The sequence below is a fragment of the Antricoccus suffuscus genome, assembly GCF_003003235.1.
GTDB lineage: Bacteria > Actinomycetota > Actinomycetes > Mycobacteriales > Antricoccaceae > Antricoccus > Antricoccus suffuscus.
In genome coordinates this window covers 1-114,599 of sequence record NZ_PVUE01000005.1, presented here as the reverse complement: position 1 = coordinate 114,599, position 114,599 = coordinate 1, and the positions used below count along the sequence as shown (strand labels likewise).

Sequence of the window (114,599 nt, the reverse complement as noted above, 5' to 3'; positions counted from 1 at the left end):
GCGCGCCGAGCAGCGCATCAGCGAGTGCTCTGGTTACGGTTGGGCGACGTCGGATCGACTCAATGAGCCGTCCGTGTGCGTCGATCAGCCGCGGAACTGCGATTCCGGTCCCTGGTTCGCGAAGGGCGCGCAGCAGTACGGGGATACTGCCTTCGCCGAGCCGGACGTCGGGATTCAGGGCGAGCACCGCGGTGTGCGCGGGCGCAGCCGCCACGGCTGCGTTGATCCCTGCTGCATAGCCGGCATTTCGACCGACCTCGACAACCGTTGCCTCGGGCGCGAGGCGCCTGACGGTTGCGACGCTGCCATCGGTCGAGGCATTATCCGCGACGACAAGATGGTGTAGGACGTCGGCGAATCCTGCGCTCAGCGATGAGATCAGGCCTTCAAGTACTGACTCGCTGTTAAATGTGACCACGGCAACGATCACAATCTCTTCAGTCTGTTTCATGCAACTTCCTGGCTTGGCGAATAGCCGGATGCAGGAGCCGCGGCCTCCGCCGCGGCAGGATCCGATTGCTGTGACTCGTAGCGAGCAATCTGCCACGCGGCGCCGGCCATCCCAATCAGGAGAAAAGTGAGTCCAGCGGCCATTGGAAAGGCCCACGCATCGAACGTCACGTAACTGATCACAACACCGGCGATTGCGCCGGACAGCGCGAGCGCGAGGTGTCGAGACCGAGGATTGGTTGTGCGTCGTCGCGCGCCGCGGGCGCAGAAGTAGCCAATTAGGAAGAGGGCTACGGCTGCGGACAGGCCAACCGCTCCGATTTCAACCAGCATGCCAAAGTATTGGTTGTCGAGGATCCGGTAATAATTCGCGGCGAAAGTGAACAGACCGCGACCGAGTATCGGATGGTTTGTGTAGAGATCGAAGACGGGGCCGTAGTCGTCGGTGCGACCGCTGATACTCGGGTCATTGGATAGATTCGTGAACAGTGACGTGATGGTGCCGACGAGCCCCGGGATCATGAGTCTGAGCGCGATGGCTGCGAAGGGCGCGATGAAGAGAGCGCGCCATCGCCACCGTGGAGGCCAACTGATCAGCATGATGATCAACGCGATCGCGGCCGTGAGGATCGCAGATCGTGACACGGACATCGGGATCGCGATCCCGATGCAAACAACGGGTATCCAGGGTGGAATTGCGCTCGGGTTGTGAATTGCCCGGTGCAACGCAAAAACGAAGATGCAGGCCATGACGACGCCGAACTCGATGGGATGTATCGCCGTGCTTGAGACGCGGTTGAGCACCGAACGGGTTGCGACCTCGCCGAAATCGGAGTTCGCGACCAGCCCGGGAATCTTGAAGAACGAGGCGATGTCTATCGCGGTGAAGAACTGAAGTATTCCCAGAGCCGCTACGAAAGTCCCCAGCCAGGTGAGCCACTTTGCGACCGTTTCGAGGTCCCGCCAGGAACGCAGACCGCTTGAAGTGACCAGCACGATTCCGAGCCACCCACCGAACGAGAGCAGTCCGCGGTCCGCAGCGTTCACCATTTTCTCGTTGATTTGCCCAATGGTGGCCGGGACCAGGTTAATAACGTCGCTAGTTGCTTCGTGAATAGTCGGTGGAATGAACCAGCCGTTCGACATTCCGGACACGTAACTTGCGAACACCGCAAGGGTCAGAACGGCTATTGCAATCCGTACTGGCGAGTGGCGACCTGTGTTGAATCCGCCGACCGCGGCGCAGACCCACCAGAGCAGCGCCGCCAATCCCCAAAGATTTGCGGGCGTCCCCGATGCGCCTAGTGGTCCGACGATTAGCCGCGAAGGAATGCAGAGCAGTAGCGCGACGTAGACGAGAACGAAGACTAGTGCCGGGATGCGCTGCGTTCGTTCGCGTCGGACCGGTGTTTCAGCGGCGAGGCTCACCGACGACCTCATGCTCAACGGTCGACGTTGCGCTGGATGCCAGTTCGCTGTCATTGTCGACCGATGGGGATTGTGGATCGGCTTGCGTTTCGTCGTCCGGCCCGGTCTCGCGACTGCGGCGTGCGCGAGAGCGCCTCGGCCGTTTGCGAGCCGGCCGATACCGGTCAATCATCAACGCGACGATCAGAGTGAGGATCACGCCTACCGCACCGATCACTGCGAGTGCGCGGATCTTGCTACCTGGTAGCGCCTCGGCAAACTGTGTAACGCTGAATGTGCGCGAGTGGATCAACTGGGTAACTGGAACATTCTCATCTTGTTGGATGCGGGCAAGTTCTCCGTCGAGCCGCTTGATTACTTCGTCCCGGGTGGCAACTGCGCGTTGTGGGTTCGTGTCGTCGGCGGTGATAAGCAGCAGCGGGCCGCCTCCGGGGTCGAGCGCGACAGCGTATTCGGACGTGAACCCCTTGGCTTTCATTTCGCGCTGGCTATCTTTGGTGCTTAGCGTTCCCGCGACCACGGACGCAGTGGTGATGAGTCCGGCCTGCAGGTTAATGTACGGGTTAGTCGGTGTTGTGATACCGGTCGCGTCCGCTGGGAGCAAGAGCAGCATCTGCCCTGACGCCTCGTACTGCGTCGGTACCCACTTTATTGCCAAACCTGCCGCGACGGCGATTACCACGAGACCCGCTACAAGGACGTACCACCTGCGTCCGAGTGCCTTCAGGACATCCCCGAAATACATACTGTCCCTTCATAACGCCACGAAGCAGCTTGCAACTACAGTCCCGAGAGTACTCGGCCTACCCTAAAAATGCCGTGTGAACTGGTCTGGCACTATTAAATGTGGTTGCCGACTCGGTCACGAACCCAACCAACTCTTCGGAGGGGAATCCACTATGTCTATCGGACGACGAGTTCTGATAATCGTTCAGAATCTTCCGGTCCCGTTGGATCGTCGTGTCTGGCTTGAGTGTCAGGCGCTCATCGCACGGGGTTACGCGGTGAGCGTGATATGTCCCAAGGGTCCGGGCGATCCCTCACGGCAGACACTCGATGGTGTCGCGATCTACAAATATCGACCGGCACCTGAGGCTAAGGGTGTCGGAGGTTTTATCGTCGAGTTCGTCTACTCATGGCTGCGCACCGCTTTGCTCTCGCTCCGGGTATGGCGTGACCGCGGATTTGACATCATTCAAGCGTGCAATCCGCCCGACACCTACTGGCTCCTAGCCAGACTGTGGCGGATACGTGGGGTCAAGTTCATATTCGACCACCATGATCTCAATCCCGAACTCTATTTGTCACGTTTTGGGAAGCCCTCCAGCTTCGGTGGTCGCGTTCAGTTGAATGGCTTGCTGTGGCTGGAGCGTATGACGTTTCGTGCTGCGCATCGCGTGATATCTACCAATGAGTCCTACAAGAAGATCGCAATCTCCCGGGGACATCGTCGTGCGGATGAGGTCACCGTTGTACGAAGCGGTCCGGATACGCAGTTGATGCGCCCTATATATCCACCGCCATCAATACGCCGAAACGGGCGGTACCTTCTGGTATACCTCGGCATCATGGGACCGCAAGACGGCGTCGACGTGGTGCTCGAGGTGATGGACGAATTGGTAAATTGGCGTGGACGCACTGACGTTCACGCGGCATTACTCGGTTTTGGTGACTGCTTCGAGGATCTTCGTCGTCAGTCCACCCAACTCGGGCTTGATGACTATGTAACCTTCACCGGTCGGGCAGACAAGGGCATGATCGCTGACTATCTCAGCGCGGCCGATATCGGCATGTGTCCTGACCGGAAGACGCCACTCAACGATATTTCCACGATGAACAAGACGATGGAGTACATGGCATATGCCCTGCCATCGGTGTCATTTGACCTGGCCGAGACTCGGGTCTCTGGTGCGGAAGCGGTGCTGTACGTGACGCCGGGTGACGTGAAGGCGTTTGCCGATTCGGTAGCCCGGCTGCTAGATGATGCGGAGTTGCGGGCCACGATGTCGCTTCGCGCGCGCGGCCGAGTCGTAAAGGAGCTTGATTGGCGACCACAAGCGGAGAAGTACGTCGGCGTATACGACGAGCTAGTCGGTCGCGAATCGGGGCTGGCCGCGGAATCGGGAACTACGTTGGAGGCTCTGCGTGCTCGAACGTCGATTGACGAGGAGCGCGGCCAGGAATTCGTGGATCTCGATGACGCTGACGAACTGCGCCGCTTCGTTCTAGAGCGGTCGGCGCCACAGTAGACACGCGTCGCTACGCTTTGATAGCGATAAGCGACTTAGGTATGCCAAGGAAGCGCTCGATGGCAATTTCTGAGTCCGGGAAGTAGGATCGAATTTCGGTTAGCCCTATTAGTTCAGTCCACATCGCGCCGTCACGCGCTTCCGCTAACGTCTTGGCACGCGTGTGCGTGAGTGGCCAAGACAAAGCGATGCGACTGCGCGCAGCCATTGGAAGGAACTGCATCCCGGGAAACAGCCAATGCGGCTCGACCGGGAAATATCGATACGGTGTCTGGATCCAGTGATTCGGCGCGAGGTCTTGTATTTGATGCGCGAGTTCGGCTCGCCGAGCGTGCCCACCCACGTGCTCGATCAGAGAATTCGAGAACACGAGATCAAATTCTCTCGACAGGCCAGCGGCATCTAGTACTTCTCTGGCCGTGCAAGCGTCGCCTGTCACATGCCGGAGCGAGCGGTCTGACCCGCTATCCTGATCTTCCAAATTGACGGTGATCACTTGCGCTGGACGCAATGGCGCGCGTCGCCACCATTCCAAGGTGCCTCCCAGGTCGAGTACGCGCATGCCGCCGAGACCTGGGAAATTCCTCTGCAATAACATCCAGCGTCGGGCACGTGCACGGGCGCCCACTGACGTCGGCGAGTCAACAAGAAGACGGCGAACCCGTGCGCCTCGACGTTCGGTCTCTGCAGCGGCCGTTTGTGGATGCTCATGTGCGCCTTCTAAACTCGCGCATGGACTTATCGACGAGCCTGAGTCGGCGTGCATTAGAATTTCTCCCCGCGCCCTAGAACTGAAGTGATGTATTCCCGGGACTATACAGACGCTTGGGGCCCTCGTGCGCAGAGCATATTTTCCGATCCTCATGGTGCGGATGCAGATTCGTGTGCCGAGTTACAAGTCTTCAACGTGATTGGGTCCGGACCTAGGCTGCGCCGACCTGCGACTGGCGCCCTTGCGTGCCGGGACTTGGTTCACGCCGGAATCTGCTTGCAATTTTGCCTATTACATGTGCTAATGAAACTTCGTCGCGGGACGGTTGCTTGGGTTAGTCGCTTGTGATGAAGTTGCGGCTGTGGGGGAGACGCTAATTCAGGGGCGTCCCAAGACTGTGGTGGGCGAGTTGTGGGTAAATCGGATGATAAATCGGGCGCGGGCTCTAACGGTGGAATTCTTGGGCGCGGTGTCAGCCGTCGGAACTTCCTAAAGTATTCAAGTGCGGCCGGCGTGGCCGGTACGGCGGCCGCGATGATGTCCGGCACGGCCTTCGCTGCCACGCCTAACTCGGTGTCGGCCGAGAACGCGTTGAGTGGTTCGCCGGAGTCGGACTGGGAATCATGGAACGACGAGTCAATTCAGGGCTACACGACTCAGTACAGCTACCTGCCCGGCGAGACCGTGACTTTCAAGATCGACACGCCATCGACTAATTATCGAGTCCGCATCTTTCGGCTCGGTTGGTACGCCGGTAAGGGCGCGCGACATCTTCAAGATGTCACCCCCTCTGCCACGCTTCCGCAGAACCAGCCAGATCCAAAGACCGAGGCTGCGACCGGGCTGGTCGATTGCGGCAACTGGGCGCCGTCCGCGTCGTGGACTATTCCATCCGACGCCGTATCGGGAATCTATTATGCGCTGTTCGAGCGCCAGGACATCTCCAACTCGTCCAACTACACGCACTTTGTAGTGCGTCGGACCGGGCCGTCAGACGTGTTGGTCCAAACGTCCGAGATGACCCAGCACGCCTACAACCGGTACGGCGGCAACAGTTTGTACTACGGCGACCCGGTAGGTCGCGCATACAAGGTCAGTTACAACCGGCCCTTCCTCCGAGATCCCGATCCGGCCAACATGTTCCTGAGCTCAGAGGTCGCGCTTGTCCGATGGCTCGAGCGCAACGGGTACGACGTCTCATATTGCGGTGGGATCGATGTCCACCAGAACGCAGCTGTCCTCAATGGACGCAAGGTGTTCATCTCTTCCGGTCACGATGAGTACGTCTCCGGCGAGCAACGAGCGAACGTAACGGCCGGGCGCGATGCCGGCGTCAACATGATCTTCATGTCAGGCAACGAATACTTCTGGAAAGTACGCTTCGCCCCGTCGATTGATGGCTCCAACACCGCAGACCGCACAATGGTCTGTTACAAAGAGACCCTCGACAGTGCCAAGACCGACCCGACGCCGGAATGGACCGGCACGTGGCGCGATCCCAGGTTCAGCCCGCCGTCCAACGGAGGACGTCCCGAAAATGAGCTGACTGGACAGTTCTTCCGTTCGATACTGCCCAGTAATGAGCCCGACCTCGAGATCACCGTGCCGGCCGAGTACGCAAAGATGCGGCTCTGGCGCAACACGGCCGTCGCTACGCTAACGAGCGGACAAGTCCGCACGTTGGCGCCCAACACTTTGGGCTACGAGTTTGACTGCGACGTCGACAACGGATTTCGGCCCGCCGGTCTTATCCACCTGTCAAGCACGACGGCGCAGACGCCACAACTGCTTATCGACTACGGCGCGACGTACATCGCGGGCACGTGTGTTCACAACTTAGTCATGTACCGGGCGGCCAGTGGCGCGCTCGTATTCGGTACCGGCACCGTTCAATGGTCCTACGGCCTCGACGACTATCACATCACCGACCCCGGAACGCCGACCGATCCGGTAATGCAGCAAGCGACGATCAACGTACTCGCCGATATGGGGGCGCAGCCGTCAACCTTGCAGTCCGGGCTGACGGTCGCGACGAAGTCTGCCGACACTCTGCCCCCAACGACCGCGATCGTGACACCGGCAGAAGGCGCCGTTTTCCCGATCGGGACCGCCATTACGGTCGCTGGCACGTCGGTCGATGCAGGCGGGGGCACAGTCGCAGGGATTGAGGCATCCACCGATGGGGGGACGACGTGGCACCCGGCGACGGGCAAAGACTCATGGAGCTACGTATTTACGCCTCTCGCGACCGGTCAAGTGCCGATTACAGTGCGCGCGATTGACGACAGTTGCAACATCGAGTCGCCAGGCGCGCAGCGAAGCTTCGTCGGAGGCCCTAGATCGCTGCCGTGCTCGATCTGGCCCACGGACTTCACCCCGACGGTTGCCTCATCTGACGACGGTGGTGCAATCGAAGCCGGTGTCAAATTCCAAAGTGCGGTCGAAGGATTCATCACCGGTGTCCGCTTCTATAAGGGAGCGGGCAATACCGGTACGCATGTGGGCACTCTGTGGACCGCCGCCGGCGAACAGCTTGCGACGGGAACCTTCGCTAACGAGTCCGCGACTGGCTGGCAGGTAGTCTCGATCTCTCCGGTACCCGTCACCGCCGGGACTACCTATGTCGCCTCCGTCTTCATGCCCAATGGTCACTATGCGGCCGACGCCGGTTACTTTGCACAAGCGTTTGAACTCCCACCCTTAAGAGCCCTCGCAAACGGTGAGTCTGGCTCCAACGGCGTATACCGATATGGCTCAACGGGATTTCCGACTGACACATTCGGGTCGACCAACTACTGGGTTGATGTTGTTCTTAGCGACGACAACAACGAAGCTCCTAAGGTCGTCGACCACTCTCCGGCGACGAAAATTCAGTCAGTAGTTCGGACGACGGCGGTCACCGCGACTTTCAGCGAGCCGATGACCGAAGCCTCGATTGTCGTTGAGTTGAGGGACGCGACTAACGCGCTCGTCGCCGGATCCACGACGTACGACGTAGCCACACGGACAGTGACGTTCACGCCCACCGCCCAGCTCGGGGCGCTGGCGCTGCACACGGTTACGGTCACCTCCGGCAATGATGCGGCAGGTAACCCGATGGCGGCTCCGTACTCCTGGGAGTTCAGCACGACCGGCGACCCCGGCACATCACCGACGAGCATTTGGGACACCTCCGCGGCGCCCGCGACGATCTCCTCGAATGAGACAAGTGCCGTCGAGCTCGGGGTGCGATTCACGTCTGATGTCGACGGGACGGTCACCGGGCTGCGTTACTACAAGGCGCCGGGTACGACGGGCTCGCACGTGGGTCATCTGTGGTCGGCGTCGGGGACGTTACTAGCGACCGCGCCCTTCTCAGATGAAACATCCTCCGGTTGGCAGCAGGCAAATCTCGCGACTCCTATCGCCATCACGAAGAGCACTACCTACTTCGTGTCATACTTCTCGCCCAACGGCGTATATGGCCTGAGCAGCGGATACTTCACATCTAGCGCGGCCGACCGAGGCGCTATTCACGCACCACAAAGCGTGACAGGGGCGCTCAACGGTGTCTATCGTTACGGGCCGAGCGGCTTCCCCTCCGATTCCTACGGGAATGCGAACTACTGGGCTGACGTGGTATTCGTCATGGCTGCCGACAACACGGCACCACAGGTGGTCAACGTCGAGCCGGCCGCGGACATTCTCGCGGTTGCGACTACTCAGGCAATACGCGTGACGTTCAGCGAGCCGATCGACAGTGGATCGCTGACGTTCAGTCTGAAGACAGCGAGCGGGGCGACGGTGGCATCAAGCGTCGCGTACGACGGAGGCACGAGCACCGCCACGTTGACGCCGAACTCGGCGCTCGCCCAAAATGTCACCTACACGGCGTCGGTGTCGGCTAAAGACCTCAGCGGCAATGCGATGGCCGCACCGATGACGTGGAAGTTCACGACGGCGACTGTCGCCGGGGCTACTCCGGCGACTCTGTGGGACACCTCCTCGATCCCTGCATCGGCCGCAAGCTCCGATGGTCTGGCGATCGAGGTCGGCGTTCGAATTGTCCCGCAGAGTGATGGCCAAATCACCGGCATTCGGTTCTATAAGGGCTCCGGGAATACAGGCTCACACGTCGGGCACCTGTGGGCTGCCGACGGCGCCCTGCTCGGAACCGCCACGTTCTCCAACGAATCTGCGGTGGGGTGGCAGCAGGCGCTCTTTGGTGCGCCAATCCAGGTCACCGCCGGCGTGCCGCTAGTCGCGTCGTACTTCGCGCCGAACGGCCACTACGCAGCCGACGCGGGCGGTTTGTCAGCCGCCGTTACTAGGGCACCACTGCAGGCACCCGCCTCGACGGGATCTGCACCCAACGGGTTGTACAAGTACGGCGCTGGCGGATTCCCGAACAGTAGCTATAACGCGACCAACTACTGGGTTGACGCCATCTTCGTCGACACCGCGGCTCCAACGGTCACCTCGGTCACTCCAGTTTCTGGGGAGACGGGAGTCGCCTTGACGGCGACCATGTCCGCGACCTTCAGCGAGCCGGTCATCCCGTCGTCGATCTCGATCAAGCTGCGCGACAGCGGCGGCGGTGTCGTCGCCGGCGCGTCGGCGTACGACAGCGGTAGCAACACCGTCACGTTCACGCCCACTAGCCCTTTGTCGGGTTCGGCGTCGTTCACCGCGTCCGTGGAGGCCGCGACCGACCTGCAAGGCAACCCGATTGCCTCGCCGACGACGTGGAGCTTCCAGACGATCGGTGCCACTGTCGTCTCGATCTGGCCCAATAACGTCGTCCCCGCAACGCTTCTGGTTAACGACACCGGCCCGCTCGAAGTTGGAACGAAGTTCCGAGCCAGTTCCGCGGGTGCGGTTCAGGGGGTGCGGTTCTATAAGGGTGGCCCTGCCAACAGCGGATCGCATGTCGGGAATCTGTGGGCGGCGGACGGAACTCTGCTCGCGAGCGTGACGTTCGGAGCCGAGACCGCGCGGGGTTGGCAGTCAGCCATGTTCACCACCCCGGTCTCGCTCACACCCGGCAACACGTATGTGGTGTCATATTTCGCGCCGAAAGGTATGTACTCGGCAGACGGCGGTTACTTCGCCAGCCGGAATGTCGTGAGTGGCCCGCTCGAGGCACTCCAGACGGGGACCGACGGGGGCAACGGGGTCTACAAGTACGGCTCCGCCAGCGCGTTCCCGACGGACACCTACAACGGCGGTAACTACTGGGTCGATGTGCTGTTCGTCGCTGGGTAACTGTTAGATCCGTACGATCTGGGCGCGAACGTGGACCAGGTCTAGCGGTCTTCGGCGTCGAGGGCGGCGAAGACTTCTTGTGCGACGGCGAAGGCGGAGTTGGCCGCCGGTACGCCGGCGTACACGGCCGCGTGCAGGAACACCTCGCCGATCTCCTCGCGGGTGAGCCCGTTGTTGAGTGCGCCGCGGATGTGTAGTCGCAGTTCGCCTTCGTGGCCGAGGGACAGCAGCGCGGTCAGCGTAATGATTGAGCGCGTACGCCGGTCCAGCCCCGGCCGCGTCCACACATCACCCCACGCCGTGCGGGTGATGTAGTCCTGAAACGCCTCGGTAAACGGTGAGGTGTTCGCGACGGACCGATCCACGTGCGCATCACCGAGTACGGCGCGGCGTACGGCCATCCCTTGGTCGTGTCGTTCGCTGTCGGTGAGATCGCTCATGTGCGCGCTCCAAGTGTCTGCTCGACGAGGCGGGCGGCCGCATCGATGTGGTCGGTGGGGTCAAACGCCGCGTCGAGGTCCTCGGCCGAGAGATGACCTGAAGCGGGGGAGTCCTCTAGTACGTCGCGCAGCGACCTCCCGCTTGAGGTCGCCACAACAGACGCATCGGCCACGATCGACTGAGCCTCGGCGCGGTCGACGTGCCGCATCAGCGCGCGGGCGACGGACTCGGCAAACATCACCGATCCGCGGCCGGTCACGTTCTCGCGCATGGTGTCGGCGTGTACGACGAGCCCGGACAGTACGCCGGACATCTCCGCGCCAGCGCCACCGGCGAGATGCAGCAGTTCGCGAAGCGGGGTCCATTCGGCATGCCACGCGCCAGCGGCGCGCTCGTTGTCGTGCACGGCCGCGGCTAGCAGCGTCGACACGAGACCGGGGGACTGCAGCGTGGCTGAACGCACCAGGATCGAACCGATCGGATTGCGTTTGTGCGGCATCGCCGACGACGAGCCGCGCCCAGCGGACGGACTTTCGGACAGCTCGCCGATCTCATTCTGGGACAGCAAGATGACGTCGGTGGCGATGGTGCCGAGCGCCGCGACCACCTGACCGAGGGCGCTCGCGAGGTCGACGATCCTGCTGCGTTCTGTGTGCCAGGGCGGCGCATCGGCCAGGCCGAGTGCGGACGCGACGGATGCGGCGAGCCGAGGAGCGTGAGCGCCCCAGGCGACGCGCGTGCCCACCGGGCCACCAAGCTGTACAGCAAACCGCGAGGAAGCGGCCTCCAGCCGGTCCCGGGCCGCATCGACCCCGCCGAGCCAACCGACTGCCTTGAGCCCAAACGTAATCGGGGCGGCGATCTGGCCAAGGCTTCGGCCGGTCATCAGCGCCCGTGCGTGCTCGCGTGCCAACGAGACTAAGAGCCCGGAGCATGCGTCTAGACGGTCGAGAATGACCGCCACGGCGTCACGGGCGATCAGCATCAGTGCCGTGTCCAAGATGTCCTGGCTCGTCGTACCGAAATGCACGTGCGCCGCTGCGGATGCGTCGCGGGCGCGCACGTCGCGGGTCAGCCACGACGCCAGCGGTACGACGGGATTTCCCGCCGCGACGGCGGCGCGGCCGAGTTCGCGTACGTCGTAGTGGGCATCCGCGACCACCGTGGCGATCACGTCGGCGGACGACTGCGGGATCAGCCCTGTGGCAGCCTGCGCCGAGGCCATCGTCGCCTCGACCCGCAGCATCGCCGATACGAGAGCCGCGTCGCCGATCGCCGCGTCGACCAAGGCGTCTCCAGGCAGCGAGCCGAGCAGCCCGTCGTACGGCGCGCTCAAGGATTCAGAGCTCGAAGAAGACGGACTCATGCTCACCTTGTAGATATATGTCGAACAGGTACGTCGCTGGATCCTTAGCCGACGCCTCAGCGATCAGTCGGGATCGGCGTTCCGGGTCGACGGAGTTGAGAACCGGGTCGACAGCATTGGCCTCGGGTTCGTCGGAGAAATAGATGCGGGTCACCACCCGGTCGAGCATGCCGCGGGCGAAGACGGACACGTTGAGATGCGGCGCCTCGATCTCGCCGCCGCCGGCCGGCAGAGGACCCGGCTTGGCGGTCACGATCTCGAAATGACCGCCATCCAGCGTCGTCGCGCGTCCGAACGCGATGAACCCCTCGGGTGGTTCTTTCTCGCCGCGGAGGTCATCCGGGTGGTCGAACCTGCCCTCCGGGTCGGCCTGCCACGTCTCGATCAGTCCGTCCGGGATCTGGGATTCCGCGCCGTCGTACAGCGTGCCGACGATCCGGATAGCGTCGGGGAAATCCCTTGGTACGACGAGGTTCCCGTCCTCCCACGTTAACGCGATGTGCAAGAACGGGCCGACAGTCTGCGACGGGGTTAGGCCGAAGTCTTCAGTCATCGTCGTCCTCCTCCTCGAACACGCTCGCGTCCGGACCACGCAGCACGATGTCGAAGTCGAAGGCCAGCGCCCACTCGGGTTTCGTCTCCGCGAGATTGAACGTCGCGATCATGCGCTCCCTGGCCGCGACATCGCGCACCGAGTTGAAGATCGGGTCTTGGCTGAACAGCGGGTCGTCGGGGAAGTACATCTGGGTGACCAGCCGCTGGGTGAATGCGCGGCCGAACAGCGAGAAGTGGATATGCGCTGGCCGCCAGGCGTTGTCGTGGTTCTTCCACGGGTAGGCGCCCGGCTTGACCGTCAGGAATTCGTAGTTTCCTTGCGCATCAGTCATTGTGCGCCCGACGCCGGTGAAGTTGGGATCGAGAGGTGCGGGCCAATTGTCGCCGATGTGCCGGTAACGGCCGCTCGCGTTGGCCTGCCAGATCTCGATGAGCGTGTGCGGGATCGGCGTACCGCGGGTGTCTAGGACCCGGCCGCGCACGATGATCCGCTGCCCGAACGGTTCGCCGTCGTGCTGCACGGTCAGGTCGTGGTCGGTCGGCCCGACGCGTGACTCGCCCAGCAGTGGCCCGGTGATCTCCGTCAGCCGCTGCGGCAGGACCTGAAGCGGCTGTGTCGGGTGGCGCAGCGCCGTACTTCGGTAGTCCGGGAAGTCCATCGGCGGGTGTACGCCGGTGATCTGCGGATAATGCGGCACCAGAAGCTCGCTCATGGTCACTCCTCACGCTCGTCGGCCAGGGACGCTCGGCAGTTATTGAGCGTACGCCGTAGCGTCGCGACTTCCCGGCTGCTCAGTCCGTGCAACATCCGGTCCTCCAGGGCACGGACTTCCGTTTCGTGCTGGGCAAGTAGCTTGCGTCCGTCCTCGGTCAGGGTGATCAGAAGGCGACGACGATTGGACGGGTCCTGGCGGCGGTCGATGAACCCGCGGCGCTGCAATGTGCCCACGAGGTCGGCCATCGACTGCGCCGTGATGAACGAGTTGCGGGCGAGTTGCGCGGCGGAAATGCCATCGTGACGCTCGAGCACCGTGAGCGCGGTGTACTGCAATGCCGTGATCTTGCTGGGCTTGACGATCGTGTCGAGGCGGGAGCGCACTGCCAGCTCCACCTGCTTGACGGCGTACAGCAGGGAGGGCGTGTGCACAGTGACCACCGCGGGCTCCTTCCGGGGGCTTGCGTTCCGATCTAACTCGGGTCAGTATCAGGAAACCTGTTAGTCGATGTTAACGCAGGGTCATGGTGATTAGGAGGTGGCAGCGGAGATGCTCGATAACCCGGGGCTCGGCGTCGGTTCCTGGCCGTGGCGCCGCGCGCGGATCACCCCGGACCGCATCGCGCTGGCGCAGGGAGACCGGACGGTGACCTACCGGGCGCTCGCCGAACGCACCCGCCGTCTGGGTGAGGCGCTTCGCGGCCTCGGCGTACGACGCGGTGACCGGGTCGCCTACCTTGGCGCCAACGACATTTCGGCGCTGGAGATGTTCTTTGCCGCAGGCCAGATCGGCGCCCTCTTCGTGCCGCTCAACATCAGGTTATCGGCGGTCGAGATCGGCTATATGCTTGAGGACTGCGGCGCGTCGGTGTTGGCGTACGGCGCCGGGATGACATTGCCCTCGGGCATTTCAGCGCACCTGGTCGGCCCAGATGACTACGAGCAGCTCGTGCAGAGCGGGTCCGCGGATGTGGCGCTCGAACCGGTCGGGCTGGAAGAGGCGGCAGTCATCCTCTACACGTCCGGTACGACGGGCAAGCCCAAGGGCGCCGTACTCACTCATGGCAACCTGACCTGGAACACCATGAACCAGCTCGCGCACTACGACGCGCTCGGCACTGACCGGGTGCTGTGCATCGCGCCGCTGTTCCATGTGACCGGGCTCGGGCAGGTGACCATGCCGACGTTGTTCAAGGGCGGCTGCGTCGAGGTCGTCGCCCGGTTCGAACCTGGCGAGGTGCTGGCCGCGATCTCGCGCGGTCGGATTGCCGGGTTTGCCGCCGTACCGGTGATGTTGAAGCTGATGAGTGAGCATCCGTCGTGGCCGGCTGCGGATCTGTCGTCGCTGCGTTATGTGAACTACGGCGGGTCCGCGGTCGAGGAGCGGGTCGCGCGCGCCTGGCAGGACAAGGGCGTGATGCTCTACCAGGGATACGGCATGACCGAGACGACCGCCGGCGTGACGATGGCGCTCGGCGAGGGTGCGCTGGAGCGCCCGGTGTCGGTGGGGCCGCCGCATTTCTACACCGAGATCGCCGGGCTGCGCGATGATCACGCGGCGGCCCTGGTCGCGGGTGAACCGGCCGAGTTGCTCGTGCGCGGGGCCAACGTGTTCTCCCGCTACTGGGAGCGTGAGGAGGACACCGCCGCGTCGTTCGTGGACGGCTGGTTTCGCACCGGTGACGTCGTACGCCAGGATCCGGACGGCTGGTCTTCCGTGGTCGATCGCGTCAAGGACATGATCATCTCCGGCGCGGAAAACGTCTATCCGGCCGAGGTGGAGGCGATCATGCTGCAGCGCGACGAGGTCGCCGACTGTGCCGTGGTCGCGGTCCCGGACGAGCGGTGGGGCGAGGTGGGCGCTGCCTTCGTCGTACGCCGCACCGGCTTGTCCGAGGCGACGCTGCGTGCGCACCTCGAGAGCAACCTCGCGAAGTACAAGGTGCCCAAGTACTTTCGGTTTGTGGACGAACTTCCGCGCAGTGCCACCGGCAAGGTACGCCGGACCGACCTGCGCCGTACCGCCTCAGAATGGATAACGGAGGACTGAATCATGACCCTTGATCTGGAGTCACTCGTCGCGATCGACGTACACACGCACGTCGAGCAGGACGATCACGGTCACTTCTCGCTGGACAGCGAACTGATCGACGCCGCGGCGAAATACTTCAAGTCCGACCAGAACCAGACACCTACGGTCGCCGATATCGCGGCGTACTACCGGGAGCGCAAGATGGCTGCGGTCGTCTTCACCGTCGACGCGACCTCCGGCAGCGGTCACCCCGCGCTGTCAAGTGAGGACATCGCGACGGCCGCCGCGGCGTACCCCGACGTGCTCATCCCGTTCGGCTCGGTGGATCCGCACGGCGGCCTCGGCAGCGTACGGCGGGCGCGCAACCTGGTCGAGGAGTTCGGCGTACGCGGGTTCAAATTTCACCCGAGCATGCAGGCGTTCGAGCCCAATGATCGACAGTTCTATCCGCTCTACGAGGCGATCCAGGCCCTCGGCGTACCGGCGTTGTTCCACACCGGGCAGACCGGGATCGGCGCCGGATTGCCTGGCGGGCACGGGATCAAGCTGCGTTACTCGCAGCCGATGCTCCTCGACGACGTCGCCGCGGACTTCCCAAACTTGACAATCGTGCTGGCGCATCCGTCGGTGCCGTGGCAGGACGAGGCGATCTCGATGGCCACCCACAAGGCCAACGTCTACATCGACCTGTCCGGCTGGTCACCGAAATACTTTCCGCCGCAGCTGGTGCGCGCGGCCAACACGATGCTCAAGACGAAGGTGCTGTTTGGGTCGGACTTCCCCGTGGTGACGCCGGATCGGTGGATGCGCGACTTCGACGCGCTGGACATCAAGCCCGACGTGCGGCCGATGATTCTCAAGGACAATGCAATCCGGATGCTGGGGCTGTAAGTCGTGCGCACTCAGGTAGGAATCATCGGCGCCGGTCCCGCGGGTCTTGTCCTGGCGCATCTGCTCGCGCGCCAGGGGATTGAGTCGATCGTCGTAGAGAACCGATCCCGCGAGTACGTCGAGGCGCGGATCCGGGCGGGCATCCTCGAGCAGGAGACCGCCGAGATGCTCGTCGACACCGGCGTCGGAGAACGGCTGCAGCGCGAGGGAATCCGGCATGACGGGATTTACCTGCAGTGGCCCGGGACCCGGCACCATCTGGACTTTCCCGCGCTGTGTGGCAGGTCGGTCTGGGTCTACGGCCAGACCGAGGTCGTCAAAGACCTCATCACCGAACGACTGGGCGCCGGTTTGCCGCTCTACTTCGAAGTCTCCGATACCTCCGTGCGCGACATCGATTCCAACAGGCCCTCGATTGGGTTCACCGACGCATCCGGCGCGGCACAGACCATCGCCTGCGACGTGATCGTCGGCGCGGATGGATTCCATGGCGTGAGCCGCCCGGCGATCCCCGATGCGCTGCGTACGACGTGGCAGCGGGACTACCCGTTCTCCTGGCTCGGGATCCTCGCCGACGTACCCCCATCGACCGACGATTTGATCTATGCCTGGCATCCGAACGGATTCGCACTGCACAGCATGCGCTCGCAGAAGCTCAGCAGGCTCTACCTGCAGGTCGACCCCGATGAGAACCTCGACGACTGGTCCGACGACCGGATCTGGTCCGAGCTCGCCACCCGGTTCGAGATCGACGGCTGGACCCTCAACGAGGGCCCGGTGCTGGAAAAGCTGCTGGCGCCCATGCGAAGTTTCGTCAGTACGCCGATGCGGCACGGACAGCTGTTCTTGGCGGGGGATGCCGCGCACATCGTGCCGGCAACCGGCGCCAAGGGACTCAACCTCGCCGTTGCCGACGTACGCCTGCTGGCAAAAGCGCTCACGGCGTACTACGACAATGGGAGTACGGCGCTGCTGGACGCGTATCCCGAGACGGCGCTGCGCAATGTCTGGCGCAAGACGCACTTCTCGTGGTGGATGACCACGATGATGCATGTGCACGGTGACGAGTTCGATCAGCAGTTGCAGCTCTCCCAGCTGCGGTACGTCGCGACGTCGGAGGCGGCCGCTCGGTCACTCGCCGAAAACTACACCGGCCTGCCGCTCGACGAGCTCTGATCGCGGCGAGTCCTCGTCAAGAGCGCAAGATCGAAGAAGACAGCAGCGTCGTACCTACCTATCGTTGTTTCCATGGCTATGCATGTGCACTCAGCGGCAGTCTGGGTCAGTAATCAGAAAAAGGCGCTCGAATTCTGGGAAGGCACGCTCGGATTCGAACGGCGCATCGACCAGCAAATGGGTCCGGACAACACGTTCGTGACCGTTGCCCCGGAAGGATCTTTCGCGGAGCTGGCGATCAACGAGGCGGCCAAGTTCGGCCAGTCGACCGATCGAATCGGTGGCGACAGCGGCATCTCGTTTGTGATCGACGACGTCACCTCCTGGTACGAGGAGATGAAGGCGAAAGGCGTGAGCTTCTCGGGGCCGCCGGAGAAGATGCCATGGGGCGACGTCGGCGCGCACTTCGAGGACCCGGACGGCAACTCGTTTTTCATCAACGGCAAGAAATAGCTCACGCCGCGGTTTGAGTGCAACGTTTGTGTACGACGTACGGACAAAACGTTGCAGTCAAATCGTGTTTTCAGCACGACGCGCCCAACAGGTTCTTGCTTACCGTCACGGACGGCGTGCCGACGCTGACCCAAGTGCCGAACTGGACAGCCTTCACCGTGACAGTGATCGCGGTGCCGAGACCCAACAGGCTCGTCACGTCGTACGTCCTGGTGCCGACCGAAACGGGGACGTCAGCACGATCGGTGAAGGACAGCACATATCGGGCTGGGGCAACGGCTGGAGCGGACCACGAGATGCGTGCTCGGCCTGGCACCCCAATGGTCTTGCACTTAATGCCAGTCGGGGGATACGGGTTCATCGCGGCACTCGCGACACCTGAGGAAATGTCGGCGTGATCGGTAAACGCCGCCAACGTGGGCTGCGGACGGATCAGTGCGGTCGCGCTCATCAACAACACCGGCAAGGCGACTAGCGCCGTGATGCGGCTTGAGCGAGGATCGGGCGGCTCGTCGACGGAATGCCGCGCTATGCGCTCGTCGCCGGACCGACCTCCGCCAGCCCCGAAACTTGGCACAACCGATGAGGGGTCGTCATCGTCGGCGGAGTCGTCCGGTTCGTTATGACCGCGCGAGTCGTCTGGCGGCTCGCGTTCCCGTTCTTTCTTCGTTCGCACCGAGAAGACGAGCACGCCCCCGACCAGTACGCCGACGCCGAAGACGTACGGAGGCTTCTGGATCTCCTCGACGACGTAACCGAGTCCGTTTTGATGCCACATCACCCGATCTGCTTTGGACGCTAGGTATTGCTCAGTGTCGTTCTCGGGATTAGCGTCGCCCTTCATCGTGAGCGCGTAGACCCCGCCGCCGATCGGCTCGATCGCCACGAGACGGTGGGTCACCCGGACGCCTTTGGCATTGGGCACGCTAACGATGTCTCCGACGTCGAGCTCCGAGGCCGGCGTCTGCCGCGCCAGGGCCAACGCGCCGGTCTTGATCTCCGGCGACATCGATCCGGACCTGAAGACCAATGGTCGAATGTCGAAGAAGAACCCTGCTGCCGCCCCCAACAGACAGATAACCCCCATGATCGCGGCGAGCGTGAGGAGAGTTTCGGCCGCGATGTGCCGAAGTCGCCTCATGGCTGGACCTGCCGGGCGTCCACGGCGAGCATGACCCGCATCGACGCTCCTTGGGCGGCCGCAGGCGGTACGGTATCGGCCGGTATCGCCAGTTTGAAACACAGTCGCCAGTTCGCCCCGGCGCCGAGCGTGGCGCCCTGCTGCGCGCTGACGTTCACCGTGGTGGGGATCGGACTGCCGGTTCCCGATCCGTTCACTACATCCATGAAGTTGGCGTTGCACACGTCGCTGGGTCCGAGGGTGACGAAACGTAGGCGGACCGCCGTACCCAACGCGTCGGCCTGCGCGGTCGTCGACGAACCGGCGGTGGCCGCGCTCGAGCCGATCGTAGTGACGGTGAGCGGTAGCGTGCCGCTGTTAACCAGGCGTAGCTCGGCGTACGACGCGGGCCCGCCCGGATACATGCCATCGACGGTCAGCGCATTAAACGGGTACGGCGTCGGAGCGCCCTGGCCGGGGGTCGTACCGTCGCTGACGCTGAGGTCGAGCTTGCCACTCACGAAGCTTGCGCCCACCGAGCCGGCGTCAGTGAATGCCGCGCTTGTGGCATAGCCGACCAGCCCGAGGGCGGCACACATGCTCAACGCGACTCGTATCTGGACGTGTCGAAGGACTCTCACGATCTGAAGAACCTGACGTCACGACGAAAACGTGAATGCGCCGGGCAATCCGGTCAGGACTGCGTCGCGGTGAACTTGAAGGTCGCGGTAGTCGTCTTGCCTTGGATCGCCGGCACGTTGTTTGCCGGTATATCCGGCAATTCAACCTTGAAGCACAGGATCTCGTTCGCAGCTGGCGCGAGCGGCCGAGTCGCAGCCATCGTGGCGTTCTTCAGGCCGGTTACGCCATCGATGATGACAGTGCCGCCGACAAGACCGCCGGCCTGAGTGCAGGTCGTAGCGGCGACCGCAACCGTCACCTTTAAGGCGCCGGCTAATCCGGTGTCACCGGCGGCCGTCGTGGTCATTCCGTATGTAAAAGCAAGCGAACCGCTGTTGTTTACCTGCAACGGAGCCACGGCGACCGATCCCAGCTTGCCGGCGGCGATTCCGAGAGTCGTGGTGTACGGCGCGGACTCGGGGCCCTGGTTGGTGCCCGGCGGCTGGTCGAAGCTGATGTCCAGGCTTCCGGTGGAGAATGTCGCCCCGACATTGCCTTCGTCGGTGAATGCCGCCATGGTCAGCGCGGCGCCCAACCCGACGACAGCTCCAATTGCCAGCAGAGCGCGAATCCGGAATCGATGTTTAGGGTGAGATGCTGCGGTCACGGTCATTGATCTACCTTCCTCAGTAGTTGCAGAAATGGTTCGTAGTGCCGATCAGCGTGCACAGGGCCCAGCCGCATTTCTAGCACAGAAAAGGCACAGGTGGGCTGACGTCGCCGCCGCTACCAGCGGAAATGCGATGCAATCGCTCGTGCGTTCTACCCGCGGTGCCCCCCATCCAGGCGCGTGGGACGTGTGCTCCTCGCGGCAGTCAGAGGCTCAACTGCAACGTTTGTGTACGACGTCCGGACAAAACGTTGCAGTCAAATCGTCGCGGAATGGCGCCGCGGCGATCGTTTTGGCCACGCAGCCGGCAGGCCTGAAGTGGTACCGTTTTGGTATGGCCATGAATGTGCGGATTCCTGAAGCGCTTGACCGACAACTCGAGGAGTTGGCCGCCCGTGAGCATGTTTCAAAGCACTCGCTCGTTTTGCAAGGTGTCGAGCTCATCGTGCGCACCAGGGCGCGTCGAGAAGAAATTGACCGTGGTATTGACTTCGTCATGGACCATGACGCCGAGTTGTTAAGTCGGCTCGAAGACGCGTGACGGACTTTCTCCAACTTGCCGATGCGCTCCAAGTTATCCAGCGGTATGGATTTCATGTACGTGACGCGGGGTTGTTGGCGTCGGCGCTCGGTCGACCGTCGGCGTCCATGTTCGGCGTGGACGCCTACGAGACTCTGGACCGGAAGGCCGCCGCGCTACTGGAGTCTGCCGTCCGCAACCACGCCCTCGTAGATGGCAACAAGCGCACGGGCTGGACGCTCCTGGTCCTCTTCCTGTGGATCAACGGATACCAACATGACTTCACCGCCGATGAAGGATTCGACTTTGTCCTCGGCGTCGCCGAGGGAACGATTGGGCTGGACGATGCTGAGCAACGAATCGCGGCACACCGCATTCCGCGTTCATGAAAGGGCCCGCGTGTTGTTGCCATCCGCTCGCTCCCTGTCGCGGCAGACCCCTGCTGGTCACGCCTCGTGATCCAGCACAAGGGGGAGGTTGGCGAGACAAGGGAACGCCCGCCCGTCACCGTTACGCCGTTCGTGACCCGAGCCGGCAGTCCGGTGAGCCAACCGTGGTGACGGATGGTCGGGGATTTTGTGACGGACGGAGCCGAACTTTGTGACGGACGGAGCCGAAATTTGTGACGGATGGCGGTAGGAGAGCGTGGCGTTATAGGCTCCGAAAATGAGAATGCGACTTCGTCAGGTGGCCTTTGTGGCCACGGATCTTGGACCGGTAGAGCAGCAGATCGAGAACGAGCTCGGGGTGGAGCTGTGTTTCCGTGACCCGGGCGTCGGGAAGTACGGCCTGAAAAACGCGCTGTATCCGGTCGGCGACAAACTGCTTGAGGTGGTCTCGCCGCAAGAAGACGGGACGACCGCGGGACGCCTGCTCGAGAAGCGCAGTGGCGACGGCGGCTACATGGTCATCTTGCAAGTCGATGATCTCGCTTCGCTGCGCTCGCGCATTGACGAGAACGGCGTCCGGATCGTCAGCGAGCCGAAGGGCGAGACGATCGCCGGCCTGCACCTGCACCCCAAAGATGTGGGCGGCGCAATCCTCTCGGTCGACCAGAGCGAGAAGTGGGACGACTGGGACTGGGCCGGGCCAGGCTGGCGCGAGCACATTAAGACCGAGACGGTGACCGACATGGTCGGCGTCGCGGTTCAGTCCGACGATCCTGCCGCGATGGCGAAACGGTGGGGGACCGTGCTCGGGCGTGACGTCACCACCCAGGGCAACGAGTCGCACATCGAACTCGACGAGGGCGTCCTTCGGTTTGTGCCGACCGGCGACGATCGCGGCGACGGCGTGACTGCGATCGACGTACGCGCGGCAGACGGCGTCGCGCGTACGACGAATCTGTGCGGCGTAGCGATCAACTTCGTCGCCTGAGCCGGATCGGCTGACCGAAGCGGAACGCTTGCGGCGACGGCAGCGTCAGTCGTCCCATGAGGGCCGGCACGAGGAAATCTTGGCGCGTGCTGTCGCTGACCGCGGCAGCCGTGGCCCTCCTCTGCGGTTGCTCGATTACGCTCGACGGTCGTGGATCGACGCGGCATACCTTCACACCCCCGACCGGGCCCGACGATGTCGTCGTACAAGTAGTGACGGCCGGCGGCTACGCGCCTCTGTCCTCCTATCTGCGGACAACAGCGTCGTACACGCTATTGGGTGATGGCACGCTCATCGTCGCCGACGGTGATTACGGCGACGCGCTCGTGTCCCTCGAGATGGCAACGATCGGTACCGCGCAGATTTCGGATATCGTCAAGAATGCCGACAATGCAGGCATTCTGGGTCCCGAGAGTGACTACGACCAGCCCAATGTGACCGACATGCCGTCGACGTCCGTGGCCGTCAATGTCGACGACACAAGCTACAGCCAATCGGCCTACGCGCTCTACTTCGATGAGCACGACGACGACCTGTCCGGGCCAGCGCAGAAAAGGCGGGCGCAGTTGCGTGACTTCATCGATCACATCGATGAACTCGCTACGGATACGGTCGACTACGCGCCCGACGCGATCGTGATCTACCGACTGCCCGCCGACGAAGGCTCCGGATCCGAACCGGTCAAGCCATGGCCGATCGCTACCGCGCCGCCCGCGTCGAATGGTTCGCCCACCTGCATTGTGGTCGACGGCGACGAGGCGAACATTCTCGCCGCGGCCGCGCAGGATGCGGATGCCGATGACCTGTGGCAGGTCGGCACGGAGACGCCGACGACGTTCGCCATGCGCCCGCTGCTGCCCGGCGACAAGGGATGCGAAAAGTAGTCCACCCAAAACGTTGCAATCATCCGAAAATGGGCGCGCAATGGAACTATGAACGGAAAGTCGGTCGTGCTTCCAGGCAGTTCGCGGCGGCCGGTGAGCCACGTCGTCGGCGCGCGAGCCTTACCGGCCGATGAGCGCATTGCTATCACGCTGATCTTGCGCCGTCGTGCGTCCGTGCCGGTGACGGCTACCGGCCCGGTCAGGATCACCTCAAGCGAGTTCGCGGAGAGTTACGGCGCCGATCCGGGCGACGTGCAGATTGTCGCCGATGTACTGCATGCTGCGGAAATCGACGTACTAGAGACCCACCTGGCGTCCCGGCGGATGCGCGTAGCCGGCACTGCCGCGGCGCTGGGTGCCCTGTTCGGATCATCCATGGAACAGGTCGAGAGCCTCGATCCGGTGACTGACCAATCGGTGACGCACCGGCATCGCACCGGGGAACTCACCGTGCCCGCCGCGCTTTCGGCGATCGTCGTCGCCGTACTGGGCCTCGACGACAGGCCGCAGTCCCGCGCCCACCTGCGGGCTGCCGTCGAGCCAAAGGTCAGCTATACGCCGCCGGAACTCGCTGCGGCGTACCAATTCCCGGCCGAGGCGGCGAGTTCCGAGCAGCACCTGGCGATCCTTGAACTCGGCGGCGGATTTACCGCCGCGGACTTGACAAGCTACTTTGCCGGGATCGGCGTACCCGAACCGGTCGTGACGGCGTACGGCGTCGATGGCTCGGCTAATGCGCCCGGCAAGGATCCCACCGGTGCCGATGGGGAGGTCATGCTGGACATCGAGATTGCCGGCGCACTGACACCCGGGACGATGATCGACGTCTACTTCGCGCCCAACACCGACGCGGGGTTCGTCGACGGGGTCAGTACGGCGATCCACGCCTCACCAACACCGGCAGCGCTGTCGATTAGCTGGGGTGACTCCGAGGATGTCTGGACAGCGCAGGGGCGAAACGCACTCAACGACGCATTCATCGATGCGGCCGCGCTCGGGGTGACCGTCACCGTCGCGGCCGGAGATGGCGGCAGCAGCGACAGGGCCACCGACGCCAAGGCACATTGCGACTTTCCCGCCTCGAGTCCCTACGCGCTCGGCTGCGGCGGGACGCGCCTGGAGTACGACGTAGCGCGCGGCACGGTGAGCAGCGAAACTGTGTGGAACGACCCGCCGCACGGTGCGACCGGCGGCGGCGTCAGCGACGCGTTTTCCTTGCCAGCGTGGCAAAGTGGGGTCGGCGTACCGGCGCGTCCGACTACGTCGGGGGCCGGTCGAGGTGTCCCGGATGTAGCGGCCGACGCCGACCCAGAGACCGGCTACGCGGTCCGTGTCGACGGCAAGGACGTCGTCTACGGCGGCACCAGTGCGGTGGCTCCGCTGTGGGCGGCGCTGGTGTGCATCCTGTCGCGGTCGATCGGCCGGTCTCTCGGATTCCTGCAGCCGACGCTGTACGCCGGACTCGTTGCCGGCGCTGTGGGAGCCGGGTTTAGGGACGTGATCGAAGGCAACAACGGCGCCTATACGGCGAAGGCCGGATGGGATGCGTGCACCGGTCTCGGCGTACCGGTGGGGACCGACCTGCTCGCTCGATTGCGCTCTGCGACTAATTGACGCGCCCCGTCGGACTATGTGTATACGACGCAACGTTAGCGCAGATAGTTGGGAATCGTAGGCGCGGACCCACGGATGGGCGTCGTTACGGATGGGCGGAAATCAGATCGCGATCTGGCTGGCGATGCGGAGCACCTCGCGGTCGGCGTACCTGGGCCCGATCAACTGCAACCCGATCGGGAGTCCCTCGCTTCCCTTACCTGCTGGGAAAGAGACGCTCGGTAGGCCGGGGTAGATCGCTAGACCCGCCCAGGCCAATTGTGATGCGCACGGTTCGGATCGTCCGTCTATCTCGATCATCCGGCTCGCGATATCGTTGTCGTCGAGCGGGAACGCCGTAGTGCCGAAGACCGGCGCGAGGACGGCGTCGTACCGCTCACTTAGTGCCGCATCCCATTCTCGTCCGGTCCGCGCGTGTGTGTCGAGCATGTCAAACCAGGCCGCGAGGGTGACCGGTTCCCGGCCGGCCGGAGGGATGCCGTGCGACATGACCGTATTGAGCAACCGCAAGTAGTCGCGGTGCATCGCCTCGAGGTCCGGCAGCTTCGGGGTCCGATCGATAGTCGCGCCCAGTGTCTCGAGCTGCGCGGCCCGCGCCTCGAGTGTGCTCGCCACGTCGGAACTCATCGGCGCGAGCGGGTGCGCGGCGACGACCGCGACGCGTAGCCCGGCCAATTTGCCTTCGCGCGGCGCCGGGAGTGGATGGTCGGCGAGTACGCCGAGCAGCAGGTCCAGGTCCTCCGCCGACCGCGCCATCGGACCCACGACGGACAGTACGTCGTCGGATCCGTCGGTGCCCGGCATCGAGTGCCCGGCCTTGGAAATGATGCCGTGCGTCGGCTTGAGTCCCCATACGCCGCAGAATGCCGCCGGCGTACGGATTGAGCCGCCAATGTCGCTGCCGACCTCGGCCGTCACGAATCCAGCGGCGAGCGACGCGGCCGCACCGCCCGACGATCCGCCCGAAGAGCGGCCGTGCATGTGCGGGTTATGGGTCGCGCCGTACACCGGGTTGACCGATTGCAGGTCTGCCAGTCCGGGTGGCACGTTGGTCTTGCCGACGATCACGGCGCCGGCCTTCTTGAGCCGTGTGGCCAGTACGGCATCACGATCGGCGATGAAGTTGGCGTGCTCGGCGTACCCCCACGTGGTCGGCAGGCCCGCGATGTTGATGCTCTCCTTGACGGTCATCGGCAGACCGAGCAGCGGAGCGCGCTCGCCGCGGGCTAGCCGCGCGTCGGCTTCCTTCGCCTCTGCGCGAGCGCGGTCGAAGTCGCGCACGACTACCGCGTTAATGTCGCCGTCGCCGTCCTCGATCCGCTTGATTGCCTGCTCTGTCGCCTCGACGGCCGTCGTTTTTCCGCCCGCGATCGCGTCGACGAGCTCCTGTGCTGCACCCATTTCCAATCACCTCGGTCCAAACACTATCCGTTCGCGCCGACACGACAAACATTTCCCGCGGATCGGCAGGCGACTTGCCACGGATCGCGGGGCGACTTGCCACGGATCGTGGGTAGGTTGAGACCATGGCTAAACGACGTAGTGAGCTGTTGGTAGAGCCGCAGTGGCTCGCGGAGCACCTGGATGATCCGGATATCAGAATTCTGGACTGTACGACGTACATGACGGCGCAGCCGACGGGCCCGTCGAAGATCGACAGCGGCCTGCCGGACTACCGGAAAGGCCACATTCCCGGCGCGCAACATGTCGACATGGTGACGCAGATGTCCGACCCCAGCGGCGAATATCCCTACACATTGCCAAAACCCGGCCAGCTCGACGCGCTGTTCAGCAAGCTCGGTATCGGGAATGAACATCGGGTGATCCTCTACGCGCGCAGCGCCCCGATGACGGTAACGCGCGTGTGGTACGTCCTGCGGGCGCTTGGCCACCAGCAGGTCTCGCTCCTTGATGGCGGGTTTGCGCGTTGGGAGTCCGAGGGGCTGCCGGTGGTGACGGAGGTGCCGGCGTACGAACCCACGGTCTACCGTTCACGATTCGACCCGCGCCGGTACGTCGATCGCGACGATGTCCGTGCGGCGATCGACGACGACGCCACGGTGCTGGTCAACTCCCTTGGGCGCAATCAGTTCGCCGGTACCGGCGGTGCCCACTACGGGCGCCCGGGGCGGATACCGGGAAGTGTCAGTGTCCCGGCTGCCGAACTCGTCGATCCGAAGACCCATATGTACCAGTCGAACGACGTGATCGAAAAGGCTTTTGCCGAGGCGGGTGTGGCACCAACCCAGCGTGCGGTTACGTACTGCGGGGGAGGGATCGCCGCCAGCACAGACGCGTTCGCGCTCGAGCTGATTGGTCACGAGGACTGGGCGCTCTACGACAACTCGTTGCTCGAGTGGTCGACCCGGGCCGAATTGCCGATGGAGTCCGACGCCTAGCGCGTTTCAGAACTTAGTTCTAGCCCTGAGGCCAGCATCTGGGTAACGTCCATCGCGAAGTGTCGGTAGCCACTGAGGATGAAGGAGCGTTTCGGATGTCGGGTTTGCTGGAAAACAAGTCGGTGCTCGTGACCGGTGCTGGATCGGGGATCGGGCGGGCGAGCGCGCAGGCAGTTGCTCGCGAGGGCGGAGCGGTGACCGTCGCCGACATCAAGTTGGCCGGCGCCCAAGAGACCGTCGACATGATCACTCAGGCCGGCGGGAGGGCTGTCGCTGTCGAAGTGGACGTCACCGACGAAGTCCAGGTCGACGCGATGGTGACGGCCGCGGAGGACGCGTTCGGGCCGCTCGACTGTGCGTTCAACAACGCCGGCATCGCGCGTGGCCGTGACCATGTGCCGGGGACGCTCACTGCGCAAACATCCTTCCAAGCCTGGCAGGACGTGCTCGGCGTCAACCTCAACGGCGTGTTTCTGTGCCTCCGGCGCGAGCTGCAAAGCATGGAGAAGCGCGGAGCCGGAGCGATCCTCAACACCGCATCGGTCGCGGGACTGATCGGCCTCGCCGGCGCCTCGCCGTACACCGCGAGCAAGCACGCGGTCGTCGGACTGACCAAGGCCTCCGCTCTTGAGTATGCGAAGACCGGGATCCGCGTCAATGCGCTGTGCCCGGGGTATGTCACGACGCCGATGACGAATGGGACGAAGCAGGGCGACGACAAGCGGATGGAGCGCGTGCCGATGGGACGCTACGGCACGGTCGACGAGGTCGCCGAACTCGTCGTGTGGCTGCTGTCGGATCGTGCGTCGTTCTGCACCGGTTCGTCGTTCACCGTCGGCGGCGGCATCGAGGCCGGCTGAGGCGGCTCACGTCGGCCAGTCGGTCGCGAATGTCGAGAGGGTGACGATTCGTCAACGACGGACGAGCGTCACCAGCGAGGTGCGCGTTTTTCGTTGAATGCGTTCAGTCCCTCTTGAGCGTCGTCGGTGGCGATGATGTTGCAGATCGTCTCGACGACGTTTTCGATAGCCCGCCGATATTCGAAGTCGTTCTGACGCATAAACGAGTCGCGCGCGAGTTTCATGACGACCGGCGACTTCGCGGCGAATCCACGGGCGATCTCCCGCGCCTTAGTCATGACCTGGTCGTGCGGTACGGCGTGGTTGATCAGCCCGCGTCGTTCCGCATCGAGCGCCGAGATCGGATCGCCGCTGAAGAGCAACTCGAATGCCTTATGTCGGCCGATCTGGCGGGGTAAATGCACGAAGTGCATCGCCGGAATCACGCCGACGTTGATCTCTGGGTACGAAAGATCCGTTGCGGCATCGGCAACGATTACGTCGCACGACACGGCGAGGGTCACCCCGGCCGCGCGGGCCGGGCCGGTAAGCGCGGCTATGGTCGGCTTTCCCATGCGGTACTGAAGGTCGTGCATCTCGAAGTAGAGCTTCCCCAAGAAGCGGCGAAGGTCCATGCCGGTGCCGCCGCGGATCATCGCCAGGTCCATGCCTGCGCTGAAGGCGTTGTCGAAGGCGCTCGTCAAGATGACCGCCCGTACGTCGGGGTCGTCTTTCGCCAGCCGGTACGCCGCCAGGATGTCATCGACGAGTGCGTGGTTGAGGGCGTTGACCGGCGCGCGGGTCATCGTTATCTCGGCAACTCGATCGCGTACGACGTACTGCACATTCGCAAGGTCCATGCTGATCTCCCAGTGTCCGCGGCGTCTGTCAGTTTTGTCAGCCGGTCACAGGCCCATTGACTTGCGGATCTGTTCGAGTCGGTCTTTGCCTGCCTTGTTGAGTTTTTCGCGTTCCTGCGCGTAATCGATGCCTTTGTCGGACTCCTCGTCGAGGACCTCCTGGCCGTCGGCCTGCGCGGTTATCTGCTCGATTCGCTCGCGGACCGCGTCAAAACCCGGCACGCCGCGCTCGTCGTAATAGCCATCTGGCAGTGGGGACTTCGGCAAATCGAAATCGGAGTCCGCGGGCGCAGGAATGACGGCCGCAGGATTAATCGCCGACGGGTCCGTGGCCCTTGAGTCTGCCGGCTTCGGATCGGCGGGCGCCGGGTCGGCAGGGCTCGAGTCGGCGGGGCTCGAGTCGGCGGGGGTCGGGTCTGCTGATCCGGGGTCGTTGGAATTGCTCATCGTGACCTTTCCTTACGACTGCTGTTGCCCAATCGTATGCGTCGTTAGAGGCCGACCTTGCCGGTCGCCCAGTACGGCTGGGTCTTGATCGCTTTGCGGTCGAAGCCGCGATTGCGCAGTGCGTCGCGCTGGCGCTGGATCGACTGCCCGTGTCCGGCTAGGTAGACGGTAGCCTGCGCCACCTCGTCGAGCTTCGGTTGCGAGGTCGACAGCCAGTCGTCCACCGCAGCCCCCGGCGTACTGTTCGCGGCGAGTACGACGCTGCCCGGCAAGAGCTCACGTGCGTAGGGGAGCGCGCATGGGTCGACCTCGGCGACAGCGAGGAAGCGTGCATCCTCCTGCTTAGCCCGTCGTGTCATGGCAACTAGCAAGCCGAGAGTTGACGTGTCGCCAATCGCGACCGCATTCGCCGGAGACGTCCACCGAAAGTTGCGTGCCGACGTCATTCCGCACCACGTGAGTTCGTCGCCGGGCCGGAGTGAGTCCAACATTGCCGTCCCGGGTGCGTCGGAGTCGTCGTGCCGGTGAATCAGCATCGTCGCCGTACCGGAATCGGTGTCGACCGACTCCGGCGTGTAGTGGCGGAAGTCGTCTGGGGCGATCCGAAATGAGGTGACGTCGCACGGCGACAGGGCGTGATCACGAAAATAGTCGCTTGTGAACGTGATCCGGGTGAGGGTCGGCGCAAGCACCTCCGAAGCGAGGACGCGTGCGGTGAACCCGCGCCGCTCGGCGAGGTCGGCAAGGATCTTCGGGACTTTGGCCACGGCTGGCACCTCCGTAAGAGCATTCGTACGAAGTTAGCCTAACCTAATGCACAATGGTTGTCGCCGGATAGTTAGGCGACCCGCGCGTTGCTGGACCGGGCTATTCGGTCGTCTTCCCGCGGACTACGGCGGACCGGCCGGTATTTCCGAAGTTCATGCCGTAGACGCCGAACCCTCGTGAGTTCGTCCCAAGCGCGTCGCCTGGCTGAGCGCCGATCGAGGTGAGTCCACCGTCGACCGCGATCGCTTCCCCAGTGATGAACGACGTGTCCGGCGAGGTGAAGAAGAGGATTGCTTGCGCAATGTGTTCGGGACGGCCGACCTCGGGCCAGGGTTGGGCGGCGGTGAAGGCCTCTTCGTTACGTCGTTTGCTGATCGGGTTGAGGGGCGTGGCAATCAGCCCGGGGTTGACGGTATTGACGGCGATCTTGTGTGGTGCGAGCTCCGACGCGAACACCCGGCCCATCTGGATGACCGCAGCTTTGGACGCGGAATATGCCTGTGAACCCGCGTCGCCGATCAACCCGGCGACCGAAGCGACGTTGACGATCGATCCGCCGGTGCCCTGCTCTACGAGGATTCGCGCGGTGTGCTTGATTCCGATGAACACACCACGGGTGTTGACTGCGAACGTCGCGTCCCAGTCCTCGACCTGCAGGTCGGCCAAATGACCGAACGCGCCGCCGATACCCGCGTTGTTGACGATGCCGTCGAGCCCATCGAACTGCGCGGCGAAGAAATCGATTGCTTCCTGCATCGCCGGTTCGAGCGATACGTCCGCCTGAGCGGTGGCGAGGCGTCCATCGCGAGACTCATCGGGAAATTCTGCGGCGATCGCGATGAGTGAGTCCTGGTTGAAATCAATGACGCCGACCGAGTCGCCGCGCTTCAGCATGGCCGTGACGGTCGCGCGGCCGATTCCGCTCGCTCCGCCCGTGACGATGAATCTACTCATTTTGCTCCTTCGAACGGACGTCATTCGGTCGGGCAGAACGGCCCGGCCAGCGTTCCTACCTTCATACCGCAGTTGGACCTGGCCGCCTACTGAGGTCGCGCTTCCAGGGTCGGATTTGGTCGCAAAGACGCGACCAAATCCGACCCTGGAGCGGGAAGTCTCGGCGCGGAACCGTCGTTGCACTCCGCCAGTCGGATCGACGACGACAGGAGGGCCTCAAGATGGATGGTCGGGACAGGATTGCGTTCGGCGCGGGAGTGATCGCGGCCGTTCTCAGTGTGCTGCCCGCCGTAGTGCTGCTGGTAGCGCTCGGGCCGATCGGGGTTATCAACCTGATTCTGTTTTTGGGATTCCTCGCCGACCCGCGTCTGGGGATCGTCGTGGTGGCGTTGTTCCTCGCGCCGGTACTCGTCGTTGCCGGCTTGGTGCGGGCGCGGAAAAGCGGACGTTCGTTGCTCTTCGCCGTCGGAGTCGCGACAGCCATTATCGCCAATGGCTTCGGGCTCGCGTTCTGGCCGCAGATCATGCCCGTCATCGGATGGGGCGGATTCGGCGTACTGGCGGCGAGTGGCGTAACCGCAGTGTGCCTGTTCGCGCGAGAACGCGTCCGAGCCCAGGACAGCGGCTCGTAGGCGCGGTGACCGCTGAGGTGTGATCTAAGTTAAATCTGGAACCGGCGTGCCGTCGCCGTCGTCTTGCTGACGGCCAAGCCTCAACGATCCGTAAAGGCGTCAGTATGCGTGAGCAGTTCCAGGTAAACCTCCGCGGGATCGTTGAGATCCTGTCGCATCACTTGTATTCCAGTCCGCGGGTCTACCTGCGCGAGCTGGTTCAGAACGCTCGGGACGCGATTGTCGCTCGCGAACACCTTGGTGACTCTTTCGCGCCGGAGATTTTCATAGACGTCGACGAAGCGGCCGCGATCGTCACGGTCACCGATAACGGGGTCGGCCTGAATGCGCACGAGATGCGCACTCTCCTAGCCACCATCGGAAGCTCGTCGAAACGAACGGACTTCGAGTCCGCTCGGCGTGACTTTCTTGGCCAGTTCGGCATTGGGCTGTTGTCCTGCTTCCTTGTCGCCGATGAGATCGAGGTGTACTCCCGCAGTGCCCGCGACGCCGGTGCCGAAACCGTCAAATGGACCGGGTACGCCGACGGCACCTTCACGGTCTCGACTGTGGACGTCGGGCTCGAGCATGCCGGTAGCCAGGTCCGCCTGGTGCTGCGTCCCGACGAGCGTGAATGGGGTACGCCGAAGCGCGTCGAACGGCTGGCAAACGACTTCGCGCAGCATCTCGAAGTGCCCATCGTCGTACGGTCGGGCGAGAATTCGAGTCTGGTCAGCGCTAAGACGCCGCCGTGGCGGATGTCGCCGGACGATGCCGTGGAGTACTGCCGCCGCACCTTCGGTTTCCTTCCGCTGTCGGTCGTCCCGCTCACGGTCGAGGCGGCCGGGGTGAATGGCGTCGCCTTCATCACCGATTCAAAAGGCAGACTCGGCGATCGTGCCGGTGACCTGGTCTACTCCCACGGAATGCTGGTGAGCACCCGGAACGATCAGCTTGTCCCGGACTGGGCGTTCTTCCTACGCGCGGTGATTGATGCCGGCGATGTCGGCCTGACCGCATCTCGCGAGACGCTGCAGGAAAGTGGCGTACTGACCGACGTGCGCGCGCGGATCGGGGACCAGGTCCGTGACCACATCGGCGCTATGGCTGACGAGTCGCCGGCGATCTTCACGCGGTTCCGCGACGTGCACGCGACGGGGCTGCGGGCGATGGCCATTTCGAATCCGGAGATGCTCGACTTCGTCTGTAAGCATTTGCCGGTGCAGTCGACCGTCGGTTCGCTGCCCATTGACGATCTGATCGAGAAATATCAGAAAATCTCGTACGTCTCGCGTCTTCAGGACTACAACGCGCTGTCTGCTCTCGCTGCCGCGCAGGACATCGTCCTGGTCAATGCCGGATACGTATACGAAGAAGACATCCTGCGGGCCGTTGCCGAGTCTCGTCCACTCGTGCACATCGACCGCCTCGACCTGCGGACAGTGGCCGACAGTCTGCCGATGGCCCCGGAGGAGGACAGTGAGTGGGCCGCCCAATTAACGGATCTGGCGCGGCAGACTCTGGAGTCCATCGAGGTCGAGGTCGACGTACGGGCGTTCCGGCCGGGGTCTGTGCCGGCGTTCTACGTCCCGGCCGACGACCAGGCGCCTAAGGACGATTCCGGCGTTTGGGGTGACCTGATGGGAGACCTCGACCTATCCGGGCCGTCTGGCCTTGCAAAGCTGGTGCTGAACGTTGCGAGCCCGCCGGTCCGTGCGTTGCGCGCCGGGATTGATCCGCGGGTACGCCGTGACTCGATCATCGCGCTGCACGTGCTCGCCGTACTCCTCGGTGGGCACAAGCTCGTCGAGAATGAGTCCCAGCTGTTGAGCCAGTCACTGACGACTCTTATCTCGGCGGCCACTCAGACCGAACGTCTCGACACCCGACCGCATGTTGAGGAGCGCTAACGATGGATTACCGCGACGCCGAAGAAGGCTCGAATGTTGTGTACGACGAAGCCACCGTCACAGCGCTCGAAGACTTTTACGAACGTATCCACACTGCCGGACAACTAGACGACGGGATTGAGGCGGAAGAGACCGCAGAACGGCTATATCGCGATGCGGTCGATCTTGACTACCCGCAGGGGATGATGACCGCGCTAATACTTCGGTACTCGTCTGAGTTCAACCGTGAGGCGAGGGTCGAGTCGCTTCAGACGTTCATGCGAGCGATTCAGTTGTGGGACTCGCGAGCGGAGGAGATCGAGCCCGGAATTCGACAGGTCATTTTGCATATCTATCCGGTCGCGATCGACGCCATGATCGCGCTGCCGGGGATTCCCGCGGCGCGGATCGACGCCGTACTCGACCATATGGTTCGCGCGCATCAGCTTGAGGGTGCTCCGATGTCGACGGTCGCGTTGTGTCGTGCGCAGTGGGCCGCGGAGACCGGAGACATTGCCGCGGCGCTCGGGCACCTTGAAGCATTCCTTGTTGACCCCGAAGGGTGGACGCAGGCATTACAGCTGCGACTTGGGTTGATGATCTACGAGGCTACGAGCATGCACGAGGCCGGACTGCAGTTTGTGGACGAACGGGTCGCCGGTGCAGAACTGGACGACGACGATCGCATCTATGTCGGGGGCACACGGTCGGCGCTTCTGGTGCGGGAGGGACGTGCGGTAGAGGCTGAGGCCATCGCGCGCGGGCTGCTCGAGGACTTCACGCTTGATGTTCTCCACGAAGAGGTTGGTGTCGAATACCTCGTGCTGGCTCTCCTTGAGGACCGCCCCGCCGTGCAGCGCCTCATCGACTGGTGCGATCCGGATCCGCTCGATAGCCCCAATCCGGCCGTGTTTCACCTTCAGGCAGCGTGCGCGCGGTTCTACCTGGCCGACCCGGCAACGGCGGCGCTCGGCGAGAAATACCGTGCCGAAGCGATGGCGAATGCAGCGAAGTTTGACGCCCGGAACGGTACGTCGTACCGCAGCGATCAAATGCGGCGGTATTGGCTCGGGGAATCGACCTGACGCATCGCCGGGACTCAGACAACTACCCTCCGGAAATTTTTCTCAAAGAACTGTCGGATCATGATGGGGGCATTCGTAGCAGTGGTGAGGCCGTCCGCAAGGGACGCCACCAGGGCAAAGGAACCGTGGTCATGAAGTTGACGACGACGAGGCCTAGAAGGTTTGTGATCGGAAGGTCGAGGTCCGGCCATCCAGTGAGTGCCGTCGAGAAGGCGATAACTCGGGCCTCAACCGAGAAGCGTGCTTCAATCCCGAGTTAGCCCTGTAGTTCACTCGCGTAATACGGTGTCTAGAGTTCACCGCGTCGCGAGACCCCGGTCGGACGCGGCCAGGACCCGTACCGGTTGACCATGCACCTAGAACGGAATCCTTTGCGCAAACTTGTCTACTACGTTGCCAGCACGCTCGACGGCTTCATCGCTGGCCCTGACGGCGGTGATCCAAGTGATCAGAGCTTCTTCCCGATCACTCCCGACATGATTGAGTTCATCGCGACGAAGCTCCCGGAGACACTTCCGGCGCCAGCACGTGACGCCATGGGCATTGAGGGGCCGGGGCAGGTTTTCGACACAGTGCTCGAGGGTCGGGTCTCCTATGAGACCGGATTGGCGGCGGGCCTCGACGATGCCTATCCGCATCTGCGCCACCTGGTTTTCTCTACGACGTTGTCGACCGTGGCTGGTGCCAACATCGAGCTTGTCACGGGCGATGCGCTGGACCGGGTGCGGGACCTGAAGGCAGAGGAAGGCAATGACATCTGGCTGGTCGGCGGCGGCAAGTTGGCGCACAGTCTTCTTCCCGAGATCGACCGGCTTGTCATCAAGCAGAATCCGGCAGTGATTGGTTCGGGGACCCAATGTTCGATGGCCCGTTTGAGCCGACGTTGTTCACGGCGGTCGATGCGCTGCTCCTCGAATCCGGAGTGCGCGTGGTGACACTCGACCGAGCCTAGGACACCGGACTCTGCGATACAAACGCGAGAACCGCAGTTCAGGAAATTCCTGAACTGCGGTTTCGGGAAGTGGCCAGGGACGGGGTCGAACCGTCGACCTTCCGATTTTCAGTCGGACGCTCGTACCAACTGAGCTACCTGGCCGTGCGGTAGTCAATACGTCGTACTGCCTACCATCGCTCTATTATGAGCGACCCTGACGGGACTCGAACCCGCGACCTCCGCCGTGACAGGGCGGCGCGCTAACCAACTGCGCCACAGGGCCTTGCTTGTACTGCTGTTCGTTTATTCAGATGGTGCTGGTCGTGCAGGATGCTGTTGTCAACAGCGACCCATACTACTGCGTGACCCCAACGGGGTTCGAACCCGTGCTGCTGCCGTGAAAGGGCAGAGTCCTGGACCGCTAGACGATGGGGCCTTACCTCGTCGCGTTTCGGCTCCGAGCATTCGGGATTACCGCCGCGCGTTTGGGGCTGCAAAAGCATACTTGATGGGTCATCAACCTCCCAGAGGGGGGTCACAGGTACGCCGGAACCCCGCAATCGTCAGCCACCGGGGGACGCTGGCGCGGGCTGACTGTCCGTCGGCTTCGGCGTGCTGGGCTCGCTGGAGCCGCCGGATCCGCTGGACCCACCCGATCCTCCGGACTCGCCTGACGAGCTTCCGGCGGACTCGCTGGCGGCGCTCTCGGCGGACTTCTCGGCCTCCTTGCCGGCAACCGGCGCGACCTTGCGCTCGATGCTCACCTGCGTCAGGCCGAGACCGCCGACGGTGATCTCGTCGTACGCCTGCAGTTCCTTGGTCTTCTTGTCGAAGTAAAGTACGTCGGCCTCGAGCGGCGTTGGCTTCTCGCCCTCGAGGCCGCGCAGCCCTGCGCCACCGGTGGATCCCTCGACCATCAGCAGCGTGTCCTTATCGAGTGCCTTGACGCTGCGCTTGTGTTTGTGGCCGGCCAAGATCAGCGGCGTGGAGTCCTTCAGGATGTTCGCCGGCTCCGGGTCGTGGATGAGGACCATATCGGGCGTTGTTTTCGACTCGTCGATGGTCGTCTTGAGTTTCTTGGTTGTGTCACTGAGAAGCTGCTTTTCGGTCTTGCTGTACGACGTGGTCAAGTCTGGGGTGAACCGCGGGTCACCGATACCAGCGATCGTCAGTCCACCGACTTCGGTCAACGAGTTGTCCAGCACGACGGCGTTCGGCTCACTCGTCACCTTGGCCTGGGTCGTCGTCGAGTCGTGGTTGCCGCGCACATAGACGTAGGGGACGCCGTAGCCGCCAATCTGGTTAAGCAGCTGGTCCTCCGGAGCGCTGCCCCAGTCGACCAGATCCCCGGTATCGACGATGAAATCGATGTTGAACTGCTTAGTCAAGTTTTTGACCAGATCGAACCCGGCCGGGTTGAGATGCATGTCCGACACGTGCAGGACGCGGATGACGTCGCTGTTGGCCGGGTTGGCCGGCAAGGTGGAGACGGCCGCGTACAGCGTTGAGACGTTTTGCACCAGCTTCACCAGTGACTTGCGGTAGTCGGCGAACTTATCGGCAAGGTGCTCGGCGTCGCCGAAGAGTGCCGGCGCTTGCGTCAAAAGGCCCGTATAGCGCGGTTCTTGGAGCTTCTTGGCATCAAACGTCGCATAGCCGAATGCGAGAGTGGCAAGCACCAGTGCGATCGACGTACCGGCTGAAATAAAGACATCGCGGGTACGGCGGAAGACCAGCAGACTCATCGCCGCCGCGCCCACAATCGCCCAGATCATCGACTGCACAAGGAGTTCGATGATGGCCGACCGTACGTCGGACCCGATCTCCGAGGTGAGTTGATCGAGGCTGGCGCCGCCGTTGACTACTTGCGTTGCCTTCTTCTCGTCGATCTGCAGCACGGTCATGTCGAGGTTGAGCGGGCCGTCGTACGCGTCGACATTGAGGGCGCCGAGTGGTGGGATGTTGACCGTCGCTCCGCCCCAGCCGAACGTGAGCTGAGCGTTGACCGTCATCGGGCCGATCTCGGCGGTCGTGTGGCCGCCGATGAGTACGCCGAGGACCGCGCCGAGGATGGCGATAGCGATGCGCACCGCGACTCGAATCGCGATGTGCTTGTACCACCGGCCGGGCACCGGCGCGAAGTCGTCCGCGCCCTGAGAGTCGGACGACTTCGCGGTGTCGGTCATCTCGGCGACGTCAGCATTCGAGGCATCTGTGGGATTTCCCGCAGAATCTGAGCTCATCGGAGTGCATTCCCTTAGCGCATCGAGGTACGTGGCAAGGGCGCAAGTCTAGCCGAGTGCGCCGCCTTTTCGGAGCGACTCGATCTCGGCGCCAGACAGGCCGATGCCGGCCAGAATGGCGTCGGTATCGACACCTTGCGTTGCCGGACCCGGTTTGGGCTGACCTGCTGGCGTCCGGCTGAAACGCGGCGCCGGAGCGGGCTGGGTGACACCGTCCATCTCGAAGAACACGCCGCGCTCGGTATTGGCCGGGTGCACGAATGCCTCTTCAGGGGTCAGGACCGGTGCAACGCAGGCGTCGGTGCCGTCGAACACCTTCTCCCAATGAGACCGCGGCTGTGCGAGGAACGCATCGGTGAATGTCTTCTTCATTGCGACCCACTGCGTGCGGTCGTGCTGGGCGGGCAGCGAAGCCGGGTCGAGCTGCAGGCCCTTGAGCAGCTCTGCGTAGAACTGCGGCTCGATCGCGCCGACGGCGACGTACCCGCCATCGGCGCACTCGTAGGTGTCGTAGAACGGCGAACCGGTGTCGAGCAGGTTTTCGCCGCGCGGCTCGTTCCAGGCGCCTGCGGCGCGCAGGCCATAGACGAAGTTGCTCAGTTGGGCGGCGCCGTCGACCATGGCCGCGTCGACGACTTGGCCCTTCCCGGACTTCTCGCGCTCGAACAGCGCCGTCACGATGCCCATCGCCATCAGCATTCCGCCGCCACCGAAGTCGCCGACGAGATTAAGCGGAGGGTAGGGCTTCTCCCCGGCGCGGCCGATCATCGACAGAATGCCGCTCATCGCGATGTAGTCGATGTCGTGGCCAGCGGTCTGCGCGAGCGGACCCTCTTGGCCCCAGCCCGTCATTCGCGCGTAGACCAGACGTGGGTTGCGGGCAGCGAGCTCCTCCGGGCCGAGCCCGAGGCGCTCGGTGACACCCGGACGGAACCCCTCGATGAAGACGTCCGCATCGTCGCAGAGCTTCAGCAGGACCTCGATGGCTTCGGGTTTTTTCAAGTCGAGCGTGATCGACTTGCGGCCGCGGCGTGCCGGACTGCCCTTGGGCGTGCCCGCGCTGCTCTTGGTGCCACCGGGGCGGTCGATCAGCGTGACCTCTGCGCCTAGATCGGCGAGGATCGTTGTCCCGAACGGTGCCGGGGCAAGGCTGGCGATCTCGATAATTTTGACTCCGCTTAACGGTCCCATATAACTAGCCTCTCGATGATGGTGGACGTGCGCGACTTAACCTCGTTGGACTTTACGAGTAGCCGACTGGCGACTGATCACCGATGTCGTGTTTCGTGCGCATATCGATTTCATGCAGCCTCGCGGATCTCGACCCACTTGGCCTAGTCATGTCCGCGAATCTGGGCGAGAATGGCCATATGCCTAGTGACCCGCGGGTGCGGATGCGCGCCATGTTGCTGAGACGTCGCTAGCCGGTGTCACCAAATGTTAGGAGCGGCCTTAATGAGCGGTTTGAGTTATGCGAGTGGTCCGTCGAGTACGCCGTTGCTCGGCGAGACGATCGGCGAGAAACTGGAGCTGACAACCTCCCAGTTCCCTGATCGCGATGCCCTGGTGGATATGGACTCCAACCGCCGGTGGACGTATACGCAACTTAACGAGGCTGTTGACAAGGTCGCTACCGGGCTGCTCGATCTCGGGGTCACGACGGGCGATCGGGTCGGCATGTGGTCGCCCAACACACCCGAGTGGATGCTCACCCAATATGCGACGGCCAAGATCGGCGCGATCCTGGTCAACATCAATCCGGCGTACCGCTCGCACGAGTTGGCCTACGTGCTCAAGCAGGCCGGCATCGAGACACTCGTGTCCGCCGAGTCGTTCAAGACGAGCGACTACCGCGCGCTCGTCGACGAAGTAAAAGACGACTGTCCGCAACTGAGAAACATCATCTACGTAGGTACGCCGGAATGGGATGCGCTCGCCGCGACCGCCGCCGACGCCTCTCGGATCAACGACATTCTCGTCACGCTCGATCGGGACGATCCGATCAATATCCAGTACACCAGCGGTACGACCGGCTTTCCCAAGGGCGCGACACTTTCGCACCTCAACATCCTTAATAACGGGCGCTATCTGACCGCTGGGCAGGACATCACCGAACAGGACAAGATCTGTGTGCCGGTGCCGTTCTACCACTGCTTCGGCATGGTGATGGGCAATTTGGGTGCGATGGTGCATGGTGCGTGCGTCGTCATCCCGGCTCCCGGATTCGATCCGTCCCTGACCCTTGAGGCGGTGCAAGCTGAGAAATGTACGGCGTTGTACGGCGTGCCGACGATGTTCATCGCGATGTTGGCACTGCCCAACATCGGCGACTATGACCTCAGTTCGCTGCGCACCGGCTGCATGGCTGGCTCGCCCTGTCCCGTTGAGGTCATGAAGCGGGTCATCGCGGAGATGAACATGGAGGAAGTCACGATCGCCTACGGCATGACCGAGACGTCTCCGGTGTCAACGCAAACGGGCAAGGATGACGCGATCGACCTTCGGGTCTCGACGGTGGGGCGGGTGCATCCGCACGTGCAGGTCAAGATCATCGACCCGGCGACCGGACGCACCGTGCCTCGCGGCGAGACGGGGGAGTTTTGCACCCGCGGCTACTCGGTGATGGTCGGTTACTGGGAGGACCCCGAGAAGACCGCCGCCGCCATCGATTCCGCCGGCTGGATGCACACCGGTGACCTCGGTGTGATGGACGACAACGGTTACCTCAACATCGTCGGCCGGCTCAAAGACCTCGTTATCCGCGGTGGCGAAAACGTATATCCGCGGGAGATTGAGGAGTTCCTCTACTCGCATCCGGACATCGCCGACGTACAGGTGGTCGGCGTACCGGACCTGAAGTACGGCGAGGAACTGTGCGCATGGATCCAGATGCGCGACGGTGCCACGCCGCTTGATGCCGCCGCCGTACGCGACTATTGCACGGGCAGGCTGGCTCACTACAAGATTCCACGCTACGTCGTCATCGCGGACGAGTTCCCGATGACGGTGACCGGCAAGGTGCGCAAGATTGAGATGCGCGCGACCTCCATCGAGAAGTTGGGGCTGGAGGACGCGGCAAAGACGCGCACTGCCTAGGGAGAGACGCTACGTCCGTGCGAACGCGCTACCGCTGCCGTTCGTACGGACGTCGGCGCTTCACCGTGCTTGCGTGAAGCGGTGTGGGTTTTGGGTTACCGCAGCCGGGTTTTGGGTTAGCGCAGCGCGCCCTTGATCTTGCCGATCTCGCCGCGAACCTTCTCCAGCCGGCCGGACTCGATCCACAGATCCGCGAACTCGCTGTTATGGCCAAGGATGCGCACGAGCATCGCCCGGGCATCCGGGATCAGCGCGCCGACCATGTCGGTCGGAATCTTCGCGACCGCGTCGAGCACATCCGGTGACTCAAACTTGAGTCGTTCGAGCTTACCGGCGAGGAGCGCGGCGGCGGCGTACGCCTCCATGCCGTCGACCTCGTCAAGGTCATCGTCGTCATCGGGGACAGTCAATATCTCGGCGAGAAGTTCACCGACAGCGTCTGGGGTCGACTCGTTGATTTCCCCGATTAGGTCAAGAGCGTCGTCATTCTCAAACGGGCCCGTGCCCCATGCGCTCATCCTGTAAATCCTCCCAATAATCCGATAGTGGCCCCAAGTCTGGCAGTAACAGGTGGGTTCGCGCCACACGGGACCCAATTTGAGTGGTCTGGAGCGGGATTTTGCGGGCGGCTAGGACCCTTTTTAAGTTGTGTGGAAGTCCGGCGTACGCCGGCGTACACCGAACTTCCACACAACTGTGAGATCGGAGGCGCGCTACTTGGTCGGGAGCGGAAAGACCAACAGAGTGCTTGATGCGGTGGCGACCTCTTTGTCGTCGGCGTTGAGTACGACGGCGTCCGCGAACGCCACTCGGCTGCCGTTCTTGCGGACGGTTCCGATCGCACGGAGCCCTAGGCCATCCGCATGTACGGCGCGCAGGTAGTTGACCTTGAGCTCGATCGAGGTATAGCCGTGGCCGAGCGCCAACGTCGAGTGGACCGCACATCCAGCTGCGGAGTCAAGCAGCGTGCACACGAGCCCGCCGTGTACGACGCCGATCGGGTTGTAGACCGATTCATCTGGCGTTATCTGAAACTCCGCGCGGCCTGGCTCGACCGCGGTCAACCGGAACCCCATCAGCTGGCCAATCGGTGGCGCGGGAATCGTACCGTCGACTACAGCGCGCAGGTACTCGAGCCCGGATAGCTTCGAGCCGGCCTCGAACGAGGCGAACGGGTCTTGCCAGGTGATGGTTTTCGACGAGCCGCCCGCCCTCAAGGTGCCGGAATTCGTCGTGGTGGCGCTAGTTGTCATGATCTCGTCCCATCCTCACTTTCAATGATTTAATTTTTATACTAAACCACCTTGCGGTGACGGGGTCGCTGAGACCGGATACATAGCGTCGGATGTGCTCATCGGGCCGGTAGGGGCGAGATCGCTGATAGGATTACCAAGCAACAACAGTGATACTGCCCGATCAAGCAACGAAGTATTGGCGTACACCGCAAGGCGCGCAGGCTTCGATACGAATCGGCCATATTCTTCGCAACCTTACGGAAATCTGCCGCTACCTGCGGTGATCCGCGTCAACGGTTGCCGCGCTCGACCCGTTCGTCCTTTGCTGACGAGTCGACACCGCGCCCATTGCACACCGGTCTGGATAGTTGGCGATCAGACAACAACGCTGACAAACCGCTCAGCCCGACCTGGCATTGCTATGCCGAAAGGCACCACCTCTATGACCTCAGTAGTAACTTCTGCCCCAACCGTTACGGATGAGACGACGCCCACCTTCGCGTCGCTCGGCGTACCGGCCCCACTAGTTAAGACTCTCACCAGCAAAGGCATCACCTCACCGTTTCCGATCCAGGTAGACACCCTGCCGGACACGCTGAACGGCCGCGACGTACTCGGTCGCGGCAAGACCGGCAGCGGCAAGACGCTCGCGTTCGCGATCCCGATGGTCGCGCGCCTCGCCGGCGAGCTCGCCGGTGGCAAGCGTCGTCCCGGGCGTCCGCTCGGACTGATTCTCGCACCGACGCGCGAGCTCGCGACCCAGATCGCGACCGCGCTCGAGCCACTAGCGTCGTCGTACGGACTCAAGGTCACGGCGATCTTCGGCGGGGTATCCCAGCACCGTCAGGAAGTCGCCCTGCGCGGCGGTATCGACATCGTCGTCGCCTGCCCGGGCCGCCTCGAGGACCTGATGAACCAAAAGATCCTCACCCTTGAAGCGGTCGAAATCGTCGTACTCGACGAGGCCGATCACATGGCCGACCTCGGGTTCCTGCCCGTCGTCACGCGCATCCTCAACGCCACACCGCCGAAGGCGCAGCACCTGCTCTTCTCGGCGACTCTCGACAACGGCGTCGACAAGATCGTCAAGCGGTTCCTCAACAACGAGGTGCTGCATTCGGTCGATGAAGCCAACTCGCCGGTGTCCGCGATGACCCATCACGTGTTCGAGGTGGGCAGCGTCGATGCCAAGAAGCAACTCGTCCGCAAACTCGCGTCCGGCACCGGCCGGCGGATCCTGTTTATGCGCACCAAGCACCAGGCGCGCAAACTGGCCCGTCAGCTCACGCAGGATGGGATCCCGTCGGTCGACCTGCACGGCAACCTTTCGCAGGGCGCCCGTGACCGCAACCTCGCCGCCTTCTCCGCCGGTACGGCGAAGGTCCTGGTTGCGACCGACGTCGCGGCCCGCGGCGTACACGTCGACGAGGTCGAACTCGTCGTACACGTCGATCCGCCGACCGAGCACAAGGCCTACCTGCACCGTTCGGGTCGTACGGCGCGCGCCGGTAGCGCTGGTGACGTCGTCACCGTCTCGCTTCCCGAGCAACGCCGCGACTTGTCGCAGCTGATGCGCAAGGCCGCGATCAAGGTCAGCCCCCAGCAGGTGACTGCCGAGTCCGATCAGGTCGCGAAACTTGTCGGCGACATCGCGCCGTACGTCAAACCGGCGCCGGTCGCGGCCCAGTCTGCTGGTCGCCCGAGTGGTGGCCGCTCCGGCGGTCCGCGTCGCTCTGGCGGCGGCGGTGGCGGTCGCAACGGGGGCGGCCAGCCCCGGCGCGGCGGGCAGTCGCGCTCCGGTGGCGGCTCCGGGCAGTCGCGCGGGTCCGGCGGCGGCCGATCATCCGGTGGACGCTCCACCGGTGGACGCGGTTCGAGTGATTCGGGCGGGATGGTGCGCTTCAGCACTTCGTCCGGCGGTCGCGGACGCTAGACCTCGCCGCTACCTTGTGGTGCGGTTCAGGCATACTTGATCGTCGCTGTTACCGTTGTTTCGACGGCAACAGTGAGGGCCTTTAGCTCAATTGGCAGAGCTGCGGACTTTTAATCCGTAGGTTGTGGGTTCGAGTCCCACAGGGCCCACTTCAGCACGAGCCCCTCCCGCACTCGCCGGGCGGGGGCTTCTTGCTCTCGGCAGCAGAAACCGCTTGGCTTGGCCGCGCGCCGGCCCCAGTAGATCCAGTGACGAGTCCGGTAGGTTGGCCCTGCGGTGCAGACCCGGTCTTGTGGGATGCGGACGTGGTAAAGCCGAGCATCCTGGAATCGAGGTCATTTTGGTTAACGGCGCGCCCCGGCGATCGAGGTTGGTCCGTTTGGCGTACGCCGGACTCTTAGCAATGGGATTCCTTGCCTTATATGGAGCTTCCAACCAGACGGTATTTGGACAAACCGCGGAGAACTCGTTACTCGGCGGATATCAGGACCAGACCCTGATCTACGTGCTCTACCACTACTTGGACTTTCCGCCCTTTGCGCACGGCGAAGAGACGGCGGTCGTCGGTGTCGCAATCGCGGCACTGATCGCCGTGCGGCGTCGGCGTTGGCGAGATATGGCGACCGTGGTCGTCGCAGCCCCGGTCGCCATCTACGCGACCCACGTCTTCAAAAACGTCGCTGGCCGGCCCCGGTTAGTCATCTCCCGCGATGTTGATCCGAGTTTTCCAAGCGGACACTTCGCCGTCGCCGCCGTAGTGACGGTGGCTCTGCTGATTGTTGTGCCGAGCGTTTGGCTGAAGTGGTGTGCTCCGCTTTTACTTGGCTGGACGGCGATGATCGGCGCGGGAGTTCAGTCGATGGGGTGGCACCGGCCGAGCGACGTTGTGGGCAGCGCGCTGCTAGTGGCTGCAGTGTTCCTAGTAGTTGGATCGCTCCTCTCGAAGTCGATCAAGCGCGTCGTCGTGGGCCAGTTGTGGCCCGGCCTGGTAGGTCTGACGATTGCCTTGGTGATCGTCGCACTTGCCGTCGCCAGTGCCTGGAAGCCAAAGACCTGGGCCGTGCCGTACTTGGCAATCTCGGCGTTGATCGCGACCGCCTTGATCGGTTGGGTAGCGCTCAGGCTGTGCAGGACAACAGATCCGACCAGTGTTGGTACACGTTCGGTCGAGCAGCCAGCGGTCAGCGGCATCCCGCTCTCGTAGAGACTCCAATAGAGAAAGGTCCACCAGTTCGTACCAACGCCATCAGCCGAGTTGCCTGATAGCGGAATGGAAGCGGCGCAGAGCTTCCGAGGTGAGCTGGCCGAGACTCAGCTCGTTGTCCTCGGCGGTCCAGGCCTCGAAGCCGGCTTTAAAGGCGAGTACGCCGAGCTCGGCCGCCGTGTCGGCGATCGCCTCATCGACGCCTCGGCGACGCAGAGCATCGGCTATCGCCGTGGCCATGCCGACCTTCTTGAGTACGGCGCGCTCCTGCAGCTCGGAGCTGGTCGCGATCACGGCCGCGAGTCTGGGGCCGAGCTCTCGGTTGAACGGCGTCATCGCGTCGGCGGCGTGTGCGAGGCCGGCGTCGACAGCGGCGAGCGGGCTCGCCTCGGCCGGGGCCGCCGAGATACCCTCCGCGAATAGTCGCGACAGAGTCTCCTGGCCGGCGGCCAGCACCTCGCGCTTGTCGCCGAAGTGACGGAAGAACGTGCTCTTTGTCAGGCCCGCCCGATCGGCGATCTGGGCAACGGTCGTCTCGTCGTAACCCTGCTCGGTGAAAAGCTGCAACGCGGCGACGACGAAACGCTCGCGTGTGTCCGGTTCCCAGCGTGGCATCCCGCAATTGTAAGTGATGGGACTTTAGTCGCATCGCGGCGTAGGGTGATGGGACACAAGTCGCATCACTAAGGAGTCTGCTCATGCGTGTTTTCGTTACCGGTGCATCCGGAGGAATCGGATCGGTTGTCGTCGAAGAGCTCGTAGCCCATGGTCACGAAGTCGTCGGGCTCGCCCGATCGGAAGCGTCCGAGCAGAAGGTCATCAACGCGGGTGGCACGCCCGTGCGCGGCGGTCTCGGCGACCTGGAAGTGCTCACGGAGGCGGCCGGCGACGTCGACGGCGTGATCCATCTTGCTTTCAGCAACGATTTCTCCGATCTTGAGCGCAGCATCGCCGAGGAGGGCCTGGCCATGGATACCATCGGCGCGGCCCTCGTGGGCACTGGTAAGCCGTTCGTGATCGTCTCGGGCACCACGAGCGCTGACGGGCGACCGTCGACCGAGCAAGATCCGACCATGACGGACGGACCAGTCGGAGGCCGCGGCGTCAACTCGCAGCGGGTCCTCGATCTCGCCTCTCGGGATGTGCGTACGTCGACGGTCCGCCTACCTCGTTCCGTGCACGAACGCTATGTCGCGTACGGCTTCGCGGGCATCCTGATCGCCGCGGCGCAGCGCTCCGGAGTGTCTGCTTACGTCGGCGACGGGAGCCAGCGGTGGCCGGCCGTGCACCGTCGCGACGCCGCGTCATTGTTCCGCATCATGCTCGAAAAGGGCGTGGCCGGCACCGTCGTGAACGCGGTCGGCGACGAAGGCGACACCATGCTGTCGCTCGCCACAGCCATCGGCGCGCAGCTCGGTGTCCCGGTGCAAGAAGTGCCGGCCGAGACCTTTGGACCGCTCGGCGAGATCTTTAGTATCGATCAGCCGGCCTCAAGTGCTTGGACGCGCGAGACCTACGGCTGGAAACCGACCCACCCAAGTCTTCTCGCTGATCTGGAGGCGGGCAACTACCCGAACGTCTGATGCGTCGCGCTCGCCGCTAACGGTTCGTGCGGTCGCTAATCTTTACGGTGGCGGCCGAATAGGGGAGACATACGGCGCTACGCACTAGCGAGTCAGAGAACCTATACAAGTACGCCGCAAGCCAGGGCCTTTCGCGAGGTGACGCGGACCTTCTTGCGCGGATCGTGATTCCAGGGGTGACCACTCTGCCGCAAGTACGTCGAGCGCGAGACGCGCATGCGTTGAAACTGGTGTTCGCGGAAGTCGGGTCGAGCGCCGCGGAGGCGACCCATCCCGACCACGCGCGGCAACTGGCCGAGCGGCTGGCCGAACGCGCAATCCGGTCGGCCCGGCTGCTCGATGAGTACGCCGGCTACGACCGCGAGCCCCGCGAGCGCCTCGAGGACGAAGAGCGCGAATCGTTCGCGCGCTACGCGTGGCTTTATCGCGACGGTGCGCCGGACGTCGAGACGATCGGTGACCTGTCGGATCGGGTGGCCGTGTTCATCCTGAAACGACTCGGTGGTTAGCGACTGCAGAGTGCGGCGAATCAGAACCAACTAGTGGGAAGATCGGGCCTGGTAGTCCAAGCCCGATCTTCCCCTTTAGTCCGCGCTCGCGGCGGAACGGCGTACGACGATCACATTGTCGATGACGGTGCCGGTTTGGCCTTCTGGGCCGGTCATGATCCGGTCCGAGGCGCCAACTTTCACCACGTCCCAGCCATCGCCCAACGCGAGGCCGGCAATCGTCTCGTCTGGCGTCAGGAACTGGTAATGGTCGTGGTCATGCTGCGACCACGACGGTCCCGAGCCGTGGTCGATGAGCGCAAGGATCCCGCCCGGTGCGACGTTCTGGGCCGCGCGTCGCAGCGCGTCAAAACGAGAGGTCTCGACGGGGGAGTGGAAGTACGCCGCATAGACCAAATCGAACGTGCCGCTGGGAACCTCCGACTCGAGATCGCTCTGCGTCGTCGTCACTCGATCGCTCACTCCGGCTCGCTCGGCTGCGGCGGCGACACGCGCAAGTGCCGTCGTCGACACATCGACCGCACTGACGCGCCAGCCGTTCGATGCCAGCCATACGGCATCACCGCCATGCCCACTGCCGAGATCCATCGCCGTGCCCGCCGGCAACTGCAGTTCGTCGAGGAGATCGACGAGTACGACGTTCGGCCGCGTTCCCCAGTCCCGGTCGACATCTTGATAAAAGTTCTCCCAGAACTCCACCCGCTCGCTGCTCATGCCGCATCTTCTTTCGCGGCGCCGAGGGCCAGCTGCACGTCGTCGAGCACCAGGTCGTAGTTAAGCGCGCCGCCGGCGGCGGAGCCCGCGCCGATGGAGGCCGGGACGTTGGCCGCGGCGTTCACCGTATTGCCGACGGCCCAGACGCCTGCGACGCTGGTGCGTCCCGTGGGATCGACGTTCACGAATGACCCTAACGGGGTTTCGGTCCGGTCGGCACCGAGCTGGCGAAGCGGTTCGTCAAGTGCCACCGAGTGCGGGTGGGTGAAGATCGCGTCCAGGTCGATCGTCCGCCCGTCCGCCATTTCCACGCCGCGGATGCCGTCTGCGTCGGCGATTACGCGCCGTACCGCGCCCTCTTCGATCTCGATCCCGCGCGCGTCGAACCCCATTCGGTCTGCACCCGTGGGAGGCCCGACGGTGTCGGCGAGATAGACGACGGAGGACGACCATTGCCGTACCAACTGCGTGTATGGCACGCTCATCTGGCTCGTCGCGAGTACGCCGATCCGTCGGTCGCGCACTTCGTAGCCGTCGCAGTACGGGCAAACGGCAACCCCGCGCCCCCAGTAGTCGGCCAGGCCCTCGATGTCGGGCAGCTCATCGCGCAAGCCCGTCGCGACGACCAACTTGCGAGCCAGGACCACGCGCCCGTCGCTGTCCTCGACCTCGAATCCGTCGTCGACCCGGCCCGTCCGCACGACGGTAGCCTCGCGGATGACGCCGCCGTACCCTTCGACCTCGGCCCGGCCCTCGGCCAAGAGCGTCAACGGGGACTTCCCGTCGTGCCCGAGGACGCCGTGCATGTGCGCGGCAAAGCGATTGCGTGGCAGCCCGCTGTCGAGAACTAGCACCCGGCGGCGCGCCCGCACTAGCGTCAAGGCCGTGCTCAGGCCCGCAGGGCCGCCACCGATTACAACAACATCCCATCGATTCGTATTCATGCCATCACTATGGGCTACCCTGACTCCATACTGCAAGTGAAGTTGCGGAAACTGCAAATAAGTGGAGGTGCGAGATGGACGAGGTTGAGGCGGCACTGGACGCGGTCGGCCCGCGGCTCAGGGAAGTCCGGGCTCGGCGCAAACTGAAACTCTCGGACGTGGCCGACCGCACCGGGTTTTCAGTCAGCACCCTTTCCCGGCTCGAGTCCGGCAATCGCAAGCCGTCACTCGACCTGCTGCTGCCACTGGCCAAGATCTATCAGGTGCCGCTCGACGACCTGGTCGGCGCGCCGCCGTCAGGCGACCCGCGGATCCATCCCAAACCGATCCGCCGTCACGGCAGCATCTACATTCCGCTGACCCGCAATGCCGACGGCGTACAGGCCTTCAAGATGATCCTTCCGGCCGCGAAGAAAGATGTGCGTATTCCTCAACGCGCGCACGAGGGCTATGAGTGGGTGTATGTGCTGGCGGGGGCTCTGCACCTCAAACTGGGCGGGGTGGTGACCACGGTGGAGGCCGGGGAAGCCGCCGAGTTCGACACCCGTACGCCGCACGGTTTCGTCAGCGCTAACGACAAACCCGTTGAGCTGCTTGGTCTTTTCAGCCCGCGCGGAGAACAGATCCACATTCGCGACGAGTAGCGACATCCCGTGCTCGAGCTATGGTCGACCATAGGTCTCAAGCAAGCGAAGCCAGATCTCGCTGATGGTCGGGTACGACGGAACCGCGTGCCACAGCCGCGAGATCGGTACCTCACCGACCACCGCAATCGTGGCGGCATGGATTAGTTCAGCAACATCGGGGCCAACAAATGTGACGCCCACGATTACGCCGCGATCCTCGTCGACGACCATCCGAGCTTTGCCGACGTAGTCTTCCCGGTGCACATAAGCGCCTGCCACGCCTGCAATGTCGTAGTCGACGACCCGAGTGCGGTAGCCGGCCTTCTCGGCCTCGGCCGCTGTGAGACCGACCGACGCGACCTCGGGATCGGTGAATACGACCTGAGGCACGGCTTCGTGGTCGGCCGTCGCGACATGGGCGCCCCACGGTACGTCGTCCACCGCAGTCCCGTTGGCCCGCGCGGCGATCACGTCACCCGCGGCTCTCGCCTGGTACTTCCCCTGGTGCGTCAGCAAAACGCGATGATTGACGTCCCCAACCGCGTAGAGCCATCCGTCGCCTACCGGAGCACCGGAACCGTCGACGACGCGGAGCGTGTCATCGACAGGTAGCCAATCGCCGTTGTCCAGCCCGACCGACGCGAGGCCGAGGTCCTGGGTGTGCGGGATGCGTCCGGTAGCGACGAGCAACTCATCGGCCTCGAGCGTCGTACCGTCATCGAAGGTGAGCTGCACGGCGCCGGACTCCAGCCGCCGTACGTCCGTCGTCTCTACGCCGCTCCGAATCGTCGCGCCCAACTCGCGCAGCGCGTCGCCGACAAGCTCCCCGGCAAAGGGCTCGTTGCGGGTGAGCAGCCCGCCGCGCGCGATTATCGTGACCTCTGCGCCGAAGGTCGCGTACGCCGTCGCCATCTCCGCGGCCACCACTCCGCCACCGAGTATCGCCAACCTATCGGGGATCTGCTGTGTGCTGGTCGCTTCCTTACTCGTCCAAGGATGAGCGCCGGCAAGGCCCGGGATGTCCGGCAGCAGCGCCGCCGATCCCGTGCACAGCGCGACCGCGTGCCGCGCGGCGTACGCCGTGGTCGTGCCGTCGCTCTCGACCGTGATCGTGCGCGTGCCGGTCAGTCGGGCATGGCCGCGGATCAGCGTGATTCCGGCGCTGTCGACCCACTTGACCTGCTTGTCGTCGTGCCAATGTGACGCAACCTCATCGCGGTGACGAAGTACCGCCGGTACGTCGAGCGTGCCGTTGACGGCTTGTCGGGCACCGTCGACGGCTTGCGCCGCGCGCATCGCAATACCAGGGCGCAGCAGGGCCTTTGACGGCATGCAGGCCCAGTAGCTGCACTCACCCCCGACGAGAGCGGACTCGACGATGGCGACGCTAAGTCCGCCTTGGGCTGCGCGGTCGGCGACGTTTTCGCCGATCGCGCCGGCACCGACGACGATCAGGTCAAATTCTGTGGTGCTCGGGGTTGATTGCATCTGCCCATCATTGACGCCATTGTCGGTGACGTCTACCGATGGCCGCGGATCTGACCACCGCTAGGCAGGCCAGACGCCGGAGCTGCCGCGGCGGTGGCTGTCGACCAGATGGGTGTCGACGATTCCGATTGCCTCCATGAGCGCGTACATCGTCGTCGGGCCCACGAACGCGAAGCCCTTCTTGCGCAGCGCCTTGGACAGTGCGATTGACTCGGGCGACTTGGTCGGGATCTCCTCGAGCGACGCCGGAGTAGGCGTCTCCTTGGGCTGGAACGACCAGACGAAATCGACGAGGCCGCCCTCTTCGCGCATCGCGATGGTGGCCTTCGCGTTGGTGATCGCAGCCCGAATCTTGAGGTTGTTGCGGACGATCCCGGCGTCCGCCATCAACCGCTCGACGTCGCCCTCGTCGTACGTCGCCACGATGTCGGGATCGAAGTTTGCAAACGCCGCGCGGAACGCCGGTCGCTTCCGCAGGATCGTCGCCCACGACAGGCCGGCCTGGAAAGCCTCGAGACTGATCCGTTCGTAGAGTCCGTGCTCGTCGCGGACCGGCATGCCCCATTCGTGGTCGTAGTAGTCGCGAAGCATGGGGTCGACGCTCGCCCACACCGGCCGCGCCAGGCCGTCGTCACCGGTAACAGTTGCCGTCATTGGTCCGACATTAGGCCATCCCAGTGACACGCATCGTGATGTTGAGTCGGCCGTTGGCCAGGCCGCACTCGGGAGGGGCGGTTCGCGGATAGGTCTTCGGTACGCCGTGGAACGCCAACCGGGACGGCCCGCCGAAGACGAACATGTCTCCGGAGGCGAGCTCGACGTCGGTGTATGGCTTCGAGCGGTTCTCGGTGTTGCCGAACCGGAAGAGGCACGTATTGCCGACGCTTAACGACACGACCGGCTCGCGAGACCGTTCGTCCTTGTCCTGGTGCATTCCCATTTTCGCCTTGTCGTCGTAGAAGTTGACCAGCGCGACATCGGGTTGGTACGTCGTCGCATCGTCCTGGTAGGCCGCGACAAGGGCCTCGCGGCCGAGTCGGGCGAGCCACTCGGGCATCTCACCGACGCGTGCGCCGCCGGCGTCGTCCGCGGTCCGGGTGTATTTGTACGGCGCCCAGTGCCACCCCAGACACACCGTCTGCACCGACATCTGGTGGCCGCCAGGCAGTTTCGCGGCACGTATGGGGACCGGGCCGCGGGCCCACTCGCGGCATGCCTCGACCAGACGGCGCTGCTGATCGAGGTCGAGCCAGCCGGGCACGTGAACGGCGCCCTGGGCGATCTCCCTGCGTCCGGTATCAAACAGCGCGCTCATCGTGCCCCTTCCTCAGTCCTCGGGAATCTGGTCGAGTACGTCGCCCAGTATTCCGCACGTAAACGCACGTGCCAGGTCGGACGTGAGAAGGTGAGTCATGCAAGGTCGAGACGTCAATGGGAAGGACGTTGTCTGATGAGTGGTGAGTCGACGGACGAGTTCGAGGTCTATGCGATGCGCTACGCGCACCGGGAGTCCGGCGTACGGGCGGAGCATTTCTATGGCTTCGATGATTGCCAGGATCAACTCTCACCGATGGACTTCTATGTGTGGGCGGCGATCTCTCCGTCGACGACGGTGATCGTGGATGCCGGCTTTACGCCGCAGACGGCGGCCACCCGAGGAGGCGGCCGGGAATACCTCCGTACGCCGATGGAGACCTTGTCCGGTCTCGGGCGCGCGGCCGACACCGTCGAGCATCTGGTCATCACGCACCTGCATTACGACCATGTCGGCCATATCGCGGACTTCCCGCGGGCCGAAGTCCTTGTCCAGCGGGCCGAGTATGACTTCTGGTCCGGGCCGATGGCCGATCGCGGCGACTACGCCCACCTGTCGTATAAGAGCGACATGGACTATCTCGCGGGTCAACTCGACGCCGGGCGGGTGCGGTTGCTCGACGGGGACACGACCGTCGTACCCGGGATTACCACCCACTTCCTCGGAGGGCACACGCCGGGCATGCAGGCCGTGCGGGTCAAGACCAACAAGGGTTACGTCGCGCTCGCGTCCGACTCGAGTCACTTCTACGAAAACTTCCAGACCGACCGGCCGTTTGCGATCGTCGACCACCTGCCTTCGATGTATCTCGCGTTCGACAAGCTTCGCGAGTTGGCCTCGACTGAAGAGCTGATTATTCCGGGTCACGACCCACGCGTCATGGAGCGCTTTCCCGCGGCGTCGCCGGAGCTCGAGGGGTTCGCGGTCCGCATCGCGTAACGAAGCCCGCGAGCAGGTTCGTTTGTAGAGGAAGGGTGCGAAGCGCCCAATCTCTACACTCCAGATCCGTACCGGCTACTGGCCGGGCAGCGGAGCGGACATCGCCCACCGGATGGCACGCGTCGCGACCTGCCCGGCGACTCGCCCCACTAGTGGTTCGGCGACCGGTATGCGTGGAATCCAGAAATGCCTGCGCGCCCAGTAAGGTAGCGACGTCACGGCCGCGGTCGCGAGCATCGCGTAGCCAGGTCGGGCTGCCAGGGGCAGTGGCGGGTCGATGAGCAGAAAACGCGCCGTGTCGCGTGCCTCGCGAGTGGCGTGAAGCTGTGGTCGGTAGGCGTCCAGGCCCCGTCGTACGTCGGCATACGTCCGAGGAGGGTCGATGACTCCGACCTTCGCGGCGACCAGCGCGGCCTCGTCGACGTACTCGTCGCATTGGGCGGCGGTGATTCTGCCTGCGCCGTACTTCTTGTACGCCGTAAGGAAGCTGTCGACCTCGGCCAAATGGATCCACATCAGCAGGCGAGGATCATTTGCGCTGTAACGTCGGCCGTCTTCGCTCACCCCGCGAACCCGACGGTGAATCTCGCGTACCTTCGCGATCAGCTCCTCCGCCAGCGGCTCGGGGCCGAAGGTGGTCATCGCGATAAACGCACTGGTCCGCTGCAATCGGCCCCACGGATCGCCCCGATAGCCTGAGTGGCCGGCGACCCCTGCCATCGCCAGCGGGTGAAGCGACTGCAGCAGCAGGGCCCGGATGCCGCCGATGAACATGGCCGCGTCCTGATGCACTGCACGGATGACGGCGTCCTCGGCGTACCAGCGCGGACCTGGAGTGGCCCACACGTTGCGCGCCGCTTCGCTCGGGTCGTCGCCGACCACTCGGCTGCGCAGTGCCTGAGCCAGAATCGTGCGGACTGTGTCGGTGTTCACCCCACCAGTTAACCCCCGGTTCTAGGACGCGGCAGCGGTCGCAGGTAGAAAGAGCACATGTCGCATCCAACTCCGCAATCGGACAGCCCGTGGCTCAGCACCGAAGAGATCGATAGCGCGCGTCAGCGTTTACCGATCATGTACGTCGACGCGGTACCGGTCCGGCTCGACGACTTGGGGGAGGTGACCGCGGTCGGCCTGCTCCTACGGGTGACCAGCACCGGGGAGATCAACCGTTCACTCGTCTCCGGGCGGGTGCTCTATCACGAACGCATCCGCACAGCGCTTCTGCGGCATCTGGAGAAAGACCTCGGACCGCTCGCGCTGCCGCGGCTCCCCGCGTCCCCGCAGCCGTTCACGGTTGCCGAATACTTCCCAACGCCCGGGGTGTCACCATTCTTTGATCCGCGTCAGCACGCCATCTCGCTGGCATACGTCGTACCCGTGGAGGGTGACTGCCATCCGCAGCAGGATGCGCTCGAATTCAGCTGGCTGACGCCGCAGGAGGCTCGCGATCCGCGGATGCAGGCTGAAATCGGCGGCGGTCAGGCTCTATTGCTATTGCAGGCACTTGCACATCTTGGCCACTGAAAGGGCTAATTACCATGCGTATCGGAGTGAGCTACTCGTCCGCGACGGACTTTCCATCGATCATCAGTGAGGTCGTTGCTTTTGAGAACGCCGGAATCGACGCCGTCTGGCTCGGTGAGTCTTATGGGTACGACGCGATCTCCGCGCTCGGCGCACTCGCGCAAGCGACCTCCCGGATCCAGGTGGGGCCAGGGATTATTCCGCTGTACACCCGGACTCCGGCCTTGATTGCGCAGACCGCTGCCGGCCTCGACGCGATCTCGGGAGGCCGCGCGGCGCTTGGCCTCGGCGCCTCCGGGCCGGCTGTGATCGAGGGTTGGCACGGCGTACCGTACGACGCACCGGTAGCCCGCACTCGCGAGATCATCGAGATCTGCCGGGCAGTCTGGCGGCGCCAGCGGCTCGAGAACCACGGTCGATACGAGATTCCGTTGGTCAACGAGAAGTCTCCTCGGCGTCCGCTCAAGCTCATCGCGAAGCCTCCGCGCGAGCAGATTCCTGTCTATATCGCCGCGCTTGGCGGTCGCAATGTCGCGCTCACGGCAGAGGTCGCGGACGGCTGGATACCGACGTTCTTCTGGCCGGACAAGTGCCAGCAGGTGTGGGGAAGTGCCTTGGCCGAAGGGAAGTCGAAGCGATCCGCCGACCTCGGGACGATGCAGATCGTGACGGCTGCGCATCTCGCCATTGGAGACGACGTCGCGGCGTACGTCGATGATCAACGTCCGTTCGTCGCGCACTACGTCGGTGGGATGGGACCTCGCGGCCAAAACTTCTACAACGATCTCGCGGTGTCCTATGGGTTCCCGGCCGAGGCGGCCAAGATTCAGGATCTTTATCTCGACGGTCAGAAGACGGCGGCAGAGGAGGCGGTGCCCCGCGAACTGCTGGAGGGGATTTCGCTCGTCGGTACCGAGGCGCTGGTGCGGGAACGACTCAGTGTGTACGCCGCGGCGGGTGTAACGATGATCAACGTAAAGCCTGCGGGGGCGTCAGTCGAAGAGAAGTGCGCCCATATTAGGAAACTCCGTCGAATTCTCGACTCCCTCTAGGGCGCACTTCTCGTTCGCTGACTGCTCGGTTGGATTACCTCTTGGTAACCACAGGATCCTCGCGGCTTGAGATATCGCCAACGGGCGCCTGGGTAGCCGCCAGCTGGGCACGAGTCCACGGACCCTTGTAGAAGGGCATCAATACGATGAACACGGCCACGCCAACGACGCAGACGATGATCCAGGTCTGCCAGGAGCCGGTCTGCTTGACGATGATCGGCGCGATGATCGTGAGGGCGACCGACGCCAACCGAACGACGAGGTAGAAGATGCCCCACGTCAAGCCTTGCAGACGCGGATCGAGGTCTTCGGAGTTCTCTGAGTAGTTGGCCATCCATGGGCTGTACGCCGCACCCATCGCGCCACCGAGAATCGCGCCCGTAATGGCGAGCGTGACGGTCGACGTGTTCGGATCGCCAAGCAGCGTCGCAAAGTAGATCATCACCACCAGAGACAGCACTGAGAAGACGAGGCTGAATATCCGCCGCAGCTGCAAGGTGTCCGACCACCGACCGGCCAGGAAAAGTGTGGTCAGATTCAGTACCCAGAACATGGCCATGATGAACGATGCTTCGGCCGCTGATTTGTGGAATGTCGTGGTAATGATGAGCTGCCCGAAGCCGGTGACGGTGAGGTAGAGCAGCAGGAACGCCGATATTCCAATGACGTGTGCCCAGACCATGGGATTGGTCAGGAGCGTGGAGAACTTAGCCGGGGGTGCGCCCTCGGCGTTCTCAATGACCACCTTCTCGGTTTCCAGGACCTCCGCCCGCAGGCGCGGAGAGAGATCGGCGATGTTGAGCGCGATCACCACGGAGGCGATGAGCGAAAGTGTGCCAATGATGATGAACTGCGATTGCCAAGCGTTGTTGAACATTGGCAAGGTGAGCGACGCGATCCCGGCGGAAATGAAGTTGGCGCCGACAGGACCCCACGCCCAGAATCCGAACGCTTGCGCGCGTCCCATCCGCGGCGAGTAGTCACGCACCAATGGCGCGGTGGTCGTGATTGCCATGCCTTCGACCAGCGCCAGCACACAGCGCACAATGACCAGGTGGGTCGGCGTGTCGACGAGGGTCATCGTGAAGGCCAGTATGGAGGTCAGCCCCATCAACGGGATGAGGATGCGCACCCGTCCGAGCTTGTCCGAGAGCGGACCCGCGACCATGCCCGCCAGCGCCCCGACGACCAGCGCGGATGCGGTGATGAGGCCGTAGGTCACCAGGTCCATGTGCAGATCGGGTAGCAGCAGCGGTACGGCCGGTGCGATCGCCGCCTCGTAAGAGCAGATGAGGCTCGCCAGAACGGCCATAAACAGGAATTTTCGACGTTGACCGCCGACTGGATACTCATCCAGTTCGCGGGTCCAGGACAATGCCAAGGTGTTCCTCCAGGTGTGACCATCGGATGCCGGTGGAAGAGACGCTGGTCGTGACCAGCGCCTTCCGTCACATAAAGCCTGATTCAAATCCCGAAGTCAAGGCCTGTTATAGAATCATGTTCTATAATTTGACACTCCGTTAACAGAGATTTGACACGTCCAATCGCGAGGATTGGCCGCTGCTGCGACTCGTGGGTAACGTTGGCGATGGCACAACTCGCCCGAGCTATCGCGCAGCGATGGCACCGAAGTACCGGAGGTAGTTGGATGAAACTGTCCTCGCGCGAAGAGCTGGTCCGCGCCGCCCGGTTTCTCTCGTCGTTATACATGACGAAGTGCTACCTGCAATACGTCGGGCGAGTGCGCGGGAATCCGTTGGCAAGGTCCTCGATATCGCCGTGGCACGCGAACCCGTACCCCCAGTACGAACGTATCCGCGCCGAAGGGCCGATCGCCCGCGGGCTCGCGAAAGGCGTCTACGCGACCGCTCACCATGACGTCTGCAAACAAGTGCTGACGAGCCGCAGCTTCGGCACCGTTGGGCGCGATGACAACTCACCCTTCGACCGCGTCGTTGACCTCTCGCTCCTGGAGATGGATCCGCCAGACCATACGCGGGTACGCAGGGTAGCCGCGCCTGCGTTCACGCCTCGTCGCATGGCGGCGTACGAAGAGCGAATCGAAACGCTGGTCCAGGAGATTGTGGATCGTGCCATTGCGCGAGGCAACTTCGATCTGCAGAAGCTCATCGCGGCGCCGCTGCCAATCGCGATCATCAGCCAGTTGCTCGGCGTCGATGATGTCGATGACGTGGCGTTCGTGCGTTACGGCACCGCGCTTGGCGGGCTGCTGGACGGCCCGCAGTCCATGCGACATATGCGCGAGGCGACGTCCGCCCGCGACGCGCTGCGCGAGATGTTCGAACCGCTGATCGAGCAACGGCGAACCGACCCGCGCGAAGACATGCTGACCACTCTTGCACAGCATGAAGGCGACACGATCTCCGCCGACGAGATGATGCCGCTGTGTACCTTGCTGCTGGTCGCTGGATTTGAGACCACCGTAAATCTGATCGGCAACGCCATTCACCAGTTGATGCGACACCGCGACCAATGGGACCGACTCGTCGAGGACCCTGGGCTCGCTGCGGGCGCGGTCGAGGAAACGCTGCGCTTTGACCCGCCCGTGCAGCTCACGTCGCGCGTTGCCCGTGAGGACATCGAGATCGGCGGCCGACTGGTACGCAAGGGCTCATGGGTGATTCCGATTCTGGCAGCCGCCGGACGCGACCCGAAGGTGTTCGACCAACCCGGCCGCTACGACATCACGCGCGTCGACGCGTCAAACCACCTCGCGTTCTCTAGCGGAATTCACTACTGCGTCGGTGCTTCGTTGGCGCGACTCGAGGCCACTATCGCGCTACGCGTTATCGCCGAGCGGATGCCGACGCTGCGACTGAACGGGAAGGTGCCGATCCGACCATCGCGCGTGATCCGCGGCGTACGCCGCCTGCCGGTCAGAGTCGATGCCGGCAGCCACGCCCAGAGGCTCACCCTAAAAGCGCATTCCTATAAGGAATCTTCCCCGGACTCTAGTCTCTGATCTCGCGCGCGAGCGCAAGGCCTGTTGACATATCTTTTCCGGTACATGATAGTGACGTCGGCATCATTTAACTTGAACCATACGTCGCGCCGCCGCGCGGATCTGTCATGTCGTAGTCAAGGAGTCCAGAATGCCCAGAAGGTTGACGATCGCTGCCATTACGGCGTGCTTGGTCCTCGCCACGGCCTGTAGTTCCAGCGGCAAGAGCAACACCGGAAAAGCCGAACGGGCCGCAAAAACGTCGGAATGTCCCGCGGTAGAAAAGGGGGTCGTGGACAACACGGCGACGTTCACATGGATGTACACGGCCGGGAATACGAGCTTTGATCCGGACAAAATCACCACGAACAACAGCCAGATGTACCTGTACCCGATCTACGACAGCCTGGTGCGGATAAACGCCGAGGGCTCGCCAGAGCCGATGCTGGCAAAGAAGTGGGCCGTCGACGGCAAGTCGATGACCTTGGACCTGATCCAGGGCTGGACCTACCACGACGGCACGTCCTTTGATGCGGCGTCGGTCAAGGCGAACCTGGACAGGCATCGTGCCAAGGGGTCGTGGAACGAAGCTGCTCTCAAGGATGTCACCGGTGTGACCGTCGTGGACAGCGACACGGTGAAGATCGAGACTACGAACGGCGCCGCGCCGCTAGTCTCAGTGCTAGCGAGCTCAGCCGGCATGATGATGAGCCCGGCGGTCTTCGACGATCCCAGTCAGGCGCTGACTCCTACGGGAGGATCGGGCGCATTCAAGCTGGGCGAGTATGCGTCGGCGACCTCCGCCGAATACCTCGCGGTCGATAAGTACTGGGATCCAGACTCTCTGCACGTCGCGAGAATGGTCTACCTCGTCTCCACCGACGACAACGCGCGCTTGAACTCGGTCATCAGTGGCTCCTCCGACTCGACGTTCTTGCGGGCCAGCATGTACGAGCCGGCAAAACAGGCCGGCCTCGTCGTCTGCGAAGCGCCGAGCCTGTCGTCGTACACGATCAACCTCAACGTCGAGAAATCCGAGTTTGGCAAGCCTGAAGTGCGTCAGGCTCTGAACTATGCTATCGACCGCTCTGCCATCGCGTCGGTGCTCGACGGCTTCTGTAAACCAGGAGTTCAGATGTATCCGACGTCGTACTACGCGTCGAACCCTGATCTCACCGAGGAAGACTATGCGTACGACCCGGGGAAGGCGAAGGATTTGCTCGAAAAGGCCGGGCTAAAGAACGGCTTTGGATTTACTGTTGAGGTGTCGAGCGCCGATATCTACACGCAGATGGCTGAAATCGTGCAGGCCAACCTTGCCGAAATCGGCGTGAAGATGGAAATCATTCCTGCGGATCTGGGTAAGCTCGCCGAGGACTTCTCTGTCAATAAGACGGCAGAAGCGCTGCTGTTCGAGCAGAAGGCCGAGTCTGATCCAAGCATCCAGATCGAGTCTTACTACATCAAGGGCGGATTCAACAATCCGGGGAACTTCTCGGACGATAAGGTCACCAGCCTGAACGACGAGGCGAAGGCCGGTGCTACCACGGAGGAGCGGTCGGCGACCTACAAGAAGCTCTACCAGGCGGTGTACGACGCGGTCGCGCCGAACATCACACTGTGTCACCTCACGACCCCATTCACGATGAATAAGAAAACAATGGGCGTCGAGATCTACGCCGATGCGTCGCGCCAATTCCGAGGGGTGGCGATTAAGAAGTAGCGTCGAGATCGAGGGATTCAACTACCCCCTTGGTCGTACTCGTCACTGACCTGTACTCAGGTCGATCGCTACTTTCGGACTTGAGCCCGAGGGCGTTGCCCCACAGGCGGCTCAGTGTGATGACCGCGCTCTCCATGTCGTAGTCGCGCTTGTCCGTGACGAGCCAGGTGTAGAACGAATGCGTAGCCATCGCAACGAGGCAGCTTGCGGCGATCTCGGCGTCCAGGCCGGGATCGACGATGTTGTCTTCCTGCATCCGGATGATGTTTCGACGAATCCGGCGTTCGGCAGTGTGGCGAAGCTTTGTGCGTAGGACCTTCACTTCAGGGTCGAAGGTTGCGGCCTGCTCGAGTAGCGCGAGCATCTTCGAGTTGCCGCGATACACGTCCAGAAACCGCCTGTTCCCAAACTCGACGCGCTGAAACGGCGTGGGGTTCGTGGCGCCCCCATAGTCGCTCTTCTGATAAATGGGGGGCAGGAATTCGGTGAGCACCGCGCGGAAGATGTCCGTCTTCGACTCGAAGTATGTATAGAAAGTGCCGTGTGCGACCTTGGCTTCGGCCGCGATGTCCGCTACCCGCGCGTCGAGAAAGCCGAGCCGTTCGAAGACGGACTCGGCGGAGATGAGCAAGTTATAGCGAGTGCGCTGGCCTTTCGTTAACGCCGTTCTGGGTTCGGGTGTGGCGCCCGATGGCGCCGGCTCGTCGATCATTCGCGACCTGGTCCATTCGTTCCTTGGTGTGGATTTTGCGCTGTCGTGATGTATCGATTTGGTTACGACGTAGTTCATTGTCTACGCGATATTGACATCGACATCAGGTTTAGTTGATAGTGACATCGATGTCAATTTAACTCGCCGCTTACCTCGTCCCTGAGTCCGGGATCCAATGCGCAAGGAGCTTCAGTGCCGCAGACGCGCCCCGTTACGTCCGCAGAAGGCGATCTGCTCGCCGCCCTGTTCCACCCGCGTTCTATCGCGATCGTCGGTATATCTGGAAAGGAAGTAAGCCTTACTTCGCGGCCGCTGCAGTACTTGCTGCGCAGCGAATTCGCGGGAGCGCTGTATCCGGTGAATCCAAACTACGAGGAGCTGCGCGGGCTCAAGTGCTACCCATCGCTGGCATCGATCGGTGCGCCGGTCGACCTGGTGCTGAGCATGGTGCCGGCAGCAGGTGTCGTCGACGTCGTTCGTCAAGCCGGAGAGGTCGCAGCGAAGGCCGTGGTCGTGTTCGCGTCCGGGTTCGCCGAGATCGGGCCGGACGGCGCGGCGCTGCAGCAGGAGCTTGCGGAGGCGGCGCGCGCGGCAAACGTGCGCGTCCTTGGTCCGAATTGTCAAGGCGTGATCAACAACGAGACTGGCCTGATCGGGACCTTCACCGGCGCGGCGGATCGGCCGTTGCCGCCTCCGAGTGGAGTCGCATACGTCGGTCAGAGCGGCGCGATCGGCGGCTCGGTGCTGGATCTGTCCACGGAGATGGGTCTCGGGTTGACCGCTTGGGCTAGTACCGGGAATCAGGCCGACCTGTCACTGGTCGAGGTAGCGACGGCACTGCTCGACGATGACGGTGTGCGCGTGGTCCTGCTGTATGCCGAGGGCATCACCGACGGCGCGAGCTTCGTGGCGCTTGCCGCGAAGGCACACTCGCGAGGCAAACGGTTGGTGATGCTGCGCTCGGGGCGTTCGAGTGTCGGGCGCAAAGCGGCCGCATCACACACCGGTGCAATGCTCGGCGACGACATCTCGCTGGTGCTCACCGCGCAGGCGTACGGCGTGATCCTCGTTGACGATGTCGACGAGTTGTTGGCAGTTGGTGCCGCGCTGGCCTCGACGACGCCGATGGTGGGCCGGAGGGTCGGCATCGTGACGACGTCGGGTGGGGCGGGGATTCTTGCGGCCGATCACTTCGAGCTCAACGGTATCGGCGTTCCCGAGCTCGCAGAGGTGACGCAGACGGCGCTGGAGATAGACGTGCCGGACTTCGGTGCTACCTCGAACCCGGTCGACGTGACCGCTCAGATCTTGAACAAGCCCAATGGCACAGCTGCATTTGGTGAGGTGTGTAAGACGGTCGCGCGTGACGAGTCGGTGGACGCGGTGTGCGTGGTGCTGACAATGGTGACCGGTGAGCGTGGCGCACGGCTCGCTGACGCCGTGGTCGAGGCCTCGCGCACTGCCGGCAAACCGGTCTTCGTCAGCTGGCTCGCGGGTCGTGAACAGACGACCGAGGGGCGTGCGGTCTACCGAGAACACGGGTTTCCCGTGTTCGCCTCGGTTGGCGACGTTGCCCGCACGATCGGCCATATCGCGCCGACAGCCAACGATCTCGGGGTGCGCGCAGTAAAGTCCGCCCGGGAGCCGGAGGGCAACGCCGGCGAGTTGCGCGCGCTGACCGAGGCTTGTGCCGCTGGAGACGCTGAGTCTGAAGACCTTCTCGACGCGTTAGGCATTGCCCGCCCGCGGTCGGTCCTGGCGCGTAACGCGGCGGAGGCCGCGCAGGCGGCGGCCGAGATGGGCGGCCAGGTCGTGCTGAAGGTGCATGCGCCGGATCTTGCGCATAAGTCGGATGTGGGCGGCGTCGTCCTAGGCGTCGCCGCGGAAGACTCCGGTGTGGAATACGACCGGCTGATGGGTATCGCGGCTGCTAACGGTATTGACGCCGCGGGCGTGCTGGTCCAGGAGATGATCCCGACCGGTGTAGAGCTCATTGTCGGCGCGACGAGCACCGGTGACGGGTTTCCGGCGACGGTCACGGTCGGCATCGGCGGTGTGACTACGGAGATTTATCAGGACGTCATCTCGCAGATCGCGCCGGTGACCGCGGAAGTGGCTCGTCGCATGCTCGAGAAGTTGCGAGGCTGGCCGCTACTCGATGGATTTCGTGGCGCGCCCGTCGCAGACATCGAGTCTGCGGTAGATGCGATTGTCGCCGTCGGCCGTTTGATCGAGCAGTTCGCCGACCGGGTCATTGAGTTTGAGATCAACCCGCTAATTGTCGCGCCCAAAGGCCGGGGCGCATGCGCCGTCGACGTACTCATCAGTGCCACACCGGCGTAAACACAGTCGGCGCCACCGGGCGCAGCCATAACTACCAACAAACACAACCGTAAGGGGACACCACGTATGGGAAAGATCGGCTTTGAGAAGAAGGACGGCGTCGCGATTCTGACGATCGACTCGCCGGAGGTCAAAAACGGCCTCACTCCCGACATGGGTCGGGAGCTCGCCGGCTTCTGCGATGAGATCGATGGCGACATGAGCATCGGAGCCGCCGTCGTACAGGGCGCTGCGGGGACATTCTGCTCCGGGGCCGACCGCCGCCGCTGGCAGCCGGGCAGCGACCAAGCAGAAGACAAGACCTACAAGGAATCTGGCGCGGTATACCGAGCGTTTACGCGGGTCGGCAAACTCACCGTTCCCACCGTCGCGGCGGTCCGCGGCGCTGCCGTCGGCGCGGGAATGAACCTCGCACTCGCGACCGACATGCGAATCGTGGCGAAGAACGCGCGTCTCATCTCGGGCTTCCTCAAGATCGGCTTGCACCCAGGCGGCGGCTACTTCACGATTTCTTCCCGGACCGCGGGCCGTGAGGGCACTGCGGCGATGGGCTTGTTCCAAGAAGAGATCAACGGTGAACGCGCGGTCGAGATCGGACTGGCGTGGAAGGCAGTCGACGACGCCGAAGTCGAGGCACTGGCCTTCGAACTCGCATCGCGCCCAGCGAAAGACCCCGAACTGTCCCGCGAGGCCACCCGGTCATTCCGCGCCGAGGCCGAGACGGGCGGCATGGGCTGGGACGCAGGCCTGCAATTCGAACGCGGCATTCAGATGTGGTCGCAGCGCCGCCGCAACAGCTCGTGACCCACTTCCAACCATTCATTAGGAGAACGCAGATGCGTAACAAACTGACAGTGGCAGTGGTGATGGCCGCCTGCCTGGCCTTCGCCACTGCCTGCAGTTCCGGTGGAAGCAGCTCCACCGGTAAGTCCGAACGCAAAGCGGAAACGTCCGCCTGCCCGGCGTACGAAAAGGGGACAAACGACCCCTCGGCCACTTTCACATGGATCTACAGCGTCGGTAACACCAGCTTCGATCCGGACAAGATCACCACAAACAACAGCCAGATGTACCTGTACCCGATCTACGACAGCCTGGTGCACATCGACGCTAAGGGCAATCCGGAGCCGATGCTGGCCAAAAAGTGGTCTATCGACGGCAAGTCGATGACACTCGAGCTGATCCCGAACTGGAAGTACCACGACGGAACGCCGTTCGATGCCGCATCTGTTAAGGCAAACCTGGATCGGCACCGGGCCGCCGGTAGTTGGAATGAGCAGGCACTGAGTGACGTCACGAATGTGACGGTCGTGGATGCGGACACCGTCAAGATCGACACCGCAAACGGTGCGGCGCCGCTGGTTGCCGTCCTCGCTAGCTCGGCCGGCATGATGATGAGCCCCTCGGTCTTCGATGACCCCAACCAGGCGCTGACTCCGACCGGTGGATCTGGAGCATTTACCCTCAGCGGATACACCCCGGGCAGCAAGGTCGAATACACCGCGGTGAAAAACTACTGGTCGCCCGACGATCTGCGGGTCGCCAAGATGGTCTACCTCGTCTCAGGTGACGACAACGCTCGCCTCAACTCCGTGATCAGCGGTGCGGCGGATACGACGTTCTTGCGGGCAAGCATGTACGACCCGGCAAAACAGGCCGGACTGGTTGTCTGTGAAGCACCGAGTTTATCGAGCTACCAGATAGCTCTGAACACCGAGAAGTCGGAGTTCAGCAAGAAGGAAGTGCGCCAGGCTCTCAACTATGCGATCGATCGCAAGTCGCTGGCCGCAGTCACTAACGGATTCTGCGAGCCCGGTGGACAGATGTACCCAGAGTCCTACTTCGCGTCAGATCCTGACTTGACTGCCGACAAGTACCCGTATGACCCGCAGAAGGCTAAGGACCTGCTCAAGAAGGCCGGGCTGACGAATGGTTTCGAGTTCACGATGGAGGTCATCAACCTCGATCTCTATCAGCAGCTGGCCGAAGTAATTCAGGCCAACTTGCAAGAGGTCGGTGTGAAGATGAACATCGTCCCCGTCGAAATCAACAAGCTGGCCGACGACTTCTCGGTAAGCAAGACCGCCGACGCGCAGATGTCCGAACAGAAGGCAGAGTCCGACCCGAGCATCCAGATCGAGTCGTACTACATCAAGGGCGGCTTCAACAATCCGGGCAACTGGTCGGATCCGGAGATCACGAAGCTCAATGAGGAAGGGAAGGCTGGGGCCACGACGGACGAACGCGCGAAGACGTACAAGAAGCTCTACAAGGCGGCGTACGACGCGGTTGTTCCGGACATTGTCCTGTGCCACCTCACGACACCATTCACGATGAACAAGAAGGTGATGGGCGTCGAGATCTTCGCCGACGCCACGCGGCAGTTCCGCGGAGTGGCAATCAAGAAGTAGTCAGTCAACCTCTGGTGGGGTCGGTCAGGTTTATGGCCGGCCCCACCCAGGCAACGGAGGCCCCTCGTGCTTCGCCTTTTCGGCACCCGTTTAGCGATGACGATTCCTTTGCTACTCGTCGTCAGTTTCCTTATCTATAGCTTGATTGTGTTGGTCCCGGGTGATCCCGCGGTCGCGCTTGCCGGTCAGAACCCCACTCCGGATCAGATCGAAGCGGTCCGTGAGAAACTCGGGTTCAACGACCCGTTCCTGCTGCAGTATTGGCATTGGCTCACCGATGCTTTTCACGCTGATCTCGGTAAGTCACTGTTTACCGGTGAAGACGTGTGGTCCTCGATCCTGAGCCGGTTACCGGTGACATTGTCGTTGACGTTCCTGGCGTTGCTGCTTGCGGCGATTCTTGGTGTCGCGCTCGGCCTGGTCGCGGGTCTGCGTCCCGGTAGCTGGATTGATCGTCTTGCGACGGTAGGCGCGAGTGTGGGCGTGGCGTTGCCGTATTTCTGGGTCGGGATGATCCTGGTGTTGTTGTTTGCGATTAACAACCCGATACTGCCGGCGACGAGCTATGTCGGGTTGACCGATAATCCGTTTGAGTGGTTCAAGCATCTGATCATTCCCGCGTTGTCGTTGGCTATCGCGCCGATGGCGGTGATCGCGCGGCAGACCCGGGCCTCGGTCGCGACGGTGATGACTGAGGACTACATCCGGACCGCGGACGCCAAGGGCTTGACTCGTAAACGGGTGATCGCGAAGCACGCGTTGAAGAACGCGGCCGTTCCGGTGGTGACAGTTTTCGGTATCGAGGCCAACCGGCTGATCGGCGGCACGGTCGTGATCGAGCAACTGTTCGTCCTGCCGGGACTGGGCCAGTTGGCGTATCAGTCGGTGTTCGCGCGGGACTTCCCGATGGTGCAGGGAGTGTTGCTGTTTACCGCGGCGCTCATTCTGCTGATCAACTTGATCGTTGATGTGTCCTACGGCTACTTCAACCCGAGGATCAGGAAAGCATGAGCGACAACAACGAAGCACAAGAACCAGAGATCGTCGCGGATGCCGCGGCCGATGAGACATCGGCCGACGAGGCCGCTATTGGAGCGGGCGAGGCAGTAGCCCCGCAGTCGCAGTCGATACGCACTATTGGGCTGAAGCGGTTCGCGCGCCGGTTCTGGGGCAACAAGCTCGCGGTCGTGGCCAGCGTGGTGTTGCTGCTGATCATTGTGGTGGCGGTCGCGGCGCCGCTGATCGCGCCGTATCGGCCGGACGAGATCGATGTCGTCAACCGGTTGTCGGGGCCGACGGTGCAGCATTGGCTCGGCACCGACTCCCTTGGCCGGGACACTCTGAGCAGGTTGATGTACGCCGGCCGCGCGTCATTGGCGGCGGCCGCACTGGCCGTGGGTATCGCGGTCGTGGTCGGAGTGCCGTTGGGGATGCTCGCCGGTTACGTCGGCGGCAAGGCTGACTGGCTACTGAGCCGGGCAGCGGACGTGCTCATGACGTTTCCGGCGATTGTGCTGGCGATCGCGATCATCGCCGCGACGGGTCCTGGTCTGACTACGGCGATGACGGCGCTGGGCGTTGTGTACTCACCGCGGTTGTTCCGGATCGTGCGAAGCTCGACTCTCGGGGTGCGCGCCGAGACTTATATCGAGGCCTCGATCAGCATCGGCACGCCGAGCATGACCATCATCCGCAAGCGGATACTGCCGAACATCCTTTCGCCGCTGCTGGTCCAGATCTCGCTGTTGTTGGCCGCGGCGCTGCTGGCCGAGGCGGCGTTGAGCCTGCTGGGTCTGGGCGTGATCCCGCCGACGCCGAGTTGGGGCAACATGCTCGGGCGCGGGTTCGCCGACATCCGTAGTACGCCGATGCTGGTGGTGTATCCGGGTATCGCGATCGCGCTGGCGACGCTTTCTTTCAACTTGATCGGCGACGGTCTGCGTGACTCGTTCGGCCGGGAAACCCGTAAGGGAGACAAATGAGCGACACCTCCACGCAGCCGCTGCTTCGGATCGAGGACTTGCAGGTCGACTTCGCTACCGATCACGGATGGGCGAACGTCGTCAACGGAGTCTCCTTCGATGTGGCGCCGAATGAGATCGTGGGATTGGTGGGGGAGTCCGGTTCGGGTAAGACCGTGACGAGCCTGTCGATTCTAGGGCTGATTCCACAGCCACCGGGCCGTAAGTCCGGGGGGCATATCTGGTATCGGGACAAAGACCTGACCGAGATGCCGCCAGCCGAGCTTCGCAAGATCCGCGGTAACGAGATCTCGATGATCTTCCAGGAGCCGATGACGAGCCTGAACCCGGCGTTCACGATCGGCGACCAGATCGCCGAGGCGTATCGGCAGCATCGGGGTGGTAAGAAGAAGGCCGCGATGGACCGGGCCGCGCAGATGCTCGACCTGGTGGGTATCCCGAACGCGAGCCGGCGGGTCAGGGATTATCCGCACGAGTTTTCCGGGGGTATGCGTCAGCGGGCGATGATCGCGATGGCGCTCGTGTGCGATCCGAAGCTGCTGATCGCCGATGAGCCGACGACGGCGCTGGATGTGACGGTGCAGGCGCAGATTCTGGAGTTGCTGAGCAAGCTGCGCGATGAGACCGGGACCGGGATCATTTTCATCACCCACGACCTCGGCGTTGTGTCGGAGTTGTGCGACAAGGTTGTGGTGATGTATGCCGGTGAGGTTGTGGAGACCGCTGTCGGGCGGGACTTGTTCGTGCAGCCGAAACATCCCTACACAGAGGGGTTGTTGACTGCGATGCCGCAGCTTGGTGAGCGGGGCGAGCAGCTCGCGTCGATCCCCGGCCGGACGCCCGAGCCGTGGGCGATGCCCGGCGGGTGCCGGTTCAACCCGCGCTGTAAGTACACCACCGATGTATGCCGTAGCGGGGTGATTCCGCTGGAGCGACTCGGTGACGGGCGGGCGAGTCGCTGTGCGCGGATCGCGGAGCTGACACTGGAGGGAGCGAAATGAGCACGCCGAATTCGAGTACCCAGGCCCCGCTGGTGGATGTGCGTGGCCTCGATGTCACGTTTGAGAAGAAAGAACTGTTCAAGAAGGCCCGTGTTGTGCGGGCGGTGAAGGATGTCTCGTTCCAGATCGCCGAGGGTGAGACCCTCGGGCTTGTCGGGGAGTCCGGGTCGGGGAAGTCGACGACGGGCCGGGCGGTGCTGCAGCTAGTTCCCGTCGCCGCCGGCGACGTCACCGTCGCGGGGCAGGATCTGGTCGCGCTGAAGGGTAAGGCCCTGCGCGCGGCGCGGCGGAACATGCAGATGATCTTCCAGGACCCGTATTCCTCGTTGGATCCCTCGGCCACGGTCGGTGCGAGCATCAGTGAACCGCTCCTGGTGCACGAGGGCATGTCGGCGAAAGACGCGCGGGCGCGAGCCGTTGAACTCCTTGAGCTGGTCGGGCTGCGAGAGAGTCACGTGAACCGCTACCCGTATGAGTTTTCCGGTGGGCAGCGTCAACGCGTCGCGATCGCGCGGGCACTGGCGTTGAACCCGAAGTTCATTGTGTGTGATGAGGCCGTGTCGGCGTTGGATGTATCGACGCAGAACCAGGTCATCAACTTGCTGGAGAAGCTGCGTACCGAGTTCGGGTTGTCGTACTTGTTCATCGCGCACGACCTGGCGATCGTGCGGCACATCTCGCACCGGGTCGCGGTCATGTATCTGGGCCATATTGTGGAGATCGGGCCGGCGGAACGGGTCTACAACGATCCGGCGCACCCGTACACGCAGGTGTTGCTCTCGGCGATCCCGGATGCCAGCCCGTACCGGGAGAAGAGTAATCGGATTCTGTTGAAGGGTGAACTCCCGGACCCGGCTAATCCGCCGTCGGGGTGCCCGTTTCAGACCCGGTGCGCGTATGTGATGGATATCTGCAAGCAGCAGATGCCGCCGATGACATCGGTGGATGGTGGAGGCGACGTGGCCTGTCACTTGCAGACCACCGGACCCGCCCTCGCCGGATCGCCCCTCGGGGACCTGAAACCAACCAATCCGGCGGGCCCGGTCGTCGGCACCGGACCAGAGGACATAATCGAGACAACAGTAGGAGCCGAGAAGTAGATGGCAGGACCATTCGCGGGAATCACGGTCGTTGAGTTCGGCCAGTTCGTCGTCGTACCTTTCTGCAGCCAGCTACTAGCCGACAGCGGTGCGCGCGTCATCAAGGTCGAACCACTTCGCGGGGACGCCTACCGATCGGGGGTGGGGCAACTTGCGCCCGGGTTCACCCGGCAGTTCCTGATCAAGAACCGCGGCAAGGAGAGTGTCTCGATCGACCTTGCGCATCCCGATGCGGCGCCGGTCATTGAGGAGCTGATCAAGCTGGCGGACGTCGTACTGATCAACCTCAGCCCGTCGGCGGTTAAGCGCCGCGGACTGGACTACGAACGGGTGGCCGCGCTGAACCCGCGGGCCATCTACGGAGCGGCGACCGCGTACGGACAGATCGGTCCCGAAGCGCCGCTGCCGGGCATGGACGTCGTCGTTCAGGCGAGGTCGGGGCTGATGAGTTCGTTGGCGGCCGAGAACGACGGTACGCCGCATCACAGCGAGGTCCAGGCAACCGACTACGCCTCGGCATTGCTCTTGTACGGCGGAATATCCGCTGCACTGTATGCGAGGACCAACACTGGCAAGGGCCAGCGAGTCGACGTTGCGCTGCTAGGTGGCGCGCTGGCCCTGCAAAACAACTCCCTTGCCCACCACGTCGCCGAAGACGGTTGGCGGGAAGATTTCGTGCACGAGACCCTCCCGGCCATGCGCCGCGCGAGAGCGACTCGAGCCGAAGTGGAGGCCGAGCGGATCTCGCACCGCGCCGATCCTCCGGGACACACGGCGCACTACCGGGCGTTTGCTACGAAGGACGGTTTTCTTGCCGTCGGCGCCGGCAGCCCCAACACTCGCGAGCGGCTGGCCGCATTGGTCGGCGTCGATTCCGTCTTGGCGACCGAACAGCCGGCGACGTTCGGCGCGAGACTCAAGGAAGCCCTACTGACCCGCACCAATGAAGAGTGGATCGCGGACCTTCGCGCGGCTGACATTCCGGTAGCCCCAGTCCGGCATATCGAGGAGATGCTCTTCGACGAGCACGCAATCGCTGAAGGGCTCATTGCCGAGTACGACCATCCGGTCGTCGGCAAGTTCCGGGGGATCGGCGTGCCGATTCGGATGAGTGATACGCCGATGGGCGGCAGTCCGCCGACGCCGTCGTTTGCCGCGCACACGGCCTCTGTCTTGAGCGAGATCGGTTACACCGCGGCACAAATTTCCACGCTCGCCGATTCCGGCGCCGTACATGTTGCCGGTGACGGTGTGTCGTCGCCGAATAGTAACGAGGAGTAGAAGATGAAGTTCACACCAACTGTTCTTACCGAGGAGGAGGAACGGTTACGCGACGACGTACGCGAGTTCCTTGCCGCGGAGTTGCCGCCGGACTTCCGGCCGGGTTTGGGGATGGGTGCCGGCGCGAATCGTGAGTTCTCAAAGAAGCTAGCTGCGCGTGGCTGGTTGGGGATGGCGGTGCCGAAGGAGTACGGCGGGCAGGCGCGCACGGCGGTCGACCGGTTCATCGTGACCGAGGAACTGTTGTCGCGTGGTGCGCCGTTGGGTGCGCATTTCGTCGCAGACCGGCAGACCGCGCCGACGATCATGAAGTTTGGCACCGAGGAGCAGCGGCGCTACTTCGTTCCGAAGATCACCGCTGGTGAGCTTGCGTTCTCGCTGGGGATGAGCGAGCCGGATTCGGGATCGGATTTGTCGTCGGTGCGGACGGCGGGGACGAAGGTTGAGGGCGGGTGGCTGCTGAACGGCACCAAGGTCTGGACCAGTGGCGCGCATCAGAACGACTATTTCGCGGTGTTGTGTCGCACATCTCCGTTCGACGGGGACCGGCACAACGGTCTGAGCCAGTTGATCGTGGACCTGCGTGCGGAGGGCGTCACGGTCAACCCGATCCCGTTCCTCGATGGTGGGCATCATTTCAACGAGGTCGTGTTGAAGGACGTGTTCGTTCCGGATGATCGGGTGCTGGGCGAGCTGGGGTCGGGGTGGATGCAGGTGACCTCGGAGCTGGCGTATGAACGTTCTGGTCCGGATCGGTTTTTGAGTACTTTCGGGTTGTTGAAGTATTTCTTGGCCGAGCATGAGCCGTCGTCGTTGAGCAGTGAGCAGCAGCGCGTGGTTGGTCAGATCACCGCGAGGTATTGGACGATTCGGCAGTTGTCACTGTCGATCGCGCGGACGATCGATGAGGGCGGGGCGCCGGCGATCGAGGCCGCGCTGGTCAAAGACATCGGTACGAAATTTGAGCAGCAGACGATCGCGTTGATCCGTGATGTGGTCGATATCGAGCTCGATCCGCATCAGGGCAGCATGTTTGAGCTGTTGCTTGCAGAGGCCACGCTGAGCGGGCCGTCATTTACGTTGCGCGGCGGTACGACCGAAGTGCTGCGTTCGGTTGCCTCGAAAGGACTCGCGAAATGAACCAGGATCAGTCAGCTATAGCCTCGGCGTTGCGTGCGATCCTCGCTGATCACTCCACCCAGGAGTCGGTGATCGCGGCCGAAGGGCCGGGCTTCGCCGAGGAAGCGTGGAAGGTACTCGGTGAGGGCGGTTTCGCGTCGATCTCGATTCCCGAGTCGGCGGGCGGGTCCGGCGGCGACCTCGCCGATGCGTGCGTCGTACTGCATGAGGTTGGCCGGGCGGCGGCGGCGGTGCCGTTTGCCGAGCACACGTTGCTGGCCGGGTGGGCGCTGGCCGAGGCCGGACGGGCGCTGCCTGAGGGCGTGAGCACGATGTCGACTCGTTCGTCTGAGTCACTATCGGTGACTGCCGCTGACGGTGGCGCGGTGTTGGACGGCGTACTGACGCGGGTGCCGTGGGCGAGTAACGCCGCTCAGATCGTGGTGTTGGCCGACCTTGATGGTGCGGCGCAGTTGATCGTGGTGCCGACGGCGTCGGTCACGATCGAGCCCGGACGCAATGTGGCGTTGGAGTCTCGGGATCTGGTGCGGTTCGACAAGGTGAGCGTGCCGGCGGACGCGATGGTCGCGGCTCCGGCCAGTGTCACGGCGGAGGCGCTTGAGTTGCGGGCGGCGTTGAGCCGGGCCGCGTTGATCTCCGGTGCGTTGGAGCGAGTCACCGAGGTCACGGTGCGTTACACCGCTGAGCGTGAGCAGTTCGGGCGGCCTATTGCGCGGTTCCAGGCCGTCCAGCGGCATTTGGTGCGGATCGCGGAGCAGAGTGTGTCGGCGCAGATGGCGGTGGATGCGGCCGCGACGAATGCGGTGACGGGGCTGGACTTCTTCGATATCGCGTCGGCGAAGATCGTCGCAAGTGAGGCGGCCGGGATCGTGTCCGCGGCGTCACACCAGGCGCATGGGGCGATTGGTATGACGAAGGAATACGAGTTGGGTCAGCTGACGAGGCGGTTGTGGTCGTGGCGTGATGAGTGCGGCTCGGAGGCCTCGTGGTCTCGTCGGCTCGGTGCGCATCTCGCGGAGGAGGGCGCCGATGCACTGTGGCCGCGGATTACCACGGGCCTCGCGCCGGAGCGGCGTAATGAGAAGGTGGCGGGCCGATGACGCTCACGACGGTGGACGGGATCGCGGTCGAACTCGACGACCGGCTTGCGGTAGTCACGCTCAATCGACCTGAACGACTCAATGCAATCGACCAGACCATGATGAAGGGATTGGTCGACCTCTTCGATGACTTCAGCTATGACGACGACGTCTGGGCGGTCGTCATCACCGGAGCCGGCGATCGCGCCTTCTCCGCGGGCGTCGACCTCAAGGAGGTTAACTCCGGAGACCAGGCCAAGCGGATGGCGCGCAGCCCCAATGGCGGCTCGGGACGCAACGCTTTCGAGACAATCCTCGACTGCCGCAAGCCGGTCGTTGCCGCCCTCAACGGCGTCGCGGTCGGCGGCGGCTGCGAGATCTCACTCGCGTGCGACATCCGAATCGCGTCCGAAACGGCGAGATTGGGTATGCCAGAGGCAAAGCGGGGGATGGGCGCTAACTTCGGCTGCCAGATGCTGCCGCGCATTGTGCCGCGCGGAATCGCCTACGAGATGCTTTACACCGGCGAGATCATCGACGCTGCCGAGGCGTACCGCATCGGCTTGGTCAACCACGTCTACCCGGCCGAGTCGCTGATGGACGAGGCGATCAAGCTCGGGCGCACCCTTGCCGGCAACGCGCCGCTGACCGTACGCCGCTACAAGGAGATGATCACCAAGGGCGGCGACCTGCCGATCTCAGCTGCGCTGCGACTGCATGTCGGCCCGAATCCTTACACGAGCGAGGACCGGGTCGAGGGTGTCGCGGCATTTGTCGAGAAGCGGACGCCACAGTGGAAGGCTCGATAGCCGCGACGGGCGGTTTCACCGATCCATCTGCGAAGCAGCCGCTGCTCAAGCCGGCGATCGACGCGATCACCGTATCGTCGATCAGCGTCCTGCCGCTCTACCTGACCGCCGGCCTCGCCGTACAGATCAGCGCGGAACTGAGGCTCGCTCCGTCGGCACTCGGCGCTGCATCGGCGGCGTTCTTTGGCGCGCAGGCGGTGTTTTCACCGTTCACCGGCGCCCTGGTCGATCGGCTCGGCTCGAAGTTGGCCATGCGGATCTCGACGTTCATGGTTGCGATCCTGCTGCTTCTGACCGGGTTAATCGTCAACTCACTTCCCGCATTGCTGATCGCGTTGGTGATCGCAGGCGTGGGGAACGCGGTGGCACAACCAGCCACCAACCAGTTCGTGGCTGAACGAGTCACCATCACTCGTCAGGGCGTGGCGTACGGCGCGAAGCAGTCGGCGATCCCGACTGCTTCGCTGCTGGCCGGTCTCGCCGTACCCGTCCTAGGGATCACGTTTGGCTGGCGGTGGGCGTTCGGCGTGTTTGCCCTGATCGTCGCGATCATGGGCCTCCGCACTCCGGGCGGGCGTAAAGGCGCGCTGCAGCCGATCATCGTAGCCAAGTCCGATGAAGAGTTGTCGAAGCCGTTACAGACCCTGTTGGCCTTCACCTCGGGGATCGCGGCAGCCTGCGGTACGTCGATGGGCGTCTACCTCGTCTCGGCAGCGGTTGCGACCGGCTGGGCAAACGGAGCAGCAGGGCTCTTGTTCGCGTTCGCGAGCCTGACCGGCATCATCTGTCGTTTCCTTGCCGGCTGGCAGGCCGACAAGTTCCGGTTGGACCACCTCGGCACGATCGCGTGCATGATGCTGATCGGCGCAGCCGGGTGCGTCGCCATGATGTCCGATGCCAAGCCGCTGTTCGTCGTGGGCGCGCTTGTAGGTTTCGGATTTGGCTGGGGATGGCCGGGCCTGTTTATCTTTGCCGTAGTGAAGCTCAATCCCGCGCGACCGGCGGCTGCGACGGCGTTTACTCAAGTCGGCACGGCGATCGGCGCGGTGACCGGACCGCTGCTGTTCGGATTCTGGATCCAGCACCACTCGTTTGCCGGCGGGTGGGCGTTCGTCGGCGGCGGGCTGATCGTCTCGGCGCTACTGCTTCTGTACGCCGGCGCCAAGATCAGGGCAGCAGGCCGGGTCCGTGCCCGGCCGGCACACATTTCAGACCGCAGTTGAATTCCACAACGAAATCATGACGCCGATCGCACATTTGTGCCATTAAGCAGCAAGGTTTCGCCGTCGGCGTTGCCGAACCATACATTTGTGCGCGAAGACGAAACGCGACCGGGCGACGAGCGCTACTCACGTGATTAGCCCGCGTGGAAACACGGATTGTGGTCAGGCCTGGGCGTAGGTCTGCTTCTGGCGGCCTAAGCCGTCAACCTCGAGCTCGACCACGTCTCCCGCGGCTAAGAACGGGAATTTGCCGTTGCTGCCCAAGGCGACGCCGGCCGGCGTACCGGTGTTGATGACGTCGCCGGGGTAGAGGGTCATGAACTGGCTGATGTAGTGCACAAGCTCGTAGACGCCGAAGATCATGTCCGAGGTATTGCCGTCCTGGCGCAGCTCGCCATTCACCCACGTGCGAAGCGCAAGGCCCTGCGGATCGGCGATGTCGTCCGCGGTGCGGATCCACGGCCCGAACGGGTTAAATGTCGCGCAGTTCTTGCCCTTGTCCCACTGGCCGCCGCGTTCGGACTGAAATTCCCGCTCAGATACGTCGTTGCTGACGGCGTACCCGGCGATGACGCCCGCAGCGTCATCGACGCTTGAGAGGTACGCCGCTTCAGACCCGATAACTACCGCGAGTTCAACCTCCCAGTCGGTCTTCTTCGACTCGCGCGGGACGTACACCGTGTCATTGCCGCCGACAACGGTGTCCGGAGCCTTCATGAACAGGATCGGCTCGGTGGGTGGAGTAGCGCCGGTTTCGGCCGCGTGGGCGCGGTAGTTGAGCCCGACACACACGATCTTGCCAATGCCGGTCAGCGGCGGACCGAACCGGCGTACGTCGGTGACCGCGGCCAGGGACTCGGACTCGAGGGCGGCGCGAGCGCTATCCAGACCGATCGCGAGGAATCGCGGTGTGATGTCCTCGGTGATCGAGCTGAGATCGAACCACGCGCCCTCGGCGTTGCCGATGAGGGGTCGTTCAGAACCGCTGTCGCCGTGCCTGGCCAAACGCATATCAATCCTCCGAAATGACTGGGTGGGTTGAATCTAGGACTTGCTACTTGCGTGGGTGATCAGCGTCGCGACGGACCGGCGCATCTGATGCTCGCTCACCCGCGGCAGTGTCCGGCTGGCGAGATATGCCTCGTCGGTGACGCGGGACCAGTCGCAGGTCTGGGTGATCTGGGTTTCGCGCTTAGGGCCCACATCGAACTGCCAGTCCCAGCGCACGCCGATCGGCGCTTCGCCGGGCCGGGCGGGCATCCAGGCGATCTCCACGTCCGGTGTGAACGCGACGACGTGGTTGACGACCTCGTACGCCGGACCGTCCGGAAACTCTACTTTCATGCCGAAGACGTCGCCGACCTTGGTGATCCGCGCCGTACCGGTCAATGCGTGCAGCGTCCGAGACCCGTCGATGCGCACGTGGTTGGCGGGATACGTCAGGAAGTCGAAGAGGAGAGGGATCGCCGCGTCGGTGACAACGGTGATGCTCAGTCGCTTCGCAGGGTCCATGCCCATAACGGTAGTGACTCATGCTGTGTGCCGTCGAGGGGCGTTGTGCATACCGGCCGCTGCTGTTATTTTCTACCTTAAGTAGTAAGACAATGACGCCCTGCGATGCAAGGACGGTTTGCCTGTGACTGCGAGCTCAAGTGCAGGTGGCCTACCTCCTGCCGCAAACACCCGCACAATAATGCTGGGCCTCGCGCTCGTCGGATTCCTCGCGGGCTTCTGGGCGTGGGGGTTGATCAGTCCGCTGGCGCCTAGTTACGCCGCCAAGTTCCAGCTCGGCGCGTTCGAGACATCGATCCTCGTGGCCGTACCGGTGCTCGTCGGCTCACTTGGCCGGATTCCTGTCGGGGCACTCACCGACCGATACGGCGCACGCACGATGTTTCCGCTCATCAGCGCGCTCACCATCGTGCCGGTGCTGCTGGTCGGCTTCATGGGTACGTCGTACCCGCTCCTTCTGGTATTCGGATTCTTACTGGGCCTGGGAGGCACGGTCTTTGCGATCGGCGTGCCGTTGGTCAACGCGTGGTATCCGCCCGAGCGGCGGGGCACCGCGATCGGCATCTTCGGCATCGGGATGGGTGGCACGGCTGTTGCCGCGTTCACTACCAACCCGCTCGCCGAGGCGTTCAACACGAAGGCGCCGTTCGTCGTCGTAGCGATCGTGCTGGCGGTATACGCCGTCGTGGGCGCGATCTTCCTCCGGGACGCGAAACCCCCAGCCCGGCAGGAAGGGACGATGCTCGGTCGCTTCTGGACGACGTTTCGGCAGCCGGTGACTCTGCAACTGTCGTTTCTCTACACCGTAGCGTTTGGCGGCTACGTCGCATTCGGCGTATATATGCCGACATTTCTCGTCAACTCGTATGGGATCGACCAGTCCGGCGCGGCAATGCGAACCGCGGTCTTCATCATCGTCGCGGTCGCGTGCCGGCCGATCGGCGGCTGGCTATCAGACAAGTGGACGCCGATCGGCACCCTGCTCGTCTGCTATTCGGGCGTGGCGATTACGGCGTTGGGTGCGTCCTTCCATCCGCACATTCTGCCCACTCTGATACCGATCGGCTCCGTCGTTTTCCTGGTCATGGCCGTCTGCCTAGGCGCCGCGTCCGGCGCGGTCTTCGCCTTAGTCGCCGCGCTCGTGCCGAGCGATCGGGTTGGTGCGGTCACCGGAGTCGTCGGTGCGGCCGGCGGTCTCGGAGGGTTCGTGCCGCCGCTGGAAATGGGTGCTCTGTATACCTCGACCGGGAACTATCGGATTGGCCTTCTCGGTCTTGCCCTTGCGGCACTTGTTGCCGTCGTCTTCACCCAGGCCGTCTTCGGCGGGTCGAAATTCGCGACTCGCAAGCAGTCCGTCGGCGATTAGGAGAGTCGATACTGCGGTGTGCTCGATGAGCGTGCGTATAACCTTGGCTTCATCTAGGGGAAGAAGGGGTTTGGCATGTCATCACGAGTCCGCAGCAGCACCATCAGCGACGTACTAACCAGAAGTGCACGCAAAGCACCGGACAACTTAGCGGTGACGTTCGAGGACCGTAGCTGGACCTACCGGGAGTACGACGACGCGGTCTCGCGCGCCGCGAAATATCTCCGCGACCTCGGGCTCGAAAAAGGGGATCGCGTTGCGGCGTACGGCCAAAACTCCGACGCCTACGGCATTCTCTTCCTCGCATGTACGCGCGCCGGCCTGATCCATGTGCCCATCAACTATGCGCTGACCGGCGGGGAACTGTCCTACCTGATCGACCAGTCGGGATCGACAGCGATCTTCGTCGACGATCATCTGGCTGAGTACGTCGATGCGCTCGACGAGGCTCCCACGATTCGTCATTCGATGACGACGGGCCCTGACTCGATTCTCGAGGCGGCGCGCAACGGTGAGGTACCGGCGGTGGACTACGACATCGCAGATACCGACGTCGCGCAGTTGCTCTATACATCCGGTACGACGTCGCGACCGAAGGGTTCGATCATGACCCAGCGGGCGTTGGTGCACCACTACGCGTCGTGCATTGACGCCCTGGATCTAAAGCCCAATGACCGCACCCTGATCCCGATGCCCATGTACCACTCGGCGGGCATGCACTGTTTCTTCCTGCCTAACCTTGCGATTGGCGCCACGATCCACCTTATGCAGGTCCCCGTCATCCCAGAGATTTTGCGTCGGATCGAGGCGGACAAGATCGACACACTGTTCCTGGCGCCGACCGTGTGGGTGCCGCTGTCCAACCATCCGGACTTCGACAAATTCGACCTGACTTCACTGAGCAGGGCTTGCTACGGTGCGTCGATCATGCCGGTACCGGTGACTCAGCGACTGCAAAAAGCGCTGCCAGGACTGGGCTTTTACAACTGTTTCGGTCAGTCCGAGGTGGGGCCTTTGACGACGGTGCTGCGTCCCGAAGAGCACGCGGACCGGCCGGAATCGTGTGGGCGGCCGGTGCTGTTCGTCGAGATGCGCGTCGTCGATGAGGACATGAACGACGTACCGGTCGGCGAGTCCGGCGAAGTCGTCTACCGCTCGCCGCAGCTATGCGAGGGCTATTGGGATAACCCAGAGGCCACCGAGGAAGCATTCCGAGGCGGTTGGTTCCACTCCGGCGACCTGGCCAAGATGGACGACGAGGGATACATCACCGTCGTGGACCGGATCAAGGATGTCATCAACACCGGCGGCATCCTTGTCGCCTCTCGCGACGTCGAGGACGCGCTCTATACGCACCCGTCCGTTGCCGAGGTCGCGGTTGTCGCGCTGCCGGATGAGAAATGGATTGAAATCGTGTCCGCCTTCGTGGTGAAGAAGGGCGACGTGACCTCTGAAGAGCTCATCGAGCACAGCCGTAAGACGCTCGCCAAGTTCAAGGTGCCCAAGAAGGTCATCTTCGTTGACGAGCTGCCGCGCAACGGTTCGGGCAAGCTGCTCAAGCGGGTGCTTCGGGATAACGCCGCCGCCGACCCCGAAATCGCGTCATAGCCGCTCAGCCGCGGCGTACTACGTCGGTCGCTGCACCGCTGCAGATCGGAATCGCGATATCGTCGAGCCTGCTAACTGAGCAAATCTGATTTCAACACGTGAGGTCGAAGTACATGAGCGAAGTCCCGTTCGTCATGCCGTTGTTGCGCGACGGGGTCAACCCTGTCGAGGAGCTGGGGGCGCTGCGGTCCGAGCAGCCGATCGTCCAGCTCGAGATCCCGGGGATCGGGGTCAAGGTGTGGCTGGTGACGCGGTACGACGACGTCAAGGCGTTCTTGGGCGATCACGCGCGGTTCAGTAACGACTTCAGCAAGGTGACCGAGGCCGGCGAGTTGCAGATGCTCCTGCAGCAGGATCCCGGCGGTCTGGGCATGATCGACCCGCCCGACCACTCGCGGCTGCGTAAGATCCTGACGCCGGAGTTCACGATGCGTCGTCTGCGGCGGTTGGTGCCGAAGATCGACGCGATCGTCGCCGCGCAGCTCGACGAGGTTGAGAAGGCTGGCCAGGGCGCCGACCTGGTCGAGCATTACGCCATGCCGATTCCGGCGCTCGTCATCTGCGATCTGCTCGGCGTCCCGTATGAGGAACGCGATGAGTTCCAGAAGCACAGTCAGGACCGGTTTAACTTCACCGGTGACTTCTCCGACTCGCTCGGCGAGATCGGCGAGTCACTGAAGTACATGGGCGGGGTCGTGGCGAAGATTCGTCAGAACCCCAATGACGGGCTGATCGGCCAGATCATCGCCGAACACGGCGACGCAATCACCGACGTCGAGCTCGCCGGCCTCGCGGACGGCATCCTGACCGGAGGGCACGAGACCACGGCCTCGATGATCTCCCTCGCCGCGCACGTGCTGATGAAGAACCCCGATCACGTCGCCCTGATGCGTGACGGTGACGACAAGCAGGTCTCGGACATTGTGGACGAACTGCTTCGTTACCTGACCGTCGTACAGGTGCCGTTTCCTCGGCTCGCGAAGGAGGACCTCGTGCTCGGCGGCCAGCAGATCAAGGCCGGCGAGCTCGTGATCGGCTCCCTTGTCGCGGCAAATCGGGACGAGTCGCTCGGCGCCAACATGGACGAGTTCGTGCCGGAGCGTGGGTCGATGTCCCACCTCGCCTTCAGCTACGGAATTCACCGCTGTATTGGCGCGGAACTGGGGCGGATGGAACTTCGCCAGGCACTGCCGGCATTGTTCAAGCGGTTCCCAACGCTGCAGCACCAAGGACCGATCGACGAGACCGAGTTTCGGATGTTCTCCATCGTCTTCGGGATCGAAAGCCTCCCCGTCGCTTGGTAGCTCAACTCATCTGAACTCCAAACAACGCCAAACGCCCCGTTCGCTACAGCGACCGGGGCGTATGACGTTGTGCAAGAAGAGTGCTACTTAGCGGGGCGGAAGCGGGGTAGCGCCGTACCGTCCTCGGTCGGGGTGAAGGCGACCTCCACCGGCTTACCGATGACAAGGTCCTCGTCGGTCCAGTCAACGATGTTGGTCATTACCTTCGGGCCTTCTTCGAGCTGCACGTAGGCGAGGATGAATGGGCCGGCCTTCGCATAGTCGCCGAGGCCCTTGCGGGTCTTCGTCCAGCTGTAGATCTCGCCCTTGCCGCTGCCGGTGAACCACTCGAGCGACGTACCGGAGCATTCGGGGCACATCATGCGTGGGTACCAGATGACGCTCTGGCAGCTGGTGCAGCGCTGCAGCAGCAGCTCGCCGCGCTTCGTGGCTTCCCAGAACTCCGTCGTATCCGGAGTAATCGGCGGGACGGGGTTAGGCAATGTTGTTTCGGTCATGCTGATTCCCTTCCGAGAATAAGAGTCGCGCTACCCATGCGGTTGCCGATCGAGCCGCCGGTGCCGTGCACCAGGGCAATCTCGCAGTCCGGTACCTGTACGGGCGCGTTGGCTTCGCCGCGCAGCTGGCGCATCGCTTCGATGACCTTGGTGATGCCGCCACGGTTGGTGGGGTGGTTGTTGCAGAGGCCGCCACCGTCGGTGTTGAACGGCAGCTTGCCGAACGGCGCCTCAAGCGCGCCGTCGAGGACCCACTCACCGCCCTTGCCCTTTTCGCAGAACCCGAGGTCTTCGATCGTCTCGAGGACGGTGATCGTGAAGGAGTCGTAAATCGACGCGTAGTTGATGTCGGCGTGCTTGATGCCGGCCTCTTCGAACGCGCGCGGACCGGACCAGCGAGCACCGGTGAAGGTGAGGTCGAGATTGCCGCTGCCGGTGTGCTTGATCGTCTCGCCATGCCCGAGGATCGACACCGACTGGCGCTTCAGATCCTTCGCGACATCTTTGTGCACCAACACGAGCGCGCCTCCGCCGTCGGTGACGACGCAGCAGTCCAAACGGTGCAGCGGATCGCTGACCATGGGGGACTCAAGTACCTCTTCGACAGTGACTTCCTTGGGCAGGAACGCATTGGGGTTGTGCTTCGCGTGCTTCGACGCGGCGACCTTGATCGCGGCCAGTTGCTCGCTTGTCGTGCCGAACTCGGCCATGTGGCGCTGCGCGGCGAGGGCGTAGCCACCCGGTGTCGTCAGGCCGTAGATGTCCTCGAACGGGTATTCGGGCGCGTTCTTCGGGCGGGACCACGCCGGCCCGGTGCGCGGTTTACCGCCGAGGGTAATCAGCGCAACCTTGCATTTGCCGGCCGCGATGGCGGCAGCAGCGTGCCCCACATGGGCGACGTACGACGACCCGCCCATCTCGGTCGTGTCCAGGTAAGAGAGCTTCAGGCCCATGTAGTTGGCCATCGTGAGCCCGCCGAAGCCGGGGGCGTCGCCGGAGCAGAAGTAGCCGTCGACATCGGCAAGTGTCAGTCCTGCATCGGCGACCGCGCCGAGCGCAACTTCGGCGTGGATCTGGGCATGTGAGGTGTCGGGCAGGTGACGACCCGGGTGTTCGTAAGCGCCAACCAGAACGGCTGAGTACTTAGCTGTCATTATTCGGAAACTCCGATTCGCGTTTGTGCTGGCGCGGTGTCCGCGTCGCCCAGCGGTGTGCGTGAGGCCGGATTACCTCTGCTCGTCACATTAACGGATCCGCATACAAAGTAGAACGCGGTACTAGTTAACGTTGCTAAAGACACGTTGGCCCCGTGCCCATCCCTGGGCAGCCGGTGAGGGCCGCCCCGCGGCATACTCGTTAACATCGCTAAGCACTCTTCGGCGAACATAGGGAATTGATGACCGATCAGCTCAGCGACCAGGGCCGTCAGCCGTTGATGTCGCGCCGGGCCATCAACTTCACGATGACCGGGATCGTTCTGTCGCTGTTCGTCGGCATCATGTCGGGCACTATTATCGCCAACGCGCTCCCGGTGATCATCCGCGAACTGCACGGTAGCCAGAGCCAATACACCTGGATCGTGGCTATCACCCTTCTGGTGTCGACGGCCGTGACGCCGGTGTGGGGAAAAATTTCCGACGTTTACAACAAGAAGACTCTCCTGCTTGCCGGGGTCGGAATCTACGTTGTGGGCTCGATGCTGTGCGGCATATCTGGAAGCGTGACATGGTTACTGTTCGCGCGTGGGCTCCAAGGGATCGGTCACGCCGGTCTCCAAGCGATGGGCCAGATCGTGATGGCGGCGATCGTCAGCCCCCGCGAGCGCGGGAAATACTCCGGCTACATCGGGTCGGCGTTCGGCGTCGGGACCGTCGCAGGGCCGCTGGTCGGTGGGGTCATCGTAGACACCCCGTGGCTGGGCTGGCACTGGTGTTTCTTCATCGTCGTACCAATCGCGATCGTGTCGATGGTGCTCGTGTATCGCAACCTCACGCTGCCGGCCGTGACCGCGGGCAAGGTCAAGATCGACATCATCGGCGCGGCGCTGCTCAGCGCAGCGATCAGCGGATTCATGGTCTGGGTCACGATTGCCGGACGGGACTTCCCGTGGATGTCGCTGCCGTCGGCGGCACTTGTCGTCCCATCAGCGATCGCGCTGGTGGTATTCGTCCTTTATGAACTGCGCGTCGCCGTACCGCTGATTCCGCTGAACCTATTCGCGAATCGCACCATGCTGATGGCGATTGTGCTGAGTATCAACGTCGGGCTCATGACGTTCGGCCTGCCGCCGTTTCTCGGCCAGTACTTCCAGGTCGCGCGCGGCCACACCGCCACTGAGTCCGGTCTGCTTACGTTACCGATGATCATCGGGCTGGTCGCGCTGTCGACATACAGTGGATACCGGGTGACAAGGACCGGTCGCTGGAAGTTGTGGCTGGTCACGGGCATGGCGCTCATGACGGTCGCCAGCGTCGGCATGATCTTCCTAACTTCACAGACTCCGATATGGCTGGTCGGTGTGTGGATCTGGCTGCTCGGCATGGCGCTGGGAATGACTTCGCAAAACACGGTTCTCGCGGTTCAAAACAGCGTGCCGACGGCGGACCTTGGCGCCGCAACGGCGCTCGTCGGCTTTTTCCGGTCATTCGGCGGCGGCGCGGGTGTCGCCATACTCGGCGTCATGCTCAACAACCGCCTTGGCGCGGTTCTCGCCGACGGGCTTGCCACGCTGCCCGGCGCTCACCCGACTGCCGATGCTCTACTCGGGTCACTTGGCGATGTTGGCACGATGCCGGCAGGTATGCGCGCAGTCGTCCGCGACTCGTATGGCCTGGCGACCGGACACATCTTCTGGCTCATGGCCGCGATGGCAGTCATATCGTTGATCTGCGTGCTGAACATGCGCGAACAGTTGCTGCGAACGACGATCGACGAGACGACAGATGGTGACCCGATAAACGAGGGCGACTCGGGGACCGGCAGTGCGCGTCGCGAGCGCGGCGGCGTTGTCTAGGCTGCTGGGAAGCCCGCACGCCTTCCGATAGAAGAGGACTCCATGAGCGCTTCGTTTACCGACCAGACCCGCTTCGACGGCAAGGTCGTCCTGATTACCGGCGGCTCGTCGGGGCTTGGCGCGGCGATGGCCGAGGGATTCGCCGGTCAGGGCGCGGACCTAGTAGTGAGCGGGCGACGAATGGATCGGTTGGAGCAGACCGCTGCCGCGGTCGAAAAGCTGGGCCGGCGGTGCTTGCCAGTGCAGGCTGATGTCAGCAGCCCAGAAGATTGCGAACGGCTGGCCGAGGCCGCGATCGAGGAGTTCGGCCGCCTCGACGTACTCATCAACAATGCCGGGATCGGTACGGCGAACCCGATGACCCGCGAGAAGCCCGAGGACTTCCGGCAGGTCATCGACATCAACCTCAACGGCACCTATTGGATGTCGCAGTCGGCGGCCCGCCGGATGAAGCCGGGCAGCAACATCATCAACATTTCCAGCGTGCTCGCGACTACCTCGACCGGACTGCCGCAGGGCGCCTACACCGCGAGCAAGGCGGCCGTCATCGGGTTAGCGCGCGACCTCGCGGTGCAGCTGACCGGGCGCAAGGGGATCCGCGTCAACGCGATCCAGCCCGGCTACTTCCCTTCCGAGATGACCGACGCGCAAGACGCGGACTTCCTGAAGCGGGTCGCCGACCGCGCGCCGGCCGGCCGTCTCGGTGAGTCCTCCGAACTGGTCAACGCGGCGATTTTTCTAGCGTCCGACGCGGCGTCGTACATCACGGGCGTGAGCCTGCCGGTCGACGGCGGCCTGCTGCTCAACTAGACCGCATTCGCTTGGCGTTAACGAATAGCGCATCCTGGCACGCGCAGCAAATGTGCATTTAACGAAGGTTGCAATTCACCCCTCGTCCGGTGCTATCTGCCTTCGCATAGGGGATTTTCTGCGAATATCGAAGATGCCGACGCGTTGCGAGAACCCTGATTAGTTAACGGGAGCGGGCTTCTTCGCACGCGGGCGAAGGGGTGTGTATTCATGCGGAAAATCTCAACCGCCGTCATGGCAGGTGCCATAGCGCTGACACTCTCAGTGGCTGGGTGCAGCACCAAGGGCGGAAGCACCGGTGCGCAGAAGAGCAGCAAGGGCGGGATCAAGACCGACTTCGGCGTCACGGACAGCACGATCAATCTCGGCATGCTGGTCGACGAGTCCGGCGTTTTCAAGGTCATCGGTATTGCCCAGGCCGAGGGAAGCGAACTGTGGGCGGACGACGTCAACGCCGCCGGTGGAGTGTGCGGACGCCAGATCAAGATCGAGACCCGCGACGACGGTTACAACGCCGAGAAGGCGGTCACCCTGTACGCCGCAATGAAGGGCAACCTCGTCGGAATGCTGCAGGTGCTGGGCTCGCCGATCGTCGCCGCACTGAAGTCGCAGATCCTCAGCGACAACATGCTCTCCATCCCGGCGTCCTGGGCGACCGGCAACCTCGCGTCGCCGGCGATCCTTCAGGTGGGTTCGACGTACGCCATCGAGATGATCAACGCGATGAGCTACGTCCAGAAGCAGGGCCTGATCAAGGACGGCGACAAGCTCGGGATCATCTACATCACCGGTGAGTACGGCGGGGACGGTCTGCTCGGCGCGCAGCACTACGTCGCGTCGCACAACCAGACACTGGTGCCGATCCAGGTGACCGGCGACAACAACGACATGTCCTCGGCGATCACGCAGTTGAAGAGCAAAGGGGTCTCGGCCGTTTTGGTCACCACCACGCCGGTGCAGATGGGCTCCGCGGCGACGCAGATGGCCGCCCAGGGTCTCGGCGCTCTGCCTCTGATTGGGGTCAACCCCACGTTTGATCCGACTCTGTTGCAGACCCCCGCGAAGAGCGCGCTCGGCCACTACTACCGCGGCACTTTCATCGCCCCGTTTGACGCGAACAAGCCGATCACCCAGAAGATCGCTAAGGAGTACGAGGCGAAGTACAAGGATCCCGAACAGGATGGAATCAACATCGGCTACTCATTCGGGCTGGCCTACCAAGCGGTCCTTGAGCGCGCCTGCAAAGACAAAGACATGACCCGCCAGGGACTCATGACGGCCGCGCGCAAGATCAAGGTCGACACCCAAGGGCTCACCGCGCCTCTGGACTACTCGAAGCAGGGCGACGTCGCGACTCGGTCCACGTTCGTCGAGCAGGTCGACCCGGCCGCCAAAGGCTCGCTGAAGATCGTGCAAGAACTGAACGAGTCGCCCGAAGCCAAGAGCTTCAACATCCCGTCGGCAAAATAGTCTTCCGCGCTACAACTAACGAACGCTAGACGGTCGCGGTACGACGTACCCGGTGTTTCCACCGCTTGCCGAGACCGAGATAGGCGCCTGCGTTGCAGGCCAGCAGCGCGATGAGGATGATCGCGTTGAGCAGGTGCTCATCCAGGAACGGGTTTTGCGCGATCGGCCATGAGGCGGCGTACATGAGGAGAAGCAGCACGGCGCCGGCAATGCACGCGATCCACATCCCGAGCCCAACCATGAGGCAGAGACCGATGCCGACAAGTCCGACCATGAAGACCCAGTCCGCCCAGGCGTGTCCCTCGAAGATCTTGAAGAACGACTTGAACGGGTTATCGGACTTCGGACCGGTGACTCCTGCTAGGTAGGCCGCGGTCGGTCGGCCGCCGTGGATCCACGCGTCGCCGCTCGCCGTTGAGCGACCGAACCCGAACGTCTTGTCCAGGAATGCCCATAGAAACTGCCAGCCCAGCAGGATCCGGACAAGCCCGAGCAGGTAGCCGCCGAACTTCGACATACGCGCGCCGGCGACCTGCGGTTCGGGCGTGGACACGGGCGGCTCGAACGAGTGGTCTGCCGGCCCGCCGGTGATCGGATCTTTGAACTCGTATGGGTCCGACGTACTCGACGTCGGCATGTAGGACGTGCGGTCTGCCTCGTCGCCTGGAACGTTCGGCCGGTCCGAGACCGGGTAGGCGGTGGTCTGCTCGGACGGGGGCGGCTGATATCCGGCGGGTTGTGGCGCACCGGGCTGCGGCGGGTACGGCTGCGGCTGTCCCTGGTTTGCGTCATGCTCGTTATGCGTCATCTCGATGACCTTCATTCGTGTCGATAGTGGCAAGTGCCCGGCAGAGTCGAATGGTGAGCGGTTTTTCGTCACTAGAGCATAGTTCGGCGATCGATGATAGGCGTCGGATCCAGCCTTTCAGGCATGTCGAACAACAGATACTGTTCCCTCACGCGTGTGTTGCTCAGCGCTGCGCCGAGAGGGGACGACAATATGACCGCCGATATACCAACCAATGGGATCGATTTTGATGTGCGCGTGCGCGACCTGCTGGAGGAGTACGGCGATCCGCAGGCCTGCGCGGCAGAACTGCTCTGCGACCGGCATCCGGCGGATGCGGTGGCCTTCACGCTCGTCGAGCCCAACCTCTCTGCCAAGGACATCACGTACGGCGAACTGCGCGACAAGTCGCGGATCTTTGCCGCGGCGCTCGCGGACCTCGGCGTCGAGCAAGGCGACGCCGTCGGCGTACTGATGGGCAAATCCGAGGCACTCGTGGTGGCATTGCTGGGAATCTGGCGGCGCGGCGCCGTACACGTCCCGCTGTTTACCGCGTTCGCGGCGCCGGCGATCGCGCTGCGGCTCACTGCCAGCGAGGCCAAGGTTGTCATCGTGGACGAGGACCAGAAGCCCAAGCTGGCGCCGAGCGAGGACATGCCGGACGGTGACTGGACGACCGTCGTCGTCGGCGCGGTGGCGGACGGCGAGCGTTCCTTCAGCGAGTTGATGGCGTCGTACGACGTGGACTCCCCGGGCAACGAGGCATGCATCACCGGCGGCGACGCGCCACTGATCCTGCTGTTTACGTCAGGGACGACCGGCGTACCGAAGGGCGTGCCGATCCCGGTGCGCGCGCTGGCGTCGATCCACTCGTACCTCGAGTTCGCGGTCGACCTACGACGCTCCGACACGTTCTGGAACGCCGCCGATCCGGGCTGGGCCTATGGGCTGTTTTATGCGATTGCCGGTCCGCTGGCGATCGGGCAGCCCAGCATCCTGCTGCACGCGGGCTTCTCGCCAGCCCTGTCGTGGGCGGTCATGGACAAATTTGGGGTGACCAACTTTGCCGGCGCCCCAACGGTTTATCGAGCTCTGCGTAACGACCCGACGCCGATTCCTGAGGGCGTATCACTGCGCCGCGCATCGTCGGCCGGGGAGCCGCTGACGCCGGACGTGATCACCTGGGCGCAGGAGAAGTTGGGTACGACGGTGCGCGACCACTACGGGCAGACCGAGCAGGGAATGATGATCTGCAACTGCTGGGCCGACGGGCTCCGTGAAGACGTGCGACCCGGGTCGATGGGACGCCCGATTCCCGGCTGGGCGCCGAAGTACTCCTCGACGGCTCCGACGAGATCGCGCCTGCCGGAACCGCCGGCCGGGTTGCCATCGACACGACGGCGAGCCCGATGATGTGGTTCACCGGTTACCTCAATTCGTCGGAGAAGACGCGGGAGCGGTACAGCGCCGACGGGCGTTGGTACCTCACCGGCGACGCGGGCAGCAAGGACGCCGACGGGCACTTCTACTTCTCCAGTCGCGATGACGACGTGATCATCATGGCCGGCTACCGGATCGGCCCGTTCGAGGTCGAGAGCGTGCTCGCCATGCACGACGCCGTCGCTGAGTGTGCCGTCGTCGGCGTACCGGACGAACTGCGTGGCGAGGTTCTAGAGGCGTACGTCGTACTCGCGACTGGGGTCTCCGGCAGTGACGATCTGACTGGGGAGCTCCAGTCACTGGTGAAGACGAAGTTCGCCGCGCACGCCTACCCTCGGGTCGTGCATTACGTCGCCGAGCTGCCGAAGACGCCTAGCGGCAAGGTGCAGCGCTACATTCTGCGCAAGGAACGCACGGCCGAACTTCGCCAGCACTAAATGGGTTCTGCTAGCCCCGCATGTCCGACGGCACCGGCGGGGTGATGTTGAGGGCGTGCATCAGCAACGCCAGATGCGTGTAATGGCCGACCATGCAGGTGAGCTCGACGAGACCTTGTTCCCCCCATCGATCGGTGACTTCGCTGACGAGCTGCGCATCGAGAGGTTTCATCTTCAGCAACGCGGTCGCGGCCTTCCAGGCGAGTGCGGCGTCCGCCTCTTCGGGTTGGGTGTTCTTGCGGATCCGGTCGATGTCCTCTTCGGTGATGAGCTTGCGCGTGCGCACGATGTTGGCGTGCGCGTACCACTCGAACTCCGCCTCGTGATGGATCGCGGCGGTCAGGATCGCCGTCTCGGTGGCCGCCGGCGGGAGGTCCGTCTGGTGCCGCAGCGCGAGACCAAGCTGCTGCACGGCGTGCCCGACCTTCGGCGCGCGCAGCAGCGGATCGAACGGGCCGCGCAGCTCGCCCTTGTCGGCGGTCAGCGAGGTGTTCTTGCTGATCGGCTTGCGGCCGTCGAGGATCGCGTCGTAGAGCGCGCGCTGCTCATCGGTGAGATCGGCTTCGGGGATCGGTGTGAGCACCGGGGGAGTAGTCATGCCCCGAGTGTGCCACCCAACCGCCATCCGTCACTTATGGTGGGCGATCCGTCACGACTTGTTTCTGTCGCATCGTGTTGGCAACGGGCGGCGAGCCCAGTGCGCATCCCGGTTCGCACACCGATACTGTCGCCCTGTAAGTCCGCTGCGGCCCGACAGGCGCGTCCACTGACAAGTCTCCACCCGAGCGGGAAGTCTTTGCTGTCTTCCTGGGGTTGTCGTGCCGCTTTTTCGCGGATCCGTCGCGCGTATGTATGCACAGATAGAGGCCGGGTCACTCGTCGCCGTGTTGTCGGAGCAGTATCGATACAAGCTCGGAAGACGCGCGTCGCCGGCTGAGATTCGCTCGTGGGAGCGAAGCCTGAGAATCCTTGCCGCGGACCTCATGGACGCTGGGTTAGAGAGCGTCGAGGCTTTAGTGGAGTACCAACTCCCGCTGACGAGTAAGCGTGCCGACGTAGTCCTGTGCGGACGGCACCCGAAGTCGCGGAAGCCGTCGTACGTTGTCGTCGAACTCAAGCAGTGGACCAGCGCCCAGCTGCTCGACGACACAGACGATGTGGTGACTCTCGATGGCTTCGGCGAGAGGCTGCATCCGATGGAGCAGGTGCGCCGCTACTGCATCCATCTGACGGATTTTGTTGGCGCCCTTGGCGGGGATCCGCAGAATGTCTCCGGTGTTGCGTACCTCCACAACGCGACTGACCTCGATATCGGCAGCCTCTGGAGGCTTCCCGAGACGTCGTTGAGCATGATGTTTACCGGCCAGAAGCGCGGCGCGTTTCAGACGTATCTGCGGACCCGGTTGGCGCCTGATCCTGCTGCTGATGTGGCCGATGAGCTCCTTACCTCGGCGATCCGGCCGAGCAAGCAGCTGATGGCCCTTGCTGCGGACGAGGTGCAGCGTCGCGAGCAGTTCGTGCTGTTGGACGAGCAGCAAACGGCGTACGCATTGGTGATGCGCGCGATCGAGCGTTCTTATGCACAAAACACAAAGGAAGTCATCGTGATTTCTGGCGGTCCTGGTTCCGGCAAGAGTGTGATCGCGTTGTCCCTGCTTGGTGAGTTATCGCGTCGGGGAATGACCGCGCTACATGCGACCGGATCGAGTGCATTCACTAAGACGCTGCGCCGCGTGGCCGGCTCACGGGCACCACGGGTGCAAGGCATGTTCAAGTACTTCAACCAGTTCGTTGACGCCGCGCCGAATGGGATCGACGTGCTGCTGTGCGACGAAGCGCACCGCCTGCGGGAAACATCGGCGAACCGCTACACGAAGGCCGAAATGCGCACCGGCAAGCTGCAGGTCGCTGAGCTAATCGATGCCGCACGAGTCCCGGTATTCATGCTCGACGAGCATCAGGTCGTCCGGCCGGGCGAGATTGGAACAGTCCAAGATATTCGGGTCGCGGCGCGGGCCGCAGGACTTGAGACGCGAGTCATCGAGCTTGATGGGCAGTTTCGTTGCGGCGGGAGCCGAGCCTACGAGAACTGGGTGCTACGGCTGCTTGGTCTCGAAGAAGGCGGACCCATCGAGTGGGAGGGGGACGAGTCTTTTTCGCTATTACTCGCGCAGTCGCCGAGCCCAATGGAAGACCGTCTCCGGTCCTACCTGACGCGTGGCTATGGTGCGCGGATGGCCGCGGGGTACTGCTGGCGTTGGAGCGACCCGATCAAAGACGGTGGCCTTGTCCCGGACGTGGTCATTGGGGATTGGCAACGTCCCTGGAACAATAAGAAGGACACATCGCACGCGGGCGCGCCAGGAACGCCGTACTGGGCGACTGATCCTGCAGGCTTCGAACAAGTCGGTTGCGTCTACACCGCGCAAGGCTTCGAGTACGACTACGCGGGTGTGATCATGGGCCCGGATCTGGTCTGGCGGACCGATCGTTGGGTTGCGCAACCGGACGGAAGCCGAGACAGCGCGGTCAAACGAGGAACGGTGAGTGATTTCGATCGCGCGGTTCGAAACACCTACAAGGTCCTTCTTACCCGTGGCATGCGAGGAGCGATCGTCTATTCCACGGATCCGGAGACCCAGTCACTCCTTGAGTCGTTGATTCCTTGAAGCGGTCTGCGGGCCTGGCTACGCTGTTAGTTCAGTGGGCCATCGATGAGGCTCGCGTGGTCGGCGCCGAGCTGGTGCAGTTGACCTCGGATGCCAGTCGGAAGGATGCCCATCGGTCTTACGAGCGGCTCGGATTCGAGGCTTCTCATGTGGGTTTCAAACTTTCGCTCACCTGGCGTACGTCGATCAGTTGTCGGAGTAGATCTGCGGTACGGCGGTGGCCGTGATCTTGAAGGTGTCGCCGTTCGGGGTGAGCGTGAATACCTGCTGCTGGGACAGCGTCGTGCCGTCGAGGCGGTGGTAGACGATGTCGAAGGTGACCTTTCCCGCCGCAGGATCGGCCTTCGCGTTGGACACGCTGACTGAAGCAATCGTCGCCCAGAACTTCTTGTAGCCGCTCAGCCCGCCATTTTTCTGCATGCTGGGCGCGAGATAGTTGAACGCGCCGGTCGGGTCGGCGGGAAGCAAGCCGTAGTACATCGAGACGAATCCGTCCATCGCGGCACCGGGATCAGGTGGTGCAGACGGCTTTTGCGACTCTGACGGCTGCTGCGAACTACTGGCCGTCGAGGTGGTCGCGGACGACGCTGACGTCTTCTGCGGATCGGCTGACTGCGACGGGTCAGGCTTATTTGATGGTGATGCGTTCGGTGACTTCGTGCCCGATGTGGAGTTGCCGGCCGCATGCGTCGTCTTGTTGTGACTGATGATGACGTAGCCGCCGACCGCGACGATTGCCGCGAGGACGATGGCGAACACCGTGATGAGTAGCGCCGATGAGTGCTTCTTAGGCGCATCGGACGTTGGCCCAAGTGGGTACGCCGGCCGCGGGCCGGACGGCGGAGTGACGGGTGACGCGGTCGCCGGTGTCATTGACCCGGCCGACTGCGATTCGGCCACGCCGTACGCCGGACCCAGGCTGATGAGGTTAGTACGGTCGCCCGTGTCGTTGGCTACTGCGCCTGAGCCCCAGGCAATCTCGGCCAAACGCCGGGCGGCCTCTGGCATGTGCCAGCGGGTCGAGAGATCGGGATCGAGCATGCGGTCGAGCGCAGGTCGTAGCGCGCCTGCGTGCTGTGGTGGACGCGGCTGCTCGCTGCCGATCCGGTAGAGCGTGCTGATGGTGTTCTCGGACAGGCCGTACGGCGGTTCACCTTCGATGGCGTGATAGATCGTCGCGCCGAGCGCCCAGACGTCCGATGCCGCGGACGATGCCTTACCGCGCGCCAGTTCTGGCGAGAAGTACGCCGGCGTACCGGTCAACATGCCGGTACGTGTGAGCTGCGGATCGCTGTGCCCTCGGGCAATGCCGAAGTCGGTGATCTTCGCGTGACCGCGTACATCGACGAGGATGTTGCTCGGCTTGACGTCACGGTGCACGATTCCGGCCCGATGCGCCGCCGCAAGAGCGTCCGCGACCTGCGCCGCGATGGCCGCCGCCCGTTCGACCGGCAGCCGGCCGTACTGGGTGATCACCTGAGCCAGGTTTTTCGCCTCGACGTACTCCATGACGAGCCACGGCCGACCGTCGTGCTCGACGACGTCGTACACCGAAACGGCGTTGGGATGGTTCAGGGACGCCGCGAGCCGAGCTTCACGCATCGCGCGTACGACGCCGTCGGTCTCATCGCCGGGAACGTCGCCGATCTGCTTGACCGCGACCCGGCGCCCGAGGACTTCGTCGAGACACAGCCAGACCGTGCCCATGCCGCCGCGACCGATCGCTGCGGCGATCCGATAGCGGTTGGCGATGACTTCTGGTTGCACGCGGATCCCAATCCGTCGGTGATAGGGGAGATCGTAGTGGGAATCTCCGGCCCACCGACGTACGACGCACGCGGAGCCCGTTTGGTTGACCTTCGCCTCGAAATGACACGATGGCTACTGCGAGTACGGCGACACGTTGGGAGTCAGCGCGATGACGTTGGTTTTGGTAGCACCCGGTGGCGGCCACGCGCCCCTGGTCGGCGCGGCGATGGCGGCGGCCGCGGGGAGACGAGGGGTAAGGGTCAATCTGGGCGAGATCAACGACACGGCGGTCGCGCCGGACGCGTTTGCCGACGCCGTACGCCGCCAACTCGAAGACACCGACCTGGTTGTCGTCTACTTCGCCGAGCCGGCCGACGACATGACGACGGTGCAACGGGTCTACCGCGCCGCCCGCCGCCTCGACATCGACGTGACGATGAATCTCGCCGTCGGGCGGGACACCGACCGCGCACTCGAGGTCGTCGAGGCGCTGCGTGACATTCTCGAGGTGCCGCTCGACGGGTTGGTCCTGGATGACGCCCCGGTCGAGGAATCTGCACGCACCGAGGCGAAGGAGTTCCTCCAGACGATCACCGGCGTACCGGTGATCGGTGCGTTACCGCTGGGTTGTGCGGCAATGGAGCCGGACGACTTTCAAGCCCACTCGGTCACCTGGTTCGACTAGTCGCTCTGCGACCCGCTTACCGGTTCGACTCGCCGTCCCGGCCCCGCTTGTGTCATGGCTTGTGGCCTTGTGTCACCGAGGTCGGTGACACAAGAGCATGGTCGGTGACACAAGTGCGGACGTTGTGATTATCCACAAGGTGCGTGTCGTCCACATTTAGTGCATCCACGGCCATTAGCACGCCGAATTATTGGCGACCATCTGCACATGACTTCGACCCCCTACCGCCCCGCGACCGCGCCGCTCTTTACCGCGCTCGATGCGCGTCGTGATGGTTGGTCGGCGCAGAAGCTGGCCGACAAAGTTCGAAGCGGCGAGATCATGCGCATCGCGAAAGGCTGCTACGTCGGGATGACCGAGTTTCGGGCGCTGCATCCGGAGCAGCGACATGTCCTTCGGGTTGAGGCGACGTTGCCGACGTTCAGTTTCCCGGTCGTTGCGAGTCACTACTCGGCGTTGGCACTGCACGACATTCCGATCTGGGGCGCCGATCTGAGCCGGATCCATTTCGCGAGGGTCGATGCCGGCGAGCGTTACAGCCGGCGCGGCGTCGCGGTGCACCCGAGCTATGGGCCGCGCGAACTGGTCGTGATCGAGGGACTGCGTGCTGTGCACCCGACGATCGCCGTACTCGGTACGGCGATGGTGTGTGGCATTGAATCCGGCGTGGTCGCTGCAGATGGGGCGCTCGCAAGTGGCCTCACAACGATCGATCACCTGCATGAATGGCTTGACCGGATGGCCGGATTCCCGAAGGTAAGCCGCGCGTGGCGCGCCGTCGAACTCGCTGAGCCACGGACGGAGTCTCCGGGGGAGTCCCGGACCAGATTGGTGCTGAACTCCCTCGACCTCGGTCCGGTCAGACCACAGGTGGAAATCTACGACGAGTCCGGGGCGTTCGTCGGCCGGGTCGACTTCTTGCTGCCACGTCACCGCCTGATTGTCGAGTTCGACGGCCTGATGAAGTACGGCCCAGACGATGCACGTGAGGCGATTATCGCTGAGAAGGTGCGAGAGGACCAGCTCCGCGCGTTGGGCTACGGCGTCGCCCGAGTGGTGTGGAGGGACTTGGGCGTCGCGGGCAGGATCGAGGCCAAAGTACGCCGCGCGCGGCTTGGGCGTTGACCGACAGGTCCGGCCCCGCTTGTGTCGTGGCCTGTGGCCTTGTGTCACCGAGGTCGGTGACACAAGAGCATGGTCGGTGACACAAGCGGTGATTCCGGATGGCTGGGTTAGCTCATTCGGTTGGGTAGCGCCGACGCAACTCCGGATCGTCTAGCCACCAGGGCCGATCCGCCGTCGGCTCGTCTGCGGCCAACCCGCTTGCGGATCGCTGGTCCGTGTCCGGCACGTTGGCTTCGCGGCGCGCATCGAGTACGGCGTCGATCTTTACCGCTTCCTTCGCGTCGACCCGCAGCCATCGCACCATGACGAGAATCAAGAACGGCAGATCAAGCACTTCGGCGACCGTCCACAAGATAGATCCCGCAAGGTGCTGGTCACTGAGCCAGCCCGGCGCCCACATCGGTCGGCCAGAACCGAAATACGGCATCATGAGGTGATCCTGAAGGCGTAGCACGATGCCCGGGAAGGCATCGAGCAGCAGTTCCGCGAAGCCAATTGCGACAGCCATGCCCAAGGCCAGCGACGACCTATCGTCGTCGGGGTCAAGCAACGGAAGCGCGATCAGTAGCCCGACGAATAACAGCAGCAAGTGCACCAGCCAACCTGCTGGCGCCGTAGACAACGCGAGTGATCCGAGTCCGCCGAAGAACAGCAGGAGACAGAGGATCGGCACGAGGATCGGACCGATCAGTGGGTGACCGATGATGCGAATCGGTCGTGACTTCAGTAGTCGTGGCACTAACGCATGCGGACCGCCGACCAGGCGAAACAAAGTGACTGGATGCGCCATCAGCACGATCACGGGCACCACGAGGAGTAACAGGAGCTGTTGGGTGGTCCACACCCACATCAGTTGCGCGCCGCGAGCCTGCGTAAAGCCGCTGGAGGTCCAGACAACCGCGGCGATCCCGACAACGAAAATCAGGTCCCGTCGCCAGGGCCACAGCACGCCGTCACGGAATGCGGTTCGTCGCGCCCTGACGTAGGCATAGAGTGCGAGCCCGGCCGCCGCGGCGGTCACCGGATCGAATCTCCATTCGGTCACCAGATCGGCCACGGTAGGCGGCAGGTTGACGGAGGCCGAGGTGATCACCGGTCCAGTCTTCTGCGGCGACGGTGAATGTAGCGTTTCGATCGCTCGGGAACGGGAATCGGCCTCATGGCTCACGCCACAATCGAGTAAATGATCCTGGGCGAGGTGCCACGGTAACCTTGGAGGGTCCAATTACCTGGAGGATTTCCTACATGACCCGCATGCTCGTCACCGGTGCTGCCGGTTTCATCGGCGCCAACTTCGTCATTCAGACGCTTGCGAAGCACCCCGAGTACGACATCACCGTTGTCGACGCCCTCACGTACGCCGGCAACAAGGACAACCTCAAGACAGTCGCGGAGAAGATCCAGTTCGTCGAAGGCGATATCGCCGACATGGACCTGATGGACAAACTGATCGCGGGCACCGACATCGTCGTACACTTCGCGGCCGAGTCGCACGTCGACAACTCGCTGGACGACCCGTCGCCGTTCATCAAGAGCAACATCCTCGGCACGTTCGCGATCCTCGAGGCGGTGCGCAAGCACGAGAAGCGGCTGCACCACATCTCCACCGACGAGGTGTTCGGCGACCTCGAGCTGGATTCGCCGGACAAGTTCCGCGAGGACACGCCGTACGACCCGTCCAGCCCCTACTCGGCCAGCAAGGCCTCCAGCGACATGTTGGTGCGCGCCTGGCAGCGCTCGTTCGGCATCCAGGCGACGATCTCCAACTGCGCCAACAACTACGGGCCCTACCACCACGTCGAGAAGTTCCTGCCGCGGCAGATCACCAACATCCTCACCGGTCAGCGGCCCAAGCTGTACGGCGCGGGCGTCAACGTCCGCGAGTGGACGCATGTCGATGATCACAATGCCGCCGTGCTGTTGATCCTGAACAAGGGACGGATCGGCGAGACCTACCTCATCGGCTCCGGCGAGGAACGCCAGAACAAGGACATCCTCACCGAGCTGCTCGAGGTCATGGGCCAGCCGGCCGACGCGTACGATTTCGTCCCGGACCGTCCCGGTCACGACCTGCGCTACGCGATCGACTCGACCAAGATCCGCGACGAGCTCGGCTGGACGCCGAAGTACACGACGCTGCGCGAAGGCCTCGATGCCACCGTCGAGTGGTTCAAGGCCAACGAGTGGTGGTGGAAGCCGCAGAAGGACGCCACCGAAGCGCGTTACACCAAGCTAGGCCGATAGCGAACGAGATGAGCACCGCACGCCTCGTCGTCGCCGGCGAGGCGCTCATCGACCTGGTCACCACCGATGGGCAGCAGTACGCCGCCCACGTCGGGGGCAGCCCGCTCAATGTTGCGGTCGGCGCGGCGCGGCTCGGCCTGGACACCGCTTTTCTCACCAGGATCAGCACCGACCCGCTCGGGGAGCGCATCCTGAAACACCTCACCGACAACGGCGTCAGCGACCGACTAGTACGTCGGACCGACCAACCGACATCGCTGGCGATGGCGACGCTGGACGACGAACGCGATGCGGCGTACGAGTTTTACCTGGACGGTACGGCGGACAGTCACTGGGACACCGCTCCGCCGGTAGGCGTCACGGACGTGCTGCACCTCGGCTCGCTGGCGATGCAGCGTGACCCGGAACTGTTCGAGAGCCTGGCACGCAGCAGCGACGCCACGATCAGCTACGACCCGAATGTGCGTCCCGGCGGCCGAAGTCGTGACGAGGAGGTCGTCCGTGTCGAGCGTCAAGTCGCGCTCGCCGACGTGGTCAAGGCCAGCGAGGATGACCTGCGCTGGCTCTACCCGGAGCCGCGAGATCTCGTACAGATCGCCCGTGACTGGATCGCAAAAGGTCCGGCCGTCGTGGTGATCACCCGAGGCGCACACGGGGCATTCGCGCTAACGAGCGAGGAGTACGTCGCCCGGCCGGCGCGGACCGTCGCCGTGGTCGATACGGTCGGGGCGGGCGACTCGATGATGGCGGGATTGCTGGCAGGGTTAGCCGAACGCGACCTGCTCGGTAGGCACTCACTCACTGAAATGACCCAAGAACACTTAACTGACCTCGTAGACTTCGCGCTCACCTGTGCGGCGATCACAGTTTCGCGTGCCGGTGCGGCCCCGCCAACGCGGGATGAAGTCACCGGTGCCCATTAGGATGGTTCCCATGAATAAGCGTCTGGCCGTCATAGTTGGCGGGCCTTCCCCCGAGCACGATGTCAGCATCCTGACCGGACTACAGGCCGCCCGCGCACTTGCCGATATCGGGTACGACGTGTCGGTGCTCTACTGGTCGAAACAGGGCCGGTGGAGCCTGCACGAGCCGACCCTCGAGGCAAGCGCGTTCGCCGACGGTGTTCCCGCCGGCGGCAAGGACGTCGACTGGCAGCTCGGCACGGATCCGGGTTTGGTCGTCAAGGGTCGGTTGGGTCGTACATCCAAGGTGGAGATCGACGTCGCGGTCGTCGGCTGCCACGGTGCGCCCGGCGAAGACGGTCACCTGCAGGCTCTGCTGGAGCTGGCGGGCATCGCCTACACCGGCCCGACCCTGCGCGAGGCGGCGCTGTGCATGGACAAGCTCGCCTTCGCCGCGTTTGCCGCGAGCCTCGGACTGCCGGTCGCCAAGCGCATCCTCATCGCCGGCGGCAAGCCAATCACGCCGGGCTTCGACGGGCCATACGTCCTCAAGCCGCGTTTCGGCGGCTCCTCGCTCGGCGTCGAAGTGGTCGACACCATCGACGACGCCGTCGCGCTGATCAAGTCGCAGTCGCTGTACGCCGCCGGTGCGTACGTCGAGCAGATGCTCGATGGCTGGTACGACGTCAACGTCGCGATGCGCAACTACCCCGAGCCCACGTTGTCGGAGTTCGAGCGGCCGATCGGCAAAGGCGTCGGCGCGCTGTCGTACGACGACAAGTACGTCAGCGGCGAGGGTATGGCCGGGGCGGCCCGGGAACTCCCCGCCAACATCACCCCTGAGCTGCGCAAACAGCTCGGCGACGCGGCATCGGCGATCGCGGCTGCGCTCCCGGCCCGGGGCGTGATGCGGCTGGACTTCATGACCGACGGCACGTCGTACGTCGTCAACGAGCTCAACGCGCTGCCCGGCTCCTGGGCGAAGTACCTCTGGTCCGGTACGCCGCAACAGGCGTTCAAGACCCTGCTGACCGGCCTGATCGAGGAGGCCGGCGCGCGCGGTGTTGGCCGGTGGACCTCGCAAGGCGCCGACGGCCGGCTGCTGCGCGACGCGCACAGCATCGCCTCGAAGCTCGCATGAGCGCAACGCCCAGGTCCCTCCCACTTGGTGAGATCCCGATCTTCGGGCGCACCAATGCGCAGCAGCCCGCCGTACTCGCGATGCATGGATGGCAGCGGACCGCGCACGACTTCGACTGGCTGCTCGCCACCGAAATCCCGACCGTCGCGATCGATCTGCCCGCATTCGGCCAGACCAAGCTGCCGTCGTCGGAGTGGGGTACGCCGGAATACGCTGACGCGGTCGCTGACGCACTCGACACGCGTGGCTGGAAGAACATGGTGCTGGCCGGACACTCGTTCGGGGGACGGGTCGCCGTACGCCTTGCCGCCAAGCGCCCCGACCTGGTCGCCGGGCTGGTGATCACCGGATCGCCGTTGATCCGGCCCGACGACGCGCCCAAGTCCAAACCGGCATTAGCGTTTCGGGTGGCCAAGATGCTCAACAAAATCAAGGTGCTCCCGGACTCGCTGATGGAAAAGCAACGACAGAAGTACGGCAGCACCGACTACCGCACGGCCGGGCCCGCCCTGCGCCCGGTATTTGTGCGCATCGTCAACGACAACTACGACGACGACCTTCGGGCGGTCGGCGAGCAGCACAAGCCGGTCGCGCTGGTCTGGGGGCGAAACGACACTGAGGCCCCGGCAGCTCAGGTCGACAAACTCGCTGAAGTCCTCGGCGCCACGCACGTCGTCGTAGGCGAGGCCACCGGACACGACACCGTCAACGAGATGCGCGACGAGCTGCAGGCAGCGATCACCATCATCCTCAAGGACGCCGGATGAGTATTCTCGCCGCGGTCGTCGCCGGTATCGCCGTCGTCGTACTCCTGCTACGCAGCCTCAAGATCGCGCAACTCGAGCATTACATCCCCGGATCCGTGGTCGCCACTCTTCGCCGCTGGTTCGCCGTCATACCGACCAACTACGTGATTCTCGCCGTCGCGGTCGTCCTGGCCATCCTGGGCGTGCTGTTCACCGCGCCCCTCGTCGCGTCCGCCGTACTCATCGCCGCGTGCATCTTGATGGTTGTTGCGCCGGTCGACCTCTCGGTGCGTCGTCTCGAACTGACAGCGAAGTTCACCCGGCGGCTGATCGTCGTCACCATCCTCAGCGTCGTACTGCTCGTCGTCCTTGCGCTCGTCCTATGGGCGCTGCCGGGGATCTGGCTCGGTATCTCGCTTACCGTCACCGCGCTCGTTACACCGCTTCTGGTCGACGTCGCGCTCATCATCGCGCTACCGATCGAAAGCGCGATCGGTGAGAAGTACGCGACGGCCGCGGCACAGGCACTGCGCAAGGTCAACCCGGCCACGATCGCGATCACCGGCAGCTTCGGCAAGACGACGACGAAGGAGTACGTCGCGACGCTGTTGCAGGGCGTCAAGTCGTGCGTGCCGAGCCCTGCGTCGTTCAACAACAAGGCGGGCCTCAGCCGCGCGGTCAGCGAAAAGCTCGAGCCCGGCACCGAGGTCTTCGTCGCGGAGATGGGCACCTACGGCCCCGGTGAGATCGCCGCGCTGTGTCGTTACTTCCCGCCGGACGTGTCGGTCTTTTGCGCAGTCGGACCGGTCCACCTCGAACGTATGAAGACGATCGAGGGGATCGTCGCGGCCAAGAGCGAGATCTTCCAGCCCGGCAAACCGGCCGTCATCAATGTCGACTACTCGCCGCTGGCCGCGCTCGCCGAGCGGATGTGCGCCGACCGTTCCGTGTCCAGTGAGGTGATCCGAGTGGCGACTACCCCAGCGGCCGGCGCCGATATCACCGTCGTCACAGTGGCTGACGGGTTCGACATCGACGTACGCGGGCAACACCTGCACGCGGTCCACGAGGACGCGCAATCGCTTGACGCGCAAAACTTGGCCAGCGCTCTCGGCGCGATCTTGGCGCTGGGCATCGACCCCGCGACCGTGCTGCACAACGTCGGCCGAATCGCGCGACCGAAGAACCGCCGCGTTGCCGGTACGGCGCCCGGCGGCTGGGTCGTCATCGACGACACGTTTAACTCCAACCCCGCCGGCGCGCGGGCCGCGACGGCCGACCTGCGGCGGCGGACAAACGGCACGGCGGTCGTCGTGACACCCGGCATGGTGGAGCTCGGTAGCCGCCAAGATGCCGAAAACGAGGCGTGGATCGCCGAGTCAATCGGGTATGTCGATCGGCTCATCGTGGTCGGGCACACCAACCGCCGCGCCCTGCTTGCCGGCGCGAAACGGGCCGGGATCAAGGCTACCGAGGTCGCCCGCCGCGAGGATGCCGTTCAGATGCTGCGTTCTGAGCTTGGCGAAGGGGACGGCGTACTTTACGAAAACGACCTTCCCGTGCACTATCCGTGAGTATTCACGCATGACCGATGAGCACCACGCCGATAACCACAGTGTCGGCGACGATGGCGAACCCGAAGGACTGGCACCGCAGGTCACGGTCGCGGAGCTGATGGCCCGGCTCGGCCGGCAACAGGACACCGGGTCGCGGCGACGCCGCGCCGCGGAAGACGAGGACGAGCGCGATCCGTCACGAAATTCCGATGATCCGTCACGAAATTCCGGCGATCCGTCACGAAATTCCGATGATCCGTCACGAAATTCCGGCGATCCGTCACGAAATTCCGGCGATCCGTCACGAACCTCCGATGATCCGCGGGAACCCGCGCCGCGATCCGCGGCGAGTGGGCGCGACCTCGGCACCGACAGCGGTGCTGAGGACGGCTCCGATATCGACGGCGCTGGAAACGACAATTCCGACGACGATGAACTTGCCTCGAACAGCCTCGATTCGGCCGCAGAACAGCCCCGCTCGAGCGTCTTGCTCGACCCGTCAGAGGACGGCGAACGCGACCGTCGCAGCATCTATCAGCGGCATCCGGCGGTGCGCGCGCTGCTCGTTGTCGGGATCGTTGTCGGGATCGTCGCGGCGTACTACGTGGCGGTGCTGTTTATCGCGCGCGCTCAGATCGCCCGCGAGTCGGTGCTGCGGGTCGATGGCGCGGAAGTCGTCGACCGCCCGCTCCAGGAGGGCGCCCAGAACTACTTGATCACCGTGTCTGACAGCTCGAGCCACGACGCGAACGGCGCGCAGATCACCGCGCTTGCGCACTTGTCGGCCAATGAAAAGCGGTTGGTGATCGTCAGCTTCCCCAGGACGACCGTCGTCGACATACCACCCTGCGGCACCGCCAAGAAGCCGGTCGCGACCTTTACCGGGACGATTGAGTCGGCGTACGCCGCGGGCGGTGCCAGGTGCTCGGTGGCGGCCGTGCAGGCGACGACCGGGATCATGATCAACCACTACATCGGCGTCGACCTGGGGAAGTTCCCCGAGGTAGTCGATGCGCTCGGCGGCATTGACGTGTGTCTGAAGGACCCGTTGAAGGATCCCGCACAGAAACTGTCTTTGCCGGCCGGTACGACGACCCTCGACGGCAAACAGGCGGCCGACTATGTGCGCGCAGTCAACCAGGGAAGCGGTGACGACCCGGCCCGCGCGACTCGTCAAATCGACTTCCTGTCCAAGCTTTTCTCGGCCGCGCTGAGCGCACAGACCCTGATCAATCCGGTGCGCGCGACGAAGTTCGCTTTCGCCTCGGCCGCCGCGCTCACCATCGACGACTCGACGACGCTCGGACAGATGCGCACCCTGGCCGGGTCACTCAGCGACCTCGGCAAACACGAGAAGTCCGGCGCGGCCGTCATCGTCGTGCCGCCGATGTCCGCGGCGACTATTCCGTTGCCGGACTCGTCAGCCGTCGGCCTACGCATCGATGACAACGCCGGCCCGGCCATGTTCGACGCGATCATCAACGACCAGCCGCTGGAAAGTACGCCGGCGGGTGGGCAGGACCAGCAGCCGGCCGACAGCACGGCCAAGCCCAACCCCAACGCGGGGCCGGGCGCCGTCGACGACGCGCAGGGCAGCACCTGGGGCGCCCCGAGCGAGTCGGCCCCGACTGCGACCGCGCCGGTCGTCGAGACCTGCTGAACGTCGGGGGCGACGCCTGTGCGCGGCCCTCTCGGCCCGTTAGGGCATGATCGGAAACGCCTCGCGTTCCCGACGGTTGAAGGAGTAGTCCTGCATGACGACGAAGAAGTCCGGTGATTGGTCCCCGGAAGTTGAGCAAATTGCGGCTCGCCGCAAGCTCGTCGAGCGGATGGGCGGCGAGGCGAAGCTCAAGCGGCAGCGTGACGCCGGCCGGCTCAACGTGCGTGAGCGCATCGATGCGTTCGCCGACCCGGGCACCTGGGCCGAAGTCGGCGCCATTGCCGGCTTTGGCGAGTACGACGAAAACGGCGAGCTCACCGACCTGGCCGCGCCCAACTTCGTTGTCGGCTCATGCCGGGTCGAGGGTCGCAAGGTCATTATTGGGGCGGATGACTTCACGGTCCGCGGTGGTGCGTCGGACGCGTCGATCCGCGGGAAGCAGTTGCACGCGGAGCTCATGGCTAACAAGCTCGGCCTGCCGTTGGTGCGGATGATTGAGGGCACCGGTGGCGGCGGCAGCATCAAGTCGTTGGAGACCATGGGGGCGACGTACGTCCCGGCGAACCCCGCCTGGGACACCGTCGTGGACAACATGTCGGTAATCCCGGTCATCGCCTATGGCGGCGGGCCGGTCGCGGGCCTCGGCGCCGGACGGACCGCGATGTCGCACCTGGCCATCTTTGTCAAGGGCCTCGCGCAGCTGTTCGTGGCCGGCCCGCCCGTCGTGCTGCACGCGACCGGGCAGGATCTGACCAAGGAGGAGCTCGGCGGCTACGAAGTGCATCGTCGTTCGGGCGCCGTCGAACGCTGGGTCGACAGCGAGGAAGAGGCGTTCGCCGAGATCCGCCGATTCTTGTCCTACCTGCCCTCTAACGTCAACGAGATTCCGACCGTCATCGACAACGACGACCCGGTCGACCGGCGCGACGAGGCGCTGATCTCACTCATCCCGCGCGACCGCCGCAAGGTCTACCGGCTCAAGCCGTTGCTCGATGGCGTCTTTGATAGTGGTTCGGTCTTCACGTACGCCGAGTACGGCGGGTCGATCTTCACCGGGCTCGCCCGGCTCGACGGGCATCCGGTCGGGGTCATAGCTACGGACCCCTACAAGGGCGCGGCCATGACGGGACAGGGCGGACAGGCGATGACGCGGCTGGTCGATCTGTGCACGATGTTCCACCTTCCGATCGTCAGCCTCACCGACCAGTCGGGTCTCGCGATCGGCCTCGCCGCCGAGAGGACCGGCGCGATCCGGGATGGCGCCCGCGCGATCTCCGCGGCGTACCAAGCCAACGTGCCGATGGCCGAGGTCGTCGTACGCCGCGTCTTCGGGGTCGGTGGCGCCGGCCAGGTCAACAGGCACGGTTATGTCCCGCAGTGGGCGTGGCCGTCCGGGGACTGGGGATCGCTGCCGGTCGAAGGCGGGATCGAGGCGGCGTACCGCTCGGAGCTTGAGGCCTCGGACGACCCGGACGCGCTGCTCGCGAAGATCCAGGAGGAGATGGAGGCGATCCGGTCACCGCTTCGTACCGCCGAACGATTCGGCGTCGACGACCTCATCGACCCGCGCGACTCGCGCCGGCTGCTGTGTGAGTGGGTGCGTGACGCCTACCGGCTGCTGCCGCCGCTGGTCGGCCGCCCGTCATTCGGCATGCGCCCTTAGAGCTCAGAATTTCGGTCGTCGAGCGCCGACTTGCTGCGTCTCGGCTTCGTTCGCTGCGCTCGACGACCGAGACTTAGTGGCCGAACGTCGGCGCGATGATCGCGCGGGCGAACGTGTGGAACACCAGGTTAAAGCTGACGAACGCCGCGGACGCGTCCTTGTCGACGCCTAGCGTCTCGACGTCGATGGCGTGTACGACGAAGATGTAGCGGTGCGGACCGTCTCCGGGAGGCGGGCCGGCGCCGCCGAAGTCGAACGTGCCGAAGTCGTTGCGGGTCTGGAATGCCTTGCCGGGCAGCCCGCCATCGGCCGCGCCGGCACCGGTGGGCAGTTCGGTGACGTCGGCCGGGAGGTCGACTAGCAGCCAGTGCCAGAAGCCGGACGGGGTCGGTGCATCGGGATCGAAGCAGGTGACGACGTACCCCTTGGTCCCCTCGGGCGCGCCGGACCACGCTAGCTGCGGAGAGGTGTTTCCGCCGTCTGGGTTTCCCATGGTGTGCACCTGGGCGAGACTCATCTGCTGGCCATCAGTGACGTCGGTGCTGGTGACGGTGAAGGACGGGACCTGCGGCAGGAGTGCGTACGGGTCGGGTGCTGTGGGGCGTTCAAGAGGACGGCTCATAAGACTTCAATGCCTTTCGTCGACGGTATTCTCAGGCCGCCTCGCTGCTTACTTCTGCTGCAGCGGACGGGCTAGTGCAACACTTTCGTACTGTACTTGGACGGGTCGGGCGGCGGATCGTCGCCGGTTGGCCCGCCGGAGGTGCCAGCGCGGTCGGGCTCGTCATCGTCGAACGGCTCGTCGTCCCAGTCGTCATCGCCGAGCAGTCGTAGATCGCCTTCTCGCTTGATGAGATAGAGGAACGCCACAAACGACAGGCCGGCGAACAGGAACCACTGCACGGCGTACGACAGGTGTGGACCCTCATCGAGGTTGGGCAGCGCGATCCGTTCGATTTTGGGGTACGACGCCCCGTCGGCGGGGACTTCCTCCAGCGCCGTGACGTAGCCACCCGATAGTTTGAGCTTGAGTGCGTGGGCGAGACTCTCGGTGTTGAGTGCCCGGACGGTGCGAGTGCCTTGGATGAGGTCGATCTCAGTTGCCGATCCGATCGAGGCGTGGGTGAGGCGGGCACGTCCGGTGACGTCGACCTGGCCCTTCGGGGCATCGGGGATGGTGGGCAGCTGATCGGCCGAGCTCGGCGCGAGCACGAACCCGCGATCGATGAGATAAACGCTGCCGTCTGCGGCCTTGAGCGGTACGACGACCTCGAACCCGACCCCCTGATCGGTGGTACTACCGCGGATCAAGACCGTCTTGTCCACGAGATATGTCCCTGTGACGCTGACGCGGTGCCATTCGGCCGAACCTTTCGGCGCTTCCTTGGCCGATGCGGGGAGCAGCGTGTCTGCCGGTACGACGGCGGCCTTCGCTGATGCGGTGATCGCCGCGTTGGCCGCGCGTTTCGTGTACAGCCGGTCCAGCTGCCAGTTGGCCAGGCCAATCATCACCAGGATGGCAATCACGACTCCGGCGATACTGGCAAGCCATTTGGGGGTTAGCAGGAAGCGGTACACACTGAGACGCTACCCGGTCCGTGCGCTCGATTGGCGTGAGAGTGGGCAATTACCTTTTCAGGTACGTCGTACGCGTTAGAGTGCTGGCGAAGAGCGCGCCGGCCGAAGGGAACCCCTGATGACCAAGGACCGCGAGGAGGGCGGCGTGCCGCTCGATATCGAAGGGCTCGTCGCCAACCTGACACTGAAGGAGAAGGCCTCCCTGCTCGATGGGGCCGGCATGTGGCACACCAGGACGCTGGACCGGCTCGGCGTTCCGGCGATCATGATGACCGACGGCCCGCACGGCCTGCGCAAACAGTCCGCGGGCGGAGACCACCTCGGTGCCGGGGAGACCGCCCGCGCGACGTGCTTCCCGCCGGCCGCCGGCCTCGCCTCATCCTGGGACACCGCGCTGCTGACCCGGGTCGGTGACGCACTCGGCCGGGAGTGCCGCGCCGAACGCGTCTCGGTGCTGCTTGGACCGGGCGTCAACATGAAGCGCTCACCGCTGTGCGGGCGCAACTTCGAGTACTTCTCCGAGGACCCGGTGCTAGCCGGTGAGCTTGGCGCGGCGTTCGTCATCGGCGTACAGAGCCAAGGCGTCGGTACGTCGGTGAAGCACTTCGCGGCCAACAACCAGGAGACCGCGCGGATGTCGGTCTCGGCGCAGGTCGACGAGCGCACCTTGCGCGAGATCTACCTGCCGGCGTTCGAGACCGTGGTCACGATGGCGGCTCCGTGGACGGTCATGTGCTCCTACAACAGGCTCAACGGCATCTACACCTCGGAAGACCCGTGGCTGCTCACAGAGTTGCTGCGCGACGAGTGGGGCTTCGACGGCCTGGTGGTCTCCGACTGGGGCGCGGTCAACCGCCGGGAGGCCGCGTTACCGGCTGGGCTGGACCTGGAGATGCCCTCGTCCGGAGGAAGCGGTGCGCGCGCGATCGTGCAGGCCGTGGAGGCTGGCACCGTCACGACCGCGCAGGTGGACCGGTCCGTACGCCGGGTGCTGCAACTGGTGCAGCGCGCGCAGCCGGCGTTGGCGACCGAGGTCGTCGTCGACTACGACGCGCATCATGCACTCGCGGCCGAGGCCGCGCGTGAGAGCGCCGTACTGCTCAAGAACGACGGCGCGATCCTGCCGCTCAATCCGACCGAGGGTGGCCCGGTGGCGGTGATCGGGGAGTTCGCTCGACGCCCCCGGTATCAGGGCGCCGGCAGCTCGCAGGTGCGGCCGACCCGCGTCGACGATGCGCTGAGCTCGCTGCGTGCGGTGCTCGAGCGCGAGGTCACCTTCGCCCCCGGCTACAGCATCGAGGCCGACTCGGCCGCGCCGGAGCTGGTCAGCGAGGCGGTCACTCACGCCCAGCGTGCGGCGACGGTCGTCCTCTTCCTGGGTCTGCCGCCGGCGTACGAGTCCGAGGGTTATGACCGCGAAGACATGGACCTGCCGGCCCACCAGTTCGATCTGCTGGCCGCGATCTACGAGGTCAACCCGAATGTGGTCGTCGTACTGTCCAACGGCTCGGTCGTCACCGTCGCGCCGTGGCAGCAACAGGCCAAGGCACTCGTGGAGGGATGGCTGCTGGGACAGGCCGGCGGCTCGGCGCTCGCGGACCTTTTAACCGGACGTGCGAACCCGTCCGGCAAGCTTGCCGAGACCATACCGATGCGTTACGAGGAAAACCCGACTGTTGGGGCCTTCCCGGGCGGGCTGGGCGAGGTCCGATACGGCGAGGGGCTGCTCATCGGGTATCGCTGGTACGACGCGCGACGGCTCGACGTTGCTTATCCGTTCGGACACGGGCTGTCCTACACGACCTTCGGGTACGACGACCTCACCGTGACGGTCGACAACGACGGCGCGGCACCGCGCGTCACGGTCGAGCTCACGGTCACCAATACCGGCGACCGGTTCGGCAAGGAAACCGTCCAGCTGTACGTCGGTGATCCTCAGGCCACGGTCTTCCGTCCGGATCAAGAGCTGAGATCGTTTGCCAAGGTCGCTCTCGAGCCGGGCCAGAGCAGTCGCGTCGTACTCAAGCTCGGCCCTCGCGCGTTCTCCTACTGGCACATTTCACTTCATCGGTGGGTGGTCGAAGGAGGTGCGTTCGAGATCCGAGTGGGCGCCTCGTCGAGGGACATTCGGCTGTCGGCGCCGATCGAGTTGACCGGCGAAGACCTCACCCCACCGCTGGAGCTGGACGCCGAGATCGGTGACTGGCTCGACCATCCGGCAGTAGGAGAGCGGCTGCATCGTGCGCTCGAGGGCACGCCGTATGCCGGCTACTTCGCCGATCCGCAGCACGCGCGCATGTTCCGGGCGATCCCGACGATCCGAATGGCGCGGTTTCCCGGGTTCCCCGTCTCCGAAGGCGAGCTAGAAGACTGGATCGGCACCGCCAACCACTAACCCGCGATCCGTCACGAATAACCCGCGATCCGTCACGAATGTCCGGTGATCCGTCACGAATGTTCGGTGATCCGTCGCGTACGACGGGGCGTCGCGTGGCTGGCCTGCCTGAGCGTCGGTCGAGCGTGCCGTGATGCGCCCGTGGCGGTACGAAACTTAGCCGAAACGGCCGGTGATGTAGTCCTCGGTGCGCTTGTTGCTCGGGTTGGAGAAGATCTTGGTCGTTACGTCGTACTCGATCAGCTTTCCGGGCTTACCCGTTGCCGCGAGGTTGAAGAACCCGGTGCGGTCCGATACGCGTGCCGCCTGCTGCATGTTGTGCGTGACGATGACGATTGTGTAGCGGTCCTTGAGCTCTTGCATCAGGTCTTCGATCGCCAGCGTCGAGATCGGGTCGAGCGCTGAGCAGGGTTCATCCATGAGCAGGACCTCGGGCTCGACCGCGGTAGCGCGAGCAATGCACAGACGTTGCTGCTGCCCGCCGGACAGTCCCGAACCGGGCTTGTTCAGTCGGTCTTTGACCTCTTCCCAGAGGTTCGCGCCGCGCAGCGCCTTTTCCACGACCGCGTCGGTCGTGCTCTTCTTGGTGCGGCCCCGCAGCTTCAGGCCGGCGACGACGTTGTCGTAGATCGACATCGTCGGGAACGGGTTCGCGCGCTGGAAGACCATGCCGACGCTGCGCCGGACGTTGACCGGGTCAACGCTCGAGGCGTAGATGTCGTCGCCGTCGAGGAGGACCTTGCCTTCGGCGTACGCGCCCGGGATGACTTCGTGCATCCGGTTGAGAGTGCGTAGGAACGTCGACTTGCCACACCCGGACGGGCCGATCAACGCGGTGATCGACCGCGGCTCGATAGACATCGTGACACCTTCCACGGCAAGGAATTTGCTGTAGTAGATGTTGAGGTCTTCGACCTCGATGCTCTTGCTCATTGGAATCCTTATCTGAAATTTCAGGTGTTAACGGGCCCGCGTGAACCGGGCGACAGCCTTGGCCGCGAGGTTGATCGCCATGATGAGCAGGATCAAAGTGAGGGCGGCGGCCCATGCCCGATCGGCGTTCGGTGATTGCGCGTTACCTGCTGCCAGCCCGAAGTACTGGTTGATGAAGGTTGGTAGCGTCGACATCTGGCCATTGAACGGATCGGCGTTGATCCGCGGCGTCGAGCCGACGAGCAGCAGCAGGGGAGCGGTCTCACCCATGATCCGCGCGACGCCGAGCATCACACCGGTGATGATGCCCGATAGCGCCGTCGGCAACACCACCTTGATGATCGTGCGCCATTTGGGTATGCCGAGAGCGTACGACGCTTCGCGCAGGTCGGTGGGGACGAGCTTAAGCATCTCTTCGGTCGACCGGACGACGATCGGCAACATCAATAGCACCAGCGACAGCGCGCCGGCGAACGCGGTCTTGCTGAACCCGAGCGTCAGTAGCCAGAAGGTGTAGATAAATAGACCGGAAACGATCGACGGTACGCCGGTCATTACGTCGACGAAGAAGCTGACCGACTTGCCGAACCGTGTCCTGCCGCCGTATTCGACGAGATAGATCGCGGTCAGTATCCCCAGCGGTACGGCGAACACCGCGGCGATGAGCGACACATAAATCGTGCCCAAGATTGCGTGGGTCGCGCCGCCGCCGGCCTCAAACGAGGAGATGGTGAACATCGAGTGGGTTAGGAACTCGCCGCTGAGTGCCCGAAGTCCACGAGCGAGCGTGTAGGCCAAGATGAGCACGAGAGGCAGCATTGCCAGGGCGAACGCGACGTAAATGAGCGTCGTGGCCAGTCGATCGCGGGCTTGCCTCGGGCCTTCGTACGCGAAGCTGACGACGGATTGGACGATGAGGTAGAGGACCAGCGCGGTCACGACATAACCGGCGTACCCCTGCAGTCCCGTGATCGAGAACAGCCCGAGTGTCAGCAAGAGAACAGCGATCGGCAGCAGTACGACAACGGCCTGCGGCAGCTTCCTACCTCGCAGCGGGTTGTTGTCGCGGCCGGGTTTAGTCGCGCGCGCGGTCTGTGTAGGCGTTGTCATTAATCCTTCACCATTCCCCGGCGCAAAATCGCTTGGGCGATCGAGTTGACGATGAGCGTGATGAGGAACAGCACCATGCCGGACGCGATGAGCGCGCTGGAGCCGATCGCTCCTGCTTCGCCGAACTTCAGCGCGATATTCGATGCGAAGGTGATGCCTCCGCTTTCGGTGATGTGCGGGTTCACCTCGTAGACGGCGGACAGGATCATCATGACCGCGAGCGTCTCGCCGAGCGCCCGGCCAAGGCCCAAGATGGACGCCGATACGACGCCGGGGCGTCCGAAGGGAAGGACGGACATCCGCACCATCTCCCAGCGGGTCGCCCCCAGCGCGAGGGCGGCCTCGATGTTGGTGCGGGGCACGCGCTGGAAGACCTCGCGTGACAGCGAGGCGACGATCGGCAGGATCATGATCGCGAGCACGATTCCGGCGGTGAAGTCCGACCGGTTGCTCGGGATGTTGTCCGGGCGGTAGTCAAACAGCACCGTCCAGCCGAAGTACTTGCTCAACCAGAGCGTCAGGCCAGTCATTTGGGGTGCGAGGAAGAAGACGCCCCAGAGGCCGTAGACGATCGATGGTACGGCGGCGAGAAGGTCGACCAGGTAGGCGAGCGTGGATGCGACCTTGCGCGGGGCGTAGAAGGTGATGAAAAGCGCGATTCCCACGGCGACCGGCACGGCGATGATCAGCGCGATGAGCGAAGTCAGCAGCGTGTGGAATGCCAGCGCGGCGATGCCGAACATTGCCGGATCGTTGTCTGGACCCCAGCCGGAGTACGTGAAGAAGTTCGCCTGGTTGCTGGTGAGCGCGTGGATCGACTTGATGACAAGGAAGAACGCGATCGCGGCCATCATGATCAAGACGATGGCGCCGGACCCGGCCGACAGCGCCCGAAAAACTCGGTCCCCGGCGCGCACCTTGGGCGCCGGAGCCGCTGGAGGCCCGTCCGGCGGGATCGCCGCGGGCGCGTTCGCCTCGGGCTCGTCGAGTTGTGTCGACATCTGGTTCCTTTGTCTGATCAGGTACGCCGGCGCGGCTGCGCGTCATGGTCGGCGAGCGGTGCCGAATCGCTCCGAGTTCGGGGGCGACTGGTTCGCCGCCGAGCGAGATAGGTATGTCCCCGCGCTATTAAAACTGGTCATGTTCGTTTAGGCAAAGCTTTGGAGATTAACCACAGGATTAGAGAGGAGGCACGGCGCCGCGTGGTCGGATGTGTCCGACCACGCGGCGCCGGACGGCCTAGTGGTGACCTCGCAGATCGTTAGGCACTGGGGGCCGTGCCGTACGACGTGATTTGACCTAGGAGATCGCCGCGACGGCCTTCTGGACCTTGCTAGCGAGCTCGGCTGGCAGCGGCGAGTAGCCGATGTCCGAGAGCTTCTTCTGTCCGTCCGTCGAGGTGTAGGTCAGGAATGCTTTGATCGCCTTCGTCTTATCAGCATCCTTGCCCTTCTCGCAGACGATCTCGTAGGTCACGAGCACTGCGGGATAGGCGCCGGCCTCGGACAGCCCGTAGTTGATGTCCACCTTCAGATCGTTGCCGGTTCCGGCCGGCGTTGCTGCGGCCACCGCTTTGCCAACGCTTGCGTCGTCGAGTGCGACGCCGCCGTGGCCGGTGTCCAGGAGCGCCGTGGTCATGTTGTTGCCTTTGGCATCAGAGCCATCGACGTACGAGATCGCGCCGTCGGTCGCCTTGACCGCCGAGACGACGCCAGCCGAGTCCGGCGCGCCTTCGCCGCCGGGCGCCTTCCAGCCCTTGCCCGTGCCGAAGGTCCATGCGCCCGCGCCGGCTTTGTCGAGAAACTTGGTGAAGTTGTCGGTTGTACCGGAGTCCTTGGAACGGTGGACCGTGCCGATGGTCGTGCTCGGCATCTTCGCGTCTTTGTTGAGCGCGACGATGGCCGGGTCATCCCATTTGGTGATCGTGCCGCTGAATATGCCGGCGAGCGTCTTAGCATCAAGGGTGAGCTTGTCGACGCCTTTAATGTTGTAGACGATCGCGACCGGGCTGATGACCATCGGCAAGTTGATGGCCTTGCCGGTCTTGCACATGGCGTCGGCGGCCGTTGCCTCTTCGGGCTTGAGGTATGAGTCGGATCCCGCGAAGTCGGTCTTGCCGGCGGTGAAGTCCGTAATGCCCTGACCGGAGCCCGTGCCGTCGTAGTTGACGGTGATGTCGGGGCAGACGGCCGCGAAGTCCGACTGCCACGCGTCGATTGCCTTCGCCTGCGCGGTCGAGCCGCTGAGGTTGAGATTGCCTGTGCCGCAGTCGATCTTAGAGCTCCCGGAGCCCGAACCGCTGTCTGACGAAGCCGCGACGTTATCGGAGCAAGCAGAAAGTGCGATGGTGCCCGCCGCCATGACTGCGGCGAGTGCGTAGGTACGTGAAAGCTTCACCTACTGATTCCCTTCTTAGGGTGTTCGGCCTCGTACTCACCTGGTTGGAATAGAGGGGGCCACTCGGTGGCGAGCGGGATCGCTCGCAAGCCCGGACTCAACGTAAGGGGCCAACATGACGCGTCGTCCCAAAGCCGGTAAACGGGGGATGAACTCCACGCTTCGTGAGCCAGCACACACAAGCACGCCGAGGTGACGTTTTGGTGAACTCGTTCTACGAGTTGCGGCCGGCCCCTACGTGTCAGTCTGGTTGTGAGTCAGTCACCCATTCCCATGGAGTTGATTGTCTTGCCCTTAGAAGGTTTCTATACCGCAGAAGAACAACGT

104 protein-coding genes and 4 tRNA genes (1 of these 108 running past the window's edge) are annotated in these 114,599 nt (G+C 63.6%); 61 read left to right on the top strand and 47 right to left on the bottom strand.

The features are described from left to right. The 3 genes in view from CLV47_RS08100 to CLV47_RS08090 are tightly spaced (each overlapping or abutting the next) and all read right to left on the bottom strand, a layout consistent with a single transcriptional unit that may run on beyond the window. Positions 1-451 carry the 5' portion of a glycosyltransferase gene (locus CLV47_RS08100; protein WP_106348526.1) on the bottom strand. The gene continues 482 nt to the left of window position 1, outside the view, so the window shows 451 of its 933 coding nt (coding positions 1-451); it begins with the start codon at positions 449-451; its stop codon lies beyond the left edge, outside the window. Further along, complete coding sequence (locus tag CLV47_RS08095; protein ID WP_170110999.1) at positions 448-1,878, bottom strand: O-antigen ligase family protein; 1,431 nt, start codon at positions 1,876-1,878, stop codon at positions 448-450. Before CLV47_RS08095 ends, CLV47_RS08100 begins: the two co-directional genes overlap by 4 nt. Continuing rightward, a complete protein-coding gene (locus CLV47_RS08090; RefSeq protein WP_106348524.1) occupies positions 1,862-2,623 on the bottom strand; it encodes a YveK family protein in 762 nt (253 codons plus the stop codon). Before CLV47_RS08090 ends, CLV47_RS08095 begins: the two co-directional genes overlap by 17 nt. Before the next feature lie 154 nt (positions 2,624-2,777). On the opposite strand from CLV47_RS08090, the gene CLV47_RS22605 reads away from it, so the two are divergent. Beyond that, the gene (locus tag CLV47_RS22605; protein ID WP_106348523.1) at positions 2,778-4,127 is read left to right on the top strand and encodes a glycosyltransferase family 4 protein; all 1,350 of its coding nucleotides are present in this window, start codon (positions 2,778-2,780) and stop codon (positions 4,125-4,127) included. 10 nt (positions 4,128-4,137) lie between these two features. Here CLV47_RS22605 and CLV47_RS08080 read toward each other — a convergent pair whose 3' ends face one another. Continuing rightward, complete coding sequence (locus CLV47_RS08080; RefSeq protein WP_202862456.1) at positions 4,138-4,689, bottom strand: class I SAM-dependent methyltransferase; 552 nt, start codon at positions 4,687-4,689, stop codon at positions 4,138-4,140. 561 nt (positions 4,690-5,250) lie between these two features. Here CLV47_RS08080 and CLV47_RS08075 point away from each other — a divergent pair. Then, on the top strand, positions 5,251-10,083 hold the full coding sequence (locus CLV47_RS08075) for a DUF4082 domain-containing protein (RefSeq protein WP_106348521.1): 4,833 nt from the start codon (positions 5,251-5,253) through the stop codon (positions 10,081-10,083). Between the two features lie 41 nt (positions 10,084-10,124). Here CLV47_RS08075 and pcaC read toward each other — a convergent pair whose 3' ends face one another. The 5 genes from pcaC to CLV47_RS08050 are packed head-to-tail and all read right to left on the bottom strand — an operon-like array spanning position 10,125 to position 13,601. After that, positions 10,125-10,523 (bottom strand): 4-carboxymuconolactone decarboxylase, encoded by a 399-nt coding sequence (pcaC, locus tag CLV47_RS08070; protein ID WP_106348520.1) that lies wholly within the window; start codon positions 10,521-10,523, stop codon positions 10,125-10,127. Further along, entirely contained in the window at positions 10,520-11,890 is a 1,371-nt protein-coding gene (locus CLV47_RS08065; RefSeq protein WP_106348519.1) for a class-II fumarase/aspartase family protein, read from the bottom strand. Before CLV47_RS08065 ends, pcaC begins: the two co-directional genes overlap by 4 nt. Next, positions 11,865-12,443, bottom strand: a complete 579-nt coding sequence (pcaG, locus tag CLV47_RS08060; RefSeq protein WP_106348518.1) for a protocatechuate 3,4-dioxygenase subunit alpha — start codon at positions 12,441-12,443, stop codon at positions 11,865-11,867. Before pcaG ends, CLV47_RS08065 begins: the two co-directional genes overlap by 26 nt. Continuing rightward, positions 12,436-13,158, bottom strand: coding sequence for a protocatechuate 3,4-dioxygenase subunit beta (gene pcaH, locus CLV47_RS08055; RefSeq protein ID WP_106348517.1), 723 nt, complete (start codon positions 13,156-13,158; stop codon positions 12,436-12,438). The genes pcaG and pcaH overlap by 8 nt, the downstream gene beginning before the upstream one ends. 2 nt (positions 13,159-13,160) lie before the next feature. Next, positions 13,161-13,601 (bottom strand): MarR family winged helix-turn-helix transcriptional regulator, encoded by a 441-nt coding sequence (locus CLV47_RS08050; RefSeq protein WP_106348516.1) that lies wholly within the window; start codon positions 13,599-13,601, stop codon positions 13,161-13,163. Positions 13,602-13,710: 109 nt separating this feature from the next. Here CLV47_RS08050 and CLV47_RS08045 point away from each other — a divergent pair, with 109 nt between their 5' ends. From CLV47_RS08045 to CLV47_RS08030, 4 genes are all read left to right on the top strand, one after another. Continuing rightward, a complete protein-coding gene (locus CLV47_RS08045; protein WP_106348626.1) occupies positions 13,711-15,210 on the top strand; it encodes an acyl-CoA synthetase in 1,500 nt (499 codons plus the stop codon). 3 nt (positions 15,211-15,213) lie between these two features. Further along, complete coding sequence (locus CLV47_RS08040; protein WP_106348515.1) at positions 15,214-16,083, top strand: amidohydrolase family protein; 870 nt, start codon at positions 15,214-15,216, stop codon at positions 16,081-16,083. 3 nt (positions 16,084-16,086) lie between these two features. Continuing rightward, positions 16,087-17,259: a 4-hydroxybenzoate 3-monooxygenase gene (locus CLV47_RS08035; RefSeq protein ID WP_106348514.1), complete on the top strand. Its 1,173-nt coding sequence runs from the start codon at positions 16,087-16,089 to the stop codon at positions 17,257-17,259. 72 nt (positions 17,260-17,331) lie between these two features. Next, complete coding sequence (locus CLV47_RS08030) at positions 17,332-17,712, top strand: VOC family protein (protein ID WP_106348513.1); 381 nt, start codon at positions 17,332-17,334, stop codon at positions 17,710-17,712. A 70-nt stretch (positions 17,713-17,782) separates the two neighbouring features. Here CLV47_RS08030 and CLV47_RS08025 read toward each other — a convergent pair whose 3' ends face one another. The 3 genes from CLV47_RS08025 to CLV47_RS08015 are packed head-to-tail and all read right to left on the bottom strand — an operon-like array spanning position 17,783 to position 20,126. Beyond that, positions 17,783-18,853 (bottom strand): S24/S26 family peptidase, encoded by a 1,071-nt coding sequence (locus CLV47_RS08025; protein ID WP_106348512.1) that lies wholly within the window; start codon positions 18,851-18,853, stop codon positions 17,783-17,785. Then, entirely contained in the window at positions 18,850-19,473 is a 624-nt protein-coding gene (locus CLV47_RS08020) for a TasA family protein (RefSeq protein WP_146135323.1), read from the bottom strand. The genes CLV47_RS08025 and CLV47_RS08020 overlap by 4 nt, the downstream gene beginning before the upstream one ends. Before the next feature lie 53 nt (positions 19,474-19,526). Next, positions 19,527-20,126: a SipW-dependent-type signal peptide-containing protein gene (locus CLV47_RS08015; protein WP_106348510.1), complete on the bottom strand. Its 600-nt coding sequence runs from the start codon at positions 20,124-20,126 to the stop codon at positions 19,527-19,529. 331 nt (positions 20,127-20,457) lie between these two features. Between CLV47_RS08015 and CLV47_RS08010 the strand changes: the two genes are divergently transcribed. From CLV47_RS08010 to CLV47_RS07990, 5 genes are all read left to right on the top strand, one after another. Next, a complete protein-coding gene (locus tag CLV47_RS08010) occupies positions 20,458-20,664 on the top strand; it encodes a ribbon-helix-helix protein, CopG family (RefSeq protein WP_202862455.1) in 207 nt (68 codons plus the stop codon). Then, entirely contained in the window at positions 20,661-21,032 is a 372-nt protein-coding gene (locus CLV47_RS08005) for a type II toxin-antitoxin system death-on-curing family toxin (protein WP_106348509.1), read from the top strand. The genes CLV47_RS08010 and CLV47_RS08005 overlap by 4 nt, the downstream gene beginning before the upstream one ends. 277 nt (positions 21,033-21,309) lie before the next feature. Continuing rightward, positions 21,310-22,020: a VOC family protein gene (locus CLV47_RS08000; protein ID WP_146135322.1), complete on the top strand. Its 711-nt coding sequence runs from the start codon at positions 21,310-21,312 to the stop codon at positions 22,018-22,020. An 86-nt stretch (positions 22,021-22,106) separates the two neighbouring features. Beyond that, complete coding sequence (locus CLV47_RS07995; protein WP_106348507.1) at positions 22,107-22,904, top strand: hypothetical protein; 798 nt, start codon at positions 22,107-22,109, stop codon at positions 22,902-22,904. A 48-nt stretch (positions 22,905-22,952) separates the two neighbouring features. Next, positions 22,953-24,518 carry a S53 family peptidase gene (locus CLV47_RS07990; RefSeq protein ID WP_146135321.1) on the top strand — a complete coding sequence of 522 codons (1,566 nt, stop codon included), beginning with the start codon at positions 22,953-22,955 and terminating at the stop codon, positions 24,516-24,518. A gap of 102 nt (positions 24,519-24,620) precedes the next feature. On the opposite strand, the gene CLV47_RS07985 is transcribed toward CLV47_RS07990, so the two are convergent. Beyond that, complete coding sequence (locus CLV47_RS07985) at positions 24,621-25,919, bottom strand: amidase family protein (protein WP_106348506.1); 1,299 nt, start codon at positions 25,917-25,919, stop codon at positions 24,621-24,623. A 125-nt stretch (positions 25,920-26,044) separates the two neighbouring features. Here CLV47_RS07985 and CLV47_RS07980 point away from each other — a divergent pair, with 125 nt between their 5' ends. Together CLV47_RS07980 and CLV47_RS07975 are read left to right on the top strand one after the other, a co-directional pair. Next, complete coding sequence (locus tag CLV47_RS07980) at positions 26,045-26,917, top strand: sulfurtransferase (protein WP_106348505.1); 873 nt, start codon at positions 26,045-26,047, stop codon at positions 26,915-26,917. A gap of 95 nt (positions 26,918-27,012) precedes the next feature. Continuing rightward, positions 27,013-27,777 (top strand): SDR family NAD(P)-dependent oxidoreductase, encoded by a 765-nt coding sequence (locus tag CLV47_RS07975; protein ID WP_106348504.1) that lies wholly within the window; start codon positions 27,013-27,015, stop codon positions 27,775-27,777. Positions 27,778-27,845: 68 nt separating this feature from the next. Here CLV47_RS07975 and CLV47_RS07970 read toward each other — a convergent pair whose 3' ends face one another. From CLV47_RS07970 to CLV47_RS07955, 4 genes are all read right to left on the bottom strand, one after another. Next, positions 27,846-28,616: an enoyl-CoA hydratase/isomerase family protein gene (locus CLV47_RS07970; protein WP_106348503.1), complete on the bottom strand. Its 771-nt coding sequence runs from the start codon at positions 28,614-28,616 to the stop codon at positions 27,846-27,848. A 45-nt stretch (positions 28,617-28,661) separates the two neighbouring features. Further along, the gene (locus CLV47_RS07965; protein WP_106348502.1) at positions 28,662-29,063 is read right to left on the bottom strand and encodes a hypothetical protein; all 402 of its coding nucleotides are present in this window, start codon (positions 29,061-29,063) and stop codon (positions 28,662-28,664) included. Between the two features lie 44 nt (positions 29,064-29,107). Continuing rightward, positions 29,108-29,830, bottom strand: coding sequence for a siderophore-interacting protein (locus tag CLV47_RS07960; protein WP_106348501.1), 723 nt, complete (start codon positions 29,828-29,830; stop codon positions 29,108-29,110). Between the two features lie 100 nt (positions 29,831-29,930). Continuing rightward, a complete protein-coding gene (locus tag CLV47_RS07955; protein WP_170110998.1) occupies positions 29,931-30,785 on the bottom strand; it encodes an SDR family NAD(P)-dependent oxidoreductase in 855 nt (284 codons plus the stop codon). 221 nt (positions 30,786-31,006) lie between these two features. Between CLV47_RS07955 and CLV47_RS07950 the strand changes: the two genes are divergently transcribed. From CLV47_RS07950 to CLV47_RS07935, 4 genes are all read left to right on the top strand, one after another. Then, a complete protein-coding gene (locus CLV47_RS07950; RefSeq protein ID WP_106348499.1) occupies positions 31,007-31,417 on the top strand; it encodes a hypothetical protein in 411 nt (136 codons plus the stop codon). 104 nt (positions 31,418-31,521) lie between these two features. Further along, on the top strand, positions 31,522-33,306 hold the full coding sequence (locus CLV47_RS07945; RefSeq protein WP_106348498.1) for an HSP90 family protein: 1,785 nt from the start codon (positions 31,522-31,524) through the stop codon (positions 33,304-33,306). A gap of 2 nt (positions 33,307-33,308) precedes the next feature. After that, complete coding sequence (locus CLV47_RS07940) at positions 33,309-34,370, top strand: hypothetical protein (RefSeq protein ID WP_106348497.1); 1,062 nt, start codon at positions 33,309-33,311, stop codon at positions 34,368-34,370. 350 nt (positions 34,371-34,720) lie between these two features. Then, entirely contained in the window at positions 34,721-35,305 is a 585-nt protein-coding gene (locus CLV47_RS07935; protein ID WP_202862454.1) for a dihydrofolate reductase family protein, read from the top strand. Between the two features lie 87 nt (positions 35,306-35,392). On the opposite strand, the gene CLV47_RS07930 is transcribed toward CLV47_RS07935, so the two are convergent. The 5 genes from CLV47_RS07930 to CLV47_RS07910 all read right to left on the bottom strand — a co-directional run bounded on the left by CLV47_RS07930 (position 35,393) and on the right by CLV47_RS07910 (position 38,738). Next, a tRNA-Phe gene (locus CLV47_RS07930) sits at positions 35,393-35,466 on the bottom strand. 47 nt (positions 35,467-35,513) lie between these two features. Then, positions 35,514-35,587, bottom strand: a tRNA-Asp gene (locus CLV47_RS07925). Between the two features lie 80 nt (positions 35,588-35,667). Then, positions 35,668-35,740, bottom strand: a tRNA-Glu gene (locus tag CLV47_RS07920). Between the two features lie 127 nt (positions 35,741-35,867). Then, positions 35,868-37,547, bottom strand: a complete 1,680-nt coding sequence (locus CLV47_RS07915; RefSeq protein ID WP_106348496.1) for a metallophosphoesterase family protein — start codon at positions 37,545-37,547, stop codon at positions 35,868-35,870. A gap of 48 nt (positions 37,548-37,595) precedes the next feature. After that, complete coding sequence (locus tag CLV47_RS07910; protein WP_106348495.1) at positions 37,596-38,738, bottom strand: CaiB/BaiF CoA transferase family protein; 1,143 nt, start codon at positions 38,736-38,738, stop codon at positions 37,596-37,598. Positions 38,739-39,002: 264 nt separating this feature from the next. On the opposite strand from CLV47_RS07910, the gene CLV47_RS07905 reads away from it, so the two are divergent. Further along, positions 39,003-40,643: an AMP-binding protein gene (locus tag CLV47_RS07905; RefSeq protein WP_106348494.1), complete on the top strand. Its 1,641-nt coding sequence runs from the start codon at positions 39,003-39,005 to the stop codon at positions 40,641-40,643. 116 nt (positions 40,644-40,759) lie between these two features. Here CLV47_RS07905 and CLV47_RS07900 read toward each other — a convergent pair whose 3' ends face one another. Both CLV47_RS07900 and CLV47_RS07895 read right to left on the bottom strand, forming a co-directional pair. Continuing rightward, a complete protein-coding gene (locus tag CLV47_RS07900) occupies positions 40,760-41,161 on the bottom strand; it encodes a DUF4259 domain-containing protein (RefSeq protein ID WP_106348493.1) in 402 nt (133 codons plus the stop codon). 195 nt (positions 41,162-41,356) lie between these two features. After that, positions 41,357-41,896 carry a PaaI family thioesterase gene (locus CLV47_RS07895; RefSeq protein ID WP_106348492.1) on the bottom strand — a complete coding sequence of 180 codons (540 nt, stop codon included), beginning with the start codon at positions 41,894-41,896 and terminating at the stop codon, positions 41,357-41,359. 424 nt (positions 41,897-42,320) lie between these two features. Between CLV47_RS07895 and CLV47_RS07890 the strand changes: the two genes are divergently transcribed. The 3 genes from CLV47_RS07890 to CLV47_RS07880 all read left to right on the top strand — a co-directional run bounded on the left by CLV47_RS07890 (position 42,321) and on the right by CLV47_RS07880 (position 45,015). Beyond that, positions 42,321-43,811 (top strand): DEAD/DEAH box helicase, encoded by a 1,491-nt coding sequence (locus CLV47_RS07890; protein ID WP_106348491.1) that lies wholly within the window; start codon positions 42,321-42,323, stop codon positions 43,809-43,811. 76 nt (positions 43,812-43,887) lie between these two features. After that, a tRNA-Lys gene (locus CLV47_RS07885) sits at positions 43,888-43,960 on the top strand. A 254-nt stretch (positions 43,961-44,214) separates the two neighbouring features. After that, positions 44,215-45,015 (top strand): phosphatase PAP2 family protein, encoded by an 801-nt coding sequence (locus CLV47_RS07880; protein WP_106348490.1) that lies wholly within the window; start codon positions 44,215-44,217, stop codon positions 45,013-45,015. A gap of 42 nt (positions 45,016-45,057) precedes the next feature. On the opposite strand, the gene CLV47_RS07875 is transcribed toward CLV47_RS07880, so the two are convergent. After that, positions 45,058-45,630 carry a TetR/AcrR family transcriptional regulator gene (locus CLV47_RS07875; protein WP_106348489.1) on the bottom strand — a complete coding sequence of 191 codons (573 nt, stop codon included), beginning with the start codon at positions 45,628-45,630 and terminating at the stop codon, positions 45,058-45,060. Between the two features lie 83 nt (positions 45,631-45,713). On the opposite strand from CLV47_RS07875, the gene CLV47_RS07870 reads away from it, so the two are divergent. Then, positions 45,714-46,598, top strand: coding sequence for an SDR family oxidoreductase (locus CLV47_RS07870; protein WP_106348488.1), 885 nt, complete (start codon positions 45,714-45,716; stop codon positions 46,596-46,598). A 176-nt stretch (positions 46,599-46,774) separates the two neighbouring features. Beyond that, complete coding sequence (locus CLV47_RS07860; protein WP_146135320.1) at positions 46,775-47,107, top strand: hypothetical protein; 333 nt, start codon at positions 46,775-46,777, stop codon at positions 47,105-47,107. A 75-nt stretch (positions 47,108-47,182) separates the two neighbouring features. Here the strand turns inward: CLV47_RS07860 and CLV47_RS07855 are convergent, their stop codons facing one another. Both CLV47_RS07855 and CLV47_RS07850 read right to left on the bottom strand, forming a co-directional pair. Then, a complete protein-coding gene (locus CLV47_RS07855) occupies positions 47,183-47,821 on the bottom strand; it encodes a class I SAM-dependent methyltransferase (RefSeq protein WP_106348485.1) in 639 nt (212 codons plus the stop codon). Next, positions 47,818-48,765 (bottom strand): NAD(P)/FAD-dependent oxidoreductase, encoded by a 948-nt coding sequence (locus CLV47_RS07850; protein ID WP_106348484.1) that lies wholly within the window; start codon positions 48,763-48,765, stop codon positions 47,818-47,820. Before CLV47_RS07850 ends, CLV47_RS07855 begins: the two co-directional genes overlap by 4 nt. Before the next feature lie 74 nt (positions 48,766-48,839). Between CLV47_RS07850 and CLV47_RS07845 the strand changes: the two genes are divergently transcribed. Beyond that, positions 48,840-49,409 carry a helix-turn-helix domain-containing protein gene (locus tag CLV47_RS07845; protein WP_106348483.1) on the top strand — a complete coding sequence of 190 codons (570 nt, stop codon included), beginning with the start codon at positions 48,840-48,842 and terminating at the stop codon, positions 49,407-49,409. A gap of 18 nt (positions 49,410-49,427) precedes the next feature. Here CLV47_RS07845 and CLV47_RS07840 read toward each other — a convergent pair whose 3' ends face one another. From CLV47_RS07840 to CLV47_RS07830, 3 genes are read right to left on the bottom strand one after another with little or no spacing between them, the layout of a single operon-like run. After that, entirely contained in the window at positions 49,428-50,879 is a 1,452-nt protein-coding gene (locus CLV47_RS07840; RefSeq protein WP_106348482.1) for a dihydrolipoyl dehydrogenase family protein, read from the bottom strand. 60 nt (positions 50,880-50,939) lie between these two features. Then, positions 50,940-51,533 carry a DNA-3-methyladenine glycosylase I gene (locus CLV47_RS07835; RefSeq protein ID WP_106348481.1) on the bottom strand — a complete coding sequence of 198 codons (594 nt, stop codon included), beginning with the start codon at positions 51,531-51,533 and terminating at the stop codon, positions 50,940-50,942. A 10-nt stretch (positions 51,534-51,543) separates the two neighbouring features. After that, entirely contained in the window at positions 51,544-52,194 is a 651-nt protein-coding gene (locus CLV47_RS07830; RefSeq protein ID WP_106348480.1) for an alpha-ketoglutarate-dependent dioxygenase AlkB family protein, read from the bottom strand. 135 nt (positions 52,195-52,329) lie between these two features. Here CLV47_RS07830 and CLV47_RS07825 point away from each other — a divergent pair, with 135 nt between their 5' ends. Then, positions 52,330-53,133: an N-acyl homoserine lactonase family protein gene (locus tag CLV47_RS07825; RefSeq protein ID WP_106348479.1), complete on the top strand. Its 804-nt coding sequence runs from the start codon at positions 52,330-52,332 to the stop codon at positions 53,131-53,133. 75 nt (positions 53,134-53,208) lie between these two features. Here the strand turns inward: CLV47_RS07825 and CLV47_RS07820 are convergent, their stop codons facing one another. Beyond that, positions 53,209-54,066 (bottom strand): oxygenase MpaB family protein, encoded by an 858-nt coding sequence (locus CLV47_RS07820; RefSeq protein ID WP_202862453.1) that lies wholly within the window; start codon positions 54,064-54,066, stop codon positions 53,209-53,211. A gap of 57 nt (positions 54,067-54,123) precedes the next feature. Between CLV47_RS07820 and CLV47_RS07815 the strand changes: the two genes are divergently transcribed. Both CLV47_RS07815 and CLV47_RS07810 read left to right on the top strand, forming a co-directional pair. Beyond that, positions 54,124-54,657, top strand: coding sequence for an NUDIX hydrolase family protein (locus CLV47_RS07815; RefSeq protein ID WP_106348478.1), 534 nt, complete (start codon positions 54,124-54,126; stop codon positions 54,655-54,657). A gap of 14 nt (positions 54,658-54,671) precedes the next feature. After that, on the top strand, positions 54,672-55,709 hold the full coding sequence (locus tag CLV47_RS07810; protein WP_106348477.1) for an LLM class F420-dependent oxidoreductase: 1,038 nt from the start codon (positions 54,672-54,674) through the stop codon (positions 55,707-55,709). A 34-nt stretch (positions 55,710-55,743) separates the two neighbouring features. Here the strand turns inward: CLV47_RS07810 and CLV47_RS07805 are convergent, their stop codons facing one another. Continuing rightward, positions 55,744-57,021, bottom strand: coding sequence for an MFS transporter (locus tag CLV47_RS07805; protein ID WP_106348476.1), 1,278 nt, complete (start codon positions 57,019-57,021; stop codon positions 55,744-55,746). A gap of 336 nt (positions 57,022-57,357) precedes the next feature. On the opposite strand from CLV47_RS07805, the gene CLV47_RS07800 reads away from it, so the two are divergent. Both CLV47_RS07800 and CLV47_RS07795 read left to right on the top strand, forming a co-directional pair. Beyond that, a complete protein-coding gene (locus CLV47_RS07800) occupies positions 57,358-58,692 on the top strand; it encodes a cytochrome P450 (protein ID WP_106348475.1) in 1,335 nt (444 codons plus the stop codon). Positions 58,693-58,822: 130 nt separating this feature from the next. Next, positions 58,823-60,394, top strand: a complete 1,572-nt coding sequence (locus CLV47_RS07795; RefSeq protein WP_106348474.1) for an ABC transporter substrate-binding protein — start codon at positions 58,823-58,825, stop codon at positions 60,392-60,394. Here CLV47_RS07795 and CLV47_RS07790 read toward each other — a convergent pair. Then, a complete protein-coding gene (locus tag CLV47_RS07790; RefSeq protein WP_170110997.1) occupies positions 60,384-61,106 on the bottom strand; it encodes a TetR/AcrR family transcriptional regulator in 723 nt (240 codons plus the stop codon). The two genes, CLV47_RS07795 and CLV47_RS07790, sit on opposite strands and share 11 nt — an antisense overlap. A gap of 192 nt (positions 61,107-61,298) precedes the next feature. Between CLV47_RS07790 and CLV47_RS07785 the strand changes: the two genes are divergently transcribed. From CLV47_RS07785 to CLV47_RS07730, 12 genes are all read left to right on the top strand, one after another. Next, positions 61,299-63,449 (top strand): acetate--CoA ligase family protein, encoded by a 2,151-nt coding sequence (locus CLV47_RS07785; protein ID WP_106348472.1) that lies wholly within the window; start codon positions 61,299-61,301, stop codon positions 63,447-63,449. 66 nt (positions 63,450-63,515) lie between these two features. Next, positions 63,516-64,253, top strand: coding sequence for an enoyl-CoA hydratase-related protein (locus CLV47_RS07780; RefSeq protein WP_106348471.1), 738 nt, complete (start codon positions 63,516-63,518; stop codon positions 64,251-64,253). Between the two features lie 32 nt (positions 64,254-64,285). Beyond that, positions 64,286-65,860, top strand: a complete 1,575-nt coding sequence (locus CLV47_RS07775) for an ABC transporter substrate-binding protein (RefSeq protein WP_146135319.1) — start codon at positions 64,286-64,288, stop codon at positions 65,858-65,860. A 66-nt stretch (positions 65,861-65,926) separates the two neighbouring features. Further along, a complete protein-coding gene (locus CLV47_RS07770) occupies positions 65,927-66,871 on the top strand; it encodes an ABC transporter permease (RefSeq protein ID WP_272946787.1) in 945 nt (314 codons plus the stop codon). After that, positions 66,868-67,842: an ABC transporter permease gene (locus CLV47_RS07765; protein WP_106348468.1), complete on the top strand. Its 975-nt coding sequence runs from the start codon at positions 66,868-66,870 to the stop codon at positions 67,840-67,842. The genes CLV47_RS07770 and CLV47_RS07765 overlap by 4 nt, the downstream gene beginning before the upstream one ends. Then, on the top strand, positions 67,839-68,843 hold the full coding sequence (locus CLV47_RS07760; RefSeq protein ID WP_106348467.1) for an ABC transporter ATP-binding protein: 1,005 nt from the start codon (positions 67,839-67,841) through the stop codon (positions 68,841-68,843). The genes CLV47_RS07765 and CLV47_RS07760 overlap by 4 nt, the downstream gene beginning before the upstream one ends. Then, positions 68,840-69,943 (top strand): ABC transporter ATP-binding protein, encoded by a 1,104-nt coding sequence (locus tag CLV47_RS07755; protein WP_106348466.1) that lies wholly within the window; start codon positions 68,840-68,842, stop codon positions 69,941-69,943. The genes CLV47_RS07760 and CLV47_RS07755 overlap by 4 nt, the downstream gene beginning before the upstream one ends. Then, positions 69,944-71,224 carry a CaiB/BaiF CoA transferase family protein gene (locus CLV47_RS07750; RefSeq protein WP_106348465.1) on the top strand — a complete coding sequence of 427 codons (1,281 nt, stop codon included), beginning with the start codon at positions 69,944-69,946 and terminating at the stop codon, positions 71,222-71,224. Positions 71,225-71,227: 3 nt separating this feature from the next. After that, entirely contained in the window at positions 71,228-72,364 is a 1,137-nt protein-coding gene (locus CLV47_RS07745; protein ID WP_106348464.1) for an acyl-CoA dehydrogenase family protein, read from the top strand. Next, entirely contained in the window at positions 72,361-73,464 is a 1,104-nt protein-coding gene (locus CLV47_RS07740) for an acyl-CoA dehydrogenase family protein (protein ID WP_106348463.1), read from the top strand. Before CLV47_RS07745 ends, CLV47_RS07740 begins: the two co-directional genes overlap by 4 nt. Continuing rightward, positions 73,461-74,252, top strand: a complete 792-nt coding sequence (locus CLV47_RS07735) for an enoyl-CoA hydratase/isomerase family protein (RefSeq protein ID WP_106348462.1) — start codon at positions 73,461-73,463, stop codon at positions 74,250-74,252. The genes CLV47_RS07740 and CLV47_RS07735 overlap by 4 nt, the downstream gene beginning before the upstream one ends. Next, positions 74,237-75,475 (top strand): MFS transporter, encoded by a 1,239-nt coding sequence (locus tag CLV47_RS07730; protein ID WP_106348461.1) that lies wholly within the window; start codon positions 74,237-74,239, stop codon positions 75,473-75,475. Before CLV47_RS07735 ends, CLV47_RS07730 begins: the two co-directional genes overlap by 16 nt. Before the next feature lie 162 nt (positions 75,476-75,637). Here CLV47_RS07730 and CLV47_RS07725 read toward each other — a convergent pair whose 3' ends face one another. Together CLV47_RS07725 and CLV47_RS07720 are read right to left on the bottom strand one after the other, a co-directional pair. Then, positions 75,638-76,486, bottom strand: coding sequence for a fumarylacetoacetate hydrolase family protein (locus tag CLV47_RS07725; RefSeq protein ID WP_106348460.1), 849 nt, complete (start codon positions 76,484-76,486; stop codon positions 75,638-75,640). A gap of 33 nt (positions 76,487-76,519) precedes the next feature. Next, a complete protein-coding gene (locus tag CLV47_RS07720; protein WP_146135318.1) occupies positions 76,520-76,987 on the bottom strand; it encodes an SRPBCC family protein in 468 nt (155 codons plus the stop codon). A gap of 124 nt (positions 76,988-77,111) precedes the next feature. Between CLV47_RS07720 and CLV47_RS07715 the strand changes: the two genes are divergently transcribed. The 3 genes from CLV47_RS07715 to CLV47_RS07705 all read left to right on the top strand — a co-directional run bounded on the left by CLV47_RS07715 (position 77,112) and on the right by CLV47_RS07705 (position 81,265). Next, the gene (locus CLV47_RS07715; RefSeq protein WP_238145277.1) at positions 77,112-78,353 is read left to right on the top strand and encodes an MFS transporter; all 1,242 of its coding nucleotides are present in this window, start codon (positions 77,112-77,114) and stop codon (positions 78,351-78,353) included. A gap of 75 nt (positions 78,354-78,428) precedes the next feature. Further along, complete coding sequence (locus tag CLV47_RS07710) at positions 78,429-79,961, top strand: fatty acyl-CoA synthetase (RefSeq protein WP_106348457.1); 1,533 nt, start codon at positions 78,429-78,431, stop codon at positions 79,959-79,961. Positions 79,962-80,074: 113 nt separating this feature from the next. Further along, positions 80,075-81,265, top strand: coding sequence for a cytochrome P450 (locus CLV47_RS07705; RefSeq protein ID WP_106348456.1), 1,191 nt, complete (start codon positions 80,075-80,077; stop codon positions 81,263-81,265). Between the two features lie 83 nt (positions 81,266-81,348). On the opposite strand, the gene CLV47_RS07700 is transcribed toward CLV47_RS07705, so the two are convergent. Beyond that, positions 81,349-81,762, bottom strand: a complete 414-nt coding sequence (locus CLV47_RS07700) for a Zn-ribbon domain-containing OB-fold protein (protein ID WP_106348455.1) — start codon at positions 81,760-81,762, stop codon at positions 81,349-81,351. Beyond that, entirely contained in the window at positions 81,759-82,916 is a 1,158-nt protein-coding gene (locus CLV47_RS07695) for a thiolase domain-containing protein (RefSeq protein WP_106348454.1), read from the bottom strand. The genes CLV47_RS07700 and CLV47_RS07695 overlap by 4 nt, the downstream gene beginning before the upstream one ends. Positions 82,917-83,158: 242 nt before the next feature. Between CLV47_RS07695 and CLV47_RS07690 the strand changes: the two genes are divergently transcribed. From CLV47_RS07690 to CLV47_RS07680, 3 genes are all read left to right on the top strand, one after another. Next, complete coding sequence (locus CLV47_RS07690) at positions 83,159-84,775, top strand: MDR family MFS transporter (protein ID WP_106348453.1); 1,617 nt, start codon at positions 83,159-83,161, stop codon at positions 84,773-84,775. 42 nt (positions 84,776-84,817) lie between these two features. Then, positions 84,818-85,585, top strand: coding sequence for an SDR family NAD(P)-dependent oxidoreductase (locus CLV47_RS07685; RefSeq protein WP_106348452.1), 768 nt, complete (start codon positions 84,818-84,820; stop codon positions 85,583-85,585). A 210-nt stretch (positions 85,586-85,795) separates the two neighbouring features. Further along, a complete protein-coding gene (locus tag CLV47_RS07680; RefSeq protein WP_106348451.1) occupies positions 85,796-87,055 on the top strand; it encodes an ABC transporter substrate-binding protein in 1,260 nt (419 codons plus the stop codon). Between the two features lie 25 nt (positions 87,056-87,080). On the opposite strand, the gene CLV47_RS07675 is transcribed toward CLV47_RS07680, so the two are convergent. Beyond that, positions 87,081-87,863 carry a DoxX family protein gene (locus CLV47_RS07675; protein WP_146135317.1) on the bottom strand — a complete coding sequence of 261 codons (783 nt, stop codon included), beginning with the start codon at positions 87,861-87,863 and terminating at the stop codon, positions 87,081-87,083. 192 nt (positions 87,864-88,055) lie between these two features. On the opposite strand from CLV47_RS07675, the gene CLV47_RS07670 reads away from it, so the two are divergent. Together CLV47_RS07670 and CLV47_RS22600 are read left to right on the top strand one after the other, a co-directional pair. Continuing rightward, complete coding sequence (locus tag CLV47_RS07670; protein WP_202862452.1) at positions 88,056-89,255, top strand: AMP-binding protein; 1,200 nt, start codon at positions 88,056-88,058, stop codon at positions 89,253-89,255. Continuing rightward, complete coding sequence (locus CLV47_RS22600) at positions 89,252-89,719, top strand: AMP-binding enzyme (protein WP_202862451.1); 468 nt, start codon at positions 89,252-89,254, stop codon at positions 89,717-89,719. Before CLV47_RS07670 ends, CLV47_RS22600 begins: the two co-directional genes overlap by 4 nt. Positions 89,720-89,729: 10 nt before the next feature. Here the strand turns inward: CLV47_RS22600 and CLV47_RS07665 are convergent, their stop codons facing one another. Beyond that, positions 89,730-90,317: a carboxymuconolactone decarboxylase family protein gene (locus tag CLV47_RS07665; protein WP_146135316.1), complete on the bottom strand. Its 588-nt coding sequence runs from the start codon at positions 90,315-90,317 to the stop codon at positions 89,730-89,732. A gap of 250 nt (positions 90,318-90,567) precedes the next feature. Here CLV47_RS07665 and CLV47_RS07660 point away from each other — a divergent pair, with 250 nt between their 5' ends. Further along, positions 90,568-92,388, top strand: coding sequence for a DUF2075 domain-containing protein (locus CLV47_RS07660; protein ID WP_106348448.1), 1,821 nt, complete (start codon positions 90,568-90,570; stop codon positions 92,386-92,388). Then, the gene (locus tag CLV47_RS22215) at positions 92,385-92,615 is read left to right on the top strand and encodes a GNAT family N-acetyltransferase (protein WP_106348447.1); all 231 of its coding nucleotides are present in this window, start codon (positions 92,385-92,387) and stop codon (positions 92,613-92,615) included. Before CLV47_RS07660 ends, CLV47_RS22215 begins: the two co-directional genes overlap by 4 nt. Here the strand turns inward: CLV47_RS22215 and CLV47_RS07650 are convergent. Continuing rightward, a complete protein-coding gene (locus CLV47_RS07650) occupies positions 92,575-94,155 on the bottom strand; it encodes a serine/threonine-protein kinase (RefSeq protein WP_106348446.1) in 1,581 nt (526 codons plus the stop codon). The genes CLV47_RS22215 and CLV47_RS07650 overlap by 41 nt on opposite strands. A gap of 151 nt (positions 94,156-94,306) precedes the next feature. Here CLV47_RS07650 and CLV47_RS07645 point away from each other — a divergent pair, with 151 nt between their 5' ends. Both CLV47_RS07645 and CLV47_RS07640 read left to right on the top strand, forming a co-directional pair. Further along, positions 94,307-94,822, top strand: a complete 516-nt coding sequence (locus CLV47_RS07645) for a P-loop NTPase family protein (protein ID WP_146135315.1) — start codon at positions 94,307-94,309, stop codon at positions 94,820-94,822. Positions 94,823-95,029: 207 nt separating this feature from the next. Next, positions 95,030-95,947, top strand: coding sequence for a hypothetical protein (locus CLV47_RS07640; RefSeq protein ID WP_106348444.1), 918 nt, complete (start codon positions 95,030-95,032; stop codon positions 95,945-95,947). A 112-nt stretch (positions 95,948-96,059) separates the two neighbouring features. On the opposite strand, the gene CLV47_RS07635 is transcribed toward CLV47_RS07640, so the two are convergent. After that, complete coding sequence (locus CLV47_RS07635; protein WP_170110996.1) at positions 96,060-97,040, bottom strand: cytochrome c oxidase assembly protein; 981 nt, start codon at positions 97,038-97,040, stop codon at positions 96,060-96,062. Between the two features lie 152 nt (positions 97,041-97,192). Between CLV47_RS07635 and rfbB the strand changes: the two genes are divergently transcribed. The 7 genes from rfbB (at position 97,193) to CLV47_RS07600 (ending at position 105,859) form a co-directional block, all read left to right on the top strand. Continuing rightward, positions 97,193-98,191 (top strand): dTDP-glucose 4,6-dehydratase, encoded by a 999-nt coding sequence (gene rfbB / locus CLV47_RS07630; protein WP_202862450.1) that lies wholly within the window; start codon positions 97,193-97,195, stop codon positions 98,189-98,191. 8 nt (positions 98,192-98,199) lie between these two features. Beyond that, entirely contained in the window at positions 98,200-99,114 is a 915-nt protein-coding gene (locus CLV47_RS07625) for a carbohydrate kinase family protein (RefSeq protein ID WP_106348442.1), read from the top strand. Between the two features lie 10 nt (positions 99,115-99,124). Beyond that, positions 99,125-100,234, top strand: coding sequence for a D-alanine--D-alanine ligase family protein (locus tag CLV47_RS07620; RefSeq protein WP_170110995.1), 1,110 nt, complete (start codon positions 99,125-99,127; stop codon positions 100,232-100,234). Beyond that, positions 100,231-101,001, top strand: a complete 771-nt coding sequence (locus CLV47_RS07615; RefSeq protein ID WP_106348440.1) for an alpha/beta fold hydrolase — start codon at positions 100,231-100,233, stop codon at positions 100,999-101,001. The genes CLV47_RS07620 and CLV47_RS07615 overlap by 4 nt, the downstream gene beginning before the upstream one ends. Next, positions 100,998-102,554, top strand: coding sequence for a Mur ligase family protein (locus CLV47_RS07610; RefSeq protein ID WP_106348439.1), 1,557 nt, complete (start codon positions 100,998-101,000; stop codon positions 102,552-102,554). Before CLV47_RS07615 ends, CLV47_RS07610 begins: the two co-directional genes overlap by 4 nt. Positions 102,555-102,564: 10 nt before the next feature. Next, positions 102,565-104,196 carry an LCP family protein gene (locus tag CLV47_RS07605; protein WP_170110994.1) on the top strand — a complete coding sequence of 544 codons (1,632 nt, stop codon included), beginning with the start codon at positions 102,565-102,567 and terminating at the stop codon, positions 104,194-104,196. Positions 104,197-104,290: 94 nt separating this feature from the next. Further along, positions 104,291-105,859 (top strand): acyl-CoA carboxylase subunit beta, encoded by a 1,569-nt coding sequence (locus CLV47_RS07600; protein WP_106348437.1) that lies wholly within the window; start codon positions 104,291-104,293, stop codon positions 105,857-105,859. A 73-nt stretch (positions 105,860-105,932) separates the two neighbouring features. On the opposite strand, the gene CLV47_RS07595 is transcribed toward CLV47_RS07600, so the two are convergent. After that, entirely contained in the window at positions 105,933-106,481 is a 549-nt protein-coding gene (locus CLV47_RS07595) for a YbhB/YbcL family Raf kinase inhibitor-like protein (RefSeq protein WP_106348436.1), read from the bottom strand. Between the two features lie 71 nt (positions 106,482-106,552). Next, positions 106,553-107,437 (bottom strand): SURF1 family cytochrome oxidase biogenesis protein, encoded by an 885-nt coding sequence (locus CLV47_RS07590; protein WP_106348435.1) that lies wholly within the window; start codon positions 107,435-107,437, stop codon positions 106,553-106,555. Positions 107,438-107,555: 118 nt separating this feature from the next. Here CLV47_RS07590 and CLV47_RS07585 point away from each other — a divergent pair, with 118 nt between their 5' ends. Next, complete coding sequence (locus tag CLV47_RS07585) at positions 107,556-109,832, top strand: glycoside hydrolase family 3 C-terminal domain-containing protein (RefSeq protein ID WP_106348434.1); 2,277 nt, start codon at positions 107,556-107,558, stop codon at positions 109,830-109,832. Positions 109,833-109,988: 156 nt separating this feature from the next. Here CLV47_RS07585 and pstB read toward each other — a convergent pair whose 3' ends face one another. From pstB to pstS, 4 genes are all read right to left on the bottom strand, one after another. After that, complete coding sequence (gene pstB, locus CLV47_RS07580; RefSeq protein WP_106348433.1) at positions 109,989-110,765, bottom strand: phosphate ABC transporter ATP-binding protein PstB; 777 nt, start codon at positions 110,763-110,765, stop codon at positions 109,989-109,991. Positions 110,766-110,792: 27 nt separating this feature from the next. Continuing rightward, the gene (gene pstA, locus CLV47_RS07575; protein WP_106348432.1) at positions 110,793-111,875 is read right to left on the bottom strand and encodes a phosphate ABC transporter permease PstA; all 1,083 of its coding nucleotides are present in this window, start codon (positions 111,873-111,875) and stop codon (positions 110,793-110,795) included. Then, positions 111,875-112,876 carry a phosphate ABC transporter permease subunit PstC gene (pstC, locus tag CLV47_RS07570; protein ID WP_106348431.1) on the bottom strand — a complete coding sequence of 334 codons (1,002 nt, stop codon included), beginning with the start codon at positions 112,874-112,876 and terminating at the stop codon, positions 111,875-111,877. The genes pstA and pstC overlap by 1 nt, the downstream gene beginning before the upstream one ends. Before the next feature lie 298 nt (positions 112,877-113,174). Beyond that, positions 113,175-114,272 (bottom strand): phosphate ABC transporter substrate-binding protein PstS, encoded by a 1,098-nt coding sequence (pstS, locus tag CLV47_RS07565; RefSeq protein WP_202862449.1) that lies wholly within the window; start codon positions 114,270-114,272, stop codon positions 113,175-113,177. Positions 114,273-114,599 lie beyond the last annotated feature (327 nt).

Bases quoted from the DNA above. Each gene is read 5' to 3' on its own strand.
- CLV47_RS07985 (WP_106348506.1), bottom strand. From the start codon at position 25,919: ATGGGTGCAGCACAGGAGCTCGTCGACGCGATCGCGGGCGGAAAAACG.
- pcaC (WP_106348520.1), bottom strand. From the start codon at position 10,523: ATGAGCGATCTCACCGACAGCGAACGACACGACCAAGGGATGGCCGTA.
- CLV47_RS08030 (WP_106348513.1), top strand. From the start codon at position 17,332: ATGGCTATGCATGTGCACTCAGCGGCAGTCTGGGTCAGTAATCAGAAA.
- CLV47_RS07640 (WP_106348444.1), top strand. From the start codon at position 95,030: ATGACTTCGACCCCCTACCGCCCCGCGACCGCGCCGCTCTTTACCGCG.
- CLV47_RS07725 (WP_106348460.1), bottom strand. From the start codon at position 76,486: ATGCGTTTGGCCAGGCACGGCGACAGCGGTTCTGAACGACCCCTCATC.
- CLV47_RS07840 (WP_106348482.1), bottom strand. From the start codon at position 50,879: ATGCAATCAACCCCGAGCACCACAGAATTTGACCTGATCGTCGTCGGT.
- CLV47_RS07660 (WP_106348448.1), top strand. From the start codon at position 90,568: ATGTATGCACAGATAGAGGCCGGGTCACTCGTCGCCGTGTTGTCGGAG.
- CLV47_RS07625 (WP_106348442.1), top strand. From the start codon at position 98,200: ATGAGCACCGCACGCCTCGTCGTCGCCGGCGAGGCGCTCATCGACCTG.
- CLV47_RS07755 (WP_106348466.1), top strand. From the start codon at position 68,840: ATGAGCACGCCGAATTCGAGTACCCAGGCCCCGCTGGTGGATGTGCGT.
- CLV47_RS08015 (WP_106348510.1), bottom strand. From the start codon at position 20,126: ATGACCGTGACCGCAGCATCTCACCCTAAACATCGATTCCGGATTCGC.
- CLV47_RS07750 (WP_106348465.1), top strand. From the start codon at position 69,944: ATGGCAGGACCATTCGCGGGAATCACGGTCGTTGAGTTCGGCCAGTTC.
- CLV47_RS07970 (WP_106348503.1), bottom strand. From the start codon at position 28,616: ATGGACCTTGCGAATGTGCAGTACGTCGTACGCGATCGAGTTGCCGAG.
- CLV47_RS07620 (WP_170110995.1), top strand. From the start codon at position 99,125: ATGAATAAGCGTCTGGCCGTCATAGTTGGCGGGCCTTCCCCCGAGCAC.
- CLV47_RS22600 (WP_202862451.1), top strand. From the start codon at position 89,252: ATGATGTGGTTCACCGGTTACCTCAATTCGTCGGAGAAGACGCGGGAG.
- pstC (WP_106348431.1), bottom strand. From the start codon at position 112,876: ATGTCGACACAACTCGACGAGCCCGAGGCGAACGCGCCCGCGGCGATC.
- CLV47_RS07720 (WP_146135318.1), bottom strand. From the start codon at position 76,987: ATGGACCCTGCGAAGCGACTGAGCATCACCGTTGTCACCGACGCGGCG.
- CLV47_RS08045 (WP_106348626.1), top strand. From the start codon at position 13,711: ATGCTCGATAACCCGGGGCTCGGCGTCGGTTCCTGGCCGTGGCGCCGC.
- CLV47_RS07665 (WP_146135316.1), bottom strand. From the start codon at position 90,317: ATGACTACTCCCCCGGTGCTCACACCGATCCCCGAAGCCGATCTCACC.
- CLV47_RS07705 (WP_106348456.1), top strand. From the start codon at position 80,075: ATGAGCGAAGTCCCGTTCGTCATGCCGTTGTTGCGCGACGGGGTCAAC.
- CLV47_RS07835 (WP_106348481.1), bottom strand. From the start codon at position 51,533: ATGACGGCAACTGTTACCGGTGACGACGGCCTGGCGCGGCCGGTGTGG.
- CLV47_RS08025 (WP_106348512.1), bottom strand. From the start codon at position 18,853: ATGAGGCGACTTCGGCACATCGCGGCCGAAACTCTCCTCACGCTCGCC.
- CLV47_RS07740 (WP_106348463.1), top strand. From the start codon at position 72,361: ATGAACCAGGATCAGTCAGCTATAGCCTCGGCGTTGCGTGCGATCCTC.
- CLV47_RS08000 (WP_146135322.1), top strand. From the start codon at position 21,310: ATGAGAATGCGACTTCGTCAGGTGGCCTTTGTGGCCACGGATCTTGGA.
- CLV47_RS07680 (WP_106348451.1), top strand. From the start codon at position 85,796: ATGCGGAAAATCTCAACCGCCGTCATGGCAGGTGCCATAGCGCTGACA.
- CLV47_RS07615 (WP_106348440.1), top strand. From the start codon at position 100,231: ATGAGCGCAACGCCCAGGTCCCTCCCACTTGGTGAGATCCCGATCTTC.
- CLV47_RS07745 (WP_106348464.1), top strand. From the start codon at position 71,228: ATGAAGTTCACACCAACTGTTCTTACCGAGGAGGAGGAACGGTTACGC.
- CLV47_RS07950 (WP_106348499.1), top strand. From the start codon at position 31,007: ATGGATGGTCGGGACAGGATTGCGTTCGGCGCGGGAGTGATCGCGGCC.
- CLV47_RS07905 (WP_106348494.1), top strand. From the start codon at position 39,003: ATGAGCGGTTTGAGTTATGCGAGTGGTCCGTCGAGTACGCCGTTGCTC.
- CLV47_RS07875 (WP_106348489.1), bottom strand. From the start codon at position 45,630: ATGCCACGCTGGGAACCGGACACACGCGAGCGTTTCGTCGTCGCCGCG.
- CLV47_RS07915 (WP_106348496.1), bottom strand. From the start codon at position 37,547: ATGAGCTCAGATTCTGCGGGAAATCCCACAGATGCCTCGAATGCTGAC.
- CLV47_RS07880 (WP_106348490.1), top strand. From the start codon at position 44,215: ATGGGATTCCTTGCCTTATATGGAGCTTCCAACCAGACGGTATTTGGA.
- CLV47_RS07845 (WP_106348483.1), top strand. From the start codon at position 48,840: ATGGACGAGGTTGAGGCGGCACTGGACGCGGTCGGCCCGCGGCTCAGG.
- CLV47_RS07605 (WP_170110994.1), top strand. From the start codon at position 102,565: ATGACCGATGAGCACCACGCCGATAACCACAGTGTCGGCGACGATGGC.
- CLV47_RS07855 (WP_106348485.1), bottom strand. From the start codon at position 47,821: ATGAGCAGCGAGCGGGTGGAGTTCTGGGAGAACTTTTATCAAGATGTC.
- CLV47_RS07975 (WP_106348504.1), top strand. From the start codon at position 27,013: ATGTCGGGTTTGCTGGAAAACAAGTCGGTGCTCGTGACCGGTGCTGGA.
- CLV47_RS07765 (WP_106348468.1), top strand. From the start codon at position 66,868: ATGAGCGACAACAACGAAGCACAAGAACCAGAGATCGTCGCGGATGCC.
- CLV47_RS07890 (WP_106348491.1), top strand. From the start codon at position 42,321: ATGACCTCAGTAGTAACTTCTGCCCCAACCGTTACGGATGAGACGACG.
- CLV47_RS07940 (WP_106348497.1), top strand. From the start codon at position 33,309: ATGGATTACCGCGACGCCGAAGAAGGCTCGAATGTTGTGTACGACGAA.
- CLV47_RS07735 (WP_106348462.1), top strand. From the start codon at position 73,461: ATGACGCTCACGACGGTGGACGGGATCGCGGTCGAACTCGACGACCGG.
- CLV47_RS08090 (WP_106348524.1), bottom strand. From the start codon at position 2,623: ATGTATTTCGGGGATGTCCTGAAGGCACTCGGACGCAGGTGGTACGTC.
- CLV47_RS07585 (WP_106348434.1), top strand. From the start codon at position 107,556: ATGACCAAGGACCGCGAGGAGGGCGGCGTGCCGCTCGATATCGAAGGG.
- CLV47_RS07870 (WP_106348488.1), top strand. From the start codon at position 45,714: ATGCGTGTTTTCGTTACCGGTGCATCCGGAGGAATCGGATCGGTTGTC.
- CLV47_RS08040 (WP_106348515.1), top strand. From the start codon at position 15,214: ATGACCCTTGATCTGGAGTCACTCGTCGCGATCGACGTACACACGCAC.
- CLV47_RS07710 (WP_106348457.1), top strand. From the start codon at position 78,429: ATGTCATCACGAGTCCGCAGCAGCACCATCAGCGACGTACTAACCAGA.
- CLV47_RS07830 (WP_106348480.1), bottom strand. From the start codon at position 52,194: ATGAGCGCGCTGTTTGATACCGGACGCAGGGAGATCGCCCAGGGCGCC.
- CLV47_RS07935 (WP_202862454.1), top strand. From the start codon at position 34,721: ATGCACCTAGAACGGAATCCTTTGCGCAAACTTGTCTACTACGTTGCC.
- rfbB (WP_202862450.1), top strand. From the start codon at position 97,193: ATGACCCGCATGCTCGTCACCGGTGCTGCCGGTTTCATCGGCGCCAAC.
- CLV47_RS07910 (WP_106348495.1), bottom strand. From the start codon at position 38,738: ATGGGACCGTTAAGCGGAGTCAAAATTATCGAGATCGCCAGCCTTGCC.
- CLV47_RS07595 (WP_106348436.1), bottom strand. From the start codon at position 106,481: ATGAGCCGTCCTCTTGAACGCCCCACAGCACCCGACCCGTACGCACTC.
- CLV47_RS07945 (WP_106348498.1), top strand. From the start codon at position 31,522: ATGCGTGAGCAGTTCCAGGTAAACCTCCGCGGGATCGTTGAGATCCTG.
- CLV47_RS07980 (WP_106348505.1), top strand. From the start codon at position 26,045: ATGGCTAAACGACGTAGTGAGCTGTTGGTAGAGCCGCAGTGGCTCGCG.
- CLV47_RS07795 (WP_106348474.1), top strand. From the start codon at position 58,823: ATGCCCAGAAGGTTGACGATCGCTGCCATTACGGCGTGCTTGGTCCTC.
- CLV47_RS08010 (WP_202862455.1), top strand. From the start codon at position 20,458: ATGGCCATGAATGTGCGGATTCCTGAAGCGCTTGACCGACAACTCGAG.
- CLV47_RS07675 (WP_146135317.1), bottom strand. From the start codon at position 87,863: ATGACGCATAACGAGCATGACGCAAACCAGGGACAGCCGCAGCCGTAC.
- CLV47_RS07700 (WP_106348455.1), bottom strand. From the start codon at position 81,762: ATGACCGAAACAACATTGCCTAACCCCGTCCCGCCGATTACTCCGGAT.
- CLV47_RS08065 (WP_106348519.1), bottom strand. From the start codon at position 11,890: ATGAGTCCGTCTTCTTCGAGCTCTGAATCCTTGAGCGCGCCGTACGAC.
- CLV47_RS07790 (WP_170110997.1), bottom strand. From the start codon at position 61,106: ATGATCGACGAGCCGGCGCCATCGGGCGCCACACCCGAACCCAGAACG.
- CLV47_RS07810 (WP_106348477.1), top strand. From the start codon at position 54,672: ATGCGTATCGGAGTGAGCTACTCGTCCGCGACGGACTTTCCATCGATC.
- CLV47_RS07955 (WP_170110998.1), bottom strand. From the start codon at position 30,785: ATGAGTAGATTCATCGTCACGGGCGGAGCGAGCGGAATCGGCCGCGCG.
- CLV47_RS08080 (WP_202862456.1), bottom strand. From the start codon at position 4,689: ATGCGCGTACTCGACCTGGGAGGCACCTTGGAATGGTGGCGACGCGCG.
- CLV47_RS07760 (WP_106348467.1), top strand. From the start codon at position 67,839: ATGAGCGACACCTCCACGCAGCCGCTGCTTCGGATCGAGGACTTGCAG.
- CLV47_RS07690 (WP_106348453.1), top strand. From the start codon at position 83,159: ATGACCGATCAGCTCAGCGACCAGGGCCGTCAGCCGTTGATGTCGCGC.
- pstB (WP_106348433.1), bottom strand. From the start codon at position 110,765: ATGAGCAAGAGCATCGAGGTCGAAGACCTCAACATCTACTACAGCAAA.
- CLV47_RS07850 (WP_106348484.1), bottom strand. From the start codon at position 48,765: ATGAATACGAATCGATGGGATGTTGTTGTAATCGGTGGCGGCCCTGCG.
- CLV47_RS07645 (WP_146135315.1), top strand. From the start codon at position 94,307: ATGACGTTGGTTTTGGTAGCACCCGGTGGCGGCCACGCGCCCCTGGTC.
- CLV47_RS07900 (WP_106348493.1), bottom strand. From the start codon at position 41,161: ATGAGCGCATGGGGCACGGGCCCGTTTGAGAATGACGACGCTCTTGAC.
- pcaH (WP_106348517.1), bottom strand. From the start codon at position 13,158: ATGAGCGAGCTTCTGGTGCCGCATTATCCGCAGATCACCGGCGTACAC.
- pcaG (WP_106348518.1), bottom strand. From the start codon at position 12,443: ATGACTGAAGACTTCGGCCTAACCCCGTCGCAGACTGTCGGCCCGTTC.
- CLV47_RS07780 (WP_106348471.1), top strand. From the start codon at position 63,516: ATGGGAAAGATCGGCTTTGAGAAGAAGGACGGCGTCGCGATTCTGACG.
- CLV47_RS07600 (WP_106348437.1), top strand. From the start codon at position 104,291: ATGACGACGAAGAAGTCCGGTGATTGGTCCCCGGAAGTTGAGCAAATT.
- CLV47_RS07805 (WP_106348476.1), bottom strand. From the start codon at position 57,021: ATGGCCGTTCTGGCGAGCCTCATCTGCTCTTACGAGGCGGCGATCGCA.
- CLV47_RS07800 (WP_106348475.1), top strand. From the start codon at position 57,358: ATGAAACTGTCCTCGCGCGAAGAGCTGGTCCGCGCCGCCCGGTTTCTC.
- pstA (WP_106348432.1), bottom strand. From the start codon at position 111,875: ATGACAACGCCTACACAGACCGCGCGCGCGACTAAACCCGGCCGCGAC.
- CLV47_RS07990 (WP_146135321.1), top strand. From the start codon at position 22,953: ATGAACGGAAAGTCGGTCGTGCTTCCAGGCAGTTCGCGGCGGCCGGTG.
- CLV47_RS07895 (WP_106348492.1), bottom strand. From the start codon at position 41,896: ATGACAACTAGCGCCACCACGACGAATTCCGGCACCTTGAGGGCGGGC.
- CLV47_RS07695 (WP_106348454.1), bottom strand. From the start codon at position 82,916: ATGACAGCTAAGTACTCAGCCGTTCTGGTTGGCGCTTACGAACACCCG.
- CLV47_RS07685 (WP_106348452.1), top strand. From the start codon at position 84,818: ATGAGCGCTTCGTTTACCGACCAGACCCGCTTCGACGGCAAGGTCGTC.
- CLV47_RS07670 (WP_202862452.1), top strand. From the start codon at position 88,056: ATGACCGCCGATATACCAACCAATGGGATCGATTTTGATGTGCGCGTG.
- CLV47_RS22605 (WP_106348523.1), top strand. From the start codon at position 2,778: ATGTCTATCGGACGACGAGTTCTGATAATCGTTCAGAATCTTCCGGTC.
- CLV47_RS07610 (WP_106348439.1), top strand. From the start codon at position 100,998: ATGAGTATTCTCGCCGCGGTCGTCGCCGGTATCGCCGTCGTCGTACTC.
- CLV47_RS07965 (WP_106348502.1), bottom strand. From the start codon at position 29,063: ATGAGCAATTCCAACGACCCCGGATCAGCAGACCCGACCCCCGCCGAC.
- CLV47_RS07775 (WP_146135319.1), top strand. From the start codon at position 64,286: ATGCGTAACAAACTGACAGTGGCAGTGGTGATGGCCGCCTGCCTGGCC.
- CLV47_RS07815 (WP_106348478.1), top strand. From the start codon at position 54,124: ATGTCGCATCCAACTCCGCAATCGGACAGCCCGTGGCTCAGCACCGAA.
- CLV47_RS07825 (WP_106348479.1), top strand. From the start codon at position 52,330: ATGAGTGGTGAGTCGACGGACGAGTTCGAGGTCTATGCGATGCGCTAC.